Origin of the sequence: Gordonia amarae NBRC 15530 (genome assembly GCF_000241345.1) — a bacterium.
GTDB lineage: Bacteria > Actinomycetota > Actinomycetes > Mycobacteriales > Mycobacteriaceae > Gordonia > Gordonia amarae.
The window spans coordinates 1-80,794 of the sequence record NZ_BAED01000012.1; the positions used below are offsets into that span (position 1 = coordinate 1).

64 protein-coding genes and 5 pseudogenes are annotated in these 80,794 nt (G+C 67.3%); 37 read left to right on the forward strand and 32 right to left on the reverse strand.

What is annotated here, in order from left to right; translation table 11 throughout:
* Together GOAMR_RS03185 and GOAMR_RS03190 are read left to right on the forward strand one after the other, a co-directional pair.
* A partial coding sequence (locus tag GOAMR_RS03185) for an AMP-binding enzyme (protein WP_040514211.1) occupies positions 1-227 on the forward strand: 227 nt, incomplete at its 5' end.
* 55 nt (positions 228-282) lie between these two features.
* Positions 283-1,437, forward strand: a complete 1,155-nt coding sequence (locus tag GOAMR_RS03190; RefSeq protein WP_005182695.1) for an NAD(P)H-dependent flavin oxidoreductase — start codon at positions 283-285, stop codon at positions 1,435-1,437.
* Between the two features lie 291 nt (positions 1,438-1,728).
* Here GOAMR_RS03190 and GOAMR_RS03195 read toward each other — a convergent pair whose 3' ends face one another.
* The 7 genes and pseudogenes from GOAMR_RS03195 to GOAMR_RS03220 form a co-directional block, all read right to left on the reverse strand.
* Positions 1,729-2,493 (reverse strand): TetR/AcrR family transcriptional regulator, encoded by a 765-nt coding sequence (locus GOAMR_RS03195; protein ID WP_005182697.1) that lies wholly within the window; start codon positions 2,491-2,493, stop codon positions 1,729-1,731.
* Between the two features lie 98 nt (positions 2,494-2,591).
* Complete coding sequence (locus tag GOAMR_RS03200; protein WP_005182698.1) at positions 2,592-2,957, reverse strand: DUF952 domain-containing protein; 366 nt, start codon at positions 2,955-2,957, stop codon at positions 2,592-2,594.
* Between the two features lie 49 nt (positions 2,958-3,006).
* Positions 3,007-3,222, reverse strand: a pseudogene (locus GOAMR_RS25860) (TerD family protein); the annotation flags it as partial.
* Complete coding sequence (locus GOAMR_RS03205; RefSeq protein ID WP_005182702.1) at positions 3,123-4,799, reverse strand: exonuclease domain-containing protein; 1,677 nt, start codon at positions 4,797-4,799, stop codon at positions 3,123-3,125. The gene GOAMR_RS03205 and the pseudogene GOAMR_RS25860, both read right to left, overlap by 100 nt.
* A gap of 313 nt (positions 4,800-5,112) precedes the next feature.
* Entirely contained in the window at positions 5,113-6,654 is a 1,542-nt protein-coding gene (locus GOAMR_RS03210; RefSeq protein ID WP_005182704.1) for an AMP-binding protein, read from the reverse strand.
* On the reverse strand, positions 6,651-7,736 hold the full coding sequence (locus tag GOAMR_RS03215) for an acyl-CoA dehydrogenase family protein (protein WP_005182705.1): 1,086 nt from the start codon (positions 7,734-7,736) through the stop codon (positions 6,651-6,653). The genes GOAMR_RS03210 and GOAMR_RS03215 overlap by 4 nt, the downstream gene beginning before the upstream one ends.
* Before the next feature lie 162 nt (positions 7,737-7,898).
* Positions 7,899-9,083, reverse strand: coding sequence for an acyl-CoA dehydrogenase family protein (locus GOAMR_RS03220; protein ID WP_005182706.1), 1,185 nt, complete (start codon positions 9,081-9,083; stop codon positions 7,899-7,901).
* A 91-nt stretch (positions 9,084-9,174) separates the two neighbouring features.
* Here GOAMR_RS03220 and GOAMR_RS03225 point away from each other — a divergent pair, with 91 nt between their 5' ends.
* The 13 genes from GOAMR_RS03225 (at position 9,175) to GOAMR_RS03285 (ending at position 22,095) form a co-directional block, all read left to right on the forward strand.
* Complete coding sequence (locus GOAMR_RS03225) at positions 9,175-9,366, forward strand: ferredoxin (RefSeq protein WP_005182707.1); 192 nt, start codon at positions 9,175-9,177, stop codon at positions 9,364-9,366.
* 86 nt (positions 9,367-9,452) lie between these two features.
* Entirely contained in the window at positions 9,453-10,358 is a 906-nt protein-coding gene (locus GOAMR_RS03230; protein WP_005182708.1) for a 3-oxoacyl-ACP reductase, read from the forward strand.
* 59 nt (positions 10,359-10,417) lie between these two features.
* On the forward strand, positions 10,418-11,194 hold the full coding sequence (locus GOAMR_RS03235; RefSeq protein ID WP_005182709.1) for an MlaE family ABC transporter permease: 777 nt from the start codon (positions 10,418-10,420) through the stop codon (positions 11,192-11,194).
* A gap of 3 nt (positions 11,195-11,197) precedes the next feature.
* Positions 11,198-12,058, forward strand: coding sequence for an MlaE family ABC transporter permease (locus GOAMR_RS03240; RefSeq protein ID WP_005182710.1), 861 nt, complete (start codon positions 11,198-11,200; stop codon positions 12,056-12,058).
* A 132-nt stretch (positions 12,059-12,190) separates the two neighbouring features.
* Positions 12,191-13,321, forward strand: a complete 1,131-nt coding sequence (locus tag GOAMR_RS03245) for an MCE family protein (RefSeq protein ID WP_040514236.1) — start codon at positions 12,191-12,193, stop codon at positions 13,319-13,321.
* Positions 13,314-14,402, forward strand: coding sequence for an MCE family protein (locus GOAMR_RS03250; protein WP_005182715.1), 1,089 nt, complete (start codon positions 13,314-13,316; stop codon positions 14,400-14,402). Before GOAMR_RS03245 ends, GOAMR_RS03250 begins: the two co-directional genes overlap by 8 nt.
* A complete protein-coding gene (locus tag GOAMR_RS03255) occupies positions 14,399-15,709 on the forward strand; it encodes an MCE family protein (RefSeq protein ID WP_005182717.1) in 1,311 nt (436 codons plus the stop codon). The genes GOAMR_RS03250 and GOAMR_RS03255 overlap by 4 nt, the downstream gene beginning before the upstream one ends.
* Positions 15,710-15,713: 4 nt before the next feature.
* On the forward strand, positions 15,714-17,009 hold the full coding sequence (locus GOAMR_RS03260; RefSeq protein ID WP_005182720.1) for an MCE family protein: 1,296 nt from the start codon (positions 15,714-15,716) through the stop codon (positions 17,007-17,009).
* A gap of 23 nt (positions 17,010-17,032) precedes the next feature.
* Complete coding sequence (locus GOAMR_RS03265) at positions 17,033-18,370, forward strand: MCE family protein (RefSeq protein ID WP_005182722.1); 1,338 nt, start codon at positions 17,033-17,035, stop codon at positions 18,368-18,370.
* On the forward strand, positions 18,370-19,854 hold the full coding sequence (locus GOAMR_RS03270) for an MlaD family protein (protein ID WP_005182724.1): 1,485 nt from the start codon (positions 18,370-18,372) through the stop codon (positions 19,852-19,854). Before GOAMR_RS03265 ends, GOAMR_RS03270 begins: the two co-directional genes overlap by 1 nt.
* A complete protein-coding gene (locus GOAMR_RS03275) occupies positions 19,851-20,690 on the forward strand; it encodes an Rv1363c family protein (RefSeq protein ID WP_050942572.1) in 840 nt (279 codons plus the stop codon). The genes GOAMR_RS03270 and GOAMR_RS03275 overlap by 4 nt, the downstream gene beginning before the upstream one ends.
* Before the next feature lie 2 nt (positions 20,691-20,692).
* Positions 20,693-21,406 carry a hypothetical protein gene (locus GOAMR_RS03280; RefSeq protein ID WP_050942573.1) on the forward strand — a complete coding sequence of 238 codons (714 nt, stop codon included), beginning with the start codon at positions 20,693-20,695 and terminating at the stop codon, positions 21,404-21,406.
* A gap of 35 nt (positions 21,407-21,441) precedes the next feature.
* Positions 21,442-22,095, forward strand: a complete 654-nt coding sequence (locus GOAMR_RS03285) for a TetR/AcrR family transcriptional regulator (RefSeq protein ID WP_040514216.1) — start codon at positions 21,442-21,444, stop codon at positions 22,093-22,095.
* Here the strand turns inward: GOAMR_RS03285 and GOAMR_RS03290 are convergent.
* Entirely contained in the window at positions 22,059-23,534 is a 1,476-nt protein-coding gene (locus GOAMR_RS03290) for a condensation domain-containing protein (RefSeq protein WP_005182728.1), read from the reverse strand. The two genes, GOAMR_RS03285 and GOAMR_RS03290, sit on opposite strands and share 37 nt — an antisense overlap.
* Before the next feature lie 45 nt (positions 23,535-23,579).
* A complete protein-coding gene (locus GOAMR_RS03295; protein WP_005182729.1) occupies positions 23,580-25,043 on the reverse strand; it encodes a condensation domain-containing protein in 1,464 nt (487 codons plus the stop codon).
* 567 nt (positions 25,044-25,610) lie between these two features.
* Between GOAMR_RS03295 and GOAMR_RS03300 the strand changes: the two genes are divergently transcribed.
* The 3 genes from GOAMR_RS03300 to GOAMR_RS03310 all read left to right on the forward strand — a co-directional run bounded on the left by GOAMR_RS03300 (position 25,611) and on the right by GOAMR_RS03310 (position 28,524).
* Entirely contained in the window at positions 25,611-26,606 is a 996-nt protein-coding gene (locus GOAMR_RS03300) for a daunorubicin resistance protein DrrA family ABC transporter ATP-binding protein (protein ID WP_005182730.1), read from the forward strand.
* A 137-nt stretch (positions 26,607-26,743) separates the two neighbouring features.
* A complete protein-coding gene (locus tag GOAMR_RS03305; protein ID WP_040514243.1) occupies positions 26,744-27,538 on the forward strand; it encodes an ABC transporter permease in 795 nt (264 codons plus the stop codon).
* A 41-nt stretch (positions 27,539-27,579) separates the two neighbouring features.
* Positions 27,580-28,524, forward strand: a complete 945-nt coding sequence (locus GOAMR_RS03310) for a glycosyltransferase family 2 protein (protein WP_373278760.1) — start codon at positions 27,580-27,582, stop codon at positions 28,522-28,524.
* Positions 28,525-28,576: 52 nt separating this feature from the next.
* On the opposite strand, the gene GOAMR_RS03315 is transcribed toward GOAMR_RS03310, so the two are convergent.
* Positions 28,577-29,863: a glycosyltransferase gene (locus GOAMR_RS03315; RefSeq protein WP_040514217.1), complete on the reverse strand. Its 1,287-nt coding sequence runs from the start codon at positions 29,861-29,863 to the stop codon at positions 28,577-28,579.
* 101 nt (positions 29,864-29,964) lie between these two features.
* Here GOAMR_RS03315 and GOAMR_RS03320 point away from each other — a divergent pair, with 101 nt between their 5' ends.
* From GOAMR_RS03320 to pucL, 5 genes are all read left to right on the forward strand, one after another.
* A complete protein-coding gene (locus GOAMR_RS03320) occupies positions 29,965-31,263 on the forward strand; it encodes a glycosyltransferase (protein WP_005182735.1) in 1,299 nt (432 codons plus the stop codon).
* Positions 31,260-32,576 carry a hypothetical protein gene (locus tag GOAMR_RS03325; protein WP_005182738.1) on the forward strand — a complete coding sequence of 439 codons (1,317 nt, stop codon included), beginning with the start codon at positions 31,260-31,262 and terminating at the stop codon, positions 32,574-32,576. Before GOAMR_RS03320 ends, GOAMR_RS03325 begins: the two co-directional genes overlap by 4 nt.
* Positions 32,577-32,589: 13 nt before the next feature.
* Positions 32,590-33,951, forward strand: coding sequence for a hypothetical protein (locus GOAMR_RS03330; protein ID WP_005182740.1), 1,362 nt, complete (start codon positions 32,590-32,592; stop codon positions 33,949-33,951).
* Positions 33,945-35,264 (forward strand): glycosyltransferase, encoded by a 1,320-nt coding sequence (locus tag GOAMR_RS03335; RefSeq protein WP_005182742.1) that lies wholly within the window; start codon positions 33,945-33,947, stop codon positions 35,262-35,264. Before GOAMR_RS03330 ends, GOAMR_RS03335 begins: the two co-directional genes overlap by 7 nt.
* 121 nt (positions 35,265-35,385) lie before the next feature.
* A complete protein-coding gene (gene pucL, locus GOAMR_RS03340; RefSeq protein WP_005182744.1) occupies positions 35,386-36,309 on the forward strand; it encodes a factor-independent urate hydroxylase in 924 nt (307 codons plus the stop codon).
* Positions 36,310-36,402: 93 nt separating this feature from the next.
* On the opposite strand, the gene GOAMR_RS03345 is transcribed toward pucL, so the two are convergent.
* Together GOAMR_RS03345 and GOAMR_RS03350 are read right to left on the reverse strand one after the other, a co-directional pair.
* Positions 36,403-37,260 (reverse strand): SDR family oxidoreductase, encoded by an 858-nt coding sequence (locus GOAMR_RS03345; RefSeq protein ID WP_005182746.1) that lies wholly within the window; start codon positions 37,258-37,260, stop codon positions 36,403-36,405.
* Positions 37,261-37,292: 32 nt separating this feature from the next.
* Entirely contained in the window at positions 37,293-38,159 is an 867-nt protein-coding gene (locus GOAMR_RS03350; RefSeq protein WP_005182747.1) for a DODA-type extradiol aromatic ring-opening family dioxygenase, read from the reverse strand.
* 82 nt (positions 38,160-38,241) lie between these two features.
* Between GOAMR_RS03350 and GOAMR_RS03355 the strand changes: the two genes are divergently transcribed.
* The 3 genes from GOAMR_RS03355 (at position 38,242) to GOAMR_RS03365 (ending at position 42,753) form a co-directional block, all read left to right on the forward strand.
* Positions 38,242-38,730, forward strand: a complete 489-nt coding sequence (locus tag GOAMR_RS03355) for a MarR family winged helix-turn-helix transcriptional regulator (protein WP_005182748.1) — start codon at positions 38,242-38,244, stop codon at positions 38,728-38,730.
* 101 nt (positions 38,731-38,831) lie between these two features.
* On the forward strand, positions 38,832-41,201 hold the full coding sequence (locus GOAMR_RS25725) for a GGDEF domain-containing protein (RefSeq protein ID WP_005182749.1): 2,370 nt from the start codon (positions 38,832-38,834) through the stop codon (positions 41,199-41,201).
* A 46-nt stretch (positions 41,202-41,247) separates the two neighbouring features.
* A complete protein-coding gene (locus GOAMR_RS03365; RefSeq protein ID WP_040514219.1) occupies positions 41,248-42,753 on the forward strand; it encodes an SIR2 family protein in 1,506 nt (501 codons plus the stop codon).
* A 14-nt stretch (positions 42,754-42,767) separates the two neighbouring features.
* Here the strand turns inward: GOAMR_RS03365 and GOAMR_RS03370 are convergent, their stop codons facing one another.
* The 3 genes from GOAMR_RS03370 to GOAMR_RS23980 are packed head-to-tail and all read right to left on the reverse strand — an operon-like array spanning position 42,768 to position 44,236.
* On the reverse strand, positions 42,768-43,349 hold the full coding sequence (locus GOAMR_RS03370; RefSeq protein WP_040514221.1) for a hypothetical protein: 582 nt from the start codon (positions 43,347-43,349) through the stop codon (positions 42,768-42,770).
* 42 nt (positions 43,350-43,391) lie between these two features.
* Entirely contained in the window at positions 43,392-43,856 is a 465-nt protein-coding gene (locus tag GOAMR_RS03375) for a hypothetical protein (protein WP_005182762.1), read from the reverse strand.
* Positions 43,856-44,236, reverse strand: coding sequence for a helix-turn-helix transcriptional regulator (locus tag GOAMR_RS23980; protein ID WP_244427243.1), 381 nt, complete (start codon positions 44,234-44,236; stop codon positions 43,856-43,858). Before GOAMR_RS23980 ends, GOAMR_RS03375 begins: the two co-directional genes overlap by 1 nt.
* A gap of 68 nt (positions 44,237-44,304) precedes the next feature.
* Between GOAMR_RS23980 and GOAMR_RS23460 the strand changes: the two genes are divergently transcribed.
* A complete protein-coding gene (locus GOAMR_RS23460) occupies positions 44,305-44,709 on the forward strand; it encodes a hypothetical protein (RefSeq protein WP_050942576.1) in 405 nt (134 codons plus the stop codon).
* A 63-nt stretch (positions 44,710-44,772) separates the two neighbouring features.
* Here GOAMR_RS23460 and GOAMR_RS03390 read toward each other — a convergent pair whose 3' ends face one another.
* Positions 44,773-46,230, reverse strand: coding sequence for an MFS transporter (locus GOAMR_RS03390; protein WP_005182765.1), 1,458 nt, complete (start codon positions 46,228-46,230; stop codon positions 44,773-44,775).
* Positions 46,231-46,411: 181 nt separating this feature from the next.
* Here GOAMR_RS03390 and GOAMR_RS03395 point away from each other — a divergent pair, with 181 nt between their 5' ends.
* Complete coding sequence (locus tag GOAMR_RS03395) at positions 46,412-47,290, forward strand: MBL fold metallo-hydrolase (protein WP_005182766.1); 879 nt, start codon at positions 46,412-46,414, stop codon at positions 47,288-47,290.
* Positions 47,291-47,343: 53 nt separating this feature from the next.
* Here GOAMR_RS03395 and GOAMR_RS25865 read toward each other — a convergent pair whose 3' ends face one another.
* The 10 genes from GOAMR_RS25865 to GOAMR_RS03440 all read right to left on the reverse strand — a co-directional run bounded on the left by GOAMR_RS25865 (position 47,344) and on the right by GOAMR_RS03440 (position 59,391).
* Positions 47,344-47,580 (reverse strand): GntR family transcriptional regulator, encoded by a 237-nt coding sequence (locus GOAMR_RS25865; RefSeq protein ID WP_083836828.1) that lies wholly within the window; start codon positions 47,578-47,580, stop codon positions 47,344-47,346.
* Positions 47,576-48,772, reverse strand: coding sequence for a CynX/NimT family MFS transporter (locus GOAMR_RS03400; RefSeq protein WP_005182767.1), 1,197 nt, complete (start codon positions 48,770-48,772; stop codon positions 47,576-47,578). Before GOAMR_RS03400 ends, GOAMR_RS25865 begins: the two co-directional genes overlap by 5 nt.
* 72 nt (positions 48,773-48,844) lie before the next feature.
* Positions 48,845-49,042, reverse strand: a complete 198-nt coding sequence (locus tag GOAMR_RS03405) for a helix-hairpin-helix domain-containing protein (protein ID WP_005182768.1) — start codon at positions 49,040-49,042, stop codon at positions 48,845-48,847.
* The gene (locus GOAMR_RS24675) at positions 49,035-49,244 is read right to left on the reverse strand and encodes a peptide deformylase (RefSeq protein WP_005182769.1); all 210 of its coding nucleotides are present in this window, start codon (positions 49,242-49,244) and stop codon (positions 49,035-49,037) included. Before GOAMR_RS24675 ends, GOAMR_RS03405 begins: the two co-directional genes overlap by 8 nt.
* A 52-nt stretch (positions 49,245-49,296) precedes the next feature.
* Positions 49,297-49,875: a YqeB family protein gene (locus tag GOAMR_RS03410; protein WP_005182770.1), complete on the reverse strand. Its 579-nt coding sequence runs from the start codon at positions 49,873-49,875 to the stop codon at positions 49,297-49,299.
* A 263-nt stretch (positions 49,876-50,138) separates the two neighbouring features.
* The gene (locus tag GOAMR_RS03415) at positions 50,139-51,389 is read right to left on the reverse strand and encodes an RNA polymerase sigma factor (protein ID WP_005182771.1); all 1,251 of its coding nucleotides are present in this window, start codon (positions 51,387-51,389) and stop codon (positions 50,139-50,141) included.
* The gene (locus GOAMR_RS03420) at positions 51,389-51,745 is read right to left on the reverse strand and encodes a YciI family protein (RefSeq protein ID WP_005182772.1); all 357 of its coding nucleotides are present in this window, start codon (positions 51,743-51,745) and stop codon (positions 51,389-51,391) included. Before GOAMR_RS03420 ends, GOAMR_RS03415 begins: the two co-directional genes overlap by 1 nt.
* Before the next feature lie 100 nt (positions 51,746-51,845).
* Positions 51,846-52,451, reverse strand: a complete 606-nt coding sequence (locus tag GOAMR_RS03425) for a dihydrofolate reductase family protein (RefSeq protein WP_005182774.1) — start codon at positions 52,449-52,451, stop codon at positions 51,846-51,848.
* Positions 52,452-52,771: 320 nt separating this feature from the next.
* Positions 52,772-53,941: a hypothetical protein gene (locus GOAMR_RS03435; RefSeq protein ID WP_005182776.1), complete on the reverse strand. Its 1,170-nt coding sequence runs from the start codon at positions 53,939-53,941 to the stop codon at positions 52,772-52,774.
* Positions 53,938-59,391, reverse strand: a complete 5,454-nt coding sequence (locus GOAMR_RS03440; protein ID WP_005182778.1) for an ATP-binding protein — start codon at positions 59,389-59,391, stop codon at positions 53,938-53,940. Before GOAMR_RS03440 ends, GOAMR_RS03435 begins: the two co-directional genes overlap by 4 nt.
* Positions 59,392-59,632: 241 nt before the next feature.
* Here GOAMR_RS03440 and GOAMR_RS03450 point away from each other — a divergent pair, with 241 nt between their 5' ends.
* Complete coding sequence (locus tag GOAMR_RS03450) at positions 59,633-60,520, forward strand: GIY-YIG nuclease family protein (RefSeq protein WP_005182780.1); 888 nt, start codon at positions 59,633-59,635, stop codon at positions 60,518-60,520.
* Positions 60,521-60,872: 352 nt separating this feature from the next.
* Here the strand turns inward: GOAMR_RS03450 and GOAMR_RS23990 are convergent.
* A pseudogene (locus tag GOAMR_RS23990) lies at positions 60,873-61,672 on the reverse strand (transposase); the annotation flags it as partial.
* Between the two features lie 227 nt (positions 61,673-61,899).
* Between GOAMR_RS23990 and GOAMR_RS03465 the strand changes: the two are divergent.
* Positions 61,900-63,045 (forward strand): annotated as a pseudogene (locus GOAMR_RS03465) (IS3 family transposase).
* 338 nt (positions 63,046-63,383) lie between these two features.
* On the opposite strand, the gene GOAMR_RS03470 reads toward GOAMR_RS03465, so the two are convergent.
* On the reverse strand, positions 63,384-64,205 hold the full coding sequence (locus tag GOAMR_RS03470; RefSeq protein WP_040514226.1) for a hypothetical protein: 822 nt from the start codon (positions 64,203-64,205) through the stop codon (positions 63,384-63,386).
* 213 nt (positions 64,206-64,418) lie between these two features.
* Positions 64,419-65,559 (reverse strand): annotated as a pseudogene (locus tag GOAMR_RS03475) (IS3 family transposase).
* 342 nt (positions 65,560-65,901) lie between these two features.
* Here GOAMR_RS03475 and clpB point away from each other — a divergent pair.
* From clpB to GOAMR_RS03495, 3 genes are all read left to right on the forward strand, one after another.
* Positions 65,902-68,454 (forward strand): ATP-dependent chaperone ClpB, encoded by a 2,553-nt coding sequence (gene clpB, locus GOAMR_RS03485; RefSeq protein WP_005182797.1) that lies wholly within the window; start codon positions 65,902-65,904, stop codon positions 68,452-68,454.
* A gap of 398 nt (positions 68,455-68,852) precedes the next feature.
* Positions 68,853-69,245, forward strand: a complete 393-nt coding sequence (locus GOAMR_RS03490; protein WP_005182798.1) for a PPOX class F420-dependent oxidoreductase — start codon at positions 68,853-68,855, stop codon at positions 69,243-69,245.
* 20 nt (positions 69,246-69,265) lie between these two features.
* Positions 69,266-72,628, forward strand: coding sequence for a DEAD/DEAH box helicase (locus GOAMR_RS03495; RefSeq protein ID WP_040514228.1), 3,363 nt, complete (start codon positions 69,266-69,268; stop codon positions 72,626-72,628).
* Between the two features lie 3 nt (positions 72,629-72,631).
* On the opposite strand, the gene GOAMR_RS03500 is transcribed toward GOAMR_RS03495, so the two are convergent.
* Positions 72,632-73,864, reverse strand: a complete 1,233-nt coding sequence (locus tag GOAMR_RS03500; protein WP_005182801.1) for a M20 family metallopeptidase — start codon at positions 73,862-73,864, stop codon at positions 72,632-72,634.
* A gap of 155 nt (positions 73,865-74,019) precedes the next feature.
* Here GOAMR_RS03500 and GOAMR_RS25975 point away from each other — a divergent pair.
* The 3 genes and pseudogenes from GOAMR_RS25975 to GOAMR_RS03510 form a co-directional block, all read left to right on the forward strand.
* Positions 74,020-74,688: pseudogene (locus GOAMR_RS25975) on the forward strand (TtfA family protein); the annotation flags it as partial.
* A gap of 315 nt (positions 74,689-75,003) precedes the next feature.
* Complete coding sequence (pyrE, locus tag GOAMR_RS23995) at positions 75,004-75,618, forward strand: orotate phosphoribosyltransferase (protein WP_083836826.1); 615 nt, start codon at positions 75,004-75,006, stop codon at positions 75,616-75,618.
* 117 nt (positions 75,619-75,735) lie between these two features.
* Positions 75,736-76,392: a TrmH family RNA methyltransferase gene (locus tag GOAMR_RS03510; RefSeq protein ID WP_005182803.1), complete on the forward strand. Its 657-nt coding sequence runs from the start codon at positions 75,736-75,738 to the stop codon at positions 76,390-76,392.
* 12 nt (positions 76,393-76,404) lie between these two features.
* On the opposite strand, the gene GOAMR_RS03515 is transcribed toward GOAMR_RS03510, so the two are convergent.
* Entirely contained in the window at positions 76,405-77,121 is a 717-nt protein-coding gene (locus tag GOAMR_RS03515) for a DedA family protein (RefSeq protein WP_005182804.1), read from the reverse strand.
* Positions 77,122-77,412: 291 nt separating this feature from the next.
* On the opposite strand from GOAMR_RS03515, the gene fbaA reads away from it, so the two are divergent.
* Positions 77,413-78,447 (forward strand): class II fructose-bisphosphate aldolase, encoded by a 1,035-nt coding sequence (fbaA, locus tag GOAMR_RS03520; protein ID WP_005182805.1) that lies wholly within the window; start codon positions 77,413-77,415, stop codon positions 78,445-78,447.
* An 86-nt stretch (positions 78,448-78,533) separates the two neighbouring features.
* Here fbaA and GOAMR_RS03525 read toward each other — a convergent pair.
* The coding region (locus tag GOAMR_RS03525; RefSeq protein ID WP_005182806.1) for an Rv0361 family membrane protein at positions 78,534-80,794 on the reverse strand (2,261 nt) is incomplete at its 5' end.

Consider the following 80,794-nt stretch of genomic DNA (forward strand, 5'->3'; position numbering starts at 1 on the left):
CCGACGACCGGTTCGGGCAGCGCGTCGCGGCTGTCGTCGCCACCCGCGGGGATGCGCGCCCGGCGCTGGCCGACCTCAACGAGGTGGTCCGTAAGGAACTCGCCGGATACAAGTGCCCGCGCAGCGTCTGGTTCGTCGACGAGATCAAGCGGTCGCCGGCTGGAAAGCCCGACTATCGCTGGGGCGCAGAACAAACCACCACCCGCGAACCCGATCAGACTCTGTGACAGCGACTTTTGTGACAGCCCGGATTTTCAGCACCCACGAGATGTAAGAGGAAGCATGCGTACACAACTCGCCGAACAATTCGGCATCGAGTACCCGATCTTCGGATTCACCCCCTCTCAGCACGTCGCCGCCGCGATCAGCCGGGCCGGTGGCCTGGGCGTGCTCGGCTGCGTCCGCTTCAACGAGGCCGACGAACTCGACGCCGTTCTGGAATGGATGCACGAGAACACCGACGGCAAACCGTTCGGCGTCGACGTGGTGATGCCCGCGAAGATCCCCACCGAGGGCAGCAAGATGGACCTCGACTCGATGATCCCGCCCGAGCACCGGGCGTTCGTCGAGCGCACCCTCGCCGACCTGGGGGTGCCGCCGCTCGGCGACGACGAGGGCGTCAACACCGGTGTGCTGGGCTGGCTGCATTCGGTGGCGCGCTCGCACGTCGACGTCGCCATGGAACACACCCGCAAATACGGGCAGATCAAGCTGATCGCCAACGCGCTCGGTTCGCCGCCCGACGACGTGATCGCCGTCGCGCACGAGAACGGCGTGAAGGTGGCGGCGCTGGCCGGGACGTCGGCGCACGCCCTCAACCATGTGGGTGCCGGCGTCGACATCGTGATCGCCCAGGGCTACGAGGGCGGCGGGCACACCGGCGACGTGGCGTCGATGGTGCTGTGGCCGGAGATCGTCGACGCCGTGGGGGCCGCGCCGGTGCTCGCGGCCGGTGGGGTGGGCGACGGCCGGCAGATCGCCGCCGCCATCGCCCTTGGCGCACAAGGGGTCTGGATGGGTACCTACTGGCTGACCGCGGCCGAGTACGAACTCGGTACCACCGGTGACGGGCCGTCCACGGTGCAGCAGGCACTGCTGAAGGCATCGTCGCGCGACACAGTGCGCCGCCGCATCTACTCGGGCAAACCCGCCCGGCTGCTCAAGACCCGCTGGACCGACGCGTGGGACGCCCCCGGCGCCCCCGATCCGCTGCCGATGCCGCTGCAGAACCTGCTCGTCGGCGAGGCGCACGCACGGATCTCCGCCTCCGACGATCCCGAGGTGGTGGCGATGCCGGCCGGGCAGATCGTGGGCCGCTGCAACGCCATCACCCCGGTGGCCGAGCTCATCGACGGGCTGGTGTCGGGATACGACGCCGCGGCGGAGCGGATGTCGCGCACCGTGGTGGCCCGGGAGGGTAACCACCTCGTCGGTTGAGGTGTGAGCGAAACCTGGTGGGACGACATTGTCGGCTCACCGGGTTTCGAGGCTCGTCGCTTACGCTCCTCGCACCTCAACCGGCAGTGGGGGCACCGTGGTGGCCCGGGAAGGTGGACCACCTCAACCGGCAGAGGGGGGATCGTGGTGGCCCGGGAGGTAACCACCTCGTCGGTTGAGGTGCGAGCTTGCGAGCCTCGAAACCTGGTGGGACGACATTGTCAGCTCACCGGGTTTCGAGGCTCGTCGCTTGCGCTCCTCGCACCTCAACCGGCAGAGGGGGGATCGTGGTCAGGACGACTTCGGCTTCCGCAAGGTCAACTGGCCGCGGTTGCCGCGGTCGCCCGCCGGGCCGTAGTGCCGGGTGATCGCGGCGTTCATCGTCGCGATGCCGGTGAGAATCACATCGAAACCGAACTCGTGGGCCGGTGCCGGTTCCGCGGCCGCCGCCACCATCCGGGCGGCGATCGGGAATCGTTCGGCCGCACCGAGTTCGGCGAGCTTAGCCGGTAGCTGCGCGGCGTGCTCGTACGCCGTCGCGGTGGATGCGGCCGCCCGGGACCGCGCCCGGGCGAAGTCCAGAGCCAGCGTCAGGACCGCGTCCTTGGCGGTGTCGGAGAACGGCAGCGGCTCGATGGCGGACAGTTCGCGGTCGTATTTGGCGAGTGCACCCGGACCGGCCACGGCATGCGTGGCGGGGATCTCGGTGAGCCAGGGATGCTCGGCGAACAGCGCCAGATTGTCGGCGACGACGGCCGACAGCATCGCCTGCCAATCGTCGCCGGGGCCGATCGAGGTGACATCGGTGTAGGCCATGTCGGCGTACACCTGATCGACCATCAGCGCGATCAACTGCTCGCGGCCGTCGACGTACGAGTACAGCGACATGACCGGGATCCCGACGGCGGCGGCGACGTCACGGACGGTGAACTCGGCGCCCTTCTCGTCGGCGACGTCGATCGCGGTGGTCACGATCTGATCGGTCGTGTACTTGGGGGGCCGTCCGCGGCGAACCTGCGGAACCTCCTTGCGCCACAACAGATCGATGGTGTCCATGGTCCTCGCCGGTCGCCGGGATAGATAAACGTATTCAGTACGAATACCAGTGCCGCCGCCCGGTCCATACAGCGGGGTCCGTTTCCGTGAGAGTGTGCTCAGCCGGCGTCTGGGAGTGGTGCGAACGTCCCTTCGCTGTCCGGAAGGTACGGTTCGGCAGCGACGATCGCGGCGACCGGAAGTTCGCCGTACAGGTGCGGGAACAGCATGCTCTCCGGGTCGGTCGGCACACCTGGTTCCCAGCGGATCTCCGCCGTCAGCAGCGCCGGATCGACGCGCAGCGCCAGCAGGTCGGTGCGGCCGGCGAACAGCCGGTTGGCGGGCAGATGCACCTGATACGGCGCCGACAGATGGATGAAGCCGACGTCGGCCGGCGACAGGGCGTCGACGTGGCCGAGGGCCTGGGCCCGCGACCAGTCGGCTTCGGTGCACAGGTGAAGAAGCGGTCCGGTGGTTGAGGTCACCGCGTCATCGTGCCCGCGCAGGCCTCAGCCGTCTACTTCAACCCCGGCGTCAGCCGTCCACTTCGACGCCGTGCCGGACGGCGAATGCGGCGAGGTCGTCGTCGTAGCCCTGACCGAGGATCCGCAGCCGCCACACCCCGCGCCTGCGGTACACCTCGGCGACGATCATCGACCGTTCCGAGGTGGCGGCGTCCAGGACGGCGGTGGCGATGGTGGTGGCGCCGCTGTCGACGGTGACCGACAGTGCGCCGAGGTCGCCGAATGTGGCCTGCTCGATGGCGGCGCCGACGGTGACGCGGGCGACGTCGTCGGGGACGGAACCGAGTCCACCGTGATGCCCTGCTCGCGGTCGCCGTCGATGCTCAGCGACACGGCGCCGTCGGGGGAGGCGGGCTGGTTGAAGAACACGAACTCGTCGTCCGAGGGCACCCGGTCGGTGTCGTCGAGTTCGAATGCGACGACATCGACCTCGGGCGCGGCGACGGCGGCGGCGCTCCACGCCACGTTGACCGAGACGCTGTGCAGGCCCGTTGGCAGGTCGATGACCATGCCGGGGGTCATCGTCACCGGTTCGGGCATGGGTGCGGCCTCCGTCTGTGCGTCCTTGTCGGTGTCGGCGTTGGTTTCGGTGTCGATCCTAGGGGCACTCTCGACAGTGGCCGGGGTGGCCAGGCCGAGCGCGGCGTCGACGTCGGCCATGGTGAGGAGCGTGAGCTTGCGGTTGACGATCTTGGTCATCCGCGGGTCGCCCTCGCCGCCCGACAGCACCAGCACCTGCGAGACCCGCGAGGTGAGATTGATGGCCGGAACACCGCCCAATTGCACGATGCGCGAACGCATCACGGTGGCCTCCAGATGAGACCCACCGATCACCAGGGTGCGCCGGCCCGCCCACGGTCCGGCCGGCGTCGACGGCGCGGGAGCTGAAATGACCTCGATGATCTCGATCTCTTTGGGTGCCGCCTTGAGCACACCCGCGACGGGATTGTCGGCCAGTCGCAACACGGTGGCCTCGTCGACGATCGGGGTGCCGAACACGGCCGCCCGCTCCAGCTTGCCCGAGTGCGGCGCGCCGGCGTTCACCACCAGCAGCCCGGTCCTGCCGCTGAGACTGTTCATCACGTCCATCCCGGCGTCGGCGAGCCGGTGGGCGAGTTCTGCGCGTGGCACGTTCGTGGGGCCGGTGATCACGATCTTGGTGCCCTGGACCAGCCCGACCGACGGGTCGAACCGGCCCGCCTCCCGCCATGGGCACGGCACCCGGGTCACCTTGTCCGGGTAGGCCCGCGACGACTCGCCGCACGCCACGATCGGCAGGCCGAGCCCGAGGGATTCGGCGAGGTCGACGCTGCGGCGGAACACGTGGGTCAGGGTGCGGGCGTCGTCGAGGGCGTCGTGGGCGTTGTCCTGCCGGATACCCCAGTGCCGGGCCAATGTCCCGAGTTTCACGTCGGGCACGTCGAGCTGCAGCCGGCGGGCCAGGGTGACCGTACACAGCCGCGTCACGGTGGGCAGCGTGGCACCCGCCCGGCGGGCCTCCTCGACGAGGAAGCCGTGGTCGAAGGCGGCGTTGTGCGCCACCAGGGTGCGGCCGTCGAGCAGCTGCGTCAGCGGTCCGATGACGGCGTCGAATGTCGGTGCACCACTGAGCCGTTCCCGGGTCAGCCGGTGGATGTGGACGGGGCCCGGATCGCAGCCCGGATTGAGCAGCGTGGAGAACTCGTCCTCCACCCGGCCCGCGGCGTCCATCGTGATCGCCGCGACGCTCAGCATTCGATGCTCGCGCGCCCGCAGACCCGACGTCTCCACATCGACCAGTGCCCACCCGGGCTCGGCAGCCATCACCACACATCCTTTCGTCGCGAGGATTGTGCCAGAGCCGTCGGACATCCGTGGCGGACCCGTGATCGCGGACATTCTCGGCTTGCGGGGTTTCGAGGCTCCTCGCCTGGCGGCTCGTCGCACCTCAACCGGCAGGGGGCAGGGTGTTCTGGGTGGCAACCCGCCGGGCTCCTCGCCTGGCGGCTCGTCGCACCTCAACCGGCAGGGGGTGGGTGTTCTGGGTGGCCAACCCGCCGGTTGGCGACGAGCCTCGAAACCTGGTGAGGTTCGAGTGTCCTGGGTGGGCAACCCGTCGGTTGAGGTGCGAGGAGCGCTAGCGACGAGCCTCGAAACCCGGTGAGGTTCGAGTGTCCTGGGCGGGAACGTAGCGTCGGTCCTGCCGGGTCCAGGTCGGGGTGTCGGCCTGGGGGCGGAGGTGGCGTTTGACCGTTTTGAAGGTGGCGGTTTCGGGGAGGGTGTCCAGCAGGACGATCCGGTGGGGCCACTGTTTGGGGCCGAGATCCGGTTGGGTGGCCAGGAAGCCGCTGAGGGCTTCGGGGGTGAGATTGTCGGCGACCAGGGCGGCGACGATCTCGTCGCCGATCTCCACCGGGACACCGAAGACGGCCGCGAACCGGATCTGATCGTGGCGCAGGAGGATTCGTTCGATCGGCTGGGCGCCCAGGTTCTCGCCGTCGACTCGCATCCAGTCGCCGACGCGGCCCGCGAAGTGGATGTAGCCGGCGTCGTCGACCCAGCCGAGGTCGCCGGTGTGGTACATGCCGCCGCGCAGGCGGTCGTCGGTGGCCTCCTTGTCGTTGTAGTAGCCACTGAAAAGACCTGGGCCGGAGGAATTCACGATCTCGCCGACGGTGCCGGGCGGGACCGGGGCGCCGGTGTCGGGGTCGACGACGGCGTTCGGTTCGCGCAGGGGGCCGAGGGCGTCGTCGGGGGTGTCGGGGGTGCGGGTGATCGCGACGCCGCTCTCGGTGGAGCCGAAACCGTCGACCACGCGGCAACCGAAACGCTTGGCGAAGGCGGTGCGGTCGGCGGCCGACGCCTCGTTGCCGTACATGATCCGCAGCGGCGACGACGCGTCGTCGGGGCGGGGCTCGGTGGCCAGGATGTAACGCATCGGGGTGCCGACGTAGTTGGCGAACGTGATGCCGTAGCGGTGGACGTCGTCGGCGAAACCGCGGGCGGAGAACCTGCGGCGCAACGCGATCGACGCGCTGCCGGCCACCGCGATCGACCAGCCGGCGATCAGGGCGTTGGAATGGAACATCGGCATCGCGATGTAGGCGACATCGCCCGCACCGATCGAAAACCGTTCGGCGAGCATCTTTCCCGGGTCGGCGAACTTACGCTGGTTGCAGCGCACCGCCTTCGGATCGCCGGTGGTGCCCGAGGTGAAGATCAGCATCAGTAGATCGTCGGGTGCGGGCGACCGGTCCCGGGGGCGGGCCGAAACCCGACCGTCGGACACGAGACCCGACCACTCGGGTCCGTCGATATTGATTACGCGGACAGCCGAATCCGCCGGGTACAGGTGTGCGGTGGCGTCGGAGACCAGGACCAGTTGGCAGTCCGAGCGGGTGACGTCGGCGGCCAGGGCGTCGCCGCGGCGGGTGGTGTTGAGACCGACCAGGACGAAACCGCCGAGGGCGGCGGCACCGAACAGGTAGCTGAACTCGGGAACGTTCTCCAGCAGCACCCCGACATGTGGTGGCCGGTCCGGATCCAGAAGTGGCGCAAGCATAGTGCCGCGCTGTCGCGACAGGGTGACATGGTCGCGCCAGGAGATGAAGTCGTCCTCGAAGTACAGGCCGCGGTCGTCGACATCGGCCAGTGCCAGCAGCAGTTCCGCGACGGTCATGCCGGTGCGGCGGCCAGGTACTCGCCGATGTCGAGCAGCGTCGCCGACGCCGAACCGGCTGTGAACTCGTTCTGCTTGGCGCGCAGGAAGTATCGGTGCACCGGATGCGAGGTGTCGAGACCGATGCCGCCGTGGATGTGCACGGTGGCGTGCGCGACGTGATGACCGGCCTCGGCGGCCCAGAACTTGGCCGTCGCGATCGCGGTGGGCGCTGACGGATCGTTCTGGGCGAGCAGCCAGGCGGCCTGCTGGGTGGTGACGCCCAGGGCCTGGGCGTTGATGTAGCCGTCGGCCAGGCGCTGTGACACGGCCTGGAAGGATCCGATCGGGCGGTCGAATTGTTCACGTTCCCGGGCGTATTCGGCGGTCAGGGACAGGGCCTGCGCGACGACGCCGGTCTGGTCGGCGGCCACGGCCAGCCGGGAACGCGCGGCGATCGCATCGACGGCACCGGTGGCCAGGATCCTGGACGGATCGACCGGCACAGCGTCGAAGGTGACCTGGGCGGCGGGACTCAGGCCGGTGACCGGGGTCGCGGTGATCGTGACACCGGCGGCGCCGGCGTCGACCAGTGCGGCCAGCGGTCCGTCGGGGCCGGTGGCGGTGGCCAGCAGCAGGGTCGCGGCGGCGGCGAAGGGGACGTTGACCTTGACACCCGACAGGGTGAGTCCTTCGGATGTTGTTGTGGCGGTGAGGGGCTGGGTGCGCAGGTCCTCCTCGGCCGCCACCGTGACGATCGTCGAGCCGTCCGCGATGCCGGGTAGTACCTCACCGCCCAGAGGTTCGGGGCCGAAGCCGGCGATCACCGGACCGGCGACCACGGCGTGCGGGCCGAACGGGACCCGTGCCAGCTGCCGGCCGAGTTCGGTTGCCACGGCGACATTGTCGGCGACGGTCAGGCCGTCGCCGGATTGTTCGAGTCCCAGCAGGCCCGCCTTGGCCAGCTCGGTCCACAGCTCGGTGTCGAGAGGGGCTGCGGCGGACTCGAGTTCGGCGACGCGTTCGGGGGTGCTGATCGTGGACGCGATGTCGGCGGTGAGGGTGGTGAGGTCCGCGGTTGATTCGTCGGGGGTGAAGTCCATGTGGGGTGTCCTGTGGTTTGGCGCGGTGGTGGTCGGGTAATGCTGTTGTGTCGCCGGACCCTTCGTGACCCTCGCTCCTTCGTCGCTTCGGCCTCAGGGATCAAGATGGGGGCGGGTCGGAGGCGTTGCGGGGATCAAGATGGGGAACTGTTTCTCAGGTGGTCAGCGGCGGGAGTAGGGGAGTTTCAGGGCGGTCATGGCGATGATGTCGCGCTGGACCTCGTTGGTGCCGCCGCCGAAGGTGAGGATCAGCGAGGTGCGCTGGAAACGTTCGAGGCGGCCGGCGAGGTGGGCGCCGGGGCTGCCCTGGCGCAGGGTGGCGGTGGGGCCTACCACCTCCATCAGCAGCCGGTAGGCCTCGGTGGCGAACTCCGTGCCGAACACCTTGGTGGCCGATGCGTCGGCGGGGGAGGGGGCACTGCCGGAGCCGACGGCGGAGGCGATCTTCCAGTTGATCAGCTTGAGGAACTCGACCTTGGCGTGCACCCGGGCCAGGTTTGTGCGCACCCACTGCTGCTCGATCACCCCGGCCTCGCGGGCCCAGGCGACGGTTTCACCGAGCGCGATCTGGATGGGGGCGGCGCTGCACAGCGCGACGCGCTCGTTGTTGAGCTGGTTGGTGACCAGCGCCCAGCCGCGGCCTTCCTCGCCGACCAGGCTGCTGCGCGGCACCCGGACGTCGGAGTAGTAGGTGGCCGAGGTGTCGACGCCCGACATGGTGTGCACCACGGTGTAGTCGAAACCCGGAGCCGTCGTCGGGACCGTGAGTATCGAGATGCCGCGATGCTTCTTGGCGCCGTCCGCGAGCCCGGACTGATCGGTGCGGCAGGCCAGCCAGATGTAGTCCGCGTACGGGACAAGACTGGTCCACATCTTCTGGCCGTTGATCACGTACTCGTCACCGTCGGTGACGGCGGTGGTGCGCAGATTGGCCAGGTCGGTGCCTGCGCCTGGCTCCGAGTAGCCGATGGAGAAATGCAGGTCACCGGCCGCGATGCGGGGCAGGAAGTAGGCCTTCTGCTCGTCGGTGCCGTAGTGCATGATCGTCGGCGCCACCGAGTTGATGGTCAGGAACGGCACCGGCGCGCCGGCGATCGCGGCCTCGTCGGTGAAGATCAGCTGATCCATCATCGACCGGTTCTGGCCGCCGTATTCGGTGGGCCAGCCCAGTGCCAGCCAGCCGTCCTTACCCATCCGCGACACCACGTCACGGTAGGCGTCGCCGTACTCGCCGGCTTCGGTTCCCCCTACGAGGGCGGCCCGGCGTTCCGGGGTCATCAGGTCGGTGAAATACGCCCGCAGCTCACGCCGCAGGGCTTCTTGTTCGTCGGTGTAGGCGATGCGCACCAGGGGCTCCCACTCGTCAAGTTCTGAAACACGTTCTAACGTGGATGGGTACAGCCCGTCAACCAATCCGCATCCGCGGAAGGAGTTCGTTATGCGAGTCAAAGCAGACTTCGACCTGTGTGAGTCCAACGCCGTATGCGTGGGGCTGGCCCCCGACATCTTCGACCTCGATGACAACGATTACCTGCTGATTCTCCATGAGGACGTGCCCGCCGAGCATGAGGCGGCGGTGCGTCAGGCCGTCGCCGGATGTCCCAAGGCCGCGCTCTCGATCGAGGAATGATCGCCCGGATCTGACGAAAGCGGCGACGCCCGGCTGCGCTACTGTGCTAGAACAAGTTCTAGTTTTGCGATCGAGAGGGTGTTGCGGTGAGTACATCACTGGGAAGCGCGTCACTGGAGGGCCGCGTCGCGGTCGTCACCGGAGCCGGTGGCGGCCTCGGCCGGGCCGAGGCCATCGGCCTCGCCGGGAACGGGGCGACGGTCATCGTCAACGACCTCGGTTCGTCGCTCGAACGCAGCGATGTCGTCGACGTCATCACCTCGGCCGGCGGCCGGGCGGTACCGGTCGCCGGTGACATCTCCGACTCGGCGACGGCCACAGAGATCATGCGGACCGCCGTCGAGGACCTCGGATCCCTCGACATCGTGGTCAACAACGCGGGCATCACCCGCGACAAGATGCTGTTCAACCTCACCGACGAGGACTGGGACCTGGTCGTCGCGGTCCACCTGCGCGGGCATTTCCTGCTCACCCGCAATGCCGCCGCGCACTGGCGCGCGCTGTCGAAGCAGACCGGTGAGAAGGTCAACGGTTCCATCATCAACACCTCGTCGGAGGCGGCGCTGCTCGGCCCGCCGGCGCAGGCGAACTACGGTGCCGCCAAAGCCGGTATCACCGCGCTGACCGTGTCCGCGGCCCGCGGCCTCGGCCGTATCGGTGCGCGGGCCAATGCCATCTGCCCGCGCGCCCGCACACCCATGACCGCCGACGTGTTCGGCGAGGCCCCCGAGGGAACGGTGGATCCGCTGGCGCCCGAGCATGTGGTGCGGCTGGTCAATTTCCTCTCCTCGGACGACGCCGAAAATGTTTCGGGACAGGTTTTTGTGGTCTACGGTCCACAGGTGATGCTCATGGCACCACCGACCGTCGATCAGGTCTTTTCCGCGGAGGGTGATGCCTGGGACGCCGACGACCTGGCAAAGACGCTAGGTGAGCATTTTGCAGGTCGTGACCCGGGCCGGATATTCTCAGCCCTCGACCTGATCAAGTGACCCAGAACACGACGTGGTGATAGCTTCCCGTCTGATGTTCGTGCGATGAAGGAGTGCAGGTGGCAACTCTGTCGGTAGCCAAGCTGACGACACCGCTTGCCGGCGTAGGTGACTTTGTCGCGCTGGGGGTCGACTCGTTCCGGGAACTGTTCCGGCGGCCGTTCCAGTGGCGCGAGACCATCGAACAGTCGTGGGCGATCGCCCGCGTCTCGATGGTCCCGACGCTGCTGGTGGCGATTCCCTTCACCGTGCTGGTCAGCTTCACCCTGAACATCCTGCTGCGGGAGATCGGTGCCCAGGATCTGTCCGGCGCCGGTGCGGCCCTGGGCACCATCACCCAGATCGGCCCCATCGTCACGGTGCTGATCGTCGCCGGTGCCGGCGCCACCGCGATCTGCGCCGACCTCGGCGCCCGCACGATCCGCGAAGAGATCGACGCCATGAAGGTCCTCGGCATCAACCCGGTCCACCGCCTCGTGGTACCGCGCGTCATCGCCTCGACCGGGGTGGCGCTGCTGCTCAACAGCCTCGTGTGCACCATCGGCATCGGCGGCGGCTTCGTGTTCTCGGTATTCCTGCAGGACGTGAACCCGGGCGCCTTCCTGGCCAACCTGACCCTGCTCACCGGCTTCGGTGAGCTGATGATCTCGATGGTCAAGGCCGCCCTCTTCGGTCTGTTCGCCGGCCTGGTCGGCTGCTATCGCGGCCTGCACGTCAAAGGCGGCGCCAAGGGCGTCGGCGACGCCGTCAACGAGACGGTCGTCTACTCCTTCATGGCACTGTTCGTGGTCAATGTCGTGGTCACCGCGGTGGGCCTGAAAGCAACCGCCGGCTGAACCATGGCGAGTGCACATTTTCCGTATACCACCCGGCTCCGCGAGGCACGTGTCGCGGCCAAACGCGCGGGTGAGGACTGGAACCAGATCGGTGACCAGGCGCTGTTCTACTGGGACGCCATCATCGCGATCCCCCGGGCACTGCGCCTGTACAAGAAAGAAACGCTGCGGCTCATCGCCGAGATCTCGATGGGCACCGGCGCGCTGGCCATGATCGGCGGCACCGTCGTCGTGGTGGGCTTCCTGACCCTGTTCACCGGCGGCACCATCGCCGTGCAGGGCTACAGCTCCCTGGCCAACATCGGTGTCGAGGCGCTGACCGGCTTCTTCTCCGCGTTCATCAACGTGCGCATCGCGGTCCCGGTGATCTCCGGTATCGCGCTCGCCGCCACGATCGGCGCGGGCGCCACCGCACAGCTCGGCGCGATGCGCGTGAGCGAGGAGATCGACGCCCTGGAGGTGATGGCGATCTCGTCGATCCCGTTCCTGGTGTCGACGCGGATCGTCGCCGGTCTGGTGGCGATCATCCCGCTGTACTCGCTGGCCTCGCTCGCCTCGTTCCTGGCCAGCCGGTTCGCGACGGTCTTCGTATACGGGCAGTCGCCCGGTGTGTACGACCACTACTTCGACACCTTCCTCATACCGTCGGACATCCTGTGGTCGTTCGTGCAGGCCATCGCGATGGCCGTCGCGGTCATGCTCATCCACACCTATTACGGCTACAACGCCTCGGGTGGTCCCGTGGGTGTGGGCGTGGCCGTCGGCAACGCGGTGCGCGCCTCGCTGGTGGTGGTCGTGGTGATCACGCTGCTAACGTCGCTGGCCATCTACGGCTCCGACGGCAACTTCAACCTCGCCGGGTGATGCACCGGTGATCGATCAGGGCGGGAACAAGGCAGTAAGTATGAGCGGCAGTACCGGGGGCCGGGGCGGAGTGCGGCGGTGAGCAGAAAACAGGAGCGCAGCACCGCCGTCCGCAGGACCGCCGCGCTGATCATGGTCGGCGGGCTGACCGCGCTCATCGTGGGTGCGGCGGGACAGTTCGTGGGCATGTTCGACTCCACGGAGCAGGTCACGCTGCATTCACCGCGCGCCGGCCTCGTGATGAGCCCCGAGGCGAAGGTCAAACTGCGCGGGGTGACCGTCGGGCACGTCAAGTCGGTCAGCGAACACAACGGCCAGGCCGTGCTGAAGCTGGAGATGGACGCCGACCAGATGTCGTCGATCCCCGCCAACGTGAAGGCCGAGATCAAGTCGAACACCATCTTCGGCGCCAAGGCCGTCAACCTGTCGGTGCCCGAGGACGGGGCGCAGGGCAGGCTACGCCGCGGCCAGGTGATCGGCGCCGACCACGTGGTGGTCGAGCTCAACACCGTCTACCAGCAGCTGGTCAACGTGCTCGCCGAACTGCAGCCGGACAAGCTCAACGCCACCCTCGGCGCCGTCGACACCGCGCTGTCGGGACGCGGCGACAAGGTGGGCGCATCGCTGGTGCAGCTCACCTCGCTGCTCGGCAAGACCAACAAGCACCTGCCGGAACTGAACCGGATGTTCACCGAGGCCGCCACGGTCACCAACGTGTACGCCGACGTCACCAACGACCTGATGCGCACCGTCGACAATTTCACCGTCATCGGCAACACCCTCGTCGACAACTCGGCCAACCTCGACGCGCTGCTCATCAACGCCACCGGCATGGCCAACACCGTCAACGGGGTGGTGGCACCCAGCGTGAACACGCTGATCCGCTCGCTGACCGACCTGAACCCGGTGGCGCGGCTGCTGGGCTACCAGTCGCCGGGCATCAAATGTTTCATCACCACCGCCGCGTCGGCGGGTGAGCTGGCCAAGCCGTACATGGGTGCCGACAAGAAATCGCCCTACCTCAAGCTGGACGCCAGCATCATGCCCGGCAAGGACCCGTACGAGTACCCGTACGACCTGCCCGAGGTCCGCGGCGACGGTCCGCCCACCTGCGAGACCGGACTGAGCAACCCGTCGTCGACGGAGCACATGAAGTTCTACGTGTCCGACAACGCCAACTACCCGTATCAACCGCGCACCAAACCGAAGGCCGATTCGACCAAGTTGTTCCAGCTCATGTTCGGGGAGCCGCCTCGTGGCTGACTCAACCCGCAAATCGGATCCCGGCGCCACCCGGGCCCGCGCGTTCCGCGCCACCATCATCAAACTCGGATCGTTCGTGGTGGTGATGCTGCTGGTGTTCGTCGCCCTCGTGGTGGTGTTCAGCAAGTACCGCTCGGGGTCGACGCGGGAGTACACGGCCGTGTTCACCAGCGCGTCGGCGCTCAAGTCCGGCTCGTCGGTGGAGATCGCCGGAGTCGAGGTGGGCACGGTGTCGAAAGTGTCGCTCAACCGGCAGAACCAGGCAGTCCTCAAGTTCACCGTCGACGACCGCTACCGCGTGCCCAGGAACGTGAAGGCGCTGATCCGGTACGAGAACCTCACCGGCGACCGCTATCTGGAACTGCGCCGCGAACCGGGCGAGGCCGGGCAGCGGCTGGCCGACGGCGCCCGGATCCCGGTGGAGCAGACCCAGCCGGCCCTCGACCTCGACAACCTGGTCGGCGGGTTCAAGCCGCTGCTGCGCAGCCTCGACCCGGATGAGGCCGACCAGCTGACGGCGTCGCTGATCCAGGTGTTCCAGGGCCAGGGCCCCGCCCTCAACCAGCTGCTGAAGAACACCGGGCAGTTCACCGATTCGCTGGCCGACCGCGACAAGCTGATCGGTGATGTCATCGACAACCTGAACACGATGATCGGCACCGTCGAGGACGACAAGAAGGGCTTCGACACCAGCGTCGACCTGCTCCAGCAACTCGTCACCGGGCTGTCGTCGCAGCGCGATGTGATCGGCAACGCCCTCACCCAGACCTCGCAGCTCACCAACGGGATGGCCGACCTGCTCAGCACCACCCGGCCCGACCTGCGCAAGATCGTGGGCAACACCGGGCAGCTCAGCGAGAACGTGCTGAATGCCGAACCATTCCTGCGCAGTGTGCTGACCCGGCTGCCCGAGGACTACAAGAAGCTGTCCAACCTGGGCAGTTACGGCGCGTGGCTGCAGATCTACTTCTGCCGGATCCGGCTGCTCATCGGTGGCCCGGGCAAGACCCAGGTGTTCTACACCGCGATCGATGTGACCGGTGACAAGACCACAGCGCAGGGGAGGTGCACGCCGCAATGACCGACAGCCAGAACAATGACAACCAGGCCGGCGAGCACAACGCGCGGGGCGAGGGACTGTTCACGGCCCAGCGATCCGAGTCCGACGAGGCCGACGTCGCACGCACCGCCAAGCGCGGCGGTCGCAGCCGGGCCGCGGTCGGCGCCATCGGCATCATCGTCGTCACCCTGGTGGTGGTGTCGGCGCTGCAGATGGACAAGCTGCCGTATCTGAAGCCCGTCAGCACCTACAGCGCCCTCTTCGGCGACGCCGGTGGCCTGAGCACCGGCGATGTGGTGATGGTCTCGGGTGTGGAGGTGGGCACCGTCGAAGACGTCAAGCTCGCCAAGACCCCCAAGGGAACCAAGGTCAAGGTGTCGTTCCGGATGAAGGACGACGTGGTCCTCGGCAATCAGTCGCAGGCCGCGATCAAGACCGAGACGGTCCTCGGACGGCGCAACCTGACGCTGATCCCGCACGGCGGTGACCTGCTGCGGCCGGGCGATGAGATCCCGGCCGAGCAGACCTCGGAGCCGTACTCGCTGCAGGACGTGCTCGACACCACCTCGCACAAGCTCAAGGACACCGACACCGACCAGCTCAACGAAGCCCTGCGCACCCTGACCGACGCGTTCGCCGAAACCCCGTCGCAGGTGCGCGGCGCCGTCGACGGTGTGGCCCGGCTGTCGAAGGCGGTCAACGACCGCGACGTCGCGCTGCGGCAGCTCCTCGGCAAGGCCGACAGCGTGTCGTCGGTGGTGGCCAAGCGCAGCAAGCAGATCAACACGCTGCTGATCGACGCCAACAGCCTCGTCGGTGAGGTGCAGACGCGCCGCGCCGCCCTCGGTCAGCTGATCACCGGCGTCCGGGACCTGACCCGGCAGTTGAGCGGCTTCATCTCCGACAACAATCAGCAGCTCAAGCCGACGCAGGAGAAGCTGCAGCGGGTGCTGACGATCCTCACCGACAAAGAGCAGGATCTCAAGAAGACGATCGACCGGCTCGGACCGTACGCCAACTCGCTCGGCGAGGCCGTCGCGTCGGGACCGAATTTCGACTCGCTGGTGGGTATCCCGACGTTCGGCGATTACACGTCGTCGTTCATGAAGGTGCTGCAGGGCAAGTATCCGCAGGCCTTCGAGAGCTTCATGAAGTACACGCAGTTCCCGCCGCTGCCGTCGAACTGGGAGCTGGCGCCCGACGCGGGCACCGACCCGAAGCGCCCACCCGCCCCGTCACCTACCTATCCGAAACCGGCCCCGCCGACCAACACGGCGACGGTGGAACCGCCGGCCGCCACGATGAGCCCGGCACGGCAGGGAGGCTGACGACATGGTGAGCATCAACAAGAGTGCCGCCGTGAAGTCGGTGGCGATCGTGGTGGCGGTGGCCGCGCTGGCGGTGATCGCGCTCGGCGGTTACCGCTGGTTCAAGGCGGCCACCACCAACACCTACACGGCGTACTTCCCGGTCGCGGCCAGCCTGTACAAGGGCGACCCGGTGCGGGTGCTGGGCGTGAACGTCGGCACCGTCGACTCGATCACCCCGCGCGACGGCGATGTGAAGGTGGTGCTGCGCGTCGACTCCGACGTGGACATCCCCGCGGACGCGAAGGCCGTGATCGTCGCCCAAAGCCTGGTCACAGGTCGGTTCGTGCAGCTCACCCCGGTATACGACAGCGGGGAGAAACTCGCGAACAAGGCGACGATCCCGATGGAACGGACCGTCGTCCCGATGGAGTGGGACGACATCAAGGCACAGCTGAGCAAGCTCAGTGAGTCCCTCGGCCCGCAGACCCCCGGCTCGGTGACCAACGACGTGGACAAGGGCGCGGCCGCCGAGGCGGTGGAGGTGCTCAACAAGAACCTGTCCGGCAACGGTCAGGCCATCCGGCGCTCGGTCACCGAGATGTCCGACCTGATGGGCACGCTGTCGGCCAATCGCGGCGACCTCTTCGGCACCGTACGCAACCTGCAGAAACTCACCGAGGCCCTGTCGCAGAGCCACGAGGAGCTGGTGCAGTTCAACGGCCGCATCGCCTCGGTGAGCCAGGTGCTCTCGGACAACGCCGACGAGCTCGGCGACGCGCTGACCGGGCTCAACTCGGCGGTGACCGACGTGAAGTCGTTCATCGACCGCAACGGCGCCGACCTGACCACCTCGGTGGGCAAGCTCGCCGATGTCACCAGGATCGTCAAGGACAAGGACGAACAGCTGCGCGGCCTGCTGCATTCGGCACCCACCCAGTTGGCCAACTTCCAGAACATCTACAACCCGTTGACCGGTTCGCTGTCGGGTGTGTTCGGCCTCGGTATGGGCACCAACCTGATCACCCTGCTGTGCGGCACGATGGACTCCACCGCCCGGCCGGGAACCACCAAGGCCGACATCGACCACTGCGTCGACGTGCTGGCGCCGGTGGTGTCGTCGATCTCGATGAACTATCCGCCGTTCCTGCTCAACCCTGTGTCGGCGGCCACGGCCTCGCCCAACCAGATCGTCTACCAGAACAACGACGTGAAGGCGCGTGCCAAGACCGGTGTCAACCGCATGGACGAGACCACCCGCAAGCACAACAAGGGCAACCCGCTGGCGAACCTGCTCGTCCCGTTCGGGGCCGCGGGATGAACAGAAGTGGGATGAGGGCCCGGATGATGAGCGCTCGTAGACGGCCGGCCGTCGCCGCCGCGGCGCTGGCGATGACGCTGACCGTCGCCGGCTGCACCTTCGACGGCGTCAACTCGCTGCCGGTGCCTGGCGCCCAGGGCACCGACGACGGCGCGTACACCATCAGCGCCGTCGTGCCGTCGGCGGCGGGCCTGGTCAACAACGCCCCCGTGCATCTGGACGACTCCACGGTCGGCAGTGTCGGGGAGATGACCGTCGCCGACGACTGGAACGCCAAGCTGACGATCCGGCTGAACAAGGGGGTGCGGGTGCCCCGGGGATCGCACGTGATGGTCGCGATGACCAGCGTGCTCGGGTCCTCGCACCTGGAGATTGTGCAGCCCGACAGGCCCGAGGGCGGCTACCTGAAGGCTGGCGACCAGATCCCGCTCACCAAGTGCCCCGAGCAGTCCAACATCATCACCGACCTGTCGGTGCCGCAGGTGCCCGACATCAACGTCGCGCAGCAGGTGGCGCGCTGCACCTTCCCGTCGACCGAGCAGGTGCTCAGTTCGCTGTCGGTGGTGCTCAACGGCGGCGGGCTCAGCCAGCTCGGCGACATCGTGCACGAGATGAGCGACATGCTCGGCGACCGCGGGGACGCGCTGAGCAAACTGATCCCGCGGCTGGACACGCTGGTGGGTGAGCTGAACGGGCAGCGCGACAACATCATCGCCGCCACCGAGGGCCTCGACCGGCTGGCGTCGGCGGTCAACGATCAGCTGCCCACCCTGCGCACGGCGCTGACCGACAGCCCGCAGATCCTCAAGCTGCTCACCGATCAGCGCAAGAACTTCACCGACACGCTCGGCTCGATGGCGACGCTGTCGGAGACGGCCAACAAGGTGCTCAAGGCCAACAGCGACGACATCAAGACGATCGTCGCCAACCTCGAACCGGCCATCGACCAATTGCAGCAGACCGGTCCGGCGCTCACCCAGTCGCTGAACATCCTGCTGACCTTCCCATTCTACGAGCCGACGATCCCGACGATCATCAAGGGCGACTACGTCAACTCCGACCTCGTCCTCGACCTGACCCCGTCGCGGCTGAACAAGTCGATGTTCGCGACCGCCCGGTTCATCGGGCCCGAAGGTGTGGTGGGCAAGCCCGCTTCCGGTGCCAAGCGTGGTCTCAACCCGTTCACCGCGCCGCTGGACAACGGTGCGGTCCCCGACTCCCGCAGTTCGACGGGCAAGTCCGGTGCGCGCAAGAGCACCGAACGGCCGGCCGCCCAGAAGCCAGGCACCCAGAAGTCGGGCACCCACAAGCCGACACCGCGCAAGACCGCCACGACCACGCCGCAGGGAGGTGACCGCTGATGAGGATCACAAAGTTCGTCCGTACCCAGCTGATCATCTTCGGCATCGTCACCGTGATCGCGGTGATCGCGATGGCGGTGTACTACATCCGCATCCCGTCGATGTTCGGGGTCGGCAGCTACAAGGTCACCCTCAATCTGCCCAGCACGGGCGGGCTGTACCAGAACGCCAACGTCGCCTACCGCGGCGTGAATGTCGGCAAGGTGACGTCGGTGCGGCTCACCGACGAGGGGGTCGCCGCGACGCTGGTCATCGACAACGACACCAAGATCCCGGCGTCGATGCCCGCCGCGGTGCGCAGTGTGTCGGCGATCGGCGAACAGTACGTCGAGTTCGCACCGGTCAAGGATCAGTCCGGCAACCGCGACAACGTCCCGGATACCGGCACCGACGGCACCGGCGCGGACACCGGTTCACGTGGGACACTCCGCGACGGCTCGGTGGTGACCAGCGCGAACGTGCCGGTGGAGATCGCATCCATGCTCGATCAGGCAGACTCGCTGCTCGACAACATCGGCAGTGCCGACCTGCGCAGCCTGATCGATGAGGCGTTCACCGCATTCAACGGCACCGGCGAACAACTGCAGCGCCTGCTCGACTCGATGGCACTGTTCGTGAACGAGGCCGACAAGAACTCGCAGCCGATCGTCGACCTCATCGACCAGACCGGTCCGCTGCTGTCGACCCAGTCCCGCACCACCGGCCAGATCCGGGCGTGGACCCGCAACGTCACCAAGGTCACCGACCAGTTGCGGGCGAGCAAACCGGAGATCACCGACATCCTGCGGCACGGCCCCGGGGTGGCCGACCAGAGCCAGAAGCTGTTCGGCTCGCTCGACCAGTCGTATCCGCTACTGGTGTCCAACCTCGGCGTGATCGCCCGCACCCAGGCGGTGTACCTGCCCAACATGCGGCAGATCGTGACGATCTACCCGCGCCTCATCGGCTCGCTGGTCACCGCCCTGAACACCGGTTCGGTCCGGTACGGCGCCAACGTGACGTTCGCCCTCGGCATCAACGACCGCGCCCCGTGCAGCATCGGTTACCTGCCGAAGGACGAGTGGCGCTGGCCGTCCGAACAGAACGCGCGGGAACTGCCGTCGGGCATGCTGTGCCGGGTGCCGCAGAACGCCAACATCGCCGTGCGCGGTGCACGCAACTATCCTTGCGTCGAGTTCCCCGGCCGGCGTGCCCCCACCCCGGCCGAATGTAAAACCGGGTACAAACCCGATCCCGGCACCAACGATGCGTTCCGGACCAGCGACATCAAGATCGGCCCGGCGTCGGTGCAGGGCGAGATCGTGCCGGGCACACCGTCGACCAAGACCGATGAACCGTCGGTGTACAGCACCGCCTACGATCCGGTATCGGGGGATTTCATCGGCCCGGACGGTAAGACGTACAACGCGGGAACCGGGCAGAAGAAGCCAGGAGGAAGTGCCACTACATGGCAGAGCCTGATCAGCCGGACAGTGAATCCGTGACGCCGGGACCGGCCGCGCCGGTGCGGCCGGTGCTCAGCGCACCGCTGCGGCGGGGCGCCAGGAAACCGCCGCCGGCGAAGGCACCTGACAAGGCGGGTGTTCCCGGCGCGGGCGACGACGAGGCCACGACCGTCGCCGCCGAGACCCCTGACAGGGATGTTTCTGAGAAGGAGGTGTCCGAGCAGGACTCTGCCGAACCGGAGACAGACGATCAGGAGTCCGGACCGGAACCTTCTCAGCTTGAGAGTTCGCTCGGCTACCGGGACCGCCGCCGGCCCCGGTCCCGGACCGCGGCGACGACCAAGGGCTCCGGAAAGGACCCCGGGGTCGCCTACAGCGGCAAGTCCGTCGCGCCGGTCCGTGCGATCGCCGTGGGCCTGAGCGTCGTGGTGATCATCGCGTGCGCGATCGTCGCGGTGGTGGCGGCCCTCGGCATCGAACGGCAGAACGACAGGGACGAGCTGCGCGCCGAGTATTCGGACTTTGCCTCGCAGGTCATCGTCAACCTCACCAGCTTCAACCCGAAGAACACCGACAACGCGCTCAAGACGCTGGAGAAGCAGACCAGCGGCCGGGCCAAGACACAGATCTCCGACTCGATCCAGCAGGTGACCAGTCTGGTCAAGTCCACCAATGTGGAGACCAAGACCACCGTGCTGTCGTCGGCGGTCACCAAGGCCACCGACGACGAGGGTTCGGTGATCATGGTGTATGGCTGGGAGCAGCGGTCCCTCGACGGCAAGGCCGCCCCCGAGTATCAGACGTTCCGTTGGCGCGTCGACATGACCCGGATCAACGGCGAACTCAAGATGACCAACTTCGAGTGGGTGACCTAGGCATGCCGGGCGAACAGAATCTGGCCGGCCGGCTCGGCGTCGACACCAAGGCCGGGCGGATCACCGCCGCCGTGCTGGCGGTGCTGCTGGTGGCGTCGGCGGTCTCGGCGATCGTGCTCGGGGTGCGCTATCTGGGTGTGCGTGCCGACGAGAAGGCCCGCGATTCGGCGCTGTCCGCGGCCCGCGACTATGTCACGACGATGTTCGGTTACACCCCGAAAGACGTTGCCGCACATGTGGAACGGTCCAAGAAGGCGGTGACCGGGGACGCGAAGGCGCAGTACGACAAGATCATCGCCGACACCGACCTGGTGGCCGAGGTGGGTAAGCAGAAGATCGTCTCCGAGGTGATCATCCAGGATGCGGGCGTGGTCACCAGCACCCGCGACAGCGCCACCGTGCTGCTGTTCATCAACCAGTCGGTCACCCGCGGCGGCAACGAGCTGGTGCAGATCAATCCGAGCCGACTCACGTACTCGATGACCAAGGACGACGGCCGGTGGCTGATCAACGGGATCGATGTCATCACCGATGACTCGTTCCGCGGCAAGGTGGAGGTCACCACGTCGGTGCCGTCCGGGGCCACGCCGATTCCTGGCCTGAGCCCGACGCCCACCCCGGGCAGCACCACCCCGACCCAGCCGGCCGCGACCCAGCCGGTGGCACCTACCCCGCCGGCGACGCCGACGGGCGAGATCCCGGTCCCCACGCCGTAGTGAGTGGTCGCACGGTGGGTTCCGGCCGCACTACGATGGGCCGGGTGCCACCCCGCCAACGATTGACACCCGCCGAGCGGCGCTCGGAACTGCTCGACGTCGGTGTGCGCGTCTTCGGCGAACGGCCGTTCGAGGAGACCTCGATGGAGGACATCGCCGCCGCGGCGGGGGTGTCGCGGCGGCTGCTGTATCACTACTTTCCCACCCGGGCAGAGTATTTCGGGGCGATCTGGCAGCGGGTGCATGTCGAGCTGCGGCAGGCGGTGATCGCCGCGGACGCCCCGACGGTACGGGAACGCGTGGAGGTGGCCCTCGCCGCCTACCTCGACTTCTATCAGAGGCATCTGCCGCTGGTGCTGATCTCGAGCCGCAGTTCGATCTCCGCGGACCCGGCGGTGCGCGGCCCGGTCACCCAGAACTTTGAGGCATTGTGCGCCGGGTTCCTCGACGCCGCCGGGGTCGACGGACCTGAGCGCGCGGTCGCCGAGGTGGGATTCGCCGGCTGGATCACCTACGTCCGCGAGGCGGCGCTGGCCGCACTGGTCGACGAGCGGATCACCCTGGCGGTCTGCCACGACATGTGCATGCACGTGCTCGACGCCGCGGTGGGCCCACGGGTGGACCTGCGGGTGCCGCCACGTGCCCCGGTCTCTCAGGCAACCGCCTCCACCGGCGAGGAGAGCGTGTAGTCGCCGTCTCGTGCGACGGACCGGATCACCGTGCACAGGTGCGCGAAGTACCGCAGCACCTGATGCTGGGCGTACGGCGTTCCCGGGGTCTGGCTGCCGAGGTACAGCCGCCGGTGGTCGCGGTTGATCCACAGCGAGGCGTTGGCGGTGCGGCCCTCTCCGGTGAAGATGATGCCGCGCTCGTAGGGATCGCTCCCGGCCGCGGGGAACCTGCGGAAGTCGATGTACGAGAGCAGATTCGGTGTCGAGGCGAGAGCCGCGGGTGACGCTCCGGCGGCGACGAGCGCACCGAGCGCCGCCTGGACCGGTACCGCGGCAAGCAGTTTGGCCTGCTGGTAGCCGGCGTCGGCGGCACCGAGCAGCTCGGTGAACGTCCGGGTGCCGGCGATCGCGAACGCGACCGGGGCGAATGAGCCGAACCAGCCCTGGGCGGAGGCGAATTGCGGTGCGGCCATTCGGGTGTTGAACACGGTCATCCCGTAATAGTCTGTCCGGCCGGCCAGTTCGGCGTCGGTGGCCGCCAGGGCCGCGTAGATGCCGGTGAGGAAGCGTGATCCCGCGTCCCGGCAGGCCGACTCGAATCTGTCGACGTCGTCGCCGGTGAGGATGGTGATCTCGACGGGGGTGACGGGTGCGGTCTCGCCGGGCGCCAGGCCGAGGTCGAGTGAAAAGCCGGGCAGCTCGAGGTTGTTGCGGGCGAAGATCTCCGTCCATGTGGCAAGCTCGTCCGAGCCTGACAGGTGGTGGTCCACGAGCGCCGACTCGGCACGTGCGTAGTCGAGGTAACCCTGTGTGTCACCGCAGGTTTCGGCAGCGGGTAGCGCCCCGGTGCGAGGTGCGTCGCCGCTGCTCTTGGCGGGATCGCCGAGTGCGGTGTAGATGTCGATGATCTCGGTCAGGGCCAGCGCCTGCGAGGCGCCGTCGGACAGAGCGTGGTCGCAGCCGAAGAACACGGTGAAGCTGCCGGGTCTGCGGATGGCGCCGAACGCGAAGCCCGGAAACGAGGTGCTGATGGCCTCGGCGCCGAACCGGTCGGCGATATGCCGCTGGAACTGCTCGTCGGTGGCCACCGGCCCGGCATCGTGGGCGGTGAACGACACGTCGACGGCATCGACGACGCGTGCGGCGACCCGCGGTCCGTCGGTCTCGAACCAGGTGCGCAGAGCGGAGTGCCCGCGGACGAAGGAGTTGAGCGCCTGCGTCATCCGGCCCTCGTCGAGGTCGCCGTCGATCTCGGTGCCCGAACCCAGGTAGGCGCGGTGCGGTGCGCCGCGGTCGCGGGCGGCTGCGCAGCCCCGGACGTGGTTCTCCACCAGGAAGGTCAGCGGACCGGTGTGGGTGGGGGCATCTCCGGCCGCGGCGGTGGTGGCGGCGGTCGGCAGCCAGCTCACGGCGTGACCCGGGGCGGGGGTGAACGAGCCCATGGCGGTGATTCTCATGTGAGGTTCTCTCCTAGAAACTGGAGCGGGGGAACTGGATCGGGGTCAGGCGGGCAGCTGGGCGGCGACGACGCCCTCGAGCGGGGCGTCCACTCCCTCGGTGCCGACCCGGGACAGGATCTCCACGGCGGTGTCGACGAAGTCGCGGACCGCGGCCGCGGCGGCGGCGGTGCCGGGGTGCCGGGTCGAGACGGTGATGCCGTCCGGGGTGCGGGCCACCCACAGGTACACCTCGCGGTCGGATTCGGTACGGCCGCGCAGGGTTTGGGCTTTGAGCCGGGCCCAGTCGGCGGCGCCGGGCACGTACCGGACGTCGAGGTAGGAGATGACGAACTCGGGGATGGCCTCGCAGCCGGTGAGCTGGGCGATCCGGGGATACGGATAACGGGAGACGGCCTTGGCGGCGCCGATCGCTCCGGTGGTCAGGTCCATTGCGCGGCGGAAGCTTTCGGCCGCACGCACATCGACGTCGAGGGGGCCGAGCCCGACGAACCAGCCGATCGCATCGACGTACCGGGGTTCGAACCGGGTGTGCATCGGCATCGCCGCCCGCATCCGCGGTTCGCCGGTGACGGCGCGGTGGGCGAGGGCCAGGGCGGTGAACACGGTCGTCTGCATGGAATGGCCGGCCTCTCGGCAGATCCGGTTCACCTCGTCGGCCTCGCGCGCCGACAGGACGAACTCGGAACCGCCGCAGCTGCCCGGCGCGTCGTGGGAGGTGACGGGCTGCGCCGAGGTCAGGCCGGAGTCGGGGAACCGCCAGCCCGAGGCCGCCAGGAAGGTGCGCCAGTGGGTGACCGCGGGGTGCACGGGGGTGAGCTCCGCCCCCGCCTTCCGGTCGTGGATGCCGTAGTCGAGGTGGCTTCCGGCGCAGGAGGACCGGGGCTGCGTTCCGTCGACCTCGGCGAGGTAGAACGCGCGCAACTCGCCTATGGCCACCAGCAATGAGTAGGCGTCGACGACGCAGTGATCGGCGGCCAGCACCGCGACGAAACGCTCCTGCCCACCGGAATCGGGGTCGAGGTCGGTGATGGTGACGGCACGGTGATGCGGCCAGGTCAGTGGCGACAGCTCCGCGTCGAAGGTGCTGGTCAGGTGCGCGGTGATCGCGTCGCCGGTCATCGCGCCGGTGACGCGGCCGTGGATGCCGATCGCGCCGGCGGGGTGCGTGTAGCGCCGGGTGATGCCGTCGGGCCGGCAGCCGACGGCCCGGTCACCGGGGAAATACTCGAGTGAGACGGTGCTGCGCAGCACTTCGTGATGCGCGGTCCACAGATACAGGGCGGTTTCGAAGGCGGCGCCGTCGAACGGACGGTCGATCTCGAATACCGCGCCGAGCCAGGAGTTACCGGCCTGGTACTCGGCGCTCCGCCGCAGGTGCATCTCATGGTCGAAGGTGGCCGGACGCAGGTCGACGACCCATTCGGATTCCGGCGCGACGGTATACGGCGCCCATTCGGTGACGGTCCCGGCGGGCAGCCGGTAGTCCGATAGCTCGGTGAATTTCATTGCTGTGGCGATACTTTCCGGTCAGGTAGAGCACAGGTAAGGCATTTGCGGAGCCGAGTGATGTCAGCCGTGACGCCATCGGTGAATGGCGCCGCTGCGCTGATAGGAGTTGCCTGGGGCGGGCGCGTCGGCGCACCTGCGAGACCCTGTGTCGGGGTGCCGGGAAGATCCGCGAGAAATAGTAAGCAGAGATAACCGTGTGATACCAGCGTTACCCGACCGTGTTGTTCATCACGTTGACGGATTTCCGGTGTGAACCGGAACTGGGGAATCAGGGCCGGCGGGGCCGGATTTCGTGTTACGGCCAGGTTAGCCGGATGGAAGAGGTTGTTAACCCTCGCAGGTGAGGTGGTGTGAGCGGGTGTAGCCCGTTCGGTTGACAGAATCTTTCCAAACGGGGCCTGAAGACCTCGGAGACAGGACCAAGGACCCTTGCTCAGGTGAAATCACGCCTTGCGGATCTCGAAGATTCTGCCTACGTTGGTCACCGTGTCGGGGGACGTGGTGGTCCTGTAACTGTGGTACGTCATTACCAAAATGATGACGTACCCCGATGAAGGGGAAATCATGTCGCATAGAGGTTCGTCCGGGCCGCCGGCGATCGAGGCCATCGGTCTCACCAAGATGTTCGGCAGGTCTGAAAATCGGACTGCCGCAGTAGATAACGTGGATCTGATCGTTCCCGCCGGTGGCGTGTACGCGGTGCTGGGTACCAACGGCGCCGGTAAGACGACCACAGTGAGGATGTTGGCCACGCTGTTGCGGCCGGATGCGGGAACCGCCCGGATCTTCGGTGCCGACGTTGTGCGCCAAGCGACTTCGGTACGCGCGATGATCGGCGTCACCGGTCAGTACGCGTCGGTCGACGAAGATCTCACCGCCACAGAGAATCTCGTGGTGTTCGGACGCCTCATCGGCTCGTCGAAACGAGCCGCGCGGGCACGAGCCCACGATCTTCTCGACGAGTTCGGGCTGACCGGCGCCGCGGACCGTCCCATCCGGCACTTCTCCGGCGGCATGCGCCGCCGTCTCGATCTGGCCGCGTCGATGATCACCCGGCCACGGCTGCTGTTCCTCGACGAGCCGACCACCGGGCTCGACCCGCGCACCCGCTCACAGATGTGGAACACCGTGCGGCAGTTGGTATCCGCCGGATCCACCGTGCTGCTGACCACCCAGTATCTCGATGAGGCGGACGAACTCGCCGATCACGTTGCCGTCATGGACCGCGGCAAGGTGGTCGCCGACGGCACCGTCGACGAACTCAAGGCCAAGGTGGGTGACACCCGTGCGGTGATCAGCGTCGCCGACGCCGGTCGTCTCGCCGACGCCGGGACCCTCTGCTCGGCGTTCGCCTCCGCAGAGGTCATCGTCGCAGGCCCGGACCTCAAGGTCGTGGTGCCGCTGCCCGACGTCGACAGACTGCCCGAACTGCTGCTCGCGCTCCGCGAGCGGACGATCGCCTACACCGGTGTCAACGTGGAGAAGCCCAGTCTCGACGAGGTGTTCTTCGAGCTGACCGAGGGTGCGCCCGCCGCCGAGAGCGGGGAGGAGGCCGCGTGAGCGCCCCGGTGCCCGGGCCGGTCACCGGCGACATCGACGCCGCCGCGGTCAAGGTCGCACTCGGACAAGCCGAGGCCGCGGTAGCTCACCCGCGCGATCGTGAGCGGGAAGACGCCCCGGATCGGTTCACCGAGGCGGTGGCCGACGACTTCGTGTTGCCGCCCAACCGGATCGGGGTGGCCGCGGCCACCCGGCAATCACTGACGATGACCGGGCGCGGACTGCTGAAGATCAAACACAATCCGCAGCAGCTCTTCGACGTCATCGTCCTGCCGATCGTGTTCACCGTCATGTTCTCCACCATCTTCGGCGGGGCCATCGCCGGTGACGTGACAAGCTATCTGCCGCTGCTCATCCCGGGTCTGCTCGTGCAGGTGACGGTGGCGGCCTCGGTGATCACCGGGGTGCAGCTGCGGGAGGACCTCGACAAAGGGGTGTTCGACCGATTCAAATCGCTGCCGATCGCCCGGATCGCCCCGCTCGCCGGCGCATTGCTGGCCAACGCCGTGCGGTATGTGGTGGCCACGGCCATCACCGTCTGCGTCGGCCTCGCCATGGGCTACCGGCCCGGCAGCGCGCTCGGCCTGATCGCCGCCTGCGGACTCGTGGTGCTCGTGGCCTTCACCCTCAGCTGGATCTTCGCGCTGCTCGGCGTACTGCTCGACAAGGCCTCGACGGTGCAGGGGGTGTCGATGCTGGTGATGATGCCCATCACCTTCGTCTCCAATGCCCTCGTGCCGGTCGATTCGATGCCCGGCTGGATGCAGGCGTGCGCGTCCGCCAACCCCGTCTCGCACCTGGTCACCGCCGCCCGGGAACTCGCGACAGACGGATCGGCGGGCGTCGAGATCGCCTACACCCTGGCCGGTGCGCTCGCGGTGCTCGCGATCTGCGTGCCCATCACCCTGCGAACCTACATGCGGAGGACCTAGTGACTGCGACCGTCCCGGACACCCCGGTGTCCGATAGCCCCGTGACCGTACGTCCGGTGCCCCAAGCCGGCGCGCCGGAGGTGACCACACAGCCGGAGCCCCGGCGGCCCCGGCTGTCGGTGGTGGTGCCCGCCTACAACGAGGCCGGCGTGCTCGGCGAATGCCTGGCCCGGCTGACCGCGCAGAGCGAGCACATCGCCGAGATCATCGTGGTGGACAACAACTCCACCGACGACGGCATGCGGATCGTCGCCGGGGTGATGGCCGAGCACCCGTCGGTGCGGATCGTGCACGAGACCAGCCAGGGCCTCGTCCATGCCCGCAACGCGGGCCTCGACGCCGCCACCGGCGACATCATCGCCCGCATCGACGCCGACACCCGCGTACCCGAACACTGGGCACGCACCGTCGTCGACTTCTTCGCCGCCGACACAGGGGGCACCTGGGCGGCGCTCTGCGGACGCGGTGAGGCTTACGGGATCCCGTTCTCCGGCCGCTTCGACAAGTGGAAGATCGCACTGCACCCGCTGTCCCGGGGCAAGGCGTCGACGGTGACCCAAGCGCCCGAACCCAGCGATGTTCCGGTGCTGTACGGGTCCAACATGATCCTGCGCCGCGACACCTGGCAGGCCATCCGTACCCGGGTGAGCATGCGCCGCGACGTCTTCGAGGACGTCGACATGGGACTGTGCGTCCGCGAAACCGGCGGCCGCAACGCCTTTCTCGCCTCCATCACCGTGGGGGTGTCGCCGCGCCGGATGGAGACCGGGGTGGCCTCGTTCGTGCGCTACATGTCCTGCCTGCCACGAACATTCCTGCTGCACAAACAGTTCGGCCTCGCCCTCGGTGCGGCAGTGGTGTATCTCCCCGCCATCACCGTCCTGCACACAGGCCGCCTGCTCCTGCTCCGCAGCTACGACACGGAATCAGGCACGTTCGCCGTGACCAACATCCTCCGGGAACGCACCGACCGCATCATTCCTTAACATGGCGCCCCCTCGCTTCGCTCGGGGATCGCGGGTCTGCGAGGGCCGCGAGTCAGTCCAGAACACGACGGCCCTCCAGACCTTGTTCGACGATATCGGCCGCAGCGGCGACTGCCTTGGTGGGGGAGATGAGATGACGACTCAGGGTTTCGGCGGAGAGTTTGGCCTCATCGGACAGGGCCGTCCGCAACGCCTCGGTCAGCGCGGGCGTGGTCACCCGCGACATCGGAAGGGACGCACCGACATGCACACCAACCAGAGCCCTGCCCCAGATGGGCTGGTCGGCACCCACCCAGGTCACCACGGTGGGCAGGCCGGCCCGCAGTCCGGCGGCCACCGACCCGGCGCCGCCGTGATGGATCGCCGCCCGGCACAACGGGAGCACCGTGTCGTGATCGACATGACCCACCAGCCGGATCCGGCTGGGATCGATGTCGGCGCCGGACATGAAACCGCTCCAGCCGCCGGCCACGAGCAGTCGCACATCCAGCGCCCGCGCGGTCTCCGTCAGCGCAGTCGCCAGCGCCTCCGGGTCGCCCGGGAGCATGCTGCCGAACCCGGCGTATACGGGGGCCGGGCCGGCGGCGATCCACGTCAGCAACTCGGCGGGCGTCTGGTCGCCGACGCCGGAGCGTTGCGCCGCGGCCAGATTCAGGAAACCGGTGAGCGGGCGCCGCGCACCCCACTCGGCGGCCAGACCCGGGAACAGGGCCGGGTCGTACGCCTGGATCTCCGGCACTCCGGTGCGCGCGATCCGCGTCGCGTACGGCCCCGACGCCCGCGGCAGACCGAGCTCGTCGGACAGTCGATGCTCCGCGCGGCGGGAGGCCAGCCACAGGATCTGTTCCCCGACAAGCCAGCTCGCGTCGGCCACCACGCCAGGCACGTCGAGTCCGAGGTGCGCCAGCAGCGATACCTGATGGTTGCGCCGGATCGGGCAATAGTGCAGCGGGAAGTGCGGGATGCCGCGGACCTGCGAAACATTGTGCGCCCGTTCCTGTCCGGCGCTGCCGGCGATGATCGCGTCCGCACCCTCGGTGAGGTCGAGCAACTGCTGTCCCATCGCTCGGCCGCCGCGCACGGTGATCTCCGAGATGGCCCGCACCCGGCGGACCGGGTTGCGCGACTTGAGCTCTGTACGGATGAGATCGGAGTCGAGGAGGTCGTGAGTGCTGCCACCGTACGGGTGGCCGGGCAGACCGGCCCCTTCGCTGAACGCGACCAGGTTGGGCGGGACCGCCATCACGACATCGTGCCCGCGCGAACGAAGTTCGGTGCCCAGGGCGACCGCGGGCTGTACATCGCCGCGGCTACCGCCCATCGCCATCACGATTCTCATTCGGGCCTCTCGTCGACGGACAGACGGTTCCGGGTCAGAACCTCTTGGGCCGCAAGTGTAGAGACGAACGACGAATTCGGCGCGATGCGAGGCGGTGTGCGATGAGAATCACGGTTGCGGTCAACGGCACTCGCGGCGATGCGCAGCCCGCGGTGATCCTCGCCGGTGCGCTCGCCGCCCGGGGCCACGACGTGCGGGTGGGCGTGCCGCCCAACCTGATCGGTCTCGCGGCGACGCTCGGCGTGACCGCCGGAAAATTCGGCCACGACACCCGCGCCCACCTCGAACGCGTGCGGCAGGTACGAACAGCGGCGGGGCGCAACCCGATCCGGCGGGCCCGGGCCGTCGCCGCGATCAACCACACCGGATGGTCTGAGACCGCAGCCGATCTCGGCGCGCTGACCACCGGCGCCGATGCGATCGTCACCGGGTTCACCACCGAGCTGATCGCACTGCCGTTCGCCGAGGCACTGGGGATTCCGCTGGTCAGCCTGCACCACGCGCCGGTGCGCCCCAATTCGTCGGTGGGGCCGCTGCCGCAGCTACCGGGCGCGCTGGGCGGTCCGCTGGTGCCGGCGCAGTGGAGTGCCGCCGAACTCCTGGTTCGGATGGCGACCCGGCGGCAGGAGGCCGCGCTGCGGGAGCGGCTCGGTGTCCGGCCCGCCACGGAACCGCTGTCGCGGCTGATCGAGGGCAACCCGGGTGTCGAAATCCAGGCGTACGACCCGATGTTCGCGATCACCGGCGATCCGCGCTGGGAGACCTCCGTCCGGCCACGGCCGGCCGTCGGGTTCATCGAACTCGCGCGGCAGGCAATGACAACAGCCACCGATCCCGCCCTCGACGCCTGGCTCGACGCCGGGTCCGCGCCGGTGTACTTCGGATTCGGCAGCATGCCGGTGCGGGACAGCCAGGCCACGGTGACCGCGATGATCACCGCCGCCCGCCGCGTCGGCCGTCGCGCCCTGATCTGCACCGGCTGGAGTTCGGCGCGGGTGAGCGTACCGGCCGGCGACGACGTGTTCTTCACCGACACCGTCGACCACCATGCGGTGCTCGGGCGGTGCGCGGCGGCGGTCCACCACGGCGGCGCCGGCACCACCGCATTGGCCCTGCGGCACGGCATCCCGTCGGTGATCTGCTGGTTCGGGGCCGATCAGCCGTTCTGGGGTGCGCAACTGCGTCGCGCCGGCGCCGGGGTGACGATGCCGGTGACCAGGCTGACCGCGGATTCTCTCGAAAACGCGCTGCACACCGTCGATACCGACATGGTGCGGCGCCGAGCGCTCAACGCGGCCCGCGCGATGGTGGGCGCCGACGTGGCACTCGACGCGGCGGTCACGGCCGTGGAGACCGCGGTCGGTGAACCGGGAGTCCCGGTGCGGAGGGTGGCGCGGTGAGCAGGCTCGGATCGGCTGACACGACCTACGAGTTCCTGCGCCGGGCACTCGGCTGGTCGGTGGTGCTGCAGGTGGTGTGGATCTTCGACGACGAGATTCCCACCGAGACACTGGCGTCGATGCACAAGTGGCTCGGCCAGGGGCGCCTGCACCGGCGGCTCGCCGCCGCGAAGGTTCCCGGTGCGCGTCCGCGCTGGGTGCCCGCCGGCGCCCTGCCGGAGCTGGTGTCCGATCACATCCCGGTGGGTCCGGATCAGATCGAATCGTGGGCGGGTACCGAGATGATGGGCGTCGACCTCGACGCCGGCGCCGGACGGTGCTGGCGGCTGCGCGCCGCCCCGACCGTGTCCGGCGGCACCGCGCTGTCGCTGTGCGCGCTGCACCTCGTTGCCGACGGCCGGACGCTGGTGCGCGCCGCCGGCGAGGCGATGGCGCACTGCACCGTCGCCGCGCCCGACGGCTCCGGCGGCGATCTGCTGTCCGAGGTGAAAGATGCGGTGGCCCAGGTTCTGTCGGCGTCCACCGCCGTCGTGGCGGCCGGGATCGGAGCGTTGGGTGTCGGCCGTGGCGGTGAGCCGGCTCTCATCGACAATCGTCCGCCGCGCGCCGAACACGCGGACCGGGCACCGCAGGCGTCTCCCGCGTGGGCGACGGTGAGCGTGCCCGCCGCCGACTGGGATGCGGCGGCCCGGGCCCACGGCGGCACCGCCAATTCGCTTTACATCGCCGTCGTATCGGGCCTGCTGCGATCGAGTTGCTATGCGCCGCCCGGTGATCCGATCAAGGTGGGCGTGCCGGTCGATGTGCGCGCCGGCGCCGGCGACGACTCCTCGAACGCGACGGCCGGGGTATCGGTGATGCTCACCGACGACCCGGTGCCGGGCGGATCGCTCACCGCGATCCGCCGCTCCTGCAAGGAGGCCTTCTCCGCGCTGCCGCGAAAGCGGCGGGCGCGTGGTGATCTGACCGCACTGGTGTGGCTGCTGCCGGCGACCTGGCTGATCGGCGCCGTCAGCGCGGGCAACGGGATGCCCGACGCGATGGTGTCCAATCTCGGCGATATCGACGACCGGGCCACACGATTGGGCGCCGCAACGGCCCGTCGCACCGCCTTCCGCGGAATGGCGCAGGGCGTCGACCCTGCGTTGCCGTACCGCTTCGGTGACGGTGTGCAGTCGTGGTTGCTGCGCGGCGACGACGAGATCACCTTCTGCGTGGCCGGTTTCGACGAATCGGTGTTCGGCGGCGGCCGGTTGCGCCGCCTGCTCGCGGATGAACTCGCCGCCTGGCGACTGACACATGACATCTGGTGAAAGGACTGTTCCCATGACGACCCCCAGACTGGCCGGTGCCGACGAATCGTATCTGCTCAGCGCCGACCTCTTCGGGCTCGGCGCACCCATCCAGTTCTCGTGGGTGTTCGGCGCCGACACCGATCCCGGCGCCGACGCCGTCACCGAACTGCGGCTCGCACTGGCCCGCGGCCCCCTCAACCGGGCGGTGTCCCGCACCCGGGTGCCCGCGGCCAGGGACCGCTGGGTGCGGTCGGCGGTGAGCGTGATCCCGACCCGCACCGAGCACATCGCCGACGACGAGGTATCCGACTGGCTCGACCGCAGACTGCGCACGGCCCGGCTCGATCCCGCGGAGGGGTCGGCGTGGCGCCTGGACGATGCCGTCACCGGCGACGGCCGGCGCGTGGTCTCGCTTCTGGTGTCGCACATGGTGACCGATGGGCAGGGCGTGTACCGGGCGCTCGATGCCGCGGCAGCTGGGTTGGCCGCCGAGCTGCCGCCGGCCGGATCGGCCCGCGGCGTGCGTGCGGTACGTGATGACCTCACCGACGCCGCACGGCAGTTGGGGGCCGCTGCCCGGGCGGTCCGGATCGTGGCGGCCGAGGCGGCGCGCGGACTGTCACAGCGCACGCAAGCGCCGCCCGCGCCGGTGCGGCCGGTGCCCCCGGACCCTGACGACTGCCCTGATACAGACTGCCCCGACACCACCCTCGCGATCGTCGACGTCGACCGCGAGACGTGGCATCGCCGGGCCCAGGAATATGGGGGTACCGCCAACAGCCTGTTCGTCGCGGTCCTCGCCGGCATCGTCACCCGCGCCGGAGTTCCGGTCGGTGAGGGACGCGATGCGCTCACCAAGGTGTGTATTGCGGTCAGCAGGCGCGGAGACGAGTCCGACGATCGCGCAAACGCCTCGGGCGGGGTGTGGATCCGCGTACCGGGCGAGGTGGAGCCGCGAATGGATCTGTCCGTCATCCGCTCCCAGAGCAAGAAGGCGTTCGTCGAGTACGCCGAGTCCGGCGCCGACCGTACCGCCGACAATCTGCAGGCGATCGTGCGGCTGCTGCCGGGAACGCTCATCGGCAAGATGATGCGCGCCATCCCCGGACCCGACACCACCGTCTCCAACTTGGGTGTGGCCCCCGAAACGGCGCTGACCATCGGCGGGAGTGTCGCGGAGCGGTTCTCGATACGGGCCATCATGCTGGGGGTGCCGCCGTCGGCCCGGCGCAAGCAGGGACCGGCGATCGCGGCGTGGGCGGTCGAGTACCACGATCGGATCACGTTGACGTTCTTCGGGATCAACCCCGACCACTTCGGTGACCCCGAGTTGCTGCACAAGCTCATCAGCACCGAACTCGCCGCCTGGGGAGTCCCCGGGAGGCCGTGGTGACCGCCGAAGCGGGGCGCAGCCATATCGTCGTCGTCCTGTACGGCAGCCGCGGTGATATTCAGCCCGGCGTGTGTCTGGCGCTGGAACTGCTGGAGCGGGGCCACCGGGTGTCGGCGGCGGCACCGCCGAATCTGGTGGAGTTCGCCCGCACGCTCGGCGTCGGCGAGGTGTATCCGATCGGCACCGACACCCACACCGCGTGGTCGTCGGACGAGGCCGCCGACAGCAGAAGCCGGTCACCGATCGCCCGGATCTGCTACGCGCTCAAGACTGTTCGCGACGGGTTCGCCGCGTTCGACCGGTCGCTGACCGGACTGTTCGTCGGCGATGACGCGCCGCTGCGGGATGCGGACCTGATCGTGGCGGCGCCGCTCTGCCAGGACCGCTGCCTGGCCGTCGCCGAGAAGCTCAGGATTCCGTTGGTGGTGCTGCGATTCGGTCCGATGTCGGAGAACGGCGTCCTTGGAGCCGTTCCGGGACTGACTGATTCATGGTCACCGGAATGGAAACGCCGGTCGTGGCGGCTGGCCGACCGGGTGACATGGCTCGCCACCGGCTGGAACGAGGCGTCGTTCCGGCGCCGGCTGGGTGTGCCGCGGGTGTTCGGTCCGCTGCCGAAACGATTGTCGGCGCTGGGGGTTCGGCAGATTCAGGCCTACGATCCGGCGATCGTGCCCGGGGTGGCCGAGGAATGGGGAGCGGTCAAGCCGGTCGTCGGGTTCTTCGACCTCGCGCCCGAGCACCGGGCCGCGCTCGGCGAATGGGGTGGTGACCGTGCCGAACTCGTGTCGTGGCTCGACACGGGTGAGCCGCCGGTGTTCGTGTCGTTCGGCAGCATGCCGATCGACGATCCCGACCACCTCATCGCCCTGTTCAGCGGTGCGGCCACCGAACTCGGGTGCCGGGTGCTGTTCACGCTGGGGGAGCGGCGCGGGGTCGATCCGCTGAATCCGGGCGTCTATTACGCGGGTGCCATGGACCATTCGGGGATCCTGCCGCGGTGTCGCGCAGCCGTCCACCACGGCGGTGCCGGCACGACCGCCGCCGGGCTCCGGGCCGGGCTGCCGACGATGATCTGTTCGGTGACAGCCGACCAGCCGTTCTGGGCCTCGCGGATCGCCGCGCTCGGGGTCGGATACGGCACCCGGCTTCGCGGACTCACCGGCGCGATCGTCCGCGACGGCCTGGGTGTTGTTCTCTCGCCTGAAGCCGCTGCCGCCGCGAGGCGGCTCTCCGATCAGCTCGTCGCGGCGGAGAAGGCCGTGGCCGCTGCGGCGGCCACCGTCGAGGAGGTGCTCGTGGCCGCGTCGTGAGGTGGTTCCGTGTCGAGCGCGGATGTTCCATTGCGCTAACTGTGCGGACACATCCGTTTAACCGGTGCAGTCTGATATGGACATCAACTTGGGGACGTAGCACCACAGAGAGGTCGTGACCATGTCCGAGAGCCTGTCCGGAAAGATCATTCTGTCCGGCAACCAGTACGGCAAGGCCGAGAATCGGGTGGTCCGGATCGTCCGCGACACTCCCCGCCACGAGATCCGAGACCTGAACGTATCATCTTGTCTCCGAGGAGATTTCACCGATGCCTACCTGACCGGTGAGCAGAGCAAGGTGCTGCCCACCGACACCCAGAAACACACCGCGTACGCCTACGCCAAGAAGGTCGGCATCAATTCTCCGGAGGAGTACGCGCTCGCCCTGGCCACCCACTACGTCGACGACATCGAACCCGTCGACGAGGCGCTGATCGAGGTGGAGGAATTTGCCTGGGAGCGGGCGATCGTCGACGGCGAGGAGCACCCGCACACCTTCGTGAAGGCGTCGGCGGAGGTGCGGACCGTCGCCGTCACCCATAACAAGGAGAACACCTGGATCGTCTCCGGCGTGAAGGACTTTGTGATCCTCAAGTCGACGGGCAGCGAGTTCAAGGGCTTCCTGGTGGATCCGTACACGATTCTGGAGGAGACCGACGACCGCGTGATGGCCACCTCGCTGGTGATGCAGTGGCGGCTGGCCGGCACCGATCCCGGTGAGCTCGGCTTCGACGGGTTGTTCGCCCGGATCCGGGAGATCGCGATCGCCACGTTCGCGACCGTCCATTCGCTGGCGCTGCAGCAGACCCTGTACCGCATCGGCGAAGCGATTCTGGAGGAGTTCGGGCAGGTCGCCGAGGTGCGGCTGTCGGCGCCCAACAAGCATCACTTCGTCTACGACTTCTCCGCGTTCGACGATGTGGAGAACCACAAGGAGGTGTTCCACGCTGATGACCGTCCGTACGGCCTCATTCAGGCCGCGGTGTCGCGTGAGGACGCACCCGATGCGGGCCCGGCGTGGGTGACCTATCGCAGCTGGCTGTAGGAAATCTGACGAACTTTCATCAGAGTGAGACATCGACGCGGCTGAAGACCGCGACCGCCGGCTGAGAACTCCTCAGCCGGCGGACAGGGTCTGCTAGACCCAGCTCGCCAGGGTGTCGGCGATCGGGGTGACCGGGCGGCCCAGCAGTGTGGACAGATCGCCGGTGACCAGCGAGAGCGCCCCCTCGGCGATCGAGGCGTTCATGCTCGCCAGCATCTCGACGACCTCGGCGGGCAGCCCGGCGGCGGTCAGACCGGCGCGTTCCTCGTCGGCGGTGATCGTCTTGTACTCCACCGGCTTGCCCAGGACCTGCGACACCGCGGCGGCGAACTCGGGGAAGGTCCAGGCGGAATCGCCGGTGAGCTCGTACCGCTTGCCGTCGTGGCCGTCGGAGGTGAGGACGATCGCGGCGGCCTCGGCGAAATCTGCCCGCGGTGCGCTGCTGACGAGGGTGCTCTCGCCGACGCTGTTGGCGACGACGCCGGTGGCCTGCGCGGCACCGAAATCGGACTGGAAGTTCTCGGTGTACCAGCCGTTGCGCAGGATCGTGGTCACCAGGCCCGAGGCGGCCAGGTAGTCCTCGGTGGCCTTGTGTTCGGGGGCCAGCATCAGCGGGTTGGTGTCGGCGGCGACGACCGAGGTGTAGGTGATGCGGCGGACGCCTGCGGCCACGGCGGCGTCGATCGCGGCCTTGTGCTGCGGGAGGCGCTTGCCGACCTCGCTGCCCGAGATCAGCAGCACCTCGTCGGCGCCCTGCAGCGGCGCGGCCAGCGTCGACGGGTCGTCGAGGTCGATGGTGAAGGTGGTCACGCCCTTGTCGGCGAGGGCTGCCAGGCGTTCGGCGTTGCGGCCGAGTGCGCGGATGTCGGCCGCGGCCACTCCGCGGGCCAGCAGGGCGTCGATGGTGAGGTTGCCGAGGGCTCCGGTGGCTCCGAAAACGGCGATGGTCATGTCGGTTACTCCTTCTGGATCGGTTATGCGGTTCACGCTGCTTGGATGGAACGGATCGAGTTGCCCAGGACCGTCCTGTCGATCACGGAGACGGCCGAGGACGGATCGTCGGCCGCGCCCAGGGTGAGCAGCAGCGGGACGAAATGGTCGGCGGTCGGGTGGGCCAGGCGGGCCGCGGGAGCCTTGGCGCGGAAGTCGACCAGCGAGTCGATGTCGCCGCGGGTGATGGCGTCGGCCGCCCACGTGTCGAACTCGTCGAGGGCCGTGCCGAGCGCGGGGTTCCGCAGGACCGCGAAGCTGTGCGTCATGAATCCCGAGCCGATGACCAGGATGCCGTCGTCACGCAGGCGGCGCAGGCGTTTGCCGAGTGTCAGCAGCGCCTCGGGATCGAGGCTGGGCATCGACAACTGGACGACGGGCACGTCGCCGGCCGGATACATCGCCATCAGCGGGATGAACGCGCCGTGGTCAAGGCCGCGATCGACCCAGTGGTGCAGCGGTGTCGTCGGGTCGAGGGCGCCCGCCACCTGCCGGGCGACGTCGGTTGCGTCGGGCGTCGGGTACTTGAGCGTGTAGTAGCGGGGATGGAAGCCGCCGAAGTCGTAGTACAGCGGGGTGTCCTCGTTGACGGCGGTGATGGCCGGCGGGGCGCTTTCCCAGTGCGCCGACACGATGACGATCGCCCGCGGCTTGGGCAGGGTCTGACCCCAGTCGAACAGGTCGCGCAGCCACTGCGCGTCGTCGAGGGTCGGCGGCGCGCCGTGGCTGATGAACAGGCTGGGCAGGGTGCCGTCGGACGGTTGCCACGGGCGATGCTCGCGCGCTTGGGGCAGGACATCGGCCACGAGATCGTCGTAGGCGCCTGCGGGGCGGGTGGGGTTGAACGGGTCCACGGACACTTCCTGAACACCTCCTACTTGAATGTTCAACATGAACAGTAGCACCTTAACTTGAACAGTCAAGTTGGGTTAGGGTGTGATCATGACCGCAGACGACACCCCCTGGCTCAGCCCCGACGAGCGCGGCGCCTGGCTGGCCGTCGCGGCACTGATGGTCCGGTTGCCCGCGGCCCTCGACATCCAGCTCGAACGTGACGCCGGGCTGAGCATGTTCGAGTACATGGTGCTGTCGGTGCTGTCCGAGGAACCGGACCGGACGATGCGGATGAGCGATATCGCCACGTTCGCGTCGTCGTCACTGTCGCGGCTCTCGCACACCGCGAAACGACTGGAGAAGGCCGGGTATCTGACCCGGCAGCAGGTGCCCGGCGGTGGCAGGCGCACCGACGCCACGCTGACCGACGCCGGCTACGAGAAGGTGCTGGCCGCCGCTCCGGCGCATGTGCGGGAGGTGCGCCGGCTGCTCGTCGACGTGCTCGATCCGGGCGAGATCGATGTGCTGAGCCGCATCGGGCGCAAGGTGGTCCGGGCTATCGATCCCGACGACGACGCCTGCGGCGAGGTGTGCTGAGCACCACATTATTCGCGATAGTGAACAGAAATGGTATTTACTGACTGCAACTACAGTGCAACGGTCGCCGAGCGGGACCGGGAGTGGAAGCAGGAGAGCGGATGTCTGCATCACTGTCACCTGCAACGGGCGGCGATGAGCCTACCGGCCGCGGTCCGTGGTCGCTGGGCATGCCCCGGTTCCCGGGTCCGGCCGAGTCCCGGTTCCGCAGGGCCTTCGCCGCCGCGGGTGCGTCGACGCGGGCCGAGATCCATGTGTTGGTCCTCGTCATCCTGGCCGTCGGATTCCTGACCAAGCTCGTGACCGGCCACCCCACCACCGTGGGCATCGCCTTCGGGGTCGCCGCCGCGACGCATGTGGCCGCCCTGCTATGGGGGCGGCACCCGGCCTCCCGGCGGGTGAGCCCGTCGGCCTCGGCAGCGACGTTCGTCGGCACACAGTTGATCACCCTGATCTGCGTGCTCGTGGTCCACTACGACGGCGGTGCCGCGACCCACGGGTCCCTGCCACACATCGTGGTGTTCGCCGTGCTGATCAGCGTGATCTTCGCCCACCTGACATTCGGAGCGCTGGTCACGGTGATCGGAGCGTTCATCGGCGTGCTCGTCCTCGGCGAATGGCTGGTGTTCGTGTTCGGCGCCGTCGCCACCAGGCTGAGCGACGTCGTCCTGTCTGCCGTGATCGTCGTCGGCGGGCTGGTCGCCGCGCGTGAGATCGAACTGATCGCCAGGACTTCCTGGGTGCAGCGCGGCCGGATCGCCACGCTGCACGAGACCGACGCGCTGACCGGCATCGCCAACCGGATACCCCTGGTCAACGAACTGATCGCCGCCGGCGACAGCCGGGAACCGCTGTCGTTGCTGCTTCTCGATATCGGCGGCTTCAAGACCTTCAACGACCAGCACGGTCATCTCGCGGGCGACGAGGTGCTCCGGTCGGTCGCGGGTGCACTCCGCGATACGGCCGACGGGCCGAACACGCTTGTCGCACGCATCGCGGGCAAACGATTCGCGGTACTCTGGCGCGGCGAGCAGATCGATGAGGCGGCAGCCGCGCGGCTGTGCGGTGCCGCGGCCGCGGTGGCCCGCCGCGGTGCCGGGCGCGACGGACTGTACGTGGCGGCCGGACTCGCCGGGCGCGGCCGAGAGTCCGAGTTCTGCGTGCAGAACATCGTCCAGCAGGCAGAGGGCGCGCTCCATCGCGGCAGAACGCAGCGCCGGGACATCGTGGCCACCGCGTCCCCCGGCGACGACGCACCCGCCACCCCCGCGACCCTCGACATCGAGCACATGCGCCGGCTGATCGCGGAACAGCAGGCGTGCGCGCTGCCGCTGCGCGTGACGTGGCCGTCGATCTCCTTCCAGAGGCAGCAGCTCGAGGAATCGCCCCGCAACGCCTTCGACGCACAGGGCAGGAGGTTCTCCACGATCGTCCTGCTGATCCTGCTCTGCATGAACATCATCGGCCTGCTGTTCGGCGGCTTCGTGGGCGAGGATCCGGCGTTCGTATTCCGGGTCGTCTCCTGCATCGGGATACCCGTCATCGTGGTGGCGCTGGTGCTGTTGCGACTGCCGTCGACGGCCGGCCGGTGGGTACAGATCTTCATCGCCACGATCGTCGCGAGCTGGGCCCTGGGGATGGGAACGTTCATCGTCCTCGGCGAGCGCGGCCCGGTCGAGTATCCGATCATGGTGCCGATCGCGCTGATCATGAGTGTGCCCGCCGCCCGCGTGGCGTGGCGGGTGGCGTTCCCCGTCAGCTCGCTGATGCTGGCCGTGACCGTGGTGGTCGAGTTGGTGTTCGCGCCGGTCACCGCGGGCCAGATCCTGTCGGTGACGGTGGCGGTGCTCCTGTGCGTGACCGGTCTGCGCTCGGCGTTCCGCATCTCGATCCTGCACCGGCATCGCTGGAGGCATTCACAGCAGCTGGAATTCCTGGGCCGCACGGACCTGCTGACGATGCTCGCCAACCGCCGCGCGTTCGAGGCGCGTCTCGATGAACTCATCTGTGCCGGTGACGACGTCACCGTCCTCCTCTTCGACATCGACGCCTTCGGTGACTACAACCGGCAACTCGGACACGCCGCCGGTGACGACTGCCTCGCCCGCATCGGCAGCTACCTGCGATCGGCCGTCCCCACCGGCGCCGGCACCATGGCCGCGCGCGTCGGGGGTGAGGAATTCGCTGTGCTACTCACCGGAACCGATCACGACAGTGCCCGCACCATCTGGAAAGGATTGTCGGAGTTGGCGATCCCCGGACCCGATGGTGGGGTCGTCACCGCGTCCGCCGGTGTCGCCGTGCACCACGCCGACAACCCGGGCTGCCCCGAGGCCGCGCAGATCGCCGCCGATCTGTTCGCGCGCGCCGACCGCGCCATGTACGCGGCCAAACGGTCGGGCCGCAACCGTCTCCGGCTCGCCCCGGCGTGCGCATCCCCGAGCCCGGTGGGCCGCCGCAAGGTGGCCTGACCTCGAACTCCGTTCCCGCCGTCGGGGTGCGGCCTACAATCGGCCGATGAATAACCGTGGCGCAGGCCATCTGTACGTCGTTCATGGGCGGATGGGGAGCCTCGATGTGGACGCGAAGGTGATTCCCACCGACGGGTACTTCTCCGTGATGGGCTACTGGCACGACATCACCGGGGACCCGGAGCAGGCGCGTCCTGCCGGATGGCCGACCGACAACGGATACGCGGTGAGCCAGGTCAACCCGAGTGTCTGGTTCATCAACGTGTTCCAGCGCAGGAAGGGCACCGGCTTTCGATTGGGAGACCGGGTGCGGCAACTTGTTTCGGAGATCGCCCGTTCGGGGTTGCGACCCACCGAGTCACGGTCCACGCTGCGTATCGCCGTGCCCGTGCTGGGTATCGGGCGTGGAGGTATGGGGGCGCGCCGTGGTGAGGCGCTCGACGTTCTGCTTCGGGCACTGTGGGATTCGGTGCGCACCGTTGGTGTTGACATTGTTCTGGTGACACCGGATCCCGCTGTTTTCGGTGCGGCCCAATACCGTCGCCGGACGATCGCCGAATCCGGTACCGGGTCGCTGCCGTGGGGATTGTCGGCTCCGGCGCTGGCCGAGGCCAAGCGGCTCGGGGTCCTGGCGCGGGACGGGCACCTGGCATTGTTCCTCGGCGCGGGCGTGAGTATGGCTGCGGGACTTCCGGATTGGGACGGCCTGCTGACCAGGATCGCCGAGCGCACGAAACAGGACTACGGGCAGGTGAAGGCACTCGGATCCCTGGATGCGGCGGAACTGCTGAAAAGGGATTCCGATCAGCGACAGATAGGCGAGCTTGTCCGCGACATCATCGGGAAACCGAAGAAAATCGCTCTGGCACATGGGATTCTGGCCGGATTCGATGCGCAGGAGACCATCACCACCAACTACGACGCCCTGTTCGAGTTGGCGGTGGAACAGGCCGGACGGACCACACCGACCGTCCTGCCGTGGGAACCGGCAGAGGTCGGACGACCGTGGCTGCTCAAATTGCACGGGGATCTTCAGCGGGCGGACAGTATTGTGCTGACGCGGCGGGACTTCGTCCTGTTCGACGCCCGGTCGCGTCCGGCGGGATCGCTGCTGCAGGCCACCCTGATGACCAGGCATCTACTCATTGTCGGGACGTCGCTGGCCGACGACAACGTCATCCGGCTGGCCATGGAAGTCGACGACTACCTGCGTCGCAACGGAGTGCGGTCGGCGCAGGGGACATTTATCGACGTTTCCGGAAAGGCCGCGCGACAACGGCTGTGGAGCGAACAATTTCACTGGCATGTGTGCGAGGGAGAGGACATCACCCAGCGGGTCCGCCAAATGGAGATCTTCCTCGACGTTGCCGCCGCCTACGCGGCCCGCAACGCCTCCTGGCTGCTTGATCCTCGTTTCGAGGGCTTGCTCAGCGACAGCGAGCAACGGGTTACCGCAAAGGTGCGATCGGCCCTGGCCCAGGTGCCGGACGCCGACAGTGGGCTATTGGTGCCTCTGAAGGAGATCCGCGAACAACTCGGCGGCGCGGGCTGAGCGTGGACCCATGATCAGGCGGTGCGTTTCGCGGCCGAGGCATGGAAGGCGTCGAGGAATCGTGAACGCAGCCTGTCGGTTTCGGACTCCTCCGCGAGCTTGCGTGCGGCCACGAGCCCACCGTGCGTCGGACAGTCCGCCGGATTCTCGTCGCATTCGTCGGCGAAGCACGCCTGGTAGGCATCGGCCACCGCCCATGCCGCGAGGCGGACGGCACGCATCTCGTTGTCGAAAGCGAACTCGACGAACGGTGTGCCTGCTTGGGCGGTGAGCCAGTTGAGGGCCTCTCGTTTGGTCTGGGCGCTATTGGCCCAGCTTCGGGATTCCGCCAAATCCCTTTCGGCCGCGTACTCGTCACCGCTGCGCCGGGCGTGAGCGGCGTCGGCGGCGGCCATGCCGGACTGTTCCTCCTCGTGGTCGATCGAGTCCATGATCAGGTCCGGGTCGTTGCCGAGCGCGAACGCCACCTGCGCGGGCGTGAGGGTGCCGATCGGTTGGTCGAGGTGCATCGCCATCAGATGCCGCTTACCGACCCCGTAGCCGGTGATGTCCTCGGGGTGATCCGGTCCCGGCGGCATGTCGATCTCCTCGTTCATGGTGCCGAGTCTAGGAACGGGGTCGGACAATTGAGCCTACGGTCAGTCCGGGTCGGGGGCTTCTGCCTCGCGCTGCATGGCCTTGGTCACCAGCACCGGACGAGGGGTGATCGTCGGCAGCGAGAACTCGAACGGGAACGAGGATGACGCCTGGAGGAGGACCCCCCGGCAGTGGTCCCACAATATGTGTGAGGCCCACGATCCGAACCGCTTCAGTGCTTCGTCCAGCGCGTCGTCCGATTCGAGATCCGGGGCAACATCGGGCTGGAACCTCACCAGGACGCGGCCGGCAGCCGTGACGAACCAGTCGCCGGTCGGCTGGATGATTTCGCCGGTGAGCAGCAGGCCACGCTCGGAATTCCGCGCGAAGGAATCGGCGAAGATCTGCCAGCCGAGGTCGTGATCACCATCCTGGCCCTTCGGACCAGGCAGTATCAACAGTCGGAGTGTGGTCAGGCCGCAGATCTGGGCAGCCGGCCAGGAATCATCCCAATCGCCTGTCGCCATCAGGCCAGTACCTGCTGGATCGCTCGAGGCTGTTCATCGCGAACCGCGGCGGGAACTGCGGCCAACCGGCTCGCCGGACGTTCGTCGCGCAGGTTTCGCTCATGATCGTAGGACGAAACCGAATGCTCGATCAGTGCACCTACAGCATGCGCATAGCGTCGTAGCGTCGACAGGCGGGGATCGCGTTCGCCGGACTCGATCCGCGCGACAGCGGACTGCGTCACGCCCATCGCGTCGGCGACATCTTGCTGCGACAGTCGCTTGTCTTTGCGCAGCTGCACAAGCCGGTCCACGAGTGCCTCGTCTTGGTCGGCGAGCAGACGGGCCAGGCGATGACTCGGATTTGCCAGGTCGATGCCGAGTAGTTCATCGAGATCCACGGTCTTGTCCTTCCTCTCGCGGTTCCGACCACCATGGTATGACTCCAAGCGCATAGTGCCATGTCCGGGTGGTGCCGATCACCCTGATTCGTTACTTGCCCGGGATCTGTGGAATTCGCGTTGTGGCCAAGGTCAGTCTGATCGAGGACATGCGTACAAAAATGAAGCGGGCGGAGAGGGGTGCTTTGGAGTTCGGTACGGGACGGCAGTTTGACGTCGACCTGATCGAATCCTCGCGCATCACACTTGAAATTCGACTTATCGACCACGAGATTCCCGACCCGTCGGGGGCCTCAGATGAGTCGGTTCAGCGTCACACCCGCGTGTACTTCACCGAACCGGAGCATCTCGACGGCTGCCTGCTGGCCCTGTCCGTTCAGAGTAAATGTCCGGGGCCGGAGGGTCTGGACGAGCAGGATCGACATGCGGCGGCAGCTGCATTGCGCGCCGAGGACCACTGTGCACGGATGTGAGCGCGGCATCAAAGGTTGCCGTCGGTTCCGGAAATCCGGAACTGGCAGCAAGTTTTTCGGACTTTACTCGCTGCCGTGGGGGATGAGCAGGGCGATGAGGAAGCCGACGTAGGAGGCGGCGGCGCCGATCAGGAAGCACCAGCGGAAGGCGGACTGATCGGGGTAGTCGTGGCCGGCGACGGTGACGGTGGAACCGGCCAGCACCATCGCGATCACCGCCGACGCCGATGTGGTGCCGATGGATCGCATCAGGCCGTTGAGGCCGACGGCGGCACCGGATTCGTCGGCGGGCACGTTGTCCATGATGAGCGTCGGCATCGCCGAGTACGCCACGCCGACACCCGCCGCGCAGACGATCGAGGCGATCATGATCTGCACCGGGGTGTCCATCAGGAACAGGGCGAACAGGTAACCGGCACCCAACAGTGCGGCACCGATGAGGAAGGCGTACCGGCCGCCGATCCGCCGGATCAACGTTCCCGACACCGGCGACATCAGCAGCATCATGCCGCCGAACGGCGCCATCCACAGACCGGCCTGCAGCACGGTCTGGCCCAGTCCGGCACCGGTCGAGGCCGGTGTCTCCAGCAGTAGCGGAATGGCGACGGCCTGCGCCATCATCCCGAACCCGATGGCGATCGAGGCGATGTTGGTGCACAGCACCGCGGGGCGGGCGGTGGTGCGCAGGTCGACGAGCGGGTCGATGTGGCGTAGTTCGAAAAGGCCCCACAGCAGCAGGACGCCAAGCCCGCCGCCGAGCAATCCCAGGGTGATGGGCGACGACCAGCCCCAGTGGTTGCCCTTGGTGATGGCGGTCAGCACCGTGATCAGACCGGCCGACAACCCGAGCGCACCGGCCAGATCGAGCCGACCGCCGACCGCGTCATCGATGTGCGGGACCACCAGCAGCGTGAGTACCAGAACGATCAGGCCGAGTCCGCCCGACATCCAGAACAGCACATGCCAATCCATGGATTGGCTGATCCACGCCGCCACCGGCAGACCGACACCGGCGCCGACACCCATCATCGCGCTCATCGCCGACACCGCCATCGACGTCAGATGTTCGGGGGTGACCTCCCGCATCAGGCTGATGCCGACCGGGATGAACCCCATCGCCATGCCCTGCACGGCACGGCCCGCGACGAGCGCCGGCAGCGAGGACCCGAGCGCCGCGATCACCGATCCCACGATCAGCAACCCGGCGCTGACCGCGAGCACCCGCTGTTTACCGAACATGTCGGCCAGGCGGCCGGCGATCGGCATCGCGACCGCACCCCCGAGCAGGGTCGCCGTGATGACCCACGACGCGTTCTCGATGGACGTGCCGAGTCTGCCGGGCAGTTCGGGCTGGATCGGGATGATCAGTGTCTGCATCACCGCGGCGACCAGACCACCGAAACACAGCACCGCCACGACCGCGAGGGTCCGCCCGGACCCGATGTCTGCGTGCGGGATGGCCTCGCCGTCGGCGGACTTCTCTGATGCCGTCGCTTCGGCATCTTTTGCGCGTAGCGACATGGCACCTCCTCGTAAGGAGATTACATTCGGCCACCAATGCAGCCACATCGGCTCAGGAGGGTGGCTGCCGTCGGACACGTTGCTGGTGTCTCCGGATCTTCCGGAGCCGACAGCAACGTTTGGAAGTCGATCGTGGCCTCCCCGCCACGCGCGCAACGGTGGGTCTGATAGACCCGAAGGCATGGCTACAGAGCGGGTGTTCGGTGCGGTGACGGTCCTGGAAGGGCAGGAGCGGGGAGCGTTCCCGTACGGTAATTCGCTGCTGGTGCGCGGGTCGGCGCAGCAACTGCTGATCGACCCGGCGCTCGGTATCGACGGATCGGTGCGGGCCGACGCGGTGATGATCAGTCACGCGCACGAGGACCACATCGCCGGACTGCGGTACTTCCCGGTGCCCGTGTACACCCATCACAGCGATGCCGAGGCGGTGGCGTCGCTGGAGGCTCTGATCGACTCGTACGGGCTGGAACCGAACGAGCGCCCGGAGGTGGCACGGCAGATCGACGCGCAGTTCGCGCTGCCGAGCCACCATCACGGGGTCAACGGTGTCGTGGACGGCGAGGTACTCGACCTCGGTGATCGCACCGCCACTCTGATTCATCTGCCCGGGCACACCCCGGGGCACAGCGGGGTGTTCATCGAACCGGACGGCTTCTTCTACGTCGCCGACATCGATCTCACGTCGTTCGGGCCGTTGTACGGCGACCTGCATTCGAGCGTCGACGACTTCCTCGTCTCCATCGACCGGGCGTCGACGATCGACGCACGCTGGTACGGCACCTTTCACCAGAAGGGCGTCGTCGAGGGGGCCGAGGAGTTCCGGACACGGTTGCGCGCCTACCGGGAGGTCGTCTTCCGGCGCGAGGAACGGTTGCTGGAGTTTCTCGCCGAGCCCCGGACCCTCGACGAAGTCGCCGAACACCGCCTCGTGTACCGGCCACATGTGCAGGCGCCGTTCGTGCGGGCCGTTGAACTGCGCACGGCGCACCTGCATCTGGAGCGTCTGGCGGGTCTGGGGCAGGTGGCATTCGCCGAACCCGGGCGGTACGTCGCGGTGTGAGCCCGGGGCCGGGAGATTTCGCGGTTCGGGCACTCCCGGATGCGGCAGAATTGTCAGATAACCGAACAATCTGGCCAGGCCGCGTCGAGCGCTTCGCGGACCGTCGGCCGGCTGACCTGAAATGCCGCGCTGAGTTTGCCCTCCGTCAGTCGTTCACCGGGCCGGATGTGCCCAGGACGATGCCGCGCTTGATCTCGGTGACCACGGCATCTCGGCGCGTCGAGTTGGCGACCGGCGTAAGCCCCGCCGTTCCGCGTACGGCGCCGGTGGGGGACTGGGGAGACCTCAATCCGGGGTCATGTAGATATTGCGCCCGGCGAGCCAGCCGCCCCACGCCTGCGTGCACAGCGCCACCGCGATCACCGAGAACGCCGCCGCCCACGAGCCGGTGACGTCATGGACGACGCCGAGCGCGAACGGCCCGACCGCGGCCAGCACATAGCCGAGACACTGGGACATTCCCGAGACCTGGTTGGTCTGTTCGGCCGAGCGGCTCCGGCGCACCATGAACAGCAGGGCCAGGCCCAATGCAGATCCGGGGCCGAACAGCACGAGCATGCACCAGAACACGGCCCACACGTCGGTGCAGAACAGGCCGAGCAGTCCGGCCACGGTGCTCGCGACGGTGACGACGCCCGCCGCGCGCTGATCGGCGAACCGGCCCGCGATGATCGGCACCACGAGCGAACCGACGATCGCGGCGATCTGCCCGCCCGCCAGCACCGTGCCCGCCTCGGTCTTGTCGTAACCGCGGTCGAGCAGGTAGGTGGGAAGCCAGGCCACGAACGTGTAGAAGACGAACGACTGGGAGCCCATGAACACGGTGATGGCCCAGGCGATCTTGTTGCCCCACAGCGGTGCGGGACGGGTGTAGGTGCCCGCGTGCACCTGCCGCAGCTGCGGTACCCACACGACGGCCGCGATCACCGCGAGAATGGCCCAGGTGGCGAGTGTCTTTCGCCAGTCGCCACCGAACCGGTCATCGATCGGGACGGTGAACGCGGCGGCGACGGCGGCCCCACCGGTCATCGTCATCGAATACAGCCCGGTCATCAGGCCGGAGCTATGGGTGAAGTCCCGTTTGATCAACCCGGGCAGGATCACATTGCATACGCCGATGGCGGCGCCGACCACCGCGGAACCGAGGAACAGCCACGCCGCGCCGGGAATCCAGCGCAGCCCGATGCCGGCGATCAGCAACAGCAACGACGCGAAGATCGTGCGCTCGAACCCGAACCGGGCGGCGAGCCACGGCGCAAACGGGGCGGCGAGCCCGAAGAACAGGATCGGCAGCGTCGTCAGCAGACCGGCGGTGCCGGCGCTGTAACCGGTGGACTCCCGGATGTCGGTGACCAGCGGTGACACCGACACCACTGCCGGGCGCAGATTGGCCGCGACCAGCATCACCCCGACCGCGGTGATGGCGATCCACGCCGTCGACGCCGAACCACGATCCGCGTCGCGAACAACCTCCTGCGACATCCTTAGACCTTCTCACGACGGCATCCGCGCAGCGCCGCGTGGTCGGTCCCGCTTGGATCAGACGTCCCGGCGTCAGTGCTCGCGCAGGCTCAACCCTCGTGCCGCCAGTTCTTCGCGGAGGATGCGGATGGCCTTCGGGCCGACACCGTGAATCGCCAACAGTTCGCGCTCGGTCCACTGCGGCAACTGGTCGAAACGGGTGATCCCGTTGACCGCCAACTCGCGTGGCGCGACCTTGCCCATCGTGCGGGGGAACTCGGTCTCATCCATGATCAATCGGTTTCCATTCGCGGGATAGCGCGGCCAGACCTGCGCCGTCGGCGGCCCGGTTGGTGGCGAACATGGTGCACAGCAGGTTCCACAATTCCGGGCCGAATGTCGTGGCAGGGCGGCAAGGCCAATGAAGCACCGGATCACCCCGACGGGTGATCGTTACCGGGTTACCGAGAACGAGTAGGTCCTTCAACGGCATATCCAGCATCCTTTCGGAAGTCGCGGGGTATCGGTGGGTCCGGTCATGCCGTTCATTGTGGTTTGTCCGGTTGGTCGTGTCGATGACCACCGCGGTCGATCACATCCTGCTGATCCAGGGGACGGTGCGAAGGCGAGATGACAGGCTGACCCTCCCACGGATATCCGTGGGAGGTGAACGCCGGTCCGGCCGTCTTCTTCGCCCCTTCGATCTCGTCGTCGAACAGTTTGCGGCCCTCGGCGGATTCGATGACGACGGTCGATCCCTTCGACAGGTAGACGCCGGCGACCTGGTCGCGGCGGATCACCCGCCGGGTATCACCCTTGCGGACGACGACCTCCGCGTCGGAGATCGTCAAGGATGGCTGCGAGAACGCCCATACCGCAAGCGCTCCCGCACCGACGGTGGCGAGACCGATCGGGCGCACAATCGCGACGCCCGTGACTTTCATGGACATGATGAACTCAAGCGGGCCGTGGAACGGGATCCACTCCAGGTCGGCGAGGAATCGCCAGATCAGCGGGAGTAGCAGGCCGACGGCGAGACCTGCGAACGCACCGATCACGATCGACCACCGCTGGTCGGCGGGGGAGATGCGTAGTTCGGTGACGTCGGGTGCCGGATCATCCACGTATCCGATACTCACACGGGACCGCGCGCTGCGGAATTGTCCGAAAGTTCCTGTTTCCCCAGACGTGTCTCAGCCGAAAGTCGGAGGGGCCTGGCCTGGGCGTCGAAGCACACCGTGGCGCGACCTTTCCATGAATCGTCAGGCAATTCGTTCAAGTTTATAGAACAACCTTCAATGATCAGCCAGTTTGTTCAAGGTTAGGTGCGTAACCTTGAACAAAGTGCTCACGGCGCGCTCGCTTCTTCCGCTGCAGCTGCCTCCCTTCATCCCCTGAGTTGGTCGCGGCGCCTTGTGAGGTGGGCCAGTTCTGCGGAGTTGGTGGCGAGTTCGACGGCTCGGTCGTAGGCGGCAGGCGCTTCGGCCGAGCGGGCGAGGCGGCGCAGCAGGTCGGCGCGGGTGGCGTGGTAGGCGTGGTAGTCGCGCAACGCCCCTTCGAGTTGATCGACGAGGGCGAGGGCGACGTCCGGGCCGTCGAGCTCGGCGACGGCGATCGCCCGGTTCAGCCGTACGATCGGGTTCGGGTCGATCGTCGCGAGCTGGTCGTAGAGGGCGACGATCTGGGACCAGTCGACATCGCGTGCGTCCGGGACGGACACGTGGACGGCGCTGATGGCGGCGAGGATCTGGTAGCGGCCGGGTGTCGCCTCGCCGCGCGACACTGCGTCGAGGCGCTGCCGGACGAGGGCGATGCCGTCGGCGATCATCCCGCGGTCCCACGCACCTCGGTCCTGTTCATCGAGCCGTACCAGTTCCCCGGAAGCGGAGACGCGGGCGGTGGCGCGGGCCTCGGTGAGCAGCATCAGTGCCAGCAGCCCCGTGACCTCCCCGTTCTCGGGGAGCAGGCCGCGCAGCAGTGCGGTCAGCCGGATGGCCTCGGCGGTGAGGTCGCGCCGGATCGGGTCGGAGTCACCGCCCGAGGCGAGGTAGCCCTCGTTGAAGATGAGGTACAGCACGGTCAGGACGCCGTCCAGGCGGGCGGGCAGATCCTCGCTGTCGGGCACGCGGAAGGGGATGCCCGCGTCGCGGATCTTGGTCTTGGCGCGGCTGATGCGTTGTCCCATCGTGGTCTGTTGCACGAGGAACGCGCGGGCGATCTCGGGAACGGTGAGTCCGCCGACCATGCGCAGGGTCAGCGCCACCCGGGCCTCCATCGCGAGGGCGGGGTGGCAGCAGGTGAAGATGAGGCGGAGCCGGTCGTCGTCCACGGCACCGACCGGCTCGGGCGGGCTGTCGTCGTCAAGCATGAGCGCCTCGCGGTACTTGGCGTCGCGCCTGCCCTCGCGGCGGAGCCGGTCGATCGCCCTGCGGTTCGCGGTGGTGGTGATCCAAGCTCCGGGGTTCGGGGGAATGCCGTCCGACCGCCATCGCTCCACCGCCGTGGCGAAGGCCTCGGCCGCCATCTCCTCGGCCAGGTCGAGGCTGCCGAAGCGATGGGTGAGGAAAGCCACCACACGGGCCCACTCCTCACGGTGGGCGCGCGTGACAGCCGCGTCGACGGCCCGGACGTCCGCCATCATCCGCCCATCGGCCGGACCTCGATCCTGCGCCGGCAGGCCCGCGACCCGCGAGCCGCGAGTGCGAGCGCGGCGTCGATGTCGGCGGCCTCGACGATCCAGAACCCCGCGATGTACTCCTTCGACTCCAGATACGGGCCGTCGGTGACGATCGGTGTCTCGCCTCGCGCGTCCACGACGGTGGCGGCCGAGGCCTCGGCCAGACCGTTGGCGTAGACGAAACTGCCCTCGCTGCGCAGCTCGTCGTTGAACGCGCCGGTCGCCTCGAACTGAGCCGCCATCTCCTCGGCCGTGTCGTAGCTGCCGTGTTCTCCGTACTCCGACGGCCCCCAGACCATCAGTGCGTAGTGCGTCATCGGTCTTCTCCGTTCTTCGCCACCAACATTGTCAGTCCAAGACGCGGTAGCGCAGGTGCGGCACTCCGTCGTGATGGTCGCCGCTCGAGGAGCACGGTGCTCATCGGCCGGCCTTCCGGGGCTGCGGTCCGACGCCCTCGGGGATCTCGTCGTGCACGTGCGGTTCGTAGACGAGCTTCACGGTCCGGCCGTCCAGCACCGTGGAATCGATGAGGTCCAGGTCGAACTCCGCCCCGTCCTGGAACAGCGCGGCGTCGCCGGCGCGGCCGGTGATGGCAGGGAACACCATCACCTCCAGCCGGTCCACGAGACCGGCGGCGAGCAGCGCACGGTTCAGCGAGATGCTGCCGTGCGAGCGCATCGGCACGTCGGTGGTCCGCTTGAGCCGCTCTATCGCGACCACCGCGTCCTCGTTCAGGACGGTCGCGTTCTGCCACCCGGGAGCCTGGGGGTCGAGCGTGCTGGAGAACACGATCTTCGGCAGTTCGTTCAGGCTCTGGTAGTACGGCTCGTCGTACTCCGCGACGAACGTCCGGAACTCCCGGAACGTCGTCGCGCCGAAGACGAGAACCTGATCCTGCGCGAAGGTGCGCACTCGGTCCTCGATGATCTCGGGGCCTTCCTTGCCCCAGTAGCCGGGCCAGCCCTTCGCGGAGCCGTAGCCGTCAAGGCTGCAGAAGAAGTCGACGGTCAAGGGTGCGCTCATGGTGTACTCCTGTCTCGGTCCACCCCGGATGGGTGGCTTCATCCCCTCCACGATCACGACCGGGCCACTTCGACACGTCGTCCAAAGTGCCGCAGGCGCTGGATTCCTGGACTGGTGACCTGCAGAAACGGTGAAAGTCTGGACTGGGTTTCGCGGGAAAGTCTGGACTCGCTTGCAGAAGCACTACTGACCTGCGCATACGTCCTAACGAGGAGCGTTGCAGCACTGGACGCCTACGGTTGGTGTAGATCGGCCGGGGTAACGCCTTCGCGCACCTCGATTCACGGTTGGGTCGACGCGTTAGCTGCAGGTATCACTCGTCAGCTGAACGCGAGGTATGCCCGGATCTGAGACAGCCGGGTATCAGGCACCGGAGTTCGATGCGCCAGGTCGTTGCGCAGGGAGCGGAAGCTCTTGAGGCGCTGGAAGTCGTCGCCGTCTAGGACGATCCCGGTTTGGTAGACCAGCCAAAGGAGGGAACCGATCTCGATGGGGCCGGCGCCGCCATCGGCGAGCAACTCCAGATCATCGTCGCTGACTGTCGCCCGGATGATCTTCTCCAGGCGCGTACGTTCTTCCTCCACGTAAGCGATGAGGCTGTGGTTGTGGGCCAGCCACAGCCGCCGATTCACTTCCTCGTCGTCGATCGCGGCGACCGAGAAACGTACGTGGTGACCCCAACGGTCTATGCATCCGTCGCGCCAGTGCTGCTCGTGTGAGGGTGGAGGGGCGGTCGGCACCGAGTTCCCCCGAGATGGCTTCCACTGGCCATGAGTGTGATTGACGATGTCGTCCCTGGCCTGCCACTGCGCCACAGCTGTGCCAATGCCGTCGGTGCGCCGATCCCACCGATCTAGCAGGTGTTCGATAGCGGCCAGGTCCCATCCGGCGACCTCCGTGATGGCTGCGACGTCGACCGGGTCTGGTTCTTTGGTCCCAGCAATCTGCGAGGCCAACTGCAGTTCGGTGTCCAGCCGGCCAAACACGCCCCACCACCAGCGGACCCGAATGTCGGGACTGCTGAGGCGTTCGATGTCGGCGCGGCTAAGCTCGGCGAGCGTGGTGGCGATCAGCACTGTCGGGATCTGGCCGGGAGGCAGGCTGCAGGCGTGGGTTTGCGCTGGCCAGCGTGCGACAATGCTGGCGGTGTCGGGGTGCTCCCATGCCGGCACCAGGACGGTGTGACGGTGCCAGTTTGGCCAGTCGATGATTGTGTCCCAGTCGTCGTAGGTGACGACGTCCTCGTCGTGGCCGCCGAAGGTATCCAAGATCCGGACGGGGAACGTCTCGCCGGAGACATCGCAGAACCGGCAGTCATCCAGGACTGATTCGAGTTCGTCGAGGACGACTTCGGCGGTGCCGTCATCAACCGCGCAGTCAGGGAATACGACGATCACAACGGCGGCCTCAGAGACGTCCGCGGCGATTGAGGCCAGGAAACGCCGAGGTCCCGGCATCATCGGCACCGTCTCGGCGGTGAGGACGCTCACTTGTTCGACACGCGCTTGAGTGCGCGGGTGATCAGCCGGTCCACCCGGTAGCGGCCTTTGGATTCTTCAACAATGCCAAGCATGACGAGAGTTTCGACCTGGCGGCGCATGCTTTCGTGGTCGACGCCGAGCACCTCGCCCAGGTCGATAACCGGCTCGAACGTATCTTCGGCGACCTCGTTCCATTGGATCAGCCTGGCAACTACTTCGGGGCTCACACCGGCTGAATCGAGGAATCGCTGGGCCTCGTCGGGCGTCGCCGGGTACTGCTCCAGTCGTTGCAGCTCTTGGGTGGCTCCGACAGTTACGGCGGCGGCTGCGGCTTCGTCGACCAGTTGCGGCCAGCCGCCAGTGGTGTCGATGAGCCGATCTCGCAGGTCCGGAGGGGAGAACGGGTTGTCCTGCCAGGACCGGATTCCGTCGCTGGACCACTTTGACAGTTCCAGGACACGGGTCGGTACCACTGACTTCCGATCGGCCAGTGTGTTGACTGCGTCGATACCGTCGGGCCCAAAGATTAGGACCAAGTGTCCGCCTGCTCGGCGACGCAGCTTCATTACCGCGGTCGCCAACTCGGTGGACCGAGACACTGAGGCGGTGGTCGCGTCCACGATTAACATCCGGGGACGGCCGGTGCCGGCGACGGCAAGCTTCGTCTGCATCAGTTGGCCAATGGCGTCCGGGGCGGTGGCATCGAGAACTGTGGCGTCGACCTCGCGGTCTGCGGCCACCTCTTTCAGCACTGGGATCGCGTTGCCGATGTCGAAGGCGGTGCTGCCGACTACGAGGAAGTTCAGCGCTGGGAACCTGTCGGCGTTGGGTACCAGTTCGGAAAGCTGGTACTCGGTCAGCGGGCTGCGGGCACCACCGGAGCCCGCAATCTCCCGGCGCGTCGACTTGGGTTTAAGTTCGTCGGTCAGCTGGAAGGCGTTTTCGTCCAAGGCGGCCTCCAGCTCATCTTTCGTGCCGAGCATGGTGACGATGTTCGGCGAGCGCATCGAGTAGTTGCCTGTGCCGTCGCCGGAGAGGACTCCGAGGCCTTCCATTTCACTGAGGTAGATCCCGAACTCGGCGCTGTTCATCTTTTCGAACCCCTCTGCCCAGTACATTTCGCAGGATTCGCGGATGTCGATTGCGCTGTGGACGTCGCGGAAGTCGCTTTCCATACCCATGACCGCCATCACCAGTGCGATGACGTGGTAGCGGTCTTCGAGCTTCATTGTCATCCCCAGCCGCGAGGCGATCTGGGCGCGCGTATCCGGGTTCTGGATGACTGTTTCGATGTCGCGGCTGGTGATCTGGACCAGCGGTTCACCGGTCAGCAGCGGCCGCGACTGCAGGTGCTTGATGAGGTCCAGACACACGATCTGGATGAGGCCGGCCTGCAGGTTCGTGTAGGCCAGCAGACGCCACACCAGGTTCGGGTCTTCGAACTCGTAGCCCAGGGCACGCATCGGGGTGATCACTAGGTTGCGTGCGGCGGTGCCGCTGAGCGGTCCGATCAGGATGTCTTGACCGCCATGCGCCAGCGGCGTGTTTGCCACTCCCTGTAGTCGCTGTACCTTATGTAGGCCAGCGAAGACTGGTTTGAACCGGCCGCCAGTACCGTCGAATAGACCCTTGAGGGGGCCGACGTTGCGGAAGCCGCTCGCGGACTCCTTGTCCAGAAACACGTCGGCCTCATCGAGCAGCAGCAACAGCCGACGGGTGTGCTTGCCGTCGAGCCAGCCCTCGATTGCGGTTACCACCGGTTCGGGGTTGCGGACGGTGTTCTGCTTGACGATCCCCAGTACTGCGAGTTCGCGGTAGATGATCTGCCACAGCTTGCGGGGTTCTTCCCACCCGTTGATCCCCAGGCCCTTGCTGGACAGGTCGATGTAGATGGCGTGCTGGTCCGGGGTGGAACTGAAATCGCGTTCGATCTTGCGTAGCAGTGCCGATTTGCCCAGTTGCCGGCCGCCGTAGACGAACATTGATCCGACTGGGCTTTCGAGCTGGACCTGCTCGCGGTTGCGGCCGACGAACACCTCGTCGGGGACATTCCCCGACGCCTGCCCGTAGTGCCCGAAGCATGTGTACGGCAGGGCGACCTGCTGGGCGACCTTGAACGACCGCGGGGCGGTTGTGGCGACGAAGGCGGCCACCGCGTAGTCGATCACCAGTGCTGCGATCTGCCCTTTACGGCAGGTGTTTAGGTTGCGGCGGCGATCCTCTTCGGAGAGGGTTCCGCAGACCAGGACAATGTTCGGGCCCATACCGGGTTTGAACGATTCCAGGATGGCGGTGAGCGTGGCCGAGTCCTGTGTGACCGCTACGACGTAATGCGAGGTCTGGGTCCCCAGCATCGGTACCAGTGAGCCGTCTACCGGCTTCCCTGCAATTCGGTAGACCCGGCCGCGGCTTGCGATCTTCTGCTTAGCGCCCAGTTCCCCGCTGAGCTCAAGTCCAATCGACCGCAGTGCCGATTCCATCCATGAGCGTTCGACCTTGGCCGCCTGCTTTCGGTCAAATATGTGTTCCCATGCTTTCAGCTCAGCGTAGATGGTCTCGCTCACCGGATGCGTGCCGTCCTCGGTGAAGGCTGCCAGAACTGTGTCCACGTTGGCGCCAGCTGGAAGCGCGGTGGCGATCCGGGAGAATCTGTCGAACATCCCGGCGCCGTCGGCCTGGGCGTCGACATCGGGGAGCCGGTCACCGCTGCGGGCCATCGCCAACAATTCGTGGGCGCCGATGAAATCATCGGCGTCGACGCGTGATCGGATGATTGCGCGGTCGTCGTCGCTGACGGCGCTGGGTAGTTCGTCGATCTTGGTCCGTAAGTCCGCGCCGGTGGCTGCGCGATGGTCGGCCAGATCCTGCAGCAGCGAGTCGAGTTCGGCCAGCTGCAGATCGAATCGGTCGCCGGAGTACTTTGACGGCCCGACCAGACGGGCTTCGGCGGCCGACTGCGCTCGCTGCGTGTAGTCGTTGGCGAAGGCCCTGCCGATCTCGCCGCGGGCTGCAGCGACCCGGCGGGCGAGCTTGCCGGACCATACGGGGCGCTCGTCATCGACTGCGTCGATCAGTTTTCCGTCCTCGCCCGCTGCCAGGGCGGCGGAACGCAAGTCGCCGCGTTCGATGTACTTGCTGACCAGCTGGCTGGCGGGTACTTGATCCTGCGCGAAAAGGTCGGCGATGACTTTGACACGGTCAGCCTCCGGCATCGCCGCCAGGACGGGGACACCGTCGCTGTCGCGGACTGCGTCCACTGCCGCCAACGTGTCGTAGGCGAGAACCTCTTCGGTGGTTCGGTAGACCTGCGCCAACGGTTCGGGCGCGAGGATCCAGGACACCAGCCGCTCCAGTGCGGCCGCTCCTGGGCCATCGCCAAGTGTGTCCTGCGAGCTGCGGGCCGCTCGCGCGGCTTCGGTCAGGTCAGCATGCCGGCCGGTGGTGGCGTGGCTATTGACATCAGCGGCGGAGGCGGCCTCGATCGCCTCGGCCAGCACGCTCCGGACAGTGGAGATAATCTGCTCCAGCTTGTCGCGGGCTGTGGCGATGATCGGGGTGCGCAGTTGCTGCTTGCTGCTGACCTGTTTGTCGGCGACTGAGATGACTGCGTTGGTGTCGACGAGGACGGCTTTGGCTGCCGCGAGGGCGTTCCGGCGCGTTTCGCCGCTGGTGTCGGCGGCGACGGCGTCGAACGCGCCACCAAGAGGCATATCCGAGCGCAGAAGGTGACGGCGCACGTTGTCAGCGCGTGTGAAGCTGATGTGCTGTTTGCTGAGCGCATCACGCTGCCGCTCTGCCCGGCGCTGCACCGAGGCGGTGGTGGGAGCGTTAGCCGTGTCCACAGCACGCTGCGGCGCATAAGCGCCGGTGTCGCCGGCTACCTTGTAGAGTTCATCCCATTCAGTGCTCAGTCCGGCAGCCGACAAGACCGGCGTCAGCTCGGACCTAGGAACCCATCCTTCGGGGAGTCCTACCCGCAGCACCGCCGCCAATGCCACTCGTGCGGCGTCTCGGTTGGTGAAGTTGCGGTCGAGCTCGGTGAGGAACTGCCGCAGCACTTCCGACGGCTCTAGTCGTCCGGGCATGCTGTGGAAAGCTGCCGCCGCCAGCCTGTAGGCGTCGACGTCGGCTGGTGGCAGTCCGGCCGCTGCCGCGATCGCCCACGCTGCACCGAGATGACCAGCTCTGATCGTGGCTTCGAGGTTGGCGGCCACACTGTCGAATGCCAGTGCGCTCGTAGTCGATTCCTGGTCGTCCGTAGTGCCGGTGTCAGTTTCGGTCTCTGTGGGCTTGTCGACTTCGGCTTCGAGCTCAATGGGTTCGATCAGAGGGGTGGCCTGTGAATCGAAGACGCTGTCGTCGTCATCGCCGATCGGGTCCTGTTCGGCGCTCATAGCGTCGACGGCACCGAGTTCCGTGGTCACTTCAACCTCAGGCTCGAGCTCTGCTTCAGCGTCGGGCTCGGGGCGTGTGTTCTCCAGCTCGGCTGCAGATGCGTCGATTTCAACCGAATCAGAGTTAAGTTCGACGCTGGTTGCGTCGGCGGGCTCGGCTACGATCGCTGTTTCACTCGGAGGCGGGTCGGTCGCGGCGGTGTCGTTTTCACTTCGGTCAGCCGAGATGAGCTCCTCTGAAGGCTCCTCCTGCACGAGCTTGTCGGTGATCTCGGCGATTCGCTCTCGCGTTCTGGCAGCAGCCATAGCGTACGTCTCGTCGTGGCTTTCCAGGTTCTCCAGCGTAGGCAGCGACGCCTGCAGTGTTTGCAGTTCGTCTTCCAGCGCTAGCTGGCGGTCCTGCTCCTGTTGCGCCAGCAGGAGACCATCGCGCATGTCCGTCAGCGCCTCGAATCCGACCGGCGCTGCCCCATCCTTGGAGAAACCTAGTGATTCCACCCACCGCCATCGCGTTGCCTGCCACTCATCTATGGCGTGGACATCGCCGTCGTCGACCGCCAGTCCGCCTGCGACCTGCTTCCGCGCCCGATCGATGGCGGCGATCGTTTCTTCCGCTTTCTCCCGCAGCACGCTCAGTGCTTCGTCGACCTGCTCTAACGTCATCAGATCGTGTGAGGTCGACTCATCGCTCGCTGCGTCGACATCCTTCCCGGAACGGATCTCATCCAGCCGGGCGGCGAACACCTTTTCGTCATGGCCGGTAGTGGAGAGCGCCGCCAGTGCACGCACACCCGGCGGTGGCACCTGGCCTTCGCGGCGAGCGACGCCTTCGCCGTGCTTAGCCGTACACTCAAGGAAAAGCTCCGCCAGCGTGGGTAGTGTCCGATCAGAAAGAGCGGTGGTGCGAAACCACTGACGGAAAGTCTTAGCGACTACCGGCTTCTTCTTGTTCACCTGCCCCGTGCTCCGGATCTGCTTCACGAGACAACCGCTCGCGTCGAGTGCTTCCTGGAGTTCTTCGTCGGACAGCATCTCCAGGCAGCGGCGAATTGTGGGCGCGTTCACGTCACGAATGATCGCATACGCCTGTGCCTGATGGCTGCAACTAGATCATCCACTGGGTGAAGTGGTCAGGCACGCCCGTACGGTTAGGGGCACGGCGACCAGTTGCGGAGTGACGCTGGACCCGGCGTCGGGTCGCAGGGTTCACCAACTTAGTCGCGGGGCGCTGACGGGCCTTCTAACCGAGGCCGCCGAACACAGCGATCGGCTGCGCTCCCGTCAGCAAGCTGATACAACACCGCGCATGGCATTGGCGCAGAAGCGACGCGGGTACATCTACATCTTGAGTTCGCCGAACTGTCCGAGCATCAAGATCGGTAAGACCGAAAACCTCCCGCCGCACCGGCTGCGCCAGATCAACGCCCAGTCTCCATACCGCGAGCACGGTCCCTGGCGAATCGTCGATGTCGTGCAGGTGGAGGACGTGACCGCCGTCGAGACAAGGATCCACCGAAGCATCAGCAGTCGGCGAAACACCAAGATTGCGGGGCAGAAGGAGCTCTTCGATATCGCGCTCGCTGACGCGCGACATCTGCTGCGCACTGTGCCACGGTCTGAGGAACTGTACGCGTATCCGAAACTTGAGCGTTGCTTCTTCAACGTCCAGCTCGTCGAGTACCTCAGCGCGATCTACCAGACCGTGGGACTGTCGAACTTCCTCGACGACCAAGGTGCATGGGTTCTGTCGCTGTTCACATCAACCGCGGGTGGCCGCTACTTCACCTTGTCCATCGGCCCTCATGAAGTGGCTTATTCATCCACGCCAAAGCGCGGTGCCACCGACCACTGGAACTTCCTCATGGTCGACCGTTTGATTCTGGACTTTCCAGAGGTCGGTGCATGGGTCCGAGCTCGCGGCGGTGGAATCGAGGAACCTTGGTATGAGACGAAGAGGGATCGTGCAACTGTGATCCGCTTCCGCGGGACGCTCACGGAAGGCCGTGAACTGCTGACCTTGCCAGGGGTTCGTCGGAGCCTGATCGCGTACTGGACCGAGGGACTGCTCGAAATGCGTGAGGCCGGCAAGGACAGTCCCTACAAGAACTCACACCAGTGGAACGCGGTCGCCGAGCTACAACGTCGCGCAGATGGTCTGGACGTGGGCGTCGTGTCGCTGATGGCATCGGACTAAGTCGACTAGGAACTGGCTCTAGCCGCAAAATTTCATGAGGTGGCCGTTGTCTGTTGAGTGGGCCCAGGTGGTGGTCTGAGGACCGAATTCTGGGCCGGGGCCGCGAAGGGGTGTCCGAGCGTCGGTGGGCGTCGGGGTTCACGGCCCCGAAAAGCGTTGTCCTTCCAGGTGGGTGGTTATGGTCGGCGGAAGCGTTAGCCGGGGTCGGGAAGTGCTGCCAGGGTGTGCATTCCCTACAGGAGTAGGTGTAGGTGTGGTGCGCCGGCGGCGAGTTTAAGACGGCGTCGGCGGGCATGCCGGTCAGGCGTGCGGCGACCGAAAATAGTCGCAGCCGTAGCGCTTTGGGTTCCCACCGGCGGGCCGGGGAATCGCGTAGGGCGAGCATTTGGGCCCAGGCTAGCAAACTCGCACGCGAGTTCGACGATGACGCACCAGATGCGGTTCTGGTCGAACCCGTGCAGCGGCAGGTTACGAAGTCCTTGGCCGAGTGGATGCGGTCTTCGCAGCGGGCCCGGCGGCGGTGACGCAACTCCAGGGCGGCGAATTGCCCGGTGGTGGTGTTGGTGGCGAATGCGGTCAGCCGCAGTCCGTCCCGGTCGGTGAACCGCAACGGCGCACCCGGGTGGGGGCGTTCTTTGCGGACGATGACCCGTATACCCGCAGGCCAGGACGGCAGATCCAGCATCGCGGTCAGCTCGGCCACCCACGCTCCCTCCCGTTCGGTGCCGTCAGGGTCGTAGGCCGGGGTCCACACCTGCGGTAGTAGGCGGTCGATCACCTGGGCGGCGGTCTGGGTGAGCCCGAAACCCACCGAGTACCCCAGGCTACGGTCAGTGAGGCGTCCAGGAACTCGTGGGTGCCGCCGGCCGAATCGGTACGGATCAGCACCGATTCGGGCCGTGTGCGTACTTGGGTCAGAACCTGTTCGGTGGTCCTGATGTGATCGGCGGCGGTGTTGGTTCCAGCGGTACTGGGCCGCAGCATCATCGCCACCGGCTCACCAGTGCCGCCGGGTCCGTGATCAACGAACGCACACAAGGGGTTAAACCCGAAGCCCCGCTTATAGGTTGGTGTGGCGGACTCTTTCTCCGAGTGTGCGGTCAGCAGGCTCGCATCCAGATCCACCACCAACCCACCCTGATCGCAGTGCACGTCAGGAGCGTTGGTGCCGGCCGCTTCCCACGCAGGATCGGGCAGCGGCGCGGGCGGTGTTGACTGCCGCCAACACCGGTCCCACGTCAGCAGCCAGCACGGTGATCAACCGCGACACTGTCGGATCGGAGGCCACCGGGCCGAATGGCATGTCCCCTGTGAACCGGTCCAGGTAGTTCTGGAGTCCTGATTGCCCTGATGAGGGCGTAGAAGGGACGATGAGGGACATGGCAGGACGCAAACGGCACTCGGCTGAGGACATCGTGCGCAAGCTGCGGCGCGTCGATGAGCTCGCGGCCGAGGGCAAGACCGGTGAGCAGATCGCGAACGAGCTGGAGGTGTCGGCGGCCACGTTGTACAACTGGCGCCGTTCTCATGGCGGTATGGACGCTGACGCAGCCAAGGAGCTCAAGGAGTTGCGGGATCAGAATAGGCGGCTCAAGCGGCTGCTGGCTGATGCTGAGTTGGAGAAGGACGCGTTGCGGGAGGTCGCGAAGGGAAAATTCTGAGCCCGACCTCCAAACGCGCCGCTATCGACATGCTCAAAGAGGTGAAGGGCATGTCAGAGCGTATGGCGTGCAAGGTGGTTGGGCTTTCCCGGTCTGCGTATCGACGGCTGCCGCAGGCGCAGACCCCGGCCGATCCGGATGCGGACCTGCGCGCCGATCTGCGCGCCTATGCCGGCAAGAACCCGCGGCATGGGTTCCGGCGGGTGTGGGCGTATCTGCGGTTCGACGTGGGGTTGGCGGTGAACAAGAAGAAGGTGCACCGGTTGTGGGGAGGAGGAAGGGTTGCAGGTTCAGCGCGCGCCGCGCCGCAAGCGTGCGGGGCAGTCGTCGGTGCCGGTGATCGAGGCAGATGCACCGAATGTGGTGTGGGCTTTGGAGTTTCAGTTCGATTCGACTGTGGACGGGCGCAAGATCAAGATCGCGTCGATGGTGGATGAGCACACCAGGGTCTCGCTGCTGGACATCCTGGATACCTCGATCCCGGCCGAGCGGCTGGTCGAGGAGTTGGAGAAGGTGTTCATTGCCGTCGGTGGGCCGCCGAGGGTGTTGCGGATGGACAACGGGCCGGAGTTTATTTCTCATGCGTTGCAACAGTTTTGCGACGGTAAGGTCGGGATCAGCTACATCCCGCCGGGCACACCGTGGAACAACGGGTTCGTCGAATCGTTCAACAGTCGGTTGCGGGATGAGTGTTTGAACCGCAACTGCTGGACCAGCGTGTTGGAGGCCCGTGTGGTGATCGGGGACTTCAAGGACGACCACAACCGCCGGCACCGGCACTCGGCGCTGGGTTACCAGACGCCGGCAGAGTACGCTGCCGGATGCACCTGCACCCACCACCCGGTGGTGTGTGAGATCGCGTGAGCGATCACCTGTAGGAACTGGCTCTAGAACAGCCTGGACCGACTATCGGGGACCTGCCAGGGCCAGTACGGCAGAATGGTCCCGGGTCATCGTGGGGTGTGTCCTTTTTGTGAGTCACTTGGTAGGTAACTCATCGACCTCTACACGATGGCCCGCCCCAACGGGGGCACCACCCCATCACAGGGGCTACCGGGCCACCTCAGCCTGCTCCCAAATCCCACCGCCCCAGGGGACTTACCCATCTTGGAGGGAACGTCGCCGCTCTGGTCCGCTTTGATTGGTGACTTGTGACGAAGCTTCTCATCTACTTCTGAACATGCGGAAGCAGACGATAATTGTCAAGAGCGTTTGAACCACCGACGTCGGGCTTCGCGTATCGCAGGCTCGACAGTTTGGAGAAAGTACGGACTGGCTGACGCGGTTCCGTATCCCGTGGTGCTACTACCGGCGCTCGGATGATTGCCATGGAAGAATAGCGTTTGGTGTCTCCCAAACTTCGCGACCTCTAGGTTCGCATCGATCTTCTCGACCGTAGCAATCCGACATGCGATATCACGGTAGATACTCGCGCCTTGCATGATGCACAACGTCGGCTCAAGTATCTCGATCGTCCGCACCAGATGGGGGAAGCAGTTGCTCGATAGAATGCTGCTCGCCGCTGATCGGTAGCCAGTGCCCTTGGTTGCGCTGCATAGCCTCAAGTTGACGAGTGCGTACGCATTCATCAGGTGAACGACCTCGCCTTGGTTGCGGAGGTCGAGCAGTTCTCCTGCGCGGTCCGCGCCGTACTCGCGCCCGAAAGCCGTACGAAGAACGCTGGTCGTCCCACGCATGTGCGCGTGGCGCTGATTGAAGGTCATGCTGATGGCTCGGTTCTGATCCGCTGTACGTTCAGCGATCGAAACGTGCTCGTCACCGCGCCCGGTCTCCATGCCGATGACCATGACGCGCCAGTCAACGCCGTCCTCAGTGAGGTCGTAGTGCGCGCCGACATGCGTCCCCTGGCCCTCGTAAAAGTTGCCGCCCGGCTCGATTGAGCTACGACAACCAGCGGCACGCGCACAGACCAGCCGTTCACCATCGTCGACGTGCTCGCGCATATACGCATCCAGTTCCTCGACGCGTAGCTGCGTCAGCTCCGGGTCACTCGTGAACGGCATGAGCGCGAACGTAGCACCACCTACCGACACCGCGAGTCGCTAGTCGTAGATCAGGTAGTGCCCGCACCGACATCGGGTGTGACCAGCCGGGTGCATACCTGGACGCCGACAGCCGTCCTCCGCGGGGGTGAACAGCTCGTCCAACTTGCGCTGCTGCCCGTCGATAGGACCGAGCTCCTTCTGGTGAGGGGGACCCAATTGGTGGTCCAGTCGCTATGCGGCTTGGGGTTGGTGGGTCGTGGTCCACTGTAGAGCGGACTCGGTGGGGCTGAGTTCGCCTTGGGCGCTGTGTGGTCGGACGGTGTTGTAGTCGGTCCTCCAATCCTCGGTGATCACGCGGGCTTCGAGCAACGAGTCGAAGCGCCACGAGTTGAGCAGTTCCTCACGCAGGCGTGCGTTGAATGATTCGATCCAGCCGTTCTGCCACGGCGAGCCGGGGTCGATGAACAGGGCTCCGGTCCCAGTGAATCGGCACCAGTCACGAACGGCGTGAGCGACGAACTCTGGCCCGTTATCGAATCGCACGTAGACCGGCGTCCCACGTATGAGAGCGAGGCGGTCAAGGACTCTGACCACCTGGTCAGCATCGATGGATCGGTCGACCTCAATGGCCAGGCACTCTCTCGTGTGTTCGTCAATGATGTTGAGTAGCTTGATTGTTCGCCCGTCAGCGAGGGTGTCGAACTGGAAATCCATTGCCCAGATCACGTTCGGCCGGATCGGGCACATCGCACCGACTGCGACACCGATGCCGGTCAACCGCTTCTTCTTACGACGCTGGGGAACTCGAAGTCCTTCCTCACGCCACAACCGTCGGATTCGTTTGTCGTTGACCGTCCATCCGGATTTTCGGGCCATCCTCGCTGCGCGCCGCCACCCCCACCGCGGCCGATCGGTGCAGAACGTGCGTAGCCAGGCCCGCAGCCGGGTGTCCTCATCATCGGCTGGTGGTGGCGTCAGGCGCATCGTGGAGCGGTGGATACCGACCACCGAACAGGCCCGTCGTTGGGAGACCCCGAACCGTTGCTGCAGCACCTGTACGGCGCGGCGTTTGCGGTTCGCCGGTCAGAAGTTTCCCGACGACAGGTCCTTGAGCATGTCGATGTCGAGGGCCTGGTTGGCGACGAGCTTCTTCAGTCGGGCGTTCTCGGCTTCGAGTTCTTTGAGGCGCTTGGCGTCATCAGCTTTCATGCCGCCGTACTGGGCCAGCCACCGATGCCCAGGTGGACTCGGCGACTTCGAGGTGCCGGCACACCTGGTCGAGTTCCTGCCCTGCGGCGAGGAGTTTGTTGCCCTCGGCAAGCTTGCCGATGATCTGCTCAGACGTATGCCGGCGGCGCTTGTTCGATGTCATGACGTCGTTGATTCTTCCTGCTCGAACACTCGAGCAACAGAGTCTCACAACGACCGGACCACTCAGGAGGGCTCGCCTCAGGCGTACTGGGCGGTGTCGTTTCAACAGCGCTCCAGTCCAGGCTTGTGACTGGTGGGACTAGTGTGACTGGAGGTGTACTACCGTCCAGTAGTCCAGGAATTTGCTCCGTCAGTCCAGACTTCGGGCGCCTGCGGCACTAAGAATCTGTTGGAGATCGGGCACTACGTCCTTAGTTGAGCGGAATAGGCTCAACTCTACTGGCGTTGTGGAGTCCGTAGGCTCATACTTGAGCCTGTTGGACTAAAGAGAAAGGCATGCGAAGTGGATAGCTTCACCCCCACGACCAAGACGCAGCAGGCCCTGAGTACTGCTGTGCAGGCCGCGACCGCTGCCGGCAACTCGGACGTGCGTCCCGCTCATATCCTGGTGGCCCTGCTCGATCAGTCCGACGGCATCGCCGCGCCGCTGCTCAAGGCTGTCGGGGTGGATCCGTCGACCGTTCGGACCTTGGCCCAGGCGATCGTCGATCGTGCGCCCACCGTCGCCAATGCTTCCGCGACCCCGCAACTGTCCCGCGAGTCGATCGCGGCCGTCAGTGCCGCCCAGCAACTCGCCGGTGAACTCAACGACGAATACGTCTCCACCGAACACCTCGTCGTCGGACTGGCTTCCGGTGACTCGGATGTCGCGAAACTCCTGCACAATCAGGGTGCGACGCCGCAGGCGCTGCGCGAGGCGTTCGTTTCCGTGCGCGGTACGGCCAGGGTGACCTCCGAGGATCCCGAGTCGACCTACCAGGCGCTGGAGAAGTACTCCACCGACCTCACCGCCGCTGCCCGCGAGGGCAAGCTCGACCCGGTCATCGGCCGCGACTCCGAGATCCGCCGCGTCGTACAGGTGCTGAGCCGGCGCACCAAGAACAACCCGGTGCTCATCGGCGAGCCCGGCGTCGGCAAGACCGCCATCGTCGAAGGACTCGCCCAGCGCATCGTCGCCGGGGACGTACCCGAATCGCTGCGCGGCAAGACCGTCATCTCCCTCGACCTCGGTTCGATGGTCGCGGGCGCCAAGTACCGCGGCGAGTTCGAGGAACGCCTCAAGGCCGTCCTCGACGAGATCAAAGGCTCCGCCGGACAGGTCATCACCTTCATCGACGAGCTGCACACCATCGTCGGTGCCGGTGCCACCGGTGACTCGGCGATGGACGCCGGCAACATGATCAAGCCGATGCTCGCGCGCGGTGAACTGCGCCTCGTCGGCGCGACGACGCTCGAGGAATACCGCAAGTACATCGAGAAGGACGCCGCCCTCGAACGGCGCTTCCAGCAGGTGTACGTCGGTGAGCCGTCCGTCGAGGACGCCATCGGCATCCTGCGCGGCCTCAAGGAGAAGTACGAGGTGCACCACGGCGTGCGCATCACCGACTCCGCGCTCGTGGCCGCCGCAACGCTGTCCGACCGGTACATCACCTCCCGCTTCCTCCCCGACAAGGCCATCGACCTCGTCGACGAGGCCGCCTCGCGGCTGCGGATGGAAATCGACTCGCGCCCCGTCGAGATCGACGAGGTGGAGCGGATCGTCCGCCGGCTGGAGGTGGAAGAGCTTGCGCTGCAGAAGGAAACCGACGCGGCGTCGAAGGAACGGCTGGAGAAGCTGCGTCAGGAACTGGCCGACCAGAAGGAGAAGCTGAACGAACTGTCCGCCCGCTGGCAGGGCGAGAAGACCGCCATCGACTCCGTGCGCGACCTGCGTGAGGAATTGGATCGCCTTCGCGGACAGGCCGATCGGGCCGAACGCGACGGCGACCTGGGCAAGGCCGCCGAACTGCGGTACGGGAAGATCCCCGGACTGGAGAAGGAGCTCGCGGCGGCCGTCGAGAAGACCGGCGCCGCACCGGGACAGGACGTGATGCTGCAGGAGGAGGTGGGTCCCGACGACGTCGCCGAGGTGGTGTCGGCGTGGACCGGTGTCCCCGCCGGCCGCATGCTCGAAGGCGAGAGCGCCAAGCTGCTGCGGATGGAAGATGAACTCGGACAAAGGGTCATCGGGCAGAAGGCCGCCGTCACCGCGGTGTCCGACGCGGTGCGCCGCGCCCGGGCCGGTGTCGCCGACCCCAACCGGCCGCTCGGCTCGTTCCTGTTCCTCGGACCCACCGGCGTCGGTAAGACCGAGCTGGCCAAGGCGCTCGCGGAGTTCCTGTTCGACGACGAACGCGCCATGGTGCGCATCGACATGAGTGAGTACGGCGAAAAGCACAGCGTCGCAAGGCTTGTCGGTGCTCCCCCCGGATACGTCGGGTACGAGTCGGGTGGTCAGCTCACCGAGGCCGTGCGGCGCCGCCCCTACACCGTCGTGCTGTTCGACGAGGTGGAGAAGGCACACCCCGACGTGTTCGACGTGCTGCTGCAGGTCCTCGACGAGGGCAGGCTCACCGACGGGCAGGGCCGCACTGTCGACTTCCGCAACACCATCCTCATCCTGACGTCCAACCTGGGCGCCGGCGGTGACAAGGATCAGGTGATGATGGCGGTGCGCGCGGCGTTCAAGCCCGAGTTCATCAACCGGCTCGACGATGTTGTCGTCTTCGACGCACTGAGTGCGGAAGAGTTGGTGTCGATCGTCGACATCCAGCTCGCGCAGCTCGGCAAGCGGCTGGCGCAGCGCAGGCTGAACCTGGAAGTGTCCGACAACGCCAAGAAGTGGCTGGCCGAGCGCGGATTCGACCCGCAGTATGGCGCCCGGCCGCTGCGCCGGCTGGTGCAGCAGGCCATCGGTGACCAGTTGGCCAAGCTGCTGCTCGCCGGGACGGTGCGCGACGGGGATGTGGTTCCCGTCAACGTGTCCGCCGACGGGGAGTCGCTGATCCTGGGCTGACCTGCTCCGTTGGTTGAGGTGCGAGCCTGGAAACCTGGCCACCTCGCCGGTTGAGGTGCGAGCGTGCGAGCCTCGAAACCTGGTGAGATGACATTATCGTCTCGCGGGGTTTCGAGGCTCGTCGCTTGCGCTCCTCGCACCTCAACCGGCAGTGGGGGTCGCTTGCGCTCCTCGCACCTCAACCGGCAGTGGGGGTCGCTTGCGCTCCTCGCACCTCAACCGGCAGTGGGGGGTCGCTTGCGCTCCTCGTACCTCTACCGGCAGTGGGGGGTCGCTTGCGCTCGTCGCGCCTCTACCGGCAGGGGGTCGCTTGCGGTTCTCGCACCTCATCCGGGGAAGGGGCGCTTGCGGTTCTCGTGACTCAACCGGTAAAGGGGTGGGCGCGTAGGGTGGCGGGTATGTCTGGATTCGGTGAGGCCGGGACCGCCAAGTATGTATCGCTGACGACGTTCCGGAAGGACGGGACTCCGGTGGCGACGCCGCTGTGGGCGGCGCTCGACGGCGATCGGCTGGTGCTGTGGACGCGCACCGAATCGTGGAAGGTTAAGCGGATCCGCCGCAATCCGGCGGTGACGGTGCAGGCCTGTGATGCCCGCGGCGGCAAGCTGTTCGGGGAGCCGGTGGCCGGGCGGGCCGAGATCCTCGATGCCGCCGGCACCGAGCGGGTGCGCGGCCTGATCATCGCCAAGTACGGGATCGCCGGCCGGATCACCGTGCTCGGCAGCACCCTGCGCAGGGGCAAGGGTGGCACTGTCGGACTGTCGATCGGTCTGGAGGAGCTTTTGTCGTAGGGGCGACGTAGCCTGTCGGAGTGCCTTCGGAACCCTTGCGTATCGCACCGGCCGAACTGCGGCGGCGGTTCGGTGGTAGTGCGCTCCAGCGGGGAACGCGGTACTCCAATTCCGGCATGGTCACCGAGTTCGGCTGGACCGACCGCGGTGAGCTGACCGGCCGGTGCCGTGGCTCGGGCCAGGAGATCTACCGGGTGACGGTGTCGTTCAACGGTGCCCCGTCGTCGCTCACGGTCTCGATGGCCACGTGCTCGTGCCCGGTCGGGATGTTCTGCAAGCACGCGGTGGCGTTGCTGCTGGTCGCCGGGCGTGCCGGGGCGGTGCAGCCCCCGCCGGTCGTGGCGTGGCGGTCGATGCTGTCGGCGGTGCTCGACGATGCGTCCGGCGAGGTGCCCACGCCCACCATGCGTCCGCTCGCGCTGTCGGTGGGAATCGAGGCTCCGACGAGTCTCGCGGTGCGGATGGGCAACCCCGATGCGGCATTGCTGGTGACACCGATGACCTGGGGCAAGCGTCGTGGATGGATCAAGGGCGGCGCCACGTGGTCGGACATCTTCCGCATCCGCCAGGAGGACTTCCCGACGGCCCAGACCGACGCCGTCATCGCGATTCACCGCGCGCTGGCCGGCAGCCTGTTCTCCCACCGGGATGAACGGGTCAGGCTGACGTACGCACCCCGCGAGATCTGGGATCTGCTGGAGTCGGCGCGGCGGGCCGGGGTCGAGATCATCGCCGGCCCCGGCGTGCAGGCGTCGTCGGTCCGGATCACCACCGCCCGGCTGCATTACGGCCTGCGGGGGTGCGCCGACGGCGCGCAGCTGACCGCCACGGTCGAGATCGGCGACGGACAGGTGCTCGCGGCCGGCGACGTCGGTGGCGTCCTCGGGCCCGCCGGGAACGTGCACGGCCTGTGGGGCGTCCACGACGACGCGCTGGTTCTCGCGGCCTTTGACCCGATCCCGGGTGCGGCCGAGATCGCCGCCGCCCGTGACGGTTCCGAGGTGCTCATCCCGGCCGCGGATCTGCCCGAGTTCTCGGCCGAGGTGCTGCCCCGGCTGACCCGGGCGCGCACCGTCGCGGTGCACGACGAGCAGCTGTTCGCCCCGCCCCGCATCGAGGGTCCGTTCGCGGTGCTGACGCTGACGCCGGCCCCGGCCGGTGGTGTGCGTCTGTCGTGGAGCGCCGGCTACACCGTCAACGACACCCGGCATGTCTTCGATCCGGCGGAGACCGCGGCCACCGGCTTTCGCGACGAGAGCGCGGAAGCCGCACTGTGGCAGGAGGTCCGGCCGGAACTGTCGGCGACCGCGCTGATGTGCCGGGCGTGGCGGACACACGCCACGGACCATTGGCGGCGCCGGCAGGTCCTCGATCACTCAGACAAGGTCCTCCGCGAGCTACGGCTGTTGCAGTCCGCCGACCCGGATGAGGAGGTCATCGGGGCCACCGATATCGCCGGTCTCCTTGTCACCGTGGATCTTTCCGGGGTCGAGGCGGCGCTGCTGGTGGCCGAGGCGCTGCCCGAACTCGACCGGCACCCCGGTATCGTCATCGACAACCGCCTGGACGTCGAGTATCGTGCCGCCGACAGCGCGCCGGCCATCGAATTCGCTTCGGAGGACAGTGAATTCGGCAATGACTGGCTCAGTCTCGGCATCACTGTCACGGTGGGCGGAACGCGTGTGCCCGTCGCCGCGGTCATCAGCGAGATCGTTTCCGGCGCAACCCACATGCTGCTCAACGACGGTGTGTACTTTCCGCTCGACTCACCCGAGCTGCGCAAGCTGGCCGACCTGCTCGCCGAGGGGCGGGCGCTCGGCGAGATCGAATCGGGCATGGTGCACCCGGCATCGCTCAACGCCACCTTCTGGGAGGAACTGCTCGCCCTCGGCGTCGTCGACGAACAACTGGCGAACTGGCGCGATCGTATGACGGCGCTGGCCTCGGCCCGGCCTCCGCACCTGGTGGACCTGCCCGCCGAACTGCACGCCGACCTGCGCGACTACCAGCACGCCGGCTTCGAATGGCTGACCTTCCTGTGGGACAACGGACTCGGCGGAATCCTCGCCGACGACATGGGCCTGGGCAAGACGGTGCAGACGCTCGCGATCATCACCCGCGCGGTCGCCGCGACGCCGGATGCGCGGTTCCTGGTGGTGGCACCGACCTCCGTCATCGCGAACTGGGCCGCCGAATGTCACAGGTTCGCCCCCGGGCTGCGGGTGGCCACCGTGACCGCCACCCGGGCCCGTACCGGTATGGGGTTCGAGCAACAGGTGGCCGGGGCCGATGTGGTGGTCACCTCCTACACCCTGCTGCGCCTGCTGTTCGACGAGATCAACGAATACTCCTGGGACGGAGTGATATTCGACGAGGCGCAGTTCATCAAGAATCACACCGGCAAGACCCACCAGTGTGCGCGCCGCCTGGAGTCGGGGTTCAAACTCGCTATCACCGGCACCCCGATGGAGAACAACCTGATGGAACTGTGGTCGCTCCTCAGCGTCACCGCACCCGGGCTGTTCCCGTCGCCGGTCGCGTTCACCGACTACTTCCGCAAACCCATCGAATCGGGTTCGGCGCCTGACCGGCTGGCCGTGCTGCGGCGGCGGATCAAGCCGGTCATGTTGCGCCGCACCAAAGATCAGGTGGCCATCGACCTGCCACCCAAACAGGAACAGGCGTTGGTGCTGGACCTGGCGGCGCGGCACCGCAAGATCTACGACACCCGACTCGCCCGCGAACGGCAGAAGGTGCTCGGCCTGCTCGGTGACTGGGAGAAGAACCGCTTCCAGGTGTTCCGGTCGCTCAGCCTGCTGCGCCAGCTCAGCCTGCACGCGAGTCTGGTCGACGAATCGCATCACGGCGTCGCGTCGTCGAAGGTCGACTACCTCACCGAGCAACTGCCGACACTGGTCGCCGAAGGCCACAACGCGCTCGTGTTCAGCCAGTTCACCCGCTTCCTGCACATTCTCGCCGCGCACCTGGACAAGGTGGGCATCGCCTACAGCTACCTCGACGGATCGATGAACGCCGCCGGGCGCGCCGAGGCGGTGCGGCGATTCACCTCCGGCGAGACCGAGGTGTTCCTGATCAGCCTCAAGGCCGGCGGTTTCGGCCTCAACCTCACCGAGGCCGACTACTGCTTCGTGTGTGACCCGTGGTGGAATCCGGCGGCCGAGGCGCAGGCCGTGGACCGTGCGCATCGCATCGGCCAGAGCCGGCCCGTGAACGTGTACCGGCTGGTGTCGGCGGGCACCATCGAGGAGCGGGTGGTGGCGTTGCAGGACCGCAAACGCGCACTGTTCGACGCGGTGGTGGACGACGGGGAGTTGTTCGGGACAGCGATCAGCGCCGACGACATCCGCGAGATGATCGGCTGAGCCCTACCCGGAGCCGAGCAGCCGCATCGCCATGAGGGCGTAAATCCTTGCGGCGGTGAGCAGATCGTCGACCGCGACCGACTCGTCGGGCTGATGGGCCTGGGTGTTGATGTTGCCGGGGCCCAGGACGATCGCCGGAATGCCGAGGTCACGGGAGACGAAACCACCGTCGCAGGCCGCCGTCCAGCCGCCCACCGACGGCGCCAGGCCCCGATCAGACAGGGCCGAACGCGCGGCATCGACAAGCGGATGCGCCTCGTCCGTGACGAATCCGGGCATCTCCATGGTCACCCGCACGGTGACGCCGATGCCGTCGGAATCGATGCCGGCCGCCGAGATCCGCCGGCGGATCGTCTCGGCGATGACCTCGGCGGACTCGCCGGGCATGAGCCTGCGGTCCACACCGAGCGAACACATCGGGGCTACCACCGAAATGCCTTGTCCGCCTTCGATGGTGCCGACATTCCAGGTGCCGAAGCCGAGCAGGTCGTCGGGGTCGGCGGCCAGGCGGGCCTGATCGTCGGAGATCAGGCCGACGATACGGGCGGCGGCGTCGATGGCGCTGCGGCCGTCGGCGGGCCTGCCGCTGTGCGCGGCCCGGCCGGTGACTTCGATGTCGAGGTACGAGGCCCCACGGCAGCCGCGCACGATGGTCAGGTCGGTGGGCTCGGCCACCACACACCCGAGGAACTCGTGGCCGGCGGGGCGGGTGACGAACCGCCGGACCCCGGCGCCGTGCTCCTCCTCGTCGACGGTGCACACCAGCCGGACGGGGCCGGTCAGCGGTACGCCGCGGCGGCGCAGCGCGCTCATCGCCGCCAGCACCGCGGCCAGCCCGCCCTTCATGTCTGTGGTGCCGCGGCCGACGAGGAGAGTGCGGCCCGTCTCGTCGACGGTGCGCCGTACCCGGTACGGGTCGCCGGTCCAGTTGGGACCGGCGGGCACGACGTCGGAATGGCCAAGGAACATCAGGCCCGGTCCGGTGGCGGCGTCCGGCAGCCAGGTGGCGGTCACATTGGGCCGGCCCGGTGCCACCTCGTCGGTCTCGGCCACCAGACCCAGGTCGGCCGCTGCTCCGGCGAGCACCGCGGCTGCCGCGGCCTCCGAGCCGCCCGGATTCTCACTCGGCGCCTCCACCAGCGCGCAGGTGAGCCGCTCGATCAGTCCGGCGTCGATGTCGTCGCAGATCTGCCGCTCGGCGCTGGTCAGGTGTGGGGCGGGTACCTCGGGGCTCACGCCGTCATCTTCTCACCGGTCACGCCGTTTCTCCCGGCCGGTGGGTGTGCGGCGTGTGGCGGGGCCGACGGGTGCGAGCCGGTGGGGCGCACACCGGTGCGCCGCGAGACGGCAATCGGTACGCCCGGGCAGGGCCGATAGTAGTGTGGGGCCTGATGACCATCATCTATCTAGTGCTCGGCGTACTGGCGCTGGCAGGTGCGGCAGCCTTGCTGTACCTCGACCGCCGGCGATCCGACGTGTCCCACCACCAGCGCACCAGCTGGGGTGAGCAGCACGGATTCAAGTTCCGCGAATCCGACGGCAAGCTCCGCAAGGTGTTCTCCAGGGCCGGGATGAACGTCCCCGACAGCATCGAGGTTTCCGATGTGGCCTACGGCGAGTACGACGGTGCGGAGGCGGTGGTCTTCGACCTCGTGGACACCGCCACCGTGATCGCGATCCGCAGATCCTTCCCGTCGAAGGTGGTGGTCGACCTGCGTCACGAGGACGTACTGGCCCCCGCCGAGATCGATGTGGAACTGCTCGGCGCGATGGGACCGCGCGTGATGTTCTCCAACAACCTCGACGTCGCGCGCCGCGTGTGCGACCGCCGGATGGTGGCGCTGGCCAACTCGGCTCCCGCCTACATCGAGATGCTGTGGAACGAGGGACACTGGGCGCTCGGTTCGCTGCCCCTCACCGACGACCCCGAGGAACTCGACACCGCGCTCGAGGTGGTGCGCCGGTTCGCCGACCTGCTGCGCGTGCTGCCACCACTGCAGGGGCCGCAGGACGCACCCGACCCGCGCGATCCGCACGGCCCCGCCCGGCCGGAACTGGCCGACAAGAAGACCGATCTCCTGCGCGACGGTGACCGCCGGGCGCGGATGGACGGCAACCGGCCCGACCCGGGCCGCGGCGGCGAACGACAGCCGGGACGGCCGGTCACCAGCCCCGGCACCCCCGTCGCGCCGCTGCTCAGCACCCCGCCCGCACCGAGTGCCCCCGCGGGAGCCACCGGCCAGCAGCCGGTCCGGCGTCGTCCACCCCCGGCCAGGCCCGGAACGGCGCAGCCGGGAACCTCGACCGGGGCCCGGTCGGGTCCCCGGCCACAGCCCATCGCACCTTCCGATGCCGACGAACCGATGTCCACACCGATGCCGCGCCCGGGCCGGCACCGATGCCGCGCCCGGGCCGGCGCCGACACGAAAGTGAGTAGCCCACAAGTGAGTCTCGATGCGGCCAAGCGTGAGCGGCTGGCCCAGCTCGTCACCGAACTGGCGGTTGTCCACGGCCGGGTCACCCTGTCGTCCGGCAAGGAGGCCGACTACTACGTCGACCTGCGCCGCGCCACCCTGCACCACGAGGCGTCACCGCTGATCGGGGCGCTGATGCGGCAACTCACCGCCGACTGGGACTACGACAGCGTCGGGGGTCTCACCCTGGGCGCCGACCCGGTGGCCACGTCGATCATGCACGCCGACGGCCGTCCGATCGACGCGTTCGTGGTGCGTAAGGCGGCCAAGGCGCACGGCATGCAGCGCCGGATCGAAGGTCCTGACGTCGGGGGCCGCCGGGTGCTGATCGTCGAGGACACCTCCACCACCGGGGCGTCGCCGTCCGAGGCCGTCCGTGCGGCCCGCGAGGCGGGTGCGACCGTCGTCGGAGTGGCGACCGTCGTCGACCGGGCCACCGGTGCCGACGAGGTCATCGGGGCGCTCGGCGTGCCGTATCGCTCGCTGCTCGGGCTCGGCGACCTCGGCCTTGGCTGACCTGGGTCGTTCGGTTCTATCCGGGGTGGATGCGTCAGGGGTGGATGGTCGCCGGACCCAACGCGTCCCTCGCTCCTTCGTCGCTTCGGCCTCGGGGATCACAATGGGTGGTTGGTTGTGACGGGGGATGCGGCTGCCGGGCCGACGGAGTGGCAGGCGGGGGAGCCTGTGGGGGTGGGGCCCTGGGAGGGGCCGTGGCCGGAGGGGGAGCGGTACGACCCGGAGCTGCTGGCGGAGGGGGATACCCGCAATGTGGTCGACGCGTACCGGTACTGGACGCGGGAGGCGATCGTCGCCGACATCGACAGTCGCCGGCACCCGTTCCACGTGGCCATCGAGAACTTCGCGCACGACGCCAACATCGGGACCGTCGTGCGCACGGCCAACGCCTTCGCGGCCGCGGCCGTGCACATCGTCGGCAGGCGGCGCTGGAACCGGCGCGGCGCGATGGTCACCGACCGCTACCAGCATCTGATGCACCACGACACCGTCGACGAGTTGATGGCGTGGGCGCGGGAACAGGGCATCGCGGTGGTGGCCGTCGACAACACCCCCGGGTCGGTGCCGATCGAGACCGCGGACCTGCCGCGCGAATGTGTGCTGCTGTTCGGTCAGGAAGGTCCCGGCGTGAGCGAAACCGCGCAACTGCGGGCCGATCTGACGGTGTCGATCGCCCAGTTCGGGTCGACCCGCAGCATCAACGCGGGAGTGGCCGCCGGGATCGCGATGCACGCGTGGATCCGGCAGCACGCCGACCTGACTCAGGCCTGGTAGCGCGGCGAGCGCTCAGACCGTGTCCTCCGCGGCGGAGGCATCCTGAGCGGCGTCCTCCGGGTTGTTCTTGGCGGCGCGCTTGCGGCGGTACCACTCGATGGCCATCGGTGCCACGGACAGCAGCACGATGAGGATGAAGATCGGCTCGATGAGCTTCTGCACGACCTCGAACCGGCCCAGCCAGTAGCCGAGCAGCGTGATGCCCGCACCCCAGACGACGGCGCCGAGCACGTTGTAGATGGTGAAGACGGTGAACTTCATCTTGGCCGCGCCGGCGACGATGGGTGCCAGGGTGCGCACGATTGGAACGAAACGGCCCAGGAAAATGGTCACCGGACCGTACTTCTCGAAGAACTCGTGCGCCTCGACGATGTACCGCTCCTTGAGGAAGCGGGCGTCGGGCTTGAACATCTCCGTGCCGAGGAACCGGCCGATCCAGTACCCGATCTGCCCGCCGATGATGCCGGCGATGGGGATGAACAGCAGCAACTGCCACAACGACGCGAACTTGTCGATGTCGTCCTTGCCGCCGGCGGCGACGACCATGCCGGCCACGAAGAGCAGCGAGTCGCCCGGCAGCACCGGGAACAGCACACCGGACTCGATGAGGATGACGAGCAGCAGGCCCCAGAAGGCCCATGCGCCGAACCAGCTGAGCACATTGATCGGGTCGAGGATGCCGGGCAGGGCGACCTCGGTCGTGGTCTGGGCGAGAACGGTGTCGATCACGGGGTCTTAGCGTACATGTCCATTCTGAGAACTCGTGAAGCGCGGAGGTGGCCGTGACCTGCGCGATAGGTGTGGGACAGCGCGCGGCCGGTGCCCCGCCGGGTGTCCGGTATGTCCGGAACGTGTCCGGTTCCCGGCGTGCACGCACACGCACGCGGCGCGCTTGCCATACTGAGGGGGTAGTGAACCCACTCGACAGGCCGGTCCCCGGCACGCCGGCAGGGCGATGATCGTCGCACACCTGCACCGCCCGCGGGAAACCTGAACCACCTACACGGTTGGAGGACATAAATGCCCATCGCCACTCCCGAGCAGTATGCCGAGATGTTCAAGAAGGCGAAGGAGGGCGGCTACGCCTTCCCCGCGATCAACTGCACCTCCTCGTCCACCATCAACGCCGCCATCAAGGGCTTCGCCGACGCCGGCAGCGACGGCATCATCCAGTTCTCCACCGGTGGCGCCGAGTTCGGTTCGGGCCTCGGCGTCAAGGACATGGTGACCGGCGCCGTCGCGCTCGCCGAGTTCGCGCACGTCGTCGCCGCCAAGTACGACGTCACCATCGGCCTGCACACCGACCACTGCCCCAAGGACAAGCTCGACACCTACGTCCGGCCGCTGCTCGCGATCTCGCGGGAGCGTGTCGACGCCGGCAAGGATCCGCTGTTCCAGTCGCACATGTGGGACGGCAGCGCCGTGCCGATCGACGAGAACCTGGAGATCGCGCAGGAACTGCTGAGCCTGTCGGCCGCCGCGAAGATCATCCTGGAGATCGAGATCGGCGTCGTCGGCGGTGAGGAGGACGGCGTCGAGGCCGCCATCGACGACAAGCTGTTCACCACCCCCGAGGACTTCGAGAAGACCGTCGACGCGCTCGGCGTGGGCGAGAAGGGCCGCTACCTGCTGGCCGCCACCTTCGGTAACGTCCACGGCGTGTACAAGCCCGGCAACGTCAAGCTGCGCCCCGACGTGCTCAACACCGGCCAGGAGGTCGCGACCAAGAAGCTCGGCCTCGCCGAGGGTTCCAAGCCGTTCGACTTCGTCTTCCACGGCGGATCGGGCTCGCTCAAGAGCGAGATCGAGGAGGCCCTGAGCTATGGCGTCGTCAAGATGAACGTCGACACCGACACCCAGTACGCCTACACCCGCCCGGTGGCCGGCCACATGTTCAGCAACTACGACGGTGTGCTGAAGGTCGACGGCGACGTGGGCAACAAGAAGGTGTACGACCCGCGCAGCTGGTCCAAGCTGGCCGAGACCTCGATGAGCGCGCGCGTCGTCGAGGCCTGCACCGACCTCAAGTCGGTCGGCAAGTCGATCAGCGCCTAGCCTGCATCTGCACAGACGGCACCGGCCCGGACGGAGAATCTCGTCCGGGCCGGTGCCGTTTTATGTCCATTCATGTCCGTGAGCGGCTACGGGGCGTTGCACACCTTCCAGTCGCCCTCGATCTTGCGCAGCACGATGATGACCTCCTGCGGCTCATTGGGCCTGCTGGTGTTGACGGCCTGTACCTGCACGTTGGCGGTGCCGTCCTCGTTGATCATCGCGGCGGAGATCCCGTTGATGCGGATCAGCTGATCGGCGGCCTTCTGCTGCTCGTAGATCTTCTGGTACTGCTCCTCCTTGCCGTCCCACTGGCTGAATTCCTTCTGCTTGGGACCGCAGGTGATGCTCCGCAGCGTGGTCAGGTCACCGGTGTAGAGGGCGTTGCCGTATGTCTGGGCGACCTGGGCGGCCCGATCGACCTCGGGCGTGGACTTGTTCGAGTTGAGCAGCAGCGCCACCACCACGGCGACGACGGCGACCACGGCCACCAACGCGCCGACCAGCCACCACTTCTTGCCGCCGGACTTGGCGTCCGAGGTGTCGGTGGCGCTGACCGTCGTCGGCTTGTGGGCGGTCGTCGACCAGCCGTCGGTCTTGGCCGCGGGCGTCGCCGGGGCAGCCGGGCGGGCGGCTGGCGGGCGGGGCAGCTTCTCCACCGGAGCCTTGGGCAGCTTCGGGGTCTTGACCGTCGGAGCCTCGGCGGCGGCGAGATCCGCGGCCGCCTGCTTCGACTTGTCCAGTGCGACGGTCGATGATGCGTCCGCCGGCTTCTCGTCGGCCTCCGGAACGACGATGGCGGCGAATTTCTTCGTCTCCTCGTCGGACGGCTCGACGTCGTCGGTGGTGTCGGCCTCGGCTGTGTCGCCGTCGGAGTCCTCGGTGATCTCCGCGGTGGCGAGTTCGGTCGTCTTCTCGTCGTCCGCGACCTCGTCGGTCGCGCGCTCGGTGGTTGCTTCCTCGTCGGCCACTGCTTCCGCGATGGCGAGTTCGGTGGTCTTCTCGTCGTCGACGGCCTCATCGGCTTCGGCCTCGTCCTCCGCCGTCTCACCGGTGGAGTCGTCGCCTTCGGCCTCGAGGTCCGCGACCGCGGCAGCCGAGCCATCGGCCTCGGTCGCGCCCGCGTCCTCCGCGCTGCCGGAGTCTTCTGCGTCCGATTCTTCTGCGTCCGATTCTTCTGCGCCGGATTCGTTTGCGTCCTGGGGTGCTTCCGCATCCTTGGACACCGCACCGGGCTCGGGTTCCGCTGCGGTCTCGGCCTCCGCAGCGGTCTCGGGCTCCTCGGGGGCCTCGGAAACCTCTGCGCTGTCGCGGGTTTCGGCGTCCTCCGGAGCGTCGACGGCCGCCTCGTCGGCGGGTGCCTCCGCGTCGGTGGCGGCGTCCTCGGCACCGGAATCCTCTGGCTCTTCGGATTCCCCTGTGGCAGTGCCCTTTTCGTCGACATCCTTGTCGGAGTCGTGACCGGCCACTACGGCGGTGGCCGCGGCCCCGATGAGCACTGCTCCGGCGGCGACCGCCGCGGCACCCGGTCCGTCGCCGTCCGAATCCTCGTCCGCCGGTGCCTCCTTGTCGCCGGACTCAGATTCCGCCGACTCCGCGTCTGCGGCCTCTGCTTCTGCTGATTCCGGGGGCTCCGGGACCTCTGCCGATTCGGTGCCGTCGGCCGCGGAGTCCGTGCCCGATGCCAGGGCGACGACTTCGGCCGGCTCGGGGGTCTCCGCATCGCCGGCGGCCTCGGCCGGAGTGCGGTCCGCAGGGGCTGTGTCGTCAGCCGGCGCTTCGGCTTCGGCGGTAGCGTCCTCGGTGGGGGCGTCCTCGGCGGGGGTCTGGGTCTCGGCGTCGTCGCCGGAGTCGGCGAGCGGAGTGTCGCCCGCAGCCTCCGCCTCGGCGGCGGTGGCCGCGGCGATCTGGGCCAGTGCATCGGAGGAGATCGCGACCGTCGGGCCGTCGATCGAGCCGCCGCCGCGGGGCCGCCTGACCGGCGCGGCGGGCTGTGCGGCCTTGTCGGCGCTCTCCCGCGCCGGGGTGTCCCCGGCTGTGTCGGTATCTGTGGGCGAGTTGGGGTCTGCGGGCGAGTTGGGGTCCACGCCGCTGTCGTCGAGTTCGGTGTCCTCGAGCGGGGGCAGGTCGCTGAAGTCGGGGAGACTGTCCTTACCGATCACCACGGTCGCCGAATTGATGCCGATACCACCGGACGGCTTGCGGGTGGGCGTGGAGGGCGCCTTCTCCTGTGCGGAGTCGGTCGGCTCTTCGGTGTGTGTCACGTTCTCTCCGGAACCTGGCTGTACGTCGGGGGCAGTGGCGTCGGCGGGGGCGGCCGGGACCGGTTCGGTCGGGGCGTCTGCCGGGG

Excerpts from the sequence above, each read along its gene's own strand:
- GOAMR_RS03190 (WP_005182695.1), top strand. The coding sequence starts at position 283 with ATGCGTACACAACTCGCCGAACAATTCGGCATCGAGTACCCGATCTTC.
- GOAMR_RS03195 (WP_005182697.1), bottom strand. The coding sequence starts at position 2,493 with ATGGACACCATCGATCTGTTGTGGCGCAAGGAGGTTCCGCAGGTTCGC.
- GOAMR_RS03205 (WP_005182702.1), bottom strand. The coding sequence starts at position 4,799 with ATGGCTGCCGAGCCCGGGTGGGCACTGGTCGATGTGGAGACGTCGGGT.
- GOAMR_RS03210 (WP_005182704.1), bottom strand. The coding sequence starts at position 6,654 with ATGACCGTCGCGGAACTGCTGCTGGCACTGGCCGATGTCGACGACCGC.
- GOAMR_RS03215 (WP_005182705.1), bottom strand. The coding sequence starts at position 7,736 with ATGGACTTCACCCCCGACGAATCAACCGCGGACCTCACCACCCTCACC.
- GOAMR_RS03225 (WP_005182707.1), top strand. The coding sequence starts at position 9,175 with ATGCGAGTCAAAGCAGACTTCGACCTGTGTGAGTCCAACGCCGTATGC.
- GOAMR_RS03240 (WP_005182710.1), top strand. The coding sequence starts at position 11,198 with ATGGCGAGTGCACATTTTCCGTATACCACCCGGCTCCGCGAGGCACGT.
- GOAMR_RS03245 (WP_040514236.1), top strand. The coding sequence starts at position 12,191 with ATGGTCGGCGGGCTGACCGCGCTCATCGTGGGTGCGGCGGGACAGTTC.
- GOAMR_RS03255 (WP_005182717.1), top strand. The coding sequence starts at position 14,399 with ATGACCGACAGCCAGAACAATGACAACCAGGCCGGCGAGCACAACGCG.
- GOAMR_RS03260 (WP_005182720.1), top strand. The coding sequence starts at position 15,714 with ATGGTGAGCATCAACAAGAGTGCCGCCGTGAAGTCGGTGGCGATCGTG.
- GOAMR_RS03265 (WP_005182722.1), top strand. The coding sequence starts at position 17,033 with ATGATGAGCGCTCGTAGACGGCCGGCCGTCGCCGCCGCGGCGCTGGCG.
- GOAMR_RS03270 (WP_005182724.1), top strand. The coding sequence starts at position 18,370 with ATGAGGATCACAAAGTTCGTCCGTACCCAGCTGATCATCTTCGGCATC.
- GOAMR_RS03280 (WP_050942573.1), top strand. The coding sequence starts at position 20,693 with ATGCCGGGCGAACAGAATCTGGCCGGCCGGCTCGGCGTCGACACCAAG.
- GOAMR_RS03285 (WP_040514216.1), top strand. The coding sequence starts at position 21,442 with ATGGGCCGGGTGCCACCCCGCCAACGATTGACACCCGCCGAGCGGCGC.
- GOAMR_RS03290 (WP_005182728.1), bottom strand. The coding sequence starts at position 23,534 with ATGAGAATCACCGCCATGGGCTCGTTCACCCCCGCCCCGGGTCACGCC.
- GOAMR_RS03295 (WP_005182729.1), bottom strand. The coding sequence starts at position 25,043 with ATGAAATTCACCGAGCTATCGGACTACCGGCTGCCCGCCGGGACCGTC.
- GOAMR_RS03300 (WP_005182730.1), top strand. The coding sequence starts at position 25,611 with ATGTCGCATAGAGGTTCGTCCGGGCCGCCGGCGATCGAGGCCATCGGT.
- GOAMR_RS03315 (WP_040514217.1), bottom strand. The coding sequence starts at position 29,863 with ATGAGAATCGTGATGGCGATGGGCGGTAGCCGCGGCGATGTACAGCCC.
- GOAMR_RS03320 (WP_005182735.1), top strand. The coding sequence starts at position 29,965 with ATGAGAATCACGGTTGCGGTCAACGGCACTCGCGGCGATGCGCAGCCC.
- GOAMR_RS03330 (WP_005182740.1), top strand. The coding sequence starts at position 32,590 with ATGACGACCCCCAGACTGGCCGGTGCCGACGAATCGTATCTGCTCAGC.
- pucL (WP_005182744.1), top strand. The coding sequence starts at position 35,386 with ATGTCCGAGAGCCTGTCCGGAAAGATCATTCTGTCCGGCAACCAGTAC.
- GOAMR_RS03345 (WP_005182746.1), bottom strand. The coding sequence starts at position 37,260 with ATGACCATCGCCGTTTTCGGAGCCACCGGAGCCCTCGGCAACCTCACC.
- GOAMR_RS03355 (WP_005182748.1), top strand. The coding sequence starts at position 38,242 with ATGACCGCAGACGACACCCCCTGGCTCAGCCCCGACGAGCGCGGCGCC.
- GOAMR_RS25725 (WP_005182749.1), top strand. The coding sequence starts at position 38,832 with ATGTCTGCATCACTGTCACCTGCAACGGGCGGCGATGAGCCTACCGGC.
- GOAMR_RS03365 (WP_040514219.1), top strand. The coding sequence starts at position 41,248 with ATGAATAACCGTGGCGCAGGCCATCTGTACGTCGTTCATGGGCGGATG.
- GOAMR_RS03370 (WP_040514221.1), bottom strand. The coding sequence starts at position 43,349 with ATGAACGAGGAGATCGACATGCCGCCGGGACCGGATCACCCCGAGGAC.
- GOAMR_RS03375 (WP_005182762.1), bottom strand. The coding sequence starts at position 43,856 with ATGGCGACAGGCGATTGGGATGATTCCTGGCCGGCTGCCCAGATCTGC.
- GOAMR_RS03390 (WP_005182765.1), bottom strand. The coding sequence starts at position 46,230 with ATGTCGCTACGCGCAAAAGATGCCGAAGCGACGGCATCAGAGAAGTCC.
- GOAMR_RS03395 (WP_005182766.1), top strand. The coding sequence starts at position 46,412 with ATGGCTACAGAGCGGGTGTTCGGTGCGGTGACGGTCCTGGAAGGGCAG.
- GOAMR_RS03400 (WP_005182767.1), bottom strand. The coding sequence starts at position 48,772 with ATGTCGCAGGAGGTTGTTCGCGACGCGGATCGTGGTTCGGCGTCGACG.
- GOAMR_RS03405 (WP_005182768.1), bottom strand. The coding sequence starts at position 49,042 with ATGGATGAGACCGAGTTCCCCCGCACGATGGGCAAGGTCGCGCCACGC.
- GOAMR_RS24675 (WP_005182769.1), bottom strand. The coding sequence starts at position 49,244 with ATGCCGTTGAAGGACCTACTCGTTCTCGGTAACCCGGTAACGATCACC.
- GOAMR_RS03415 (WP_005182771.1), bottom strand. The coding sequence starts at position 51,389 with ATGGCGGACGTCCGGGCCGTCGACGCGGCTGTCACGCGCGCCCACCGT.
- GOAMR_RS03420 (WP_005182772.1), bottom strand. The coding sequence starts at position 51,745 with ATGACGCACTACGCACTGATGGTCTGGGGGCCGTCGGAGTACGGAGAA.
- GOAMR_RS03425 (WP_005182774.1), bottom strand. The coding sequence starts at position 52,451 with ATGAGCGCACCCTTGACCGTCGACTTCTTCTGCAGCCTTGACGGCTAC.
- GOAMR_RS03450 (WP_005182780.1), top strand. The coding sequence starts at position 59,633 with ATGGCATTGGCGCAGAAGCGACGCGGGTACATCTACATCTTGAGTTCG.
- GOAMR_RS03470 (WP_040514226.1), bottom strand. The coding sequence starts at position 64,205 with ATGCCGTTCACGAGTGACCCGGAGCTGACGCAGCTACGCGTCGAGGAA.
- GOAMR_RS03490 (WP_005182798.1), top strand. The coding sequence starts at position 68,853 with ATGTCTGGATTCGGTGAGGCCGGGACCGCCAAGTATGTATCGCTGACG.
- pyrE (WP_083836826.1), top strand. The coding sequence starts at position 75,004 with ATGCCGCGCCCGGGCCGGCACCGATGCCGCGCCCGGGCCGGCGCCGAC.
- fbaA (WP_005182805.1), top strand. The coding sequence starts at position 77,413 with ATGCCCATCGCCACTCCCGAGCAGTATGCCGAGATGTTCAAGAAGGCG.